We start from the raw sequence: 114,491 nt of genomic DNA, 5'->3' as shown, positions 1-114,491 counted from the left end.
CAGCCCGTTGCGCTCCTCACGTTCCGCGAGCAGGTGCGCGATGACGCCGCACAGACGCTGAGCTACTTCGCCGAGCAGGGCGTCGACGTCCGCGTGATCTCGGGCGATGACCCGCGCACGGTCGCGGCCGTTGCGCGCACGGTGGGCCTCGACTGCCCCGAGGGGCGCGACGCGCGCACCCTGCCGGAAGATCTTGACGAGCTCGGCGAGGTACTCGAGCGCGAGCGGGTTTTCGGGCGCGTGACCCCGCACCAGAAGCTGCAGATGGTGCACGCCCTGCAGCGGCGGGGGCACGTGGTCGCGATGACCGGCGATGGCGTCAACGACGCGCTCGCGATCAAGGAAGCAGACCTTGGTATCGCAATGGACACGGCAGCGCAGGCCACGAAGGCGGTCGCTCGGCTCGTGCTCCTCGACGGGCGCTTCGACCGGATGCCGGGGGTCGTCGCTGAGGGGCGCCGCGTGATCGCGAACATCGAGCGCGTCTCGATGCTGTTCCTCACGAAGACGAGCTACGCGTTCGCCATCGCGGTGGTGTTCGGTCTGCTCGCCTGGGCCTTCCCGTTCCTGCCGCGCCAGCTGTCGATCACCGACGGCCTCACCATTGGCATCCCCGCGTTCTTCCTCGCGCTCATGCCGAACGCGGCCCGCTACCGCTCCGGCTTCCTGAAACGGTCGCTCGCATTCGCGATCCCCGCGGGCCTCGTGGTGACGCTCGCGCTCGTTGCGCTCCACATCGGTGCCGATCGCCTCGGCGGCTTCACGCTTATCGAGCAGCAGTCCGCTGCGACCCTCACCCTTGCCGGCGTGGCGCTCTGGGTACTCGCGGTGCTCGCGCGGCCCGTGCACCCGTTCCGCGTGCTGATCGTGCTGGCCATGTACGCGGGGCTCGGGCTCGTCTGGCTGATCCCGATCGCGCGAGACTTCTTCCAGGTCACGTGGCTGCCGAACGATCTGGGCCTGCTGGTGTTGGCGATTGTTGGCACCGGCATTGTGCTCATCGAGCTGCTGCGCGCCTGGCACCTGCGGTTCATCCGGCACCAGGAGCCGGCCGAGCAGCTCGTCCCGGCATAGCGCCACGCCCCGGTTTAGGCGATGTTCGCCTCAGCCGGGGCGATCGGCTGCCGCAGGATCGTGCGCATGCGCTCGGGCGCGGTGCGGCGCTGATCGCTGAGGTAGATCTCGTGGTGCGTGCCGGTGAGACGCGCGCCGAGGCTGGCAATGACCTCGTCGTGCATGCGCGCGAGGGTCTCGGCCTCCGCGTCAAAGCTGCCAACGTGGAGCGTCTGTACGCAGCGCCCCTCGTCAAGCGTCTCGAGTCGAACGTCGCCGAGCCGCGCGGGCGGCTCTTTTCCGGCCGCGATGCCCTGCCTGGTTCGGGCGACGAGCTCCGGATCTATCCACTCGGGCACAAGCATCATCACGGTCCAGCTCCACTGCGACTTGTCGCGCGCGGAGGTAAACGAGGCCATGTCCTCCGCCCACCACAGGCCCTCGAGCGGCGGCACCACGTAGTCGCGCCCGAGCTCGCGCTTGCTGGCGAACTTCAGCTTGTAGGCGAGCGGGTAGAGCGATTCGAGGGCCTCGCCGAATGCTGGGGAGGTGTTCGGGTCGCCCCGCCCATCCAGCATGAGGTACCGCAGGGGCGGCACCACGAGCTCCCGAAACACGCCGCGCCGTGCGGCGTAGCTGTCGAGTGTTTTCGTGAGGTTGATCTTGTCCATTCGCTCGCCTCTCGCGCGGGATCCGGGCTCGGCCTGTCTCGCAGCGTAGCCACTCCGTGGGAAACGTGCTAGAGTTATCGACGGCCAAAGACCGCCGGTAGGGTTCGCAAGAATCCCGGAACGTCTGCGAGAGCAGAGACCAGCGCAGGTGCAGAACTCCTTGACCGGTGGGTTTCCCCGGGTTCATGAAGCTCCGTGCGTGCGCGCCGGAGCTTTTTTCGTATGAGGATCGCTCCGACAGGCACGGCCCTCGAGCGGCATCCGCCACTCGGGTACAACAAGCTAGGGAGCGCCATGGCTACGAAGGACGCTACGGTCGCCGATCTTCAGCAGAAGTTTGAAGAGTCGGGCGCCGTTCTGCTGACTGAGTACCGCGGTCTCACGGTTGCTGAGCTGCGGGAACTCCGCAACAGCATCCGCGAGCACGCGACGTACGCTGTGGCGAAGAACACGCTGACCAAGATTGCGGCCAACAACGCCGGAATCACCGCATTCGATGACGAGCTCGCCGGTCCTTCGGCTCTCGCCTTCGTGCACGGTGACACCGTCGCGGTCGCCAAGGCTCTGCGTGACTTCGCCAAGGCACACCCTCTTTTGGTGGTAAAGGCTGGCTACTTCGATGGCAAGCCGCTTACCGCCGCTGAGGTAGGCAAGCTCGCCGATCTCGAGAGCCGTGAGGTGCTGCTGGCCAAGGCCGCAGGCGCCATGCAGGCCTCGCTCGTCGGTGCAGCACAGCTGTTCGCTGCCCTGCCCGCCAAGGCCGCACGCGGCTTCGGCGCGCTGCAGGAGAAGCAGGACGCGTAAGGATCGGCTCACGCCGGTTCACGTACACAAACCCCGCCTGAGGCGCGCGAGCGCCTGAGGCAAACATCAAGGAGATACATCATGGCTAAGCTTTCGACTGAAGAGCTGCTCGAGCAGTTCAAGGAGCTCACCCTCATCGAGCTCTCCGAGTTCGTGAAGGCCTTCGAGGAGACCTTCGACGTTTCGGCTGCTGCTCCGGTTGCTGTCGCTGCTGCTCCGGCTGCCGGCGCTGCTGAGGCTGTCGAGGAGAAGGACGAGTTCGACGTCGTCCTCGAGTCGGCTGGCGACAAGAAGATCCAGGTCATCAAGGTTGTGCGCGAGCTCACCGGCCTGGGCCTGGGCGAGGCGAAGGCTCTCGTCGAGGAGGCACCCAAGAACGTGCTCGAGGGCGCGAAGAAGGATGCCGCCGAAGAGGCAAAGGCAAAGCTCGAGGAGGCTGGCGCGGGCGTCAAGCTCGTCTAAGCTCTTCGCACTTGCGAAACTGGGGGCCCGCTCTTCGGAGCGGGCCCCCTTTTTTGTGCCTCGCTCGGACTAGACCGCGAAGCGAGTCTCGGCGCCGTGCGCGCCCCCGCCAGGAACGTCGCCGCTGCGCAGCACGAGCACGCGGCCGCCGTGCTGGAGCACCTGCCCCGTAATCTCATCGATGAGGCTGCGGCCGGGTGTGGACTCGGCCGCGACGCTGCCGGTCGCAACGTCGAGCGTGCCCTCGGGGCGCGCGTCCACATCCACGTACAGGGTGCTGATCGCCCCGGCGATCGCCGAGCGGGCGATATCCGTGAGGTCGGTCACCGCGCGGCCGGCCGCCCGACGAGTCTCGAAGCGGTCGCGCAGCTCCACGAGCTCTGCGGCGTAGTGCTCGTCAAGGAGCGCGCGAGCCGCCTCATCGAGTTCGGCAGCACTGCGCTCATCCGGGTTCCCATCGATGGATGACGCCAGCAGGCGCGATGCCGACGTGACCGAGCGGAACATGCCGTCGAGAGGTTGCGTTGCCGCGAGGATCAGCGGACGCTGGGTGCCGCGCAGCTGCGGAGCGATCGCGCGGTCCACCGCGCGGGCGTAGCCGAGCAGTCGCGTGGTGTGCCCCTCGGGCCCGTGCAGACGGCGGCGGTGCGAGTCGACCCCCGGGTCCTCGACGTTGAACGCGTCGAGCAGGTCGCTCGGCAGCTCGGGCACGTCAACCTCGGTGCCGGGGCCCGCGGGCCCGATTTCGATCAAGCGCACCGCGTTCTGGCTGAGCGCGAGCACCCACGCCTCGTGCGGGAAGGTGAGCGTGCGCAGGAGCGGCACGATCCGGAAGTTCTCGCCGGCGAACCACTCGGTTTCGAGCTCGTTGGGCAGCCGGTAGCTCACCGTGCGGTCTGGGCTCGCGAACACCACGAGCGTGTGCGAGAGGTAGCGCCACAGGTGTTGATCCTCATGCAAGGCACGCAACCCGGCCTCGGTGCGATCCCGCTCAGCGGCATCGCCACCCAGCTCGGTGAGGCGCGTGACGGCCTCTCCGATGAGCGTGCCGAAGGTGATGCGGTTCGCCTCCGCCTCCGTGGTGACCGGCGTCGTGCGCAGCACGATGGTCACAAGATTGGGTCGGTTGATCTGAGCGAGCTGTTCAATCTCCGCGAGCTGCGGGATATCAGTGTGCACTATTGCTTCCCCTTCTCTCGTCGCGGAGGGGAACGCTGGACCGCACCCCACCGCATCTTCTCCCCGCCGTGGAGTGGTGCTCCGCAGAGGGGCCGTGATCCCCACCCTGCACCACGGAGCCGAGAAAGTGAACAGTGACCGCAGAAAAGACGGCGTGCGATCTCCGGGGTGGACCCCTAGCGGGAGGTGCTGGAGTGCCGCGCAGCACGTCGCCGCGCGCGACCACTGACCTGCTGCACTTCGACCGGTGCGGTGTCGTCTTGCACGTCCGCGCGCACTCCGCTCAGGCGCCTGCGGCGGTCGCTCGTGCGCGCGAGATCGCGGCGCAGACGGCGATCGCCGTGGTAGAGGATCGCTTGCCAGTTGATGGTCGCGCTGGGGTCGACGAGAGACTCCTGCTTCACGCGCTTGGGCTTGATGGGCACGTAGAGCCAGCCGATGAGACCGAGCGTCGCGTCAGCGATCGAGGCACGGATGCCGATGTAGGCCACGATCGCCCACGCCGCCATGATCGCGTTGAACGAGGCGAACGCGGCGTTGCCCCAGTTCCCCACGTTGAAGTCGCGCACCGCAGTGAGCACGGAGAACCCGACGATGATGAAGGGGAGCGTGACGTAGATGCCGGGCGCCGCCGTTCGACCGACAACCTTGGGCGTGCGCGCGAACGGAATCTTCGCCCCCGTGGCGCCCTGCTGAATCGACTTCAGTACGCCCGCGAGGTTCACGGGGAGCAGGATGAGGTTGAAGCCGTAGATGCGGAAGATGTCGCCGAAGCGGTGTCCGCTCGCGCGTAGGTCCAGCCCCATCGAGATGAAGTAGGGGAGCGCCGCCGCGATGACGAGCGGGCTGAGCAGCCGCGAGTCGAACGGGAAGAACAGCAAGAACAGTAGGCCGAAGCTCGCCCACGCGAGCGAGGACATGTAGTTGCTGCGCAGCAGTTTCTCGGTGAGCCGGACCCGGTCCGAGGTGTGTTTGCGGGCCCGGATCATCTCGAAGAACTTCGGCATGATGAGCAGGCCGCCGTTCGCCCAGCGGCGACGCTGCACCACGAGCGAGCCGAAGTCGGGCGGCGTCGCGCTGTAGCTCAGTCGCTCAGGGTAGTTCTCGAGGGTCCAGCCATGGAGCCCCAGGTCGATGCTCGACTCGGTGTCCTCGATCACCGTGCGGTCTTGCACGTAGGTGGTGATCTCGAAGCCGCCAACGGTCTGCGTCACCGCGATGTCGTCGAGCGCGTCCGTGCGTATCACGGCGTTCGCGCCGACCCAGAACGTCGCGCCGAAGTAGGTGAGCCCCTGGTGCTGGATGTGCTGGAGGTCGGTCGTTGCGCCGGCAATGCGCTCGATGCGTGTGCTGGCGCCGCGGAACGAGGAGTACGGCGTCTGCGTCACGGCCACCCGCTCGTTCTCGGGCTGTTCGAGCAGGTAGACCAGCCGCAGACAGTACTCGCGCAGCAGCTGCGAGTCGGCGTCAAGTGTTAACAGATAGCGTGAATCGGGGATCACGAGGTCGGCGGTTGCGGGATCTTCATCGATCCCCAGCTCCTCAAGGATCTGCTCGCCCGTGTCGCGCACGATGCGATAGTTCCCGCCCATGAGCGAGATGTAGGAGTTCAGGTTCATCGCCTTGTTCGGCTCCTGCGAGAGCGAGGCGTACTGCTTGCGCTCGAAGGATCCGAGCTGCGCGCTGAAGATCCACACGAGGCGCTGGTGGAGTTGGCGGAGCCGCTCCCAGTCCGGCGCAGCCCCCTGGTCGTGGGCCGCGTCGAGCGCGAGGCGGGTGAGGCGGAGATCATTCGACAGGCCGAGCAGCACATACTCCGCGAAGAACTCGCCCATGTGCTCGTCGATCTGTTCGGTCCCCGCGAAGCGGTCGAGCCAGCCCGCCGCCGCTGCGTAGGCATCTGCCGCGCGCTTCGCATCGAGCGGGCCGGGAACCGTGGGCGCGTCCGCAAGGAACTCGTCGAGCGCGGCCTGGGCTGCGGCACGCGGTGACTCAAGCTCCGCCGAGATCTCACCGAGCAAGCTGCGCGTGCGCTCCAGCCGGGCGAGCGGCTCGCCCGTCAGCCCCGCGGCCTTGTCGTCGATGAGCAGCACGATGCGAATGTCGGGGAACTCCTGCAGTGCGGCCGACCACAGTGTGTAGCGCACGACATCGGGTTCCTCGTCGTAGCTCGGGATCAGCACGGTGACGCGGTCGTCCGAGCGCGCGAAGTGTTCGTCGAGGAGCGCGCGTTCGACGCGGCGGTGCTCGCGGAAGCGGACCAGTGCACCGTAACGGGCGGTGAGATACATGATTGCCGAGAACGTGAGGGCGGTGACCGTAAGCCCGTACACCCAGGTCTGCAGGTGGAACACGAACGATTCTTTGGGGCCCTCGATCACCATGCGGATGATGGTGGTGAGCATGTACAGGAACCAGGACACCACCGTAATGACGATCGCGAGCCGGGCCCACACGATCGCGGCGGGCGACGGGCGCGAGGGAACGATCGCGAGCGGCTCAGCGCGGTGCTCAGCTCCCCACTGCCTGCGGCGGGCGCGCTGAGGATCGTTTTCTGGCACGCGTATCCTCCATCCCCAGTGGTGGCGCGCTCGCAATGCGCGGCGCAAACCTGACTCGAACGGAATCTCGTCGATCCGGCCCCGAGTGTGTCACGATAATCCTATCCGGGAGGGCGCCGATCGAGCGTGATCGATCGTGTGCAACGTCAGACCCGAACAGGACGCGGTGGGGAAGTAATGTCGAAGTGGTTTCCGGGGCGCAAGCTCTCATGGCTGCGGCTCTCGGTGCTGCTCATCGTGGTTGCGGCGCTCGTGGGCGGCGGCGTCTTCGGCTGGGGCTGGTGGCAGGATCAGCGTGAGGCGAGTGAGCAGCACCCGTGGAGCGACGGCTACGTCGATGTGACGGCGACGCCGAGCTTCCCGTTCGAGAGCCCGGGCAGCACCGGGCCGAAAAACGTTGCGCTCGCGTTTGTCGTGGGAGATCCCGACGCGGCCTGCAGCCCAGCCTGGGGCGGGGTCTACGGCCTCGACGAGGCGGAGCAGATGCTCGATCTTGACCGACGGCTCGCGCGCCTGCGCAACCTCGGTGGGTCTGCGATGGTGGCCTTCGGTGGCCAGGCGAACTCCGATCTCGCGCTCGAGTGCAGGGATCATCAGGCGCTCACCGACGGGTACCAAGCGGTGGTTGAGCGCTACGAGCTCGCGAGTATCGACATGGATCTTGAGGGCGAGATGCTCGGCGATCGCGCCGCGGTCGAGCGCCAGGCGCGGGCCATTCAGGAAGTGCAGGCCAGCGCGAGCGGCGGGCTCGACGTGTGGCTCACGCTCCCCATTGCGCCGAGCGGCCTCACCGAGGACGGGCTCGCCGCCGTGCGGAGCTACCTCAAGGCCGGTGTCACGGTCGCCGGTGTGAACGCGATGACCATGAATTACAACTCGGGCCTCGATGAGCCGCTGATCGACACGATTCGCGGGAGTCTCGTCGCGCTCCAGGGGCAGTTGCGCGCGCTCGCGCAGGAGCAGGGAACGCCGATCGGCGAGGCGACCGCGTGGAGCCGGATCGGGGCCACACCCATGATCGGGCAGAACGACGTGCGCGATGAAGTGTTCACCATCGCCGATGCACGAGCGCTCTCCACATTCGCCGCCGAGCACGGGATGGCACGCCTCTCCATGTGGTCACTGAACCGCGACCGCGAGTGCGACGCGAACTGGCCCGATCCCAAGCAGGTGTCTGACTCGTGCAGCGGCGTTGACCAGGGTGATGAGCGGTTCTCGCGCACGCTCGCCGGGGAGCGTAGCGGCGCGATCGCGCAGCCCAAGCCCACGCCCCAGCCGGTGGACCCGGATCACGGGGCGGCGGTGGACGATCCGGAGACGAGTCCCTACCCGGTGTGGAACAGCGACGCAGCGTACCCGGCCGAGACAAAGGTCGTGTGGCGGCGCAATGTGTACGAGGCGAAGTGGTGGACGCAGGCGGAGCAGCCCGATGAACCCAGCGAGAGCGGTGCGCAACCTTGGCGCCTTCTCGGACCCGTGCTGCCCGGAGAGAAGCCGATTGAGCGCCCGAAGCTGCCCGAGGGCGCGTACCCCGCGTGGAGTCACGCCACCGAGTACCGCCAGGGCGACCGGGTGATCTTCGACGGCATCGGATATGAGGCCCGCTGGTGGACGAAGGGCGAGAGCCCGGATGCCGCGTTGGTGCTGCCGCAGAACTCGCCCTGGCGCGTACTGAGTGACCGTGAAGTCGGCGAGGTGCAGGGCGGAAAGGGAGCTGCGGCCGAGACCGAAACGCAGAGCGCACCGGAGTAACTACTGAATTCGGGTGAATCCGTCGATTCTGTGCCCGCGCGGTGGTAGTGTTTTCGCCTGCTCCGTCGTTCGTGTTTTGCGCCCGCCCCGCGCGATTCTTCGGCGATTGGCGCGCGACGAAAGGATCCTCGTGGCCCTCATCTCACTGACACTGCGGCACGCGAAACGGTACTGGCCGTTCGTGGTTGCGGTGCTTGTGCTCCAACTACTCTCAACTATTGCCGCCCTGTGGCTTCCCAGCCTCAATGCCCAGATCATCGATCAAGGCATTGCGAAGGGCGACACCGGCTTCATCTGGCGTACCGGTGGCTTCATGCTCATCGTGTCGCTCGGTCAGCTGCTGACCGCGGTCGCTGCCGTGTACTTCGGTGCGCGCACCTCGATGGGCATGGGCCGCGATCTCCGCCGCGAGGTCTACCGCAAGGTGGACTCGCTGAGCACGCTCGAAGCCACCAAGTTCGGTGCGGGCACGCTCATCACCCGTGGCACGAACGATGTGCAGCAGGTCCAGATGCTGGTGCTCATGGCGCTCAACTTCATGGTGTCGGCGCCCATCATGGCGATCGGCGGCGTCATCATGGCGCTCCGCGAGGACGCCGGCATGTCGTGGCTCGTGTGGGTCTCGGTGGCCGTGCTCGCCGTGATTGTCAGCTTCCTCGTGTGGCTGCTCCTGCCCCTCTTCCGCACGATGCAGGATCGCGTTGACGCGATCAACGGCGTGCTGCGCGAGCAGATCATGGGTATCCGCGTGGTGCGCGCCTTCGTGCGCGAAAACTTCGAGGCGGATCGCTACGAGACCGCCAACCGCAACATCACCGATGTGTCGGTGCGCGTGGGCAACATCTTCGTGCTCATGTTCCCCGTCATCATGATGGTGCTCCACTTCGCGACCGCGGCGGTGCTGTGGTTCGGCGGTCATCGCGTGGAGGCCGGCGTCGTGCAGATCGGCTCGCTCACGGCATTCCTGCAGTACCTGCTGCAGATCCTCATGGCCGTGATGATGGGTGTCTTCATGACGATGATGATTCCGCGCGCGGTCGTGTGTGCCGAGCGCATTCGGGAGCTGCTCGACACGAAATCGACGCTCTCGTTCCCCGATCGCGAGACCGAGGCGACGCCGCAGGCCGGCCGCATCGAGTTCAGCGGTGTGACCTTCGGGTTCCCGGGCGCTGAGCAGCCCGTCATCCGAGACGCGACGTTTGTCGCTGAGCCCGGCAAGACAACCGCGATCATCGGTTCGACCGGTGCGGGCAAGACCGTGCTGCTGAACCTCATGTTGCGCCTGTACGACGCACAGGAGGGATCCATCACGATCGACGGTGCCCCGGTTGCCGCGCTCACGCGCGCGCAGCTCGCGGACACCGTGAGCCTCGTGCCGCAGCGGCCCTACCTGTTCTCGGGCACGATTGCCTCGAACCTGCGCTTTGGGAAGACCGACGCAAGCGAAGCCGAGCTGTGGGACGCGCTGCGCGTTGCCCAGGGCGAGGATTTCGTGCGCGAGAAGGAGCTGGGCCTTGAGGAGCCCGTCTCCCAGGGCGGAACGAGCGTCTCCGGCGGCCAGCGGCAGCGACTCTCGATCGCGCGAGCGCTCGTCGCGAAGCCGCGGGTGTACCTGTTCGACGACTCGTTCTCCGCGCTCGACGTGGCGACCGATGCGCGCCTGCGGGCCGCGCTGCCGAGCGCGACCGAGGGCGCAACGACCATCATCGTCGCCCAGCGCGTGTCCACGATCACGGAGGCCGACCAGATTCTTGTGGTCGAGGCCGGTGAGATCGTGGGTCGCGGAACCCACGATGAGCTCCTGCTGAGCAACGAGGTCTACCAGGAGATCGTTCGATCGCAGCTTGAAGAGGCGGAGGCGGCGTAATGGCCAAGAAGGACCGAAAGTCCGCGCAGCCCGCGGCCGTCGAAGAGTTCGAACTCCCCGACGACTACCAGCCCGACAACGATGATTGGACGGGCGGCCAGCCCACGAAGAAGGCCAAGCACTTCTGGCCGGCGGCGAAGCGCCTGGTTGGGCTCCTCGCCCCCGAGAAGATGCTGTTCGCGCTCGTCGTGGTGCTTGTCATCGGCTCGGTGGTGCTCACCGTCATCGCGCCGAAGATTCTCGGCCAGGCGATGGACGTCATCTTCAACGGTGTACTCGGGAAGGATCTGCCCGCGGGCGTGCCGCTCGAGCAGATCGTCTCCGTTGCGCGCGACCGCGGCGAGGACCAGTTCGCCGACATGCTCGAGGGGTCGGGTGTGGTGCCCGGGCAGGGGATCGACTTCGGCCTCCTGGGCCGACTGATCCTGGTGGTGCTGGGGCTCTACCTGGTTGCGTCGTTCCTCATGTGGCTGCAGGGGTTCCTGCTGAACAAGCTCGTGATGCGCGTTGTGTACACGCTGCGCCAGGACATTGAGGAGAAGATCAACCGTCTGCCGCTCAGCTTCTTTGATGGGCGCCAGCGCGGCGACGTGCTCTCTCGCGTCACGAACGATGTCGACAACATTCAGCAGGCGCTGCAGCAGGCGCTCTCGCAGCTGGTGCAGTCGCTCCTCACCGTGATTGGCATCACCGCGATGATGTTCGTGGTGTCGTGGCAGCTCGCGCTGATCGCGCTGATCGCCCTCCCGCTCTCCGGCATCATCGCCGGCGTGGTGGGCGTGCGCGCGCAGAAGCTGTTCGTGGCGCAGTGGAAGCACACGGGCGACCTGAACGGCCACATCGAGGAATCGTTCACCGGCCACGAGCTCGTGCGCATCTTCAATCGCGATGCAGAAATGATTGAGGAGTTCGATCGCCGCAACGAAGGCCTGTTCACCGCGGCCTACAAGGCGCAGGCGCTGTCGGGCACCATCATGCCCGCCATGCAGTTCGTGCAGTACCTGAGCTACGTGCTCATTGCAGTGGCGGGGGCGCTGCGCGTCACCGCCGGTCAGATGACCCTGGGCGACGTGACCGCGTTCATCCAGTACTCGCGCGAGTTTGCGCAGCCCATCGGCGAGATGGCGGGCATGGCGAACATGCTGCAGTCGGGTGTTGCATCGGCCGAGCGCACGTTCGAGCTGCTCGACGCGGACGAGCAGGAGCCGGATACGGCTGAGGCCGATCTGCCGGACCGCACGGACGGGCACGTCGTCTTCGAGAACGTGAGCTTCAGCTACGATCCCGAGCAGCCGCTGATCGCGGATCTCTCGCTCGAGGCGAGCCCGGGCCACACTGTCGCGATCGTTGGTCCCACCGGGGCTGGCAAGACGACGCTCGTAAACCTCGTGATGCGCTTCTACGAGCTCAACGCGGGGCGGATCCTGCTCGACGGCGTGGACATCACGAAGCTCTCTCGCGCAGAATTGCGTGGTCACGTTGGCATGGTGTTGCAGGACGCGTGGCTGTTCGACGGCACGATCCGCGAGAACATCCGCTACGGCCGACTCGATGCCTCCGACGAGGAGGTCGTAGCCGCCGCGCAGGCGACGATGGTGGATCGCTTCGTGCGGCAGTTGCCCGAGGGCTACGACACGGTCATTTCGGAGAACGGCTCCTCGCTGTCCGCCGGTGAGCGTCAGCTCCTGACGATCGCGCGGGCGTTCATCGCGAACCCCTCGCTGCTCATCTTGGATGAGGCGACGTCCTCGGTGGACACGCGCACTGAGGTGCTCGTGCAGCAGGCGATGAGCGCGCTGCGAAGCGACCGCACCTCGTTCGTGATTGCGCATCGCCTCTCCACGATTCGTGACGCAGACACGATCCTGATGATGGAGAGCGGCAAGATCGTTGAGCAGGGCTCGCACGACGAGCTGCTGGCGCGGAAGGGCGCGTACGCCGCGCTCTACCAGGCGCAGTTCGCCGGCGAGGTCGACGAGTCACACGCCGAGGAGTTGCTCACGGGGTCGATCCCGGTTGTGACCGGATCTGTCACGGTTCCCCTCGATTCCGAGCCGGAGCCTCCACGATCTGAATAGTTCCAGTAGTCACGGGGCCCGGCCATGAGCCGGGCCCCGTGACTACTGAGTCGAAGCACACGCGAAGAAAATTTATGGACATGATCCAAGGTTCTGGCTAGCATCGGGCTCGGGTGTGTGTGCGCCCAGCGATGCCGCGCTGCGGCGGAAGAGGAATCCCTGATGCGATCTGCCGTGTTTCGAGGGGTCACCGTGTGCGCGGTGATTCCGCTTCTCGTCCTATTTGGTGGGCCCGCAGCCAGCGCTCAGGAGCCGGAGGCTCCCGTGACTACGTTGACCGACCGCCTGGTTGAAGCCGCCGAGGGGGGTGCCTCCGGTGCGGAAGATCTGGCCGATGCCGCCGCGCTGCCGTCTGAGGGTGGCGGAAGCCTTCGGGTCGATGACGCAGATCGTGTTGTCGCCACGGTTCTCTTCGCGCAGACCCCCGACGAATCGACCCTCTCGTCCCTCGCAGCGTTGAGCATTGTCGATGAGGTGTTTACCGTCTTCCCCGCGGCGACGATTCGCGTGGACCCCGCCGCGCTCTCGGCAGTGGAAGAGCTTCCCGGCGTGCTCAGCGCGACACCCGCACTGAAGCCCTTCACTGGCTCGGAGTTGCGTTCGGCAGAACTGCCGGGAGCGAGTGCTCTGCGTGCCGAGGCTGATTCAGTTCCTACCGCAGAAGCTGCGAGGTGCTCTCCGGTGCCGATCGAGGCTGACGGACCGCTCCGCTCCGCCGAAGCCCGTGAGAGATTCGGGGCCGATGGCTTGGGCGTCACGGTTGGTGTCATCTCCGATTCGTTCGCGTCGATCGACTCGCCGACCTCCTGGGCTGATGATGTCGCTTCGGGCGCACTTCCCGGAGCCGCGAACCCCTGCGGTCGCACCGCTCCGGTAGAGATCGTTTCGGATTCCGTCGGCGGATCGGACGAAGGCCGCGCGATGGCTCAGCTTGTCCACGGGATCGCGCCGGGGGCGCGAATCCTTTTTGCGGACGCAGGTCGGAACGACCTCGAAATGTCGATGAACATTGCTGCGCTCGTCGAAGCCGGTGCTGACATCATTGTCGACGACATCACCTGGCCGCAGGAGACCGCGTACCAGCAGGGCTTCATTTCGGGTGCGATCGAGGAGGCCAAAGCCCAAGGGGTCGCATACTTCACCTCGGCGGGCAACTCAACGGGAGTGGGCTCGGAGGGGGAGTCAGCGGGGCGTCCCATCTCCTCGTGGAGCACCTCGGCCTACCGTCCTACCGACTGCCCGAGCTGGCTTGCACAGGGGGCGGGAGACCCGCTCGAGGGCGCGATCGGCATCGACTGCCTCGACTTCGATCCAGATCCGACAGTGGAGACGCCGTACGACACACTGATGCTTGAGGGGGAGCCGGGTGATCCCGACACCAATCTGCGGATGATCGGCTCGATTGCCGAGCCATTCCTCGGGATCACGACGGCGTACGAGTGGCGTTTCTACCGTGTGGATCCTGGCGCGAGCGATCCCGCGCTGATCGCCGTCGTTCCCCAGCTGAGCCAGTACTACCCGGGCGCGACCGGCGCGGTGACTGCTGCGGCCGGTTCGGAGATCCGCGCAGTGATGGTGCGCACCCGGCACGACCCCGCGGCCCCGGAGCCCGCCGTGCTCTTCTCGTTCCTGCGGGGAGGGGACTCGATCACCTCGCGGGCCCACCTCGGCGATGGCGCGAGCGACCTTGTCGGGCCGACGACCTTCGGGCACGCGGCCGACGGCTCCGCGGTGAGCGTGGCCTCGCTCGACTGGAAGGACCCCACGCGCGTGCGCCCCTACAGCTCGCTCGGTCCGGCCACGCTGTACTTCGAGCCCGTGCGCTTCACGACGGATGGGCCTGCACTCCCGTCGGCTCCGCTGCCGAGCCCGGTCGTTGTGAATACGCCGAACCTCGCGTCGGTCGACGGCACGCAGACAACCTTCTTCAGTGGTGAGCCCGGTGACGCGGAGTTCCGTTTCTTCGGCACCTCGGCTGCGGCACCGAACGCCGCGGCCGTCGCCGCGCTTGGCAAGTCCTACGCCCCGGGCATCTCGGGTGGGGAACTCACCGCACGTGTGTTGGAAACTGCGCGCGGCACCGCGGAGGGCGGACCGGTGAACCCGTATACAGCCGCAGGAATCCCCGATACCACCGTGTTCGGCGAGGGGATCGTGGATGCGGTTGGCCTGCTGGAAGCGCTCCCCGTTGCTCCCGCAACGCCGTCAGGGCTTCGCGCCACTGAGGTCACTGCAGAACGTGTCGCCATTGAATGGGCCCCCGTCGAAGGTGCCGCCGCTGTGCGGGCCGAGTTGGTGCCCGTTGCGGCGGAGTCGCGCATCGCGAGTGACGCCTCGCACAGCCTGCCAGCGACCGCGACATCAGCCGTGTTCGAGGGGCTCACCGCTGACACGGCCTACACGGTGCGTGTCACTGCCGAGAATGCAGTCGGTGCCTCGCGGAGCGCCACGCTCGAAGTGCGTACGGGCGCCGAAGTTCCGAAGCCTGAACCCAAGCCTGAGCCGAAGCCGGAGCCGAAGCCGGAGCCGGAACTGAAGCCAGAGCCCGCTCCAAACGTTGCGGAAGCTCCGCTCGCACACACCGGCGGGGCATCTACGATGCCCTGGCTGCTGGCGGGCGGTGCGCTGCTGATTCTTGGCGCAGGAGTGGTCGCGGTGGTTGCCGCGCGATCCCGCGCCCGGGCGCGAGCTGCCGAAAGCGCAGGCGCGGATGCGGTAGGCACGCTGGATGGTGATGAGGCGCGCCCGAGCGACGCGTCGCGCGAGCGCGGCGAATAGTCCGCTACACTGGAACGGCTCCCTACGTGGCGCTATCTCGAGAAACTCCCCCAGGTCGGAAACGAAGCAAGGGTACTCGGGCTCTAGCGGGTACGTAGGGAGTCTTTTCGTTTGTGCCCCCATCGCGCCCCCGGATCGGGGTCACTTTGGCAGGGTGTCGCTGACACTGCAGTCGCAACACCGTGCCGAAGTGACCCCGATCCGTGGCGGGGCTACCGGGAGGCGGGGGAGCCTGGCGTCTCGTGCTGGGGCCACGCCACCGCGAGCTTCGTGAGGAGCCGTGCAAGTTCCGCGCGCTCGGCCGGCTCGAGTGCGGCAAGCGCGGCGCCCGCTTCCGCGCGCTGGCGGCCACGGAAACCGTGCACCGCGTCCTCGCCGGCGGGCGTGATTCGCACCCGGGTACGCCGGGCGTCCTCGGGATCGGCCTCGCGTGCGGCGAACTCGCGCTCGACCGCCTGCTGAACCAGGCGTGACGCGCGGGGCTGATCCACCCCGATCTCACCCGCGATCTCGCTGACGGTGAGCGGTGTTGACGCGTGCGCGAGTGTGCTCAGCAGGCGCAGCAGCGCCGGGCCGCCGAACCCACCCCGGGCGGAGCGATGGGGGCCGCCGTGCGGGCCACGCCAGTCGGGTCCGTCCGCCGCCTCGTGCATCTGGTGCGCGTGCGCGCTGCGGGGGCCCCGGGGGAAATCGCCACCCGGACCATCGCCGCGACGCGGACCGCGGCGGCCGCGAATGCGCGCGAGCGCGCCGATGATGGCGTCGGCTTCGGGGCTGTCTGCCGGATCGTGTGGGCTGGCGGGTGTGGAGGTCATGCAAGAAATTTTACATGCCTCTTGACATGTATTCATGTACATGTCATCATACATATACATGCACAATGACATACATTGCGGGCAGGGTGCCCGCACCGAAAGGACTTCACTCATGACGAACGCACATGACACCCAGAATTCTTCTGCACAGGCCGACGCGACGGATCGTTCGCTCGCCTACTGGCTCCGTGCCACCGCGGCACTCACCGCTCGCGAAACCGACGCGGCGCTCGCCGCAGCAGGCACCACGCGCCGTGAACGCCGCGTACTGAACGCGCTTTCGGGCGACTCGGAGCGTGCCGAGCGGCTGCGCGAGCGGCTTGAGCGCGGGGGCAAGCGCCTCTTCACGCTGGTCGAGCGCGGGCTGATCGTCCGCGCCGAAGACGGCTGGCAGCTCACCGCCGCAGGCGAGACCGTGCGCGACCGGGCAAATGCTGCGGTGCGCGAGGTTCAGGCCCGCGTGACCGCATCGGTTCCGGAGGCGGACTTCGAGACCACCCTGGCCACCCTCGAGGCGATCTCGCGCGAGCTGGGTTGGACCGAGGAGACGCGGCTGCCCCGCGGTGGGCGTGGCTTTGGACACGGACGCGGACACAGCTTCGAACGCGGGCACGGCTTCGGCCGTGGACACGGACACCACCCGCACCATCAGGGTGCTGGAATCGGGCACGCCGGCTTCGGCCGTGGTGGCTGTGACCACGCGGGCTCTGGCCACCAGGGCTACTTCGGTCACCAGGGTCACCAGGGTCACGCTGGCCACCAGGGCCACAACGGCCACGGCCACGGCGGACGCGGTCACGGTGGCCACGGCCGCGGCTTCGAGCGTGGCTTTACCGCGGGCTTTGCCGCGGCGCAGCGCACGGACGAGGCTCGCTGATCCCACTCCGCTTTCTTCTCCGAGCCGGGCTCACCGGCCGGGTCGCACAAATCTTCTGCGCGACCCGGCCGACTGGGCCCGGCTTCGGTGTTTCTGCGGGCGGGGCGACTCGAGCCGGCTCGGCTGCCGCGCCGCGCGCCCGTGCAGCCTAGACTGAAAGCTGTGGCAGCGAGCATCTACCTGACGTCAGCCGAAGGCCGTACTGGCAAGAGCGCGGTTGCGCTCGGAGTGCTTGACGCGCTCCGCGCAGACGCCCCGCGCGTGGGCGTATTCCGCCCACTGATCCGCTCAGCGAGCGAGCGCGACCGCGTGCTCGACATGCTGCTGCGCCGCGCCACCGCGGACGTCAGCTATGACGACTGCGTCGGCGTGACCTACGACGACGCGCACGCCGATCCCGACGCCGCGATGGTGCGCATCGTTGCCGCCTTCCAGGCACTGCGCGCGCACTGCGATGCGATCGTGGTGGTCGGCTCTGACTTCACCGATGTGGCCGCGCCCACGGAGCTCGCCTTCAACGCGCGGATCGCTGCGAACCTCGATACGCCCGTGCTGCTCGTGCTGGGCGGTCGTTCCACCGAGGAAGCCGAGTACCTCGGGCAGCAGGCGGCGCGCACGCCGGGCGAGATCGCTCAGCTCGCCGAGCTCGGGCTTTCCGAACTGCAGGCGGAGCACGCAACGGTGCTTGCGGCACTCGTGAACCGTGCCGATCCCGATCGGCTGTCTGAGATCGACCGCGCCGTGGCCGCGGTGCTGCCTGCCGGTACACCCGTGTGGTCCGTCCCCGAGGAGCTGTTGCTCGTTGCACCGCCCGTCTCCGAAGTGCTCGCCGCCGTCGACGGCACACTCGAGCGGGGCTCCGCCGAACTGCTCGCGCGCGAGGTACGCGATGTCGTGGTCGCCGGCATGTCGATGGAGAACGTGCTGCCGCGGCTGCTCGAGGGCTCGGTCGTGGTGATCGCCGCTGACCGCTCCGAGACGCTTCTCGCCGTGACGATGGCGCACGAGGCGCCCACCTTCCCCACGATCGCCGCCGTGGTGCTGAACGGCGACTTCGCGCTGCCCGCCGATGTGACGCGGCTGCTCGACGGCGTCGACTCGACCCTGCCGATCATCCGCACGCACTCGGGCACCTTCGACACGGTGCGCCGCATCTCCTCGGCGCGCGGCCTGCTCACGGAAGAATCCCCAACGAAGTTCGATACGGCGCTTGCCCTGTTCGCGCAGCACGTCGACACGGCGACGCTCCGCGAGCGGCTCCGGCTGCACCGCGGTGGGGTGCGTACGCCCGTCATGTTCGCCTACGAGCTGTTCGACCGGGCAGCGGCAGCGCGCTCGCACATCGTGCTCCCTGAGGGGCACGACGATCGGATTCTGCGCGCAGCCAGCACGCTGCTCGCCCGCGGCACCGCACGTCTGACGCTCCTCGGCGACGCCGCGGCGATTCGCAAGCGGGGCGGCGAGCTCGGCCTCACGCTCGACGCCGCCGAGATCATCGACCCGCTCACCTCACCCGAGCGTGAGCGCTTCGCTTCCGAGTATGCGCGGCTGCGCGCCCACAAAGGCGTCACACACGAGCAGGCCTGGGACGTCATGGCCGACGGCAGCTACTTCGGCACAATGATGGTGCAGCTGGGTCTTGCTGACGGCATGGTGTCCGGCGCCGCGAACACGACCGCGCATACCATCCGGCCGAGCCTCGAGTTCATCAAGACGAAGCCCGGCGTCTCGGTGGTGTCGAGCGTGTTCTTCATGGGGCTGCGCGACCGTGTGCTGGTGTACGGCGACTGCGCGGTGAACCCCGACCCCACCGCGGCGCAGCTCGCCGATATCGCAATCTCCTCGGCGGAGACCGCCGCCCAGTTTGGTGTTGAGCCGCGCATCGCGATGCTCTCGTACTCGACAGGGGAGTCGGGCTCCGGCGCCGATGTCGACAAGGTGCGCGAGGCGACCGCGCTGGCGAAGGCTGCACGCCCGGACCTGCTCATCGAGGGGCCGATTCAGTACGACGCGGCGAGCGACCCGGCAACGGGTGCATCGAAGATGCCCGGCTCCGAGGTGGCCGGCCGCGCCACGGTGTTTATCTTCCCCGACCTGAACACGGGCAACAACACCTACAAGGCGGTGCAGCGCTCGGCCGGTGCGGTGGCCGTTGGTCCCGTGCTGCAGGGGCTGAACAAGCCCGTGAACGACCTCTCACGCGGCGCCACAGTCGAGGACATCATCAACACCGTGGCCATCACCGCCGTGCAGGCCGGCATGCGAGACGGAGCAGACGCGTGAGCAAGATCCTCGTCATCAACAGCGGCTCCTCCTCGTTCAAGTATCAGCTGATCGACCCCGAGAGCGGGGAGCGGCTCGCAAGCGGGCTCGTCGAGCGCATTGGCGACTCGGTCGGGGTGGTCAAGCACCGCAACGGGGACGCGGTGCTCGAGGAGGAACTGCCGATCCCGGACCACACCGCGGGCTTTGCGCAGATGGAGCGCGCGTTCGAGCGCTCCGGCCACCCGCTCGAGGGTTCCGCGCTCGCCGCAGTGGGCCACCGAGTGGTGCAGGGCGGCAACGACTTCTTCGCGCCGACCGTGATCGACGACCGCGTGGCCGCGCGCATCCTCGAACTGGGCGTGCTCGCGCCGCTCCACAACCCCGCGCACCATCAGGCGATCGTGGCTGCGCGTGCCACGTTCCCCGACGTGCCACACGTGGCCGTGTTCGACACCGCGTTCCACCAGACTATGCCGGCGGCGGCCTACACCTACGCGATCGATCGCGAGGTTGCCGCGGAGCACGGGATCCGCCGCTACGGCTTCCACGGCACCTCGCACCAGTACGTGTCTGCGCGCGCGGCTCGCTTCCTCGACCGCCCGCTCGGCGAGCTCAGGCAGATCGTGTTGCACCTCGGCAATGGCGCCTCGATGTGCGCGATCGACGGGGGCCGCTCGGTGGACACCTCGATGGGGCTCACCCCGCTCGAGGGGCTGGTCATGGGAACACGATCGGGAGATTTGGATCCTTCGATCCTGTTCCACCTCAACCGCGAGGCGGAGTACGACGTTGATGCGCTCGACCGACTGCTCAACTCGCGTTCGGGGCTGCGCGGGCTTGCCGGCACCAGCGATTTCCGCGACGTGCGTGCTGCGGCGGACGCCGGCGACGCGGAGGCACAGCTCGCCATTGATGTGACGACGCACCGGATTCGGCACTACTTGGGCGCGTACCTCGCGACCCTCGGCGGTGCCGACGTGGTTTCATTCACCGCGGGCGTCGGCGAGAACAATGCGGCGCTTCGCGCGGACGTGTGTGCGGGGCTGGAATGGTTCGGGATCAGGATCGATCCCGAACTGAATGCCGCCGCCTCGGGGGCGTCCGAGCCGCGCCGCATCAGTGCCCCGGATTCGCGCGTCGAGATTCTCGTGGTGCCAACCGACGAGGAAGCCGAGATCGCGCGCCAGACGTGGGGCTTGGTGGGCGCCGCGCGCTGATCCCGCATCGTTGCGGCCTACTCCGCGCGTACCTGCGCGATCCGTTGCGCGGCGCTCACCCCTGTTGAACTTCTCGCTCACCCGAGCGGAATGAAGCGACCCTCGGCGACCTGAATCGCGGAGGCGCTGCGAAGTGCGACGAGAACGGACGGATCTTCCACGGAATCCGCTGCTCGCAACTGTGTATGGTCCTCGCCCCGCACAGAGGATGGAAGCACACAGACCGAAGGCGAGTGCAAAGGAGCAACGTGACATCGACGACACGCATGATTCACCTTGGTCGGAAGGAACGACCGAAACGCGGATCACTGCTACTGCTGATTCCCGGCATCGCATCTGTGGTGCTACTTGGAATATTGCCGCTCTTCATCGTGGCGAGGAACAGCTTCGCAATCGCTGACAACTACGGCGGGATCGTGGGCGGCTTCACGCTGGAGCACTACGCGAAGCTTCTCGACCCGGTGTATTCGAAGACCTTGTTCTTTTCGCTTGGACTGGGTCTGCTGAACACCGTAGTTTGCCTCGTAGTGGGGTATCTCACTTCGTACTACATCGTCTCGCGCCCAGAGGGCAAACAGGGGTTCTTGTTGCTCCTCGTCATCATCCCGTTTTGGACAGACTTCCTGGTGCGCACATTTGCGTGGATCACGATTCTCGGTTCTGGCGGGCCGATCGCCGGAGTATTGGGCATCTTCGGGGTTTCTGGCTTCTCCATGATCCCGAGCAATGTCGCCGTCATCTTGGGGTTGCTGTACTCATTCCTGCCAACCGCGATCTTCCCGATCTACGCATCGATGCGCTCCATCGATCCGTCGCTGAAGGAAGCCGCGACGGATCTGGGATGTAGCTGGTGGGGCGTCCACCGGCGGGTGATCTTGCCCCTGAGTAGCCCGGGTATTCTCGGCGCGGCATTGCTGACTTTCATCCCGACAATGGGAGTTTTCGTGATCCCCGTCTTGCTTGGTGGAGGCAAGGACCCGCTGGTTGGCAACCTCATCGTGACGCTGTATACCGAGTTCCGCAACCAACCGATGGGCGCTGCAGTCTCGATGGTGCTGCTCGTCTTGATGCTGCTGTCGATGGCGCTGGTCGGCCTGCTTATGAAGCGCGCCTCGAACAAAAAGAAGGGGGCCTAGATCATGGATCGACTCGTCAACGGGATCGCCCGTGGAGTTTTCGTATTCCTGTACATCCCCATTGTCGCGGTCATCGTCTACTCGTTCAATGCGGCAGGAACCAACACGCGTTTTGATGGTTTCACGTTGCAGTGGTACGTCGACCTGTTCCGCGACGGTGCTCTCATGCAGACCCTGCGGACCAGCGCGATCGTCGCAGTGCTCGCAGCCAGCATTGCAACGGTGATCGGGATCATGTTTGCGCTCGGCATGGTGCGGTATCGCGGGAGGGGGAAGGGCGGCTTGATGGCCATGATCGCACTGCCGCTCATCGTTCCCGAGATTGTGCTTGGTGTCGCACTGCTCAGCGTCTTCAGCGCGACCAAGGTGCCGCTGGGAATTGCGACACTAGTGCTCGGCCATCTTATTGTTTCGCTTCCCTTGGCAACCCTCGTCTTGATGAGCTCCGCGGCCATGCTCGATCCGAGTCTGCCGGAAGCTGCGACCGACTTGGGGTGTTCACCCTGGCAGACCTTTACGAGGGTGTATTTTCCGCTTCTGCGACCTGCGGTGATTGCCGCATGGTTGCTGAGCTTCACTACCTCGTTCAGCAACATCGTGATGTCGACCTTCCTCAGCGGCGTGGGATCAACCACGTTGCCGCTCAAGATCTACTCCAGTTTGAAGAACGGGCTCACGCCGAGCATTAACGCGCTTGGTGCGCTACTGATTCTCCTCACGCTCGTCATAGTGCTTGCTGTAGGCGTGACACAGATGCGTCGAATTCTTGTCGACTCGCGCTCATAGCAGCGCTTCGGCGCCACCGTTAGACCCACCGAAAGGAAACCTGTCATGAAGAAGAAGTCTCTCGCAGCTGTCGGCATTGTCGCCGCCCTCGCACTCACCGGCTGCAGCGGAAACGGCGATGCCGGAGCGCAGGAGCTCAACGTCTACGCCTGGGCCGATGAAATCCCGCAGAGCGTGTTCGATGCCTTCACTGAAGAAACCGGCATCACGGTCAACGTTGACAATTTCGATAGCAACGAAACGATGATCTCCAAGCTTGCGGCCGGCAACTCTGGGTACGACATTGTCGAACCGAGCCAGTATGCGGTGCAGCAGCTTATTGGGCAGGATCTGATCGAGCCGCTCGACAAGTCCAAAATCACGGGAATCGACGGCATCGCGGAGAAGTTCAAGGACCCGTCATACGACCCTGGCTTGCAGTATTCCGTGCCTTGGGTGTGGGGTACCACCGGTCTCTTGTACAACTCGGAGTGCACCGGGGGCGAGGAGATCACCAGCTGGTCGTCGCTCTTCGATGAGAAGTGGAAGGGCAAGGTGAACATGCTCGACAACATGCTCGCCGCATACATCGCAGGCCTGCAGGTGAATGGGTATCCCGCGAACAGTACGGACGAGAAAGAGATTGCTGCGGCGACCGAGTCGCTCATCGAGCAGAAGAAGCTGCTCTCGGGCTACAACTCGAGTAACTACGGCGAGCTGGTAGCAAACGGTGACGTGTGCATGTCGGAGGCGTGGGGTGGCACGAGCACGGCAAAGATCGTTGCGGAGAATGAGAACGTGCATTACGTCCTCCCAGAGGAAGGGGGCAGCCTGTGGGTAGACGGCCTGTCGATCGCTAAGGGGGCCCCGAACTCAGAAGCGGCGTACGAGTTCATCAATTTCCTGCTTCGTCCTGAGATCGGTGCCCTGGCAACGAATGACGCTGGGCTTGCAAGCGCGAACCAGGCTGCACAGGAGCATGTTTCTGACCAGGGGCTGTTGACGAATGCCGCGGTGTACGCGTCCGAAGAGCAGGTTGCTGAGGCTGATTTCATCGTCGATCCCGGAGCGGCCATGAAGTTCTATCAGGACGGCTGGACGCGCGTGAAGGCCTCCTAGGGGCCTTTCGATTCCAAGAGAGCGAGAGATCATGATGACGCAAATCACCACCATCGCACCGGCCGTAGAGATTTCAGGTATTTCGAAACAATTCGGGGAGCACCTGGCGGTGCATCCGCTGGATCTTGAGATTCGTGAGAACGAGTTTTTTTCGATCCTTGGCCCCTCTGGCTGTGGCAAGACGACGCTTATGCGAATGATCACGGGCTTCGAATCCCCAAGCTCGGGCCGAGTGCGGCTTGGCGGAGTTGACGTGACGGATGTTCCTACGAGGAACCGTGATCTCAACATGTTGTTCCAGAGCTACGCGCTCTTTCCTCACCTCACTGTGTTCGAGAACGTGGCGTTTGAACTTCGGGTTCGACGTGAGCCGAAAGCAGAAGTGAACCGCCGGGCGCAGGAGGCTCTCGAACTCGTGAAGCTCGCTCATCTGGGTGAACGGAAGCCGGATCAGCTCTCGGGCGGGCAGCGGCAACGCGTAGCTCTCGCTCGAGCGGTGGTCTCTGGGCCCAAGGTGGTGCTGCTCGATGAACCGTTGGGCGCACTGGACCAGCAGCTTCGAAAGGAAATGCAGGTCGAACTGAAGCGTATGCAGCGTGAGGTTGGGATCACGTTCATTTACGTCACGCACGACCAAGAAGAGGCGCTCACTATGTCTGATCGGATCGCTGTGATGTCTGAGGGGGTAGTGCAGCAGGTGGCTGCTCCCGAAGACATCTACAACCTGCCGGAGACTCGTTTTGTCGCGGGTTTTATTGGCAGTTGCAACCTGCTGGATGTCACGATTCCTGCGGGGACCGCAGGTCAGTGCGTTGCCGCGCAGTTCGCCGGAGTCGGTCCATTGCACGGTGTGCTCGCGGAAGACGTCGCGCGGGAGCAGCAGGCGACACTGCTGCTTCGTCCTGAACGTGTCGAGATGATTCGAGGCGGGGAAGGGCTTCCGGCGATGGTCGAGATGCTCACCTTCCTCGGCGAAGAGTGGCACGTGCACTTGTCCTTCGGTGAAGCGACGCTCAAGGTGTCGTTGTCCAGCCTCGTCCGTGAGCGGGACCTCCCCGGCCTCTCGGTGGGTGAAGAACTCCGCGTGAGCTGGCGTCCCGAAGACGCTCGCATTGTCACGCGCTAATTCCACGCAGATGCTTTGGAAAGGGAACATGATGAGAGTTGCAGTCGTACAAACATCGCCTGGCATTGATGTCGAGGCCAACTTCGCCACGATCCGCCGATTCACCGCCGAGGCTGCGGCCCAGGGCGCGCGGCTGGTGGTATTCCCGGAAGAGGCGGCGCTTCTCGCAGATGACGCGATTAAGCCGCAGTTTGGAACCATTCTGAGCGAGATGTGGCCCCGTTTCGAGGCGCTCCTTGCTGATCTGGCGAGAGAACACGGTGTGACGCTGATCTCCGCCGGCTATGAGCCTAACCCCGATGGCTTGCCGTTCAATACCATTCTTGCGTTTGACCCCCAGGGGCTGGAGCTGGCTCGCTACCACAAGATGCACACCTACGACGCGTTCGCCTACCAGGAATCGGCGTACGTCACTCGGGGGAGTTCACTACCCCCGGTGATTGAAGTTGAGGGTTTCAAGGTTGGCATTGCGAATTGCTACGACGTTCGTTTTCCGGAGCTCTTCCGCAGTCTTGCTGATCGCGGCGCCGACATTATTTCGTTGTCTGCGGCCTGGGTATCAGGGAAGGGAAAAGAGCAGCACTGGGAGGTGCTGACGCAGGCACGCGCGATCGAGAACGTGAGCTGGCTGCTCGCATCCGGCACGGTCGGAGACGACTCAGTCGGGCTCAGCCGTGTGATTGATCCGCTCGGCATCATCACCGCGAGCGCGAACGCGCATGAGGAGACGGTGATCTACGCGGACGTTGACGCCCGCCGAACCCGCCTCGCACGAGCGATGCTGCCCGCCCTCAACAATCGCCGTCTTGAACTCAGCTACCGCGTTGCGTAGCACCCCACACACCGAAAGGAACATCGATGTTCTTCCACACTGGCGAGACTCCTCATGCGCTGACGCAGGAGCTTCGTGACAAGCTCGAACAGCTGAGCTTCCCGACGCTTGGACATTACCTGGAGGAGGGCTTTCCTGATCCAGGAGTGCGGCGCATCGTTGCTGCGGGCGGGCGGATCATCGGAACTGCGTTCACGGTCCGCACTACGGCAACGGACTCGACCGCGCTGCACCACGCGGCCGGCATGATTAAACCGGGTCAGGTGCTGGTCCTGGACACCGGTGGCGACCAGCGCCACGCACCGCTCGGTGAAGTTGTTGCCGCGCAGCTCGTTGCTCGCGGGGCAGCGGGGGCTGTCGTCGACGGGGTCGTAACTGACATCGACGAGATCGCTGATCTGGGTCTGACTGTTCACGCCCGAGGCACCAGCATGCTCACCACCAAACTCCAAGGAATCGACGCGGGCGGGGTGAACGTTCCAATCACCTGCGGGGGGTCGGTAGTGCACCCCGGCGATGTGGTGCTCGCCGATGCGAACGGTGTCTTGATCGTGTCGCCGCATGTGCTGGAGCGCATCGTCGATATCGCGCTCGCCGACGATGGTGAAGAACCCGAACTCATCGCAGAGCTGCAGGCCGGTACCCCGCTCGGCAGTCTCACTGGAGCAAGTGACACCGTTGCTCAGCTTCTTGCCGCGACCACGCCCCAATAGTCCGGCGCAGTCCCCTCTACCCTCGGCCGCGAGGCTCAGCTTCGTGCTGATGCTTCGCCGTGCCTAAAGCCTCGAAAGGATACTATCTATGCTCCTCAAAGCCGCGATCAATGGTGGCCGATCCACCGAAGAACACCCTGCAGTCCCGCACACCACAGAGCAGATCGTAGCTGCGAGTCAAGCGGCGGTGGCTGCTGGCGCCGATGTGATCCACGCTCATGTACTCACTGAGAGCGGTGCGCAGACCATTCACCCCGATGCGGTTGGCGAGTGGGTGCGGGCGACGCGTGCTGCTGATCCCACAATTGTGATCGGGACCACCACGGGGCTGTGGACAGTGACCTCGCACGCCGAGCGAATGGCGCATATCTCGGCCTGGCCAGCGGATGCGTTGCCCGATTTCGCTTCGGTGGCGTTTTGTGAGGAAGGGGCGGGGGAAGCCGCCGAGCTTGTTATTGAACGGGGCATGATCCTCGAATCGGCTGTGTGGTCAATGGCAGATGTGCCCGCACTCCTCGCGTCGTCGACACTGCACCAGAACGTGCGCGTGTTGATCGAGCCGGAGACGGAGGATCCAGTCGCGGCCGTCGAACAGTGTCGGGAGATCGCTGCGGTGCTCCGAGAGGCTGGTGTCACCGCGCCGATTCTGTATCACGGCTATGACGAGACCGTCTGGCCCGTGGTGCGCGCAGCAATCGAGGACGGCTGCGAGACCCGGATCGGCTTTGAAGATGGCGTCTTGCTTCCCGACGGCGCGGCTCCGATCGACAATGCAGCGCTCGTGCGTGCCGTTCGCGACTTGGAAGCTCACTGACAAGTGAGGCCACGACAGCGCCCCTCTCCGCCAACCAGATAATCTGGAATCCTGCGGCGAGAGGGGCGTTTGGCATGCTTGACGAGGTGGACCGCCGGCTCATCGAGATGCTGGCGCGGGATGGGCGGCGCAGTTTTGCCTCACTCGCAGAGGAACTGGGCGTCTCGCAATCGACGGTTCGTGCGCGTCTCGCAAAACTTAGAGAGGACGACGCGCTTCAGATTGTTGCGCTGTGCAATGCGCTGCTGCTGGGACACCAGGTGGTCCGTCTGCTATTGCGGGTGCGCAACTTGACTCCACGTTCTGTGGCAAACGGTCTGCTCGGGATTAAGCAGATCAATCACGTGGCGCTCGTCGCCGGATCACACGACCTTTACCTCGAAGCAACGTGCCGGGACCAGCCGCGGCTCATCGACTTGATGGATGAGATTCGCCGTCACCCAGGCGTTGCCGCTATTCAGCCCATTATCGTCACTTCTCTCGCAAAGGACTACACCTGGGAAGGGCTGCGAGGAACTGCGGGGCAAAGCATCAGCGATCCCGACGGCTAGTTGGGGCTCTCAGGAACTGGGGCGACTCGTGAGCCGGCCCGCGCGGTTTGCTGGGATCGGGTCCCTGAATCCTTGCCAGAGGTACGTGTCCTTCATTACCTCAAGCACGGTGAGCGTCTCGAGGTCAGAGATACCGCGGATGCGTCGGAGATCCTGCAGGACGATCCTGCCGAGTTCCTGTGCGTCCTGCGCGACGACATCAAGAATGATGTCGTAGTAGCCGAGTGCGCACGCAACATATTTCACGTTTGGATGATCTGCGATCTCCGCAGCCACGCGTGCGACAGGTACCTCGGCAACACGAATTCCTACGTGGGCCGCGATTCCACCAATCTTGGTTTCGTCATACATCCCAGCCACGTAGATGATGCCAAGGGAGACCAGCCTGTTGTAGCGCTGGCGCACCGTCGGCTCTGAGAAGCCGATCCGCCGACCGATCTCGGAGAACGAAAGTCGACCGTCGACACGAAGCTCGTCGATGATGTCACGGTCGACATCGTCGAGGAGGTGTTCTTCTTGTCGCTTCGTTGCTTCCACGTCGACAGTGTAGCCGGGCGCATACTCTCCGGCAGGGCGGAAGCCGGGTGAATGTCGGTGGTCGCGGGTACCATTGAGAATGTGGTTGCCGCACTCTATCGCCGTTATCGGCCCGAAGCCTTTGCCGAGATGATCGGACAGTCCCAGGTGACTGATCCGCTGATGACGGCGCTCCGCAGCGGGCGCATCGGCCATGCCTATTTGTTCAGCGGCCCGCGCGGGTGCGGCAAGACGACGTCTGCCCGCATTCTGGCCCGGTGCCTGAACTGCGCGGAGGGCCCAACCGACACCCCGTGCGGCACGTGCCCGAGCTGTGTGGAGCTCAGTCGCGACGGTGGGGGATCGCTCGACGTCGTCGAGATTGACGCTGCGAGCCACGGCGGCGTCGACGACGCGCGCGACCTGCGCGAGCGCGCGGTGTTCGCACCCGCACGCGACCGCTTCAAGATCTTCATCATCGACGAGGCGCACATGGTGACGCCCGGTGGCTTCAACGCGCTCCTCAAGATCGTGGAGGAGCCGCCTCCGCACGTGAAGTTCGTCTTCGCAACCACGGAGCCCGACAAGGTGATCGGCACGATTCGCTCGCGCACGCACCACTACCCGTTCCGCCTCATCGCGCCGGGCACGCTGATCGACTACGTGCAGTCGCTGTGCGACAGCGAGGGCGTGCAGGTTGAGCCTGGTGTGCTGCCGCTCGTCGTGCGCGCGGGCGGTGGGTCCGTGCGAGACACGCTGTCCATCCTCGATCAGCTGATCGCCGGTTCCGAGACCGCGCTCGTCACCGCGGAGCGCGCGGCTGGCCTTCTGGGCTTCACACACACCGAGCTGCTCGACGACGTCGTCACCGCGTTCGGCTCGCACGATCCCGCCGCCGCGTTCCAGGCCACCGATCGCGTGGTGCAGACGGGGCAGGATCCGCGTCGCTTTGTCGAGGACCTGCTTGAGCGACTGCGCGACCTGATTGTCGTGAGCGCGACCACCGTGGACGGGGCCGCGGCGGTATTCCGTGGCGTGCCGCAGGACCAGCTCACGCGCATGTTCGAACAGGCGCAGCGGTTTGCGCCCGGCGAGCTCTCGCGCACCGCGGACGTTGTCGCTGCGGCACTCGACTCGATGGCCGGGGCGACGGCGCCGCGCCTGCAGCTCGAGCTCATGGTGGCTCGCGTCCTCGTGCAGGCAGGAGCGGCCCCGGCGGCCGCCCCCTCCGCTGTCGGCGCGGGCTCCGCCCCGGCAGCAGGCGGCCACTCCCCGCAGGCGGCTCAGGCCGCAGGTGGTACGTCGCGCCCCGCCCAGGCAGCGCCTTCTGCTCCGGCCGCGCCCGCGGCTCCGGTTGCTCCCGCGGTGAACCCGTTGTCCGCGGTCGCCGCCGCGCGAAGTGCGGCAGCGGCTCCGGCGCAGCCGTCCGCTCCTGCTCCTGCACCCGCTTCGCAAGCGCCCGCGCCGGCTGCGGAACCGACCGCGCCGAACGCCGCGCAGACGGCCGCCTCGATCCGCGAGTTCCTCCGCGAAGATACCGCGGGCGCCTCGCAGGCACCGCACGTAGCGCCCACTCCTGAGCCGTCGGTTGCCCCTGCGCCGGCTGCCGCCCCGGCACCCGCTGCTGCGCCTCAGAGCCCGGCTCCTGCTCCCGCGGTGCAGCCGCCCTCCGCGGCCCCCGCGCGCAGCGAGAGCGGCGAAGCGCCGCACCCCAACGCGGGAGCGGCATCGTTCGGCCGACCCATCTCTGACGTGCTGAGCGCCGCACAGATTGAGAGCATCGGCAGCGAGCCCACGAAGCCAGCGCCACAGGCTGTGCAGGCGCCTGCGCCCGCGCAGCAGGCGAGCGCAGCAGCACCGGGGCACACATCCGACGCGCCCGCACCCAGCACTCATGCTGTGGGCGATACTTCGTCGGGTGACAATGCGTCGGGTTGCGGTGCGGCTGACGCAGCTGCAGACGAGACCGCTGACGCCCCGGGCTTCGAAGACCTCCTTGAGCTCTGGCCTGATCTGCTCGAAGAGATCCTTGAAGCCGACCGCGATGCGTGGAACGCGGTGTCGCCCGTCGTTCCCGTCGCGCTCGACGGCGATGTGCTGACCGTGGGGCTCACGTCCGAGTCCGACCTCGCGGCGTTCAAGACGGCAGGTGCCGGTCCGCTCCGCGAGACGATCCTGTCCGCCGTGGGCATCAGCGTGAAGTACAAGCCGACGCGCGTGGCTCCAGGGAGCGGCCCGGCCGCACCCAACGTGGCGCGCGAGCCTCAGACCGAGGGCGACGCAGAGGAGCCTCATCGAGCGGGACCACCCGCCGATCACGCACCGAACGCCGCGCGAAACACCACACCGGATGCGCACGACCCCGTTGCCCGGGCAGCCGCGCGGCTGAACGGTCTCGGGCCCGCGCTCGCGGCTCCCGCCTGGGCCGACCCGGTTCCGGAGGCGCCTGAGTCTGCGCCCGCGCCCACACCGCAGGATGCTGCGCCTGTCGTGCGCCCAGAACCGACTCCGGAGGAGACTCCGGCACCGGCTCCGGCCGAGATTCCGGCCGAACCTGCAACGACCAAGTCTGCGCCGGAGGCCCCTGCCGCCGAGCACCCTGCCGCCGAGCACCCTGCACCTGCGGCCCCGCCCGCGCCCTCAGCGCCAGTACCCGTTGCCGGGCCAGCCGGCGCCGAGCCGCAGCAGGGGACCGCGATCCCGAGCGACCCGTATGCCGGCAGCGACCCCTACGGGGACGCCGATGCCGCACCCAGCGATGAGTACGAGGACGCGTACGGTGACCCGTACGGGCGGTCAGCCACCTCTGCGGCACCAGCAGCTGCTCCAGCCCCGGCCAGCACCCCCGCGCCGCAGGCCAGCACGCCCGCGGCTCCTGCGGCTGCTCCGGCACAGAGCCCCCAGCAGCCGAGTGCCGCCGCTGTGCCGAAGCCGGCGACTACTGAGGACGCTGTTGACACGAAGCGCTCCGCCCCCGCGTTCACCCGCTACGGCGAGGCCGTGGTGCGTGAGGTGCTCGGTGCGCGATTCGTTGAAGAACGCCCGCTCCCCGGCCACTAACGCCCTACACTGAAGCGCGTTGCACGATGTGCACGCACCGCGACACCCCGCGCCGCACACCGAGGAGGTACCCACCGTGTACGACGGAATCGTCCAAGACCTGATCGACGAGTTCGGCCGCCTCCCCGGCATCGGCCCGAAGTCGGCGCAGCGCATCGCGTTCCACATCCTGCAGACCCAACACTTCGACGTTTCCCGCCTCGCGGAGCTGCTCACCGAGGTGCGCGAGAAGGTTCGCTTCTGCGCGGTCTGCGGCAACATCACGGAGCAAGAGGAATGCTCGATCTGCCGCGATCCCCGCCGCGACCACACGCTTATTTGCGTGGTCGAAGAGCCGAAGGACGTCGTGGCGATCGAGCGTACCCGCCAGTTCCGCGGCGTCTACCACGTGCTGGGCGGCGCCATCAGCCCGATTGACGGCATCGGGCCCGACGACCTCGCGATCCCCGCGCTCATGCGCCGACTCGGGGCCGCAGAAATCCGCGAAGTCATTATCGCCACCGACCCGAACCTGGAAGGCGAGGCAACCGCGGCCTACCTCTCGCGCCTCCTGACGAGTATCGAAGTGCCAGTGTCGCGCCTTGCCTCCGGCCTTCCCGTCGGCGGTGACCTCGAGTTCGCTGACGAGGTGACGCTCGGCCGCGCGTTCGAGGGGCGTCGACGGGTCGAATAGCCCACTCCAACGCAGCTCCAACTCCTTTCGCACCGCTTCTTCGGAGAATTCCGGAAATGCGGTGCGAAAGCGCACATTACCTCCGATGAAGCCGAGAACTCCGCGGAGAATGGCGGGCTGACCGGTCAGACATACGCTTCGCGATAGACTGGCCTCTCGCGTTCGCATTTGAGGAGGAACCCGCGTGGCATTGATCGTGCAGAAGTTCGGGGGCTCGTCGGTTGCCGATGCGGAGAGCATTAAGCGCGTCGCGAAGCGGATCGTCGATACCCGCCGTGCTGGCAACGACGTAGTCGTCGCAGTCAGCGCTATGGGCGACACCACTGACGAACTGCTCGATCTCGCCGCAGAGTGCACCCCGATCCCCGCACCCCGTGAGCTGGATATGCTGCTCACCGCAGGCGAGCGCATCTCGATGGCGCTCCTCGCGATGACCATTAAGGGCATGGGCCTCGAGGCGCTGTCGTTCACCGGCAGCCAGGCCGGCATGATCACCACCTCGGAGCACGGCTCCGCGAAGATCGTCGATGTCACCCCCGGCCGCGTGCGCGAAGCGCTCGACCAGGGCGCCGTCGCCATCGTTGCGGGCTTCCAAGGCTTCAGCCGTACCTCGCGCGACATCACGACGCTCGGCCGCGGCGGCTCGGACACGACCGCCGTTGCACTCGCAGCCGCCCTCGGTGCCGACATGTGCGAGATCTACACCGACGTTGACGGCGTGTTCACGACTGACCCGCGTGTGGTGTCGAAGGCCCGCAAGATTGATGCAATTACCGCGGAGGAGATGCTCGAGCTCGCCGCGTCCGGCGCCAAGGTGCTCCACCTCCGCGCTGTTGAGTACGCGCGCCGCCACGGCGTCGCACTGCACGTCCGCTCGTCGTTCAGCAACGCGCCGGGCACCATCGTCTACGACCCCGCAAAGGGGCATCCGAAGGGAGAACAGGTGGAAGAGCCGGTCATCACTGGTATCGCAGCCGAGAAGGACGAGGCGAAGGTCACGGTCGGTGGCGTTCCAGACGTCCCAGGGAAGGCCGCGCAGATTTTCGAGATCGTCGCGAAGACGAACGCGAACATCGACATGATCGTGCAGAACGTCTCCGCTGCGGACACGAACCGCACGGATATCTCCTTCACCGTTCCGGTGGGCGACGGCCGTCGCGTCATTGAGGCCCTCGAAGCCGAGCGCGAGTCGCTCGAATTCGAGAACCTGCAGTACGACGATCAGATTGCAAAGGTCGCTGTCGTTGGCGCTGGCATGCGTACGAGCACCGGCGTATCCGCGCAGCTCTTCCGCACGCTGTTCGAAGCCGGCATCAACATCGAGATGATCTCCACCTCCGAGATCCGAATCTCCGTTGTGACGCGCGCAGACCTGATGGATCAGGCCGTGCGTGTCCTCCACACCGCGTTCGGGCTCGACTCCGACACCGACGCGACGGTCTACGCCGGCACCGGCCGCTAGACCCCACCACTTCCACCAGAACAGGACCAGACATGTCTGATCAGCAGGGGCTCAGCCTCGCAGTTGTCGGCGCGACCGGCCAGGTGGGCGCAGTGATGCGCCGCCTGCTCGTGGAGCGCAACTTCCCCATCGCTTCCGTGCGCTTCTTCTCGAGCGCTCGCTCCGCGGGCACCGTGCTCGAGTTCCGTGGCGAGCAGATCACCGTTGAAGACGTCGACACTGCCGACAAGAGTGGGATCGATGTCGCGCTCTTTTCCGCGGGTGGTACGGCGTCGAAGCGCTACGCCCCCGAGTTTGCGGCGGCCGGTGCGCTCGTGATCGATAACTCGAGCGCATGGCGCCTCGACCCCGAGGTTCCGCTCATCGTGAGCGAGGTCAACCCGCAGGAGATCGACAATGCCCCGAAGGGCATCATCGCGAACCCCAACTGCACCACCATGGCCGCAATGCCGGTGATGCAGGCGCTGCACGCCGAGGCCGGCCTGGAGCGTCTCGTAGTGACCACCTTCCAGGCGGTCTCCGGCTCGGGCCTTGTCGGCGCGAAGGAGCTCGCAGGGCAGGCCGCAGCTGCGGTCGAGTCCGGCAAGCTTGAAGATCTCGTGCACGATGGCTCGGCTGTCACCTTCCCCGCCCCCGAGGTGTACACAAAGACGATCGCCTTCGACGTGCTGCCGCTTGCCGGCTCGATCGTCGAGGACGGCGAGGGCGAGACCGACGAGGAGAAGAAGCTCCGCAACGAGAGCCGCAAGATCCTCGGCCTGCCCGAGCTCCGCGTCGCCGGTACCTGCGTGCGCGTGCCGGTGTTCACCGGACACTCGCTGTCCATCAACGCCGAGTTCGCGAACCCCATCAGCGCGGATCGCGCGCGTGAGGTGCTCGCCGCAGCTCCGGGCGTCGCTCTGAGCGATGTGCCGACCCCGCTTGAGGCAGCTGGCCAGGACCCCTCCTTTGTGGGACGGATCCGCGAGGACCAGTCGGCACCGGAGGGGCGCGGTCTCGCGCTCTTCATCTCGAACGACAACCTCCGCAAGGGCGCAGCCCTGAACGCTGTGCAGATCGCCGAGCTTGTCGCGGCGAAGATGCTCGCAGCCTAACGGTACAGAAGCGGCACAGACGCGAGAAGGGGTGGGACTCAGTGAGTCCCACCCCTTCTGCGTCTGTACCGACGCGAGCCTACACCGCGGCCTCAAGGGTGAGGAGCGATGCCTCCGGACGGCAGGCGAAGCGCACGGGGGCGTAGATCGAGTTGCCCAGGCCCGCGCTGACGTTGAGGAAGGCAGCGCGGTGCGCATCGTGCCACACGCTCAGGCCGCGAGCCTGCGTGGTCGGCAGATCGCAGTTGGACGTCATCGCCCCAACGCCCGGCACACGCACTTGCCCGCCGTGGGTGTGCCCGGCCAGGATAAGTGCGGTTTCGTCGCGCAGAAGCTCGCCCAGGGCCTCCTGGTAGGGTGCGTGCACCACACCGAGACGCACAGGCTGCGCCTGCGCCGCGGGAAGCGCCTCGAGCTCCGCGCGCATCGCCGCGACATCGTCGTAGCGAATGTGCGGATCGTTGAGGCCCAGCAGATCGAGCGTGGTGCCCTGCACCTCGAGCCGCGCCGCGGTGTTGTTGAGATTGATTGCACCCAGGCCCTCGAGCCCGGCGGTGAGCGCCACGTTGTCGATATCGGGCACCCGGGTGCTCAAACGGCTCGGCTCGAGCAGGTACTTCACCGGGTTCTTGAAGCGCGGCCCGTAGTAGTCGTTCGAGCCGTGCACAAAGACGGTGGGCGCCTGCTCAGCGAGCGGGCGCAGTGCGTGGATCAGCGCGTGTCGCGCCTCCAGGTGCCCCATGAGATCACCGGTCAGCACGACGAGGTCGGGGCGCAGCTCGGCGAGCGAGCGCACCCAGTCGATCTTGCGGCTCTGCCACGGCGCGAGGTGCAGATCGGAGAGCTGCAGGATCCGGATCGGGGCCGCGCCCTCCGGCAGGATCGGCAGCGTGTGCCGCCGCACGGTGAAGAGCTGACGCTCGATCACGGTCGCCCAGAGGGTCACCCCTGCTGCGGCCGCTCCGAGAGCGACCGCAGCAGGACGGACGGTGCGTGCCATCCGGGCTAGTTCTTTGCCTTGCAGGACAGGGTCAGCGTGACCTTGCCGCTCGTCTTGGCATCCGAGCCACCGTCCGGGCTCACCGAGACGACCTTGTCCTTCTTCGGGTCTGGCTTGCCGCCGTCCTCACAGGTGAAGTCGACGTTGCCGAAGCCGGCGCTCGAGAGCGCAGACTTTGCGTCGTCGCCGCTCTTGCCGCCGAGGTCGCCCGGCACCTTCGCCGCTTCGCCGTTGCTGCGGTAGACGGTCACGCCGGAGCCGAGGCCCACCTGCTCGCCTGCCGCGGGGCTCGAGGAGGCCGCAAGGCCCTTGCCCACCGAGGAATCGACCTCGCCGCCGTCTGCCACGTTGAAGCCGAGCTGGGTCAGCATGCCAACGGCCTCGTCGAAGGACTTGCCCTTCACGTCGGGCACCTGCACCATCGTCTGCTGGATCGCGGTGGCCGAGGGCTCGGGGAAGGGATCGCCGCCGTAGCGGGCATCCGCCGCATTCATGATCTGCGGGAAGATGTACTGGTCTGCGTACATGAGGTTGCCAAACGGCTGCGTGGACACGCGCGTCCAGGTGCCGTCGCCCAGCTGAATCGGCCCGGCGTTACCCACCCAGGTCGCCGTGGTGACCTTGCTGCTGCCGCCCACCGTCCAGTTGTCGACGATGTCATCGGTCGTGCCGGTCTTCGCGAGGTGCGGAACCCCGTACTCAGAACGGGCGTGCTTCGCGAGCCCGTTCTCCACTGTGTACTGCAGTGCGTACGCGACACCCGCGGCGACCTCGGGGGAGAGCGCCTCGGTGCACTTGCTCTTCGTGAACGGTACCTGCTCGCCGTCGGGCCCAACGATCGAGTCGATCGGCACGGGCGTGCAGACGGTGCCGTTACCGGCGAACGCACCGTAGGCCGCGGCCATCGTGATGGGCGCCATCTCGTCGATACCGCCGTAGACATTTGACGGCACCATGCTGAGCTCGGTGGTGTCGTATGTCGGCAGATCCTTGTTCGTCTGCGGTGCTGCGCGGTGCAGACCGAGCTTCTTCGCGGTCTCGAAGGTGCCGCAGAGATCCATCTTCTGCTGCATCGACACGAGGCCGCCGTTCACCGACTGCGCGATCGCGGTGAGCACGGTCTGGTTGCCGCGCGTGAGGTTGTTGTCGTTCTGGAAGGTGAACGAGCCGAAGCCATACACGCCGTCGGGCATACAGGAGGCCTGGATCGACGACTCGTCCACCGTGCGCGCGTTCACGTTCACGATGTCGCGCACCGAGTGCCCGGTCTGGATCCACTGCGCGAGCGTCACGGGCTTGAAGGTCGAGCCGACCTGGAACCCGCTCGAGCCACCGTACTCATAGTCGGTGTTGTAGTTGATCGCCGTGTAGTCCTTGTTGTTGTCCAGCACGTTCGGGTCGTTGCTGAACGGACGGTTCTGCACCATCGAGAGCACACGGCCCGTGTTCACCTCAACGCTGCTCGAGGCCGAACCTACATTGATGCCATCCATCTGAGCGGGCACGGTCGCGTGTGTCGCGTCGACGCCGGCGCGCTGCATGTCGAGGTCGATCGTCGTGTAGATCTGGTACCCGCCGCGGCTGAAGTTGAACTCGCGCTCTGCGGGCGAATCGCCAAAGTTCGGATCCTGCTTGATGTAGCGCTGCACGTAGTCGCAGAAGTGACCGAGGCCGTAGTTCTGCTCAGCGACGACACAGCCGGCAACGCGCGGCGTGATCTTCGGCTCGACCTCGGTGGCCACAGCCTCGTCGTACTGTGCCTGCGTGATCTTGCCATGCTTCAGCATGCTGCCGAGAATCTTGTCGCGCCGCTCCTTGTTCGCGGGAATGTTCTCGGGCACGTCGATCTGCAGGTGGCCGGGGTTGTTCACGATCGCGACGAGGCTTGCAGCCTGTGCGAGGGTGACATCCTTCGCCGAGGTGCCGTAGTAGTAGTGCGCGGCCGACTCGATGCCGTAGATCGTGCGGCCGAACAGCGCAATGTTGAGGTACCCGAGCAGAATCTCGTCCTTCGGGAACTTCTTCTCGATGCTGATCGCGTACTTCATCTCTTTGAGCTTGCGATCCATGTCCTGCTTCATCGCCTCTTCGTAGGCGGCATCCTGCTCTGCCTTGTCAGGAATCGCGAGCGCCTCCTGAATGAGGACGTTGCGGACATACTGCATCGTGATGGTCGATGCGCCTGAGAGGTTCTGGCCCGCTGCGTTCTGCAGCACGGCACGGCCCGTGGCGAGCACGTCGACGCCGCCGTGCGTGTAGAAGCGCGGATCCTCCTCGGCCACCGCGGCATCCTTCACGAACTGTGAGACCTGATCCCACGCGACCGTCTCGCGATCCTGATCGTAGAACTCAGCGAGCTTGTGGTCATTGCCGGCCGCATCCTTTGCCAGGATCGTTGACGGCTCCGCGAGGCGGCCCGGATCCAAGTGTGCCGGGAGATTGTCGAAAATCTCGATCGCGGAGTTCGCCGCGGTGCCGCTCAAGGCGACGACGGGCGTAACTGCTGCGGTGACGAGCACTCCCGCGATCGCGCTCATCGCGACTGCGCCGAGAATGCCTCCGAGGGCTCCGCCCGCACTGCGCGGCTTCATTGAGCGCACGCGCGAGGACTGGGGTGTCTGTCGGGTCATAAGATGTAAGCGTATGCGACGTAGCTGAAAATCCGCGAACGCCGTGGTGATCTTGAGCTGCGCGCGCACGACCGATCCGGACCCGATCCGGCCGCTTTCTGAGGGAGATCCGAACGTGAGTGAAGTGACCGAAACGACGCAGTGGGAGTACTTCGTGACGCCCCTGCTCCTGCACAATGAGGCCCAGATCCTCAACAACTGGGGTGGGCAGGGCTGGGAACTCGTCCAGATCATTGAGGGACCGGCCGGCGGGAACGTCGCGTATCTGAAGAGGAAGAAGGCCTAATCCATGTCGTCAGTAATTGAAGACCGCCTGAGCGAGCTCGGCTTCGAGATCCCCGAGGTGGCCGCCGCGGTCGCCGCGTACGTGCCCGCGCTGCGCGACGGCAACTACGTGTACACCGCCGGTCAGCTGCCCTTCGTTGATGGCAAGCTGCCCGAGACCGGCAAGGTCGGAGTGGGCGAGGGCCTCGTATCGCCCGAGCGTGCGGAGGAGCTCGCGCAGCTCTGCGCGCTGAACGCACTCGCAGCGGTGCGCGGTGTCGTGGGCTCGCTTGATCGCATCTCGCAGGTCGTCAAGGTAACGGCATTCGTCGCGTCGGATCCCGCGTTTACGGGCCAGCCGAGCGTCGCCAACGGCGCCTCCGTGTTCCTAGGCCGCGTCTTCGGTGACCTGGGCATCCACGTTCGCTCAGCCGTCGGCGTTGCCGTACTGCCGCTCGACGCCCCCGTTGAGATCGAGTTCGTCTTCAAGATCGAGGACTAACCTGCTCGCACTCTCCCGCGCACGGAGAAAACAGAAATCTCGGAGCCAATCCTAGGAATGGCTCCGAGATTTCTGTTTTCCCACGCTTGAGTACTACTTCGCGGCGCGCTCCTCGCGGACGCGGGCGGAGATGGTCTGCATCACTGCCGTGTCGGCGAGCGTTGTGGTGTCGCCCACCTCACGGCCCTCGGCGGCGTCTTTGAGCAGGCGGCGCATGATCTTGCCCGAGCGCGTCTTCGGCAGCTCGTTCACGATGAACACCTGGCGGGGCCGCGCGATTGCGCCGATCTGCGCGGCGACATGCTTCTTGAGTTCGACCTCTGCGTCCTCCGCGGCGAGCAGGGTCTGCTGCGACTTGAGGATGACGAACGCCACGACGGCCTGGCCGGTGGTCTCATCGTCCGCGCCCACGACCGCCGACTCGGCGACGGCGTGATGCTCGACGAGTGCAGACTCGATCTCCGCGGTGGAGAGGCGGTGCCCCGAGACGTTCATCACATCGTCGACTCGGCCGAGCAGCCAGATGTCGCCGTCCTCGTCGAGCCGGGCGCCGTCGCCGGCAAAGTACTGGTTGTCGAACTTCGACCAGTACGTGTCGACGAACCGCTGGGGATCGCCCCAGATGCCGCGCACCATTGACGGCCAGGGGCGGCGGATGACGAGCAGCCCACCCTGTCCGTTCTTGACGGGCTCGCCCGCCTCGTTGAGTACGGCGGCCGAGATTCCGGGGAGCGGTGTCTGTGCGCTGCCGGGCTTCAGGCTCGTGATGCCGGGCAGCGGTGAGATCATCAGCGCGCCCGTCTCCGTCTGCCACCAGGTATCGACGATGGGAGCTTTCCCTGCGCCAATGACCTCGTGGTACCAGCGCCATGCCTCGGGGTTGATCGGTTCGCCGACCGAGCCGAGCAGGCGAATGCTCGAAAGGTCATACTGCTCGGGAACCTGGCGGCCCACCTTCATGCAGGCGCGGATCGCAGTCGGTGCCGTGTAGAAGATCGTCACGCCGTACTTCTGGATGATCGACCACCAGCGACCCCAGTCGGGCGTCTCGGGGGTGCCCTCGTAGATGACCTGCGTCGCGCCGTTCGCGAGGGGGCCGTAGACCACGTAGCTGTGCCCGGTGATCCAGCCGATGTCGGCCGTGCACCAGTACACGTCGGTTTCCGGCTTCAGATCGAACACGTTGCGGTGCGTGGTGCTTGCCTGCGTGAGGTAGCCGCCCGAGGTGTGGAGGATGCCCTTGGGCTTCCCCGTTGTGCCCGAGGTGTACAGGATGAACAGCGGGTTCTCCGCGGGGAAGCCCTGCGGGGTGTGCTCGCCGTCGAACGCGGTGATCTCCTCGTGCCACCACAGGTCGCGGCCGGGCTCCATCACGACGTCGTTCTTCGTGCGCTGCACCACGAGCACCTTCTTTGCGGTGCTGCCGCCGCCGTGGAGCGCGAGTGCATCGTCGACGGTGGGCTTGAGCGCGGAGACGCGGCCCTTGCGATATCCGCCGTCAGCGGTAATGACGAGCTCGGCCTCGGCATCGTCGATGCGGGCACGCAGGCTGTCGGCGCTGAAGCCGCCGAACACCACGGAGTGCGCCGCGCCGAGACGCACGACCGCGAGCATCGCGATGATGGTCTCGGGGATCATGGGCATGTAAATCGCAACGCGATCGCCCGCCTCAACGCCGAGGCTCGTGAGCATGTTCGCTGCGCGTTTGACCTCGTGGGTGAGTTCGGCGTAGCTGAGGCTCCGGGTGTCGCCGGGCTCGCCCTCGAAGTGAATCGCGATCCGGTCGCCGAGGCCCGCCGCAACGTGGCGGTCGAGGCAGTTCTCCGCGACGTTCAGCTCGCCGTCCGCAAACCACTTCGCGAAGGGCGGGTTGGTCCAGTCGAGGATCTCCGTGAACGGCTTGGTCCAGCGGAGTTGTTCGGCCTGTTCGGCCCAGTACGCCTCAGGGTCCTGCGCTGCGCGCCAGTAGACCGAGGAGTCGGAGAGGTTGGCCTGGGCCGCGAACTCGGGGCTCGGCGGGAACGTTTCGGTGCCATCGGCATTCTGCAGGGGGTGGCTCTCGATAGTGCCGTGCTGATCAGTCATGGACGCCCTTATCCGTGTCGAAAGTGAAGCCGTCCCGTGCGGTGCACGCACGCAGGGGACGCTGAATGCTCCCTCAGGTTATACCCCGGATCGAGACCCGCCCACATCCGGAAGGAGGGAGCCGGATCAGCGGATTTGTCCACATTTGGATCGCGTTCCGGGCACTCGTGCCGGCTGAGGCTTGACTGCTGAGATGACTCGTTCCCCCGCTCCCGCTTGGATTTTCGGCCCGAGTGCGCCGCGTGCTTCGCCCTCGCCCGAGCGTCCGCCAAACGCGGTGGCGACGCCGCTGCTCGCGCCAGACGCGCCGCGTGGTCCGCGGACCGAGCGACTTCCGTTGTCGGCGCGTCGCGCGCTGGGCGGGCTGCTGCCGCTCCTCGACCGCCCAGCGCTTCGCGATCTCCTGGTGCAGGTTGCTGGCGGAGTCGCGAGGCTCTGGCTCGATGAGGGCTCGGGGCCACGCGCTGTACCAGGCTGGCAAGCCCGCCCCGCGGCCGTGCACCAACTCGCGACCGCCCTCATCGCTGCGGGCGGCCGGCACCTCGATGAGCTGCGCCCGTCCGCGGATGTGCGCATGGGCGACGGAATCCGCGTGCACGCAGTGATTCCACCCGTTGCCGTGGCCGGCGCGGCGGTATCGATCCGTGTGCCCACCATCGGCCCGCTGAGCTACCCGGAGCTTGTCGGTGCGGGCCTCTGCGGCGTCGCGACGGACGCGGTGCTGCGTCGTGCAGTGTGCGAACGGCAGAACATACTCCTCACCGGGGCAACGGGGAGCGGGAAGACCACCGTTCTCGCGGCTCTCCTCGACCTAGCGCATCCGCGAGAGCGCATCATCACGATTGAGGATCTGGCCGAACTGCGCCTGCGCCACCCCCACGTCGTGGCACTGGAGTCGCGCCCAGACAGCGCGGAGGGCGTGGGCCGCATCAGCCTCGATGAGCTACTCCGTGAGGCGCTGCGGATGCGCCCGGACCGGATCGTGCTCGGTGAGTGCCGCGGGGCTGAACTCGCCACACTGCTTGCGGCGCTGAACACCGGCCATGACGGGGGCGCGGGCACATTGCACGCGAGCAAGATCCACGAGGTACCCGCGCGGCTGGAGGCCCTCGGCGCGCTCGCTGGCCTGTCCGCCGACGCGTTGGCGCGGCAGGCCGTCGCCGCGATCGACCTGGTGGTCCATCTCGTTCGGGATCGGGGTGTGCCGCGGGTCGCCGCGCTGGCCGGCTTGTCACTTGGCAGAGGCGGCACCCTGGAAATTGTTGAGCTTGAGGGGCGGCGTGAGCGGGGGCGCCGTGCGGCGTGATCCGGGTGCGGGTGCGGGTGCGGGTGAAATCGCCGCGCTCAGCTCTCGCGCAGCAGCACTCCTGCGCGGGGGCGTCGCCGCTGGGGAAATCTGGCACACGCTCGCAACTGAAGCCCCGCACCGGGCGAGTGTCACAGCCCGCGACGCTCGAGAGCCTGCGGAGCAGGCGGGTGCGAGTTCCTCCCGAGTCTCGCGTGCCGCGGCGGCGGTGGCGCGTGAGATTGATGGCGGTCGCGATGTCGCTGCGGCGCTTGCAGCTCAACCGCAGGCTCCGTGGCGAGTGCTGGCAGCGGCTTGGCTGCTGGGCGAACAGAGCGGTGCGCCGCTCGCCCCCGTGCTCGAACGAATCTCAGCGGCCTGCCGCGAGCTCGAACGGCTGGCAGAGCGGCGAGCGGTACTCCACGCCGGCCCGCGCGCGACGGTGCGCCTCGTGCTCGTGCTCCCTGCGCTGGCCTTTGGGCTCGGCGCGGTCCTGGGGTTCAATCCGATCCCGATCCTGATGACCGGGCCGGGCGTCTTCCTGCTCCTCGGAGGCGCGGCACTGCTCGGCGTTGGCGTCGCGTGGACCCGGGCGCTCCAGCGTCGTGTTGAACGCAGCGACACCGTGACAGGGCTCGAGTGCGAGCTCATGTGGGTGGCGCTCGGCGGCGGTGCGGCGCCGGCGTTGGCTCGGCTCCGCACCGCCGATGCCGTCGACGGTGCGGGAGCGGAGTGGGTTCCGCTGTGGCGGCTCTGCCGGGGCGAGCTGCTCGACACCGTCGTTGAGACAGCGGTCGGAACCGGTGCTGCGCTGCGCCCGCTCCTGCTTGCCGAGGCACGGGCGGCGCGGGTGCGTGCTGCCGCAGAGCTCGAGCGAGAGGCTGAGCGGTTCGGCGTGCAGATCCTGCTGCCGCTCGGCATCTGCGTGCTCCCAGCGTTCATCGCTGTGGGAGTCGCCCCGGTCATCCTGGCCATGCTGCGGGGACTCTGAACAGAAGGCCGGCGGACCCCCGCCCACAGTTCGAGAGCGGCTGAGAAGCGTCCGGCTTTCGTCCACAGAACTCCGCACAGGCTGCCCCTCGGGGACCGCGGCGCGGAGGATTGAGACACCGGCACGCGCCGGGCCGTGCGTGAGAAAGGACCCTCATGGATACCCGATTCCAACTCATCCCCGCCCGCGCCGCAGGTGCGCCCGCGCGACCAGCTCTCGGCCGAGGTGCCGGAGCACGTGTCGACTCACCGCGTCAGCGGCACGCGCGCTCGGACGCTGCAGCGCGTGCGAGCGCATTCAGGGCGCACCCCGCGCAGGGAGACCGCGAAGCGCGGCGCCCCCTCGCGTATCTGCCGAGCCAAAACGAACGCGGAGGCAGTTCGCCGGACACCGCTGCACGCCCCGCTGGCCCCAAACCCGTGGTGCAGTCTGCAACAGACACGGGTGCTCACCCGCAAGCCGGCGAACGTGCCGCAGGTCGCTTGCGCCGCTTCATGCGGGAGGAACACGGGGCCGTGACCGCGGAATACGCGATCGTCATTCTCGCGGCGGTCGCGTTCGCAGGGTTGCTTGTCGCGATCATGCAATCCGCGGAGATTCGCGGCATGCTGGTGGAGCTCGTCGAGAATGCGCTCGGCTCCAGCGAATAGTTTGTGTGGCAGGCTGCTCCGCGAGGACCGCGGAGCAGCCACCGCCGAGTTTGCGATCGTGCTGCCTGTGGTGATTGCGGTGCTCGGGCTCGTCATCGGCGGCACCGTGGTCTCCGCCCACCGCATCAGTCTCGTCGCGCAAGCCGGCGAACTCGCCCGTGCCGAGGCACGGGGCGACACTGCCGCGGCGGGCGGTATCGAGAAATTGCTCGCGCGCGGGGTGGATGTCGCGCGGGAAGAGCGCGGCGTGCTGCACTGCGTCGCACTGAGCTCAGCCCCGGCAGGTGGGCTCCTCCGCGCGGTGAGTGTGCGTGCGGAGTCGTGCGCTGCGAGGCTCGGGGACGAGCGATGAGCGCCCCCGCCGCGTTCGCCTGCGCGGTTGCAGCGCTCTGCCTGGGACTCCCGGTACTTGCGGCTGCGAGCCACCTGGAGGCGCAGCAGCGCGCCTCTGCAATCGCCGATGCCGCAGCGCTCGCCGCAGCCGATGCGGCGAGCGGGTGGGTGGATGCGGCACCGTGCGAACTGGCGGACGTGGTCGCGGACGCGCAGGGGGCACGCGCCTCTCGCTGCGAGGTCGATCCGGCACGCGGAGAAGCGCGGGTCGAGATTGAGTTGAGTGCTCGCCTCGGCGCGGTCACCGGCAGGGCCCGTGCGGCGCCCCCAGGCCCGGACACCGTTGGCGAAACCGGCGGCTGGGTTTGGCCAGCAGTCGGGCGGGGCATCACACAGGGGCTGCATGACGGATTCGCGATCGATCTCGACGTGCCCGCCGGCGGTGCGCTCCTGGCCCCACGCAGTGGCATTGTCGTGTGGGCCGGAGCAGACGAAGGGCCTGTGCCCGCGGCGTGCCAGGCTCGGCCAGAGTGGTGGAGGGGGCCAAACCACGCGGTCATCATCCGGCACGATGATGGTGGCCAACCGCGATTCAGCTCCCATAACCACATCGCGCCCGGGTCCGCCGCCGCACTCGGCATCGCGGCGGGCACGCCAGTTCGAGCGGGTCAGCCCGTCGCCCGGGCGGGAATGAGCGGCTGCACGTCGGGCCCGCACAGCCACTTCACGATCGCATCCACACAGCGCAACGCCTACCCGGACATCAATCCGTTTGAGCTCCTGGGAGCGCCGTAATGATCGAGGCAAAACGGAGGCCGAGAACGCTGCAAAAAGTGTGGCCCCATAATAGAGAGGAGACACACTGCCTCGATCGATGCCGGGTTCACGGGTAATCCTGTGTATCGTTTCGAAGCAGAACCCTGAGTGGCAGTGGCGGTTCCGTCCGTCCTGAACTCGAAGCAATGAAGGAGACCCCGTGGCGGGTACGAAGAAACTTGTGATCGTCGAGTCGCCGACCAAGGCGAAGACGATTGGTGGCTATCTGGGCGACGACTATGAGGTCATCGCGTCCGTCGGGCATGTCCGCGACCTCGCCGAACCGTCCGAGCTCCCCGCCGAGCTCAAGAAGGGCCCGTTCGGGAAGTTCGCCGTTGACGTTGAGAACGATTTCGCGCCGTACTACGTCGTGAACGACAACAAGAAAAAGACGGTCTCCGAGCTCAAGCGAGCTCTGAAGGGAGCCGACGAAGTCTGGCTCGCAACCGATGAGGACCGGGAGGGAGAGGCAATTGCCTGGCACCTCCTGGAAGTCCTCAAGCCCAAGGTTCCTGTGCGCCGGATGGTCTTCCACGAGATCACGCAGGAAGCGATCGAGCAGGCTAAGCAGAACACCCGCGACCTCGACACTGCGCTGGTCGATGCACAGGAGACCCGTCGCATCCTCGACCGCCTATACGGGTACGACATTTCCCCCGTGCTGTGGCGCAAGGTCGCACCGAAGCTCTCTGCTGGCCGTGTCCAGTCCGCGGCCACCCGTCTGGTGGTCGACCGCGAGCGTGAGCGCCAGGCGTTCCGCGCGGCCGAGTACTGGGACCTCACCGCGACGTTCCACCCGGCAGCTGACGCCCCGGACAGCACCGCGTTCGCCGCACGCCTCGTACGCCTCGACGGTCAGCGTCTTGCTACCGGCGGCGACTTCGGCGACGACGGCAAACTCACGGAGAAGGCCGCCAAGGCCGGGGCAGTACCCCTGGCGCAGGCCCGCGCAGAGGCGCTCGCCGCGCTCATCACTGCGGACACCCCCGCGAGTGTGCGCTCTGTAGAGACGAAGCCGCACACCCGACGTCCCGCAGCACCGTTCACCACGTCGACGCTGCAGCAGGAGGCCTCGCGCAAACTGCGGTACAGCTCGCGCCAGACCATGTCGTTCGCGCAGTCGTTGTATGAGAACGGCTACATCACTTATATGCGAACCGACTCGCCGACGCTTTCGAAGCAGGCGATCCAGGCCGCACGCACGCAGGCCGCCGAGCTCTACGGCGCGCAGACGCTCCCCGAGAAGCCCCGCGTGTACACGGGCAAGGCGAAGGGTGCGCAGGAAGCGCACGAGGCCATCCGCCCCGCCGGCGACGCGTTCCAGCGGCCCAGCGACCTCAAGGGAAAGCTCACCCAGGGCGAGCACGCGCTCTACGAGTTGATCTGGAAGCGCACGGTCGCGAGTCAGATGGCCGACGCCAAGGGCTCCACCGATACCGTGACCCTCGAAGCTCAGGTGACGGAGGCCGACCGTTCGGCGCCCACCACCGTTGAGTTCACCGCGAGCGGTACCGTCATCACCTTCCCCGGCTTCCTGCTGGCCTACGAGGAGGGTCGCGACGAGAAGCGCGGCGACACCGAGCAGAACGTTTCGCTCCCGCAGCTGAGCTCCGGCCAGCAGCTTGCCGTGACTGATCCCGAAGCAAAGGGCCACGAGACGAGCCCGCCGCCCCGCTACACCGAGGCGAGCCTCACGAAGCGGCTCGAGGAGCTCGGCATCGGCCGTCCGTCGACGTACGCGGCGATCATCAGCACGATCATGGATCGCGGCTACGTCACGAAGAAGGGCCAGGCGCTCGTTCCGAGCTGGATCGCCTTCTCCGTTGTACGACTGTTGGAGGAGCACTTCAGCGCGCTCGTGAACTACGACTTCACCGCCGAGATGGAAAACGACCTCGACCGCATTGCTGCCGGCGAGACCGACCGCAGCAAGTGGCTCGGCGAGTTCTACTTCGGCACGGACTCACACCCCGGTCTGCGCGGTGTGGTCGATAACCTCGGCGAGATCGACGCGCGCGCGATCAATACGATCCGCATCGACGACGAGATTTCGCTGCGTAACGGCAAGTACGGGCCCTACCTCGAGGTCTTCGACGAGAAGAGTGAGGTCGGTGAGGACGGTGCGCTCAAGGCCCGCACGGTCAACATTCCTGATGGACTCGCTCCCGACGAGCTCACTCCTGAGAAGGCGCATGAGCTGGCTGAGGCAGAGCCCGCCGAGGACCGAGTGGTGGGTCTGCACCCCACCACGGGGAAGCGCATCATCGCGAAGAACGGTCGCTTCGGTCCGTACGTGACCGAGCTGCCTGACGAGGGTGAGGAGCTGCCGAAGGGACAGAAGCCGCGCACGGCATCGCTGTTCAAGAGCATGGACCCCGCCACGGTCGACCTTGAGACGGCTACCGCGCTCCTTGACCTGCCCCGTGTGGTGGGGGCCGACCCCGAGTCGGGTGCTGAGATCACCGCTCAGAACGGCCGCTACGGTGCCTACCTGAAGAAGGGGACGGACACCCGTTCGCTGCCGAGCGAAGACGCGATCTTCTCGATTGACCTGGCCGGCGCACAGGAACTCTTTGCGCAGCCGAAGTACGGTGCTCGCAAGGCGTCGAGCGCACTCAAGGAGTTTGACGCGGATCCCGTGAGCGGCAAGCCCGTGCGCGTGCGCGACGGTCGCTTCGGTCCCTACGTGACCGATGGCGAGACCAACGCGACGATCCCGCGCGGCGACAGCGTCGAGGACATCACGTTCGAGCGCGCGATCGAGCTGCTTGCGATTAAGCGTGCCAAGGGGCCCGCGAAGAAGAAGGCGCCCGCCAAGAAGGCCGCAGCCAAGAAGCCCGCGGCAAAGAAGGCTCCTGCAAAGAAGGCAGCCGCGAAGAGTGGCGAGAAGACGGTAGACCCGGCGCGATCCGCGGCAGCGAAGAAGGCTGCCGAGACGCGCAAGGCGAATGCCGCGAAGAAGGCGGCCGAAGCCGCAGCGGCAGCGGGCGAGTGACCGAGTCGAGCGGACTGTTCGTCACCCTCGAAGGGGGTGACGGGGCGGGAAAGACCACTCAGGCGGAACTGCTGGAGGCCTGGTTCGTGGCGCGCGGCCGAGAGGTCGTGCGCACGCGCGAGCCCGGCGGCACGCCGCTGGGCGCGGAGATTCGTAGGCTCCTGCTGCACGGGGGCGACGAGATCGGCGCCGTCGATCCGCGCGCCGAGGCGCTCCTCTACGCTGCAGACCGTGCCCAGCACGTCGCAACAGTGGTGCGCCCCGCACTCGAGCGCGGTGCGGTGGTCGTGCAGGATCGATACATTGACTCCTCGCTTGCCTACCAGGGGGCTGGCCGCGTGCTCGACGGCGGCGAAGTCCGCCAGCTCAGCGAGTGGGCCGTTGACGGGCTCTGGCCACAGCTCACGGTGCTGCTCGACCTGCCGACCGAGGCGGCCGCAGCACGGCGGCAGGCGCGGGGCGGAGCGAGCGATCGTCTCGAGTCAGAGGCCGAGGCGTTCCACGTGGCGGTGCGCGAAGGGTTTCTCGCGCTCGCGGCGGCCGAACCCGAGCGCTTCCTCGTGCTGGACGCCACGAGTTCTGTCACCGAACTCCACGAGCACATCGTCGCCCGGATCACCCAGCTCGGCTGATTCGCAGCACGAACCGGAGATACGCAACAGGCCCGAACGAATTCGTTCGGGCCTGTTGCGTATTCGACTACCGAGAGAGGATCTCGGCACCCACGAGGTCGGTGAATACGGTGATCTCGGCGGCGTCGTTCCAGCCAGCTGCGACAGCACGTGCAGCCGCGAGTACCGAGCGCGCGGCGGGAGCGCGCAGTGCCGGCTCAAGCGACTCGATATCGCGCACCTTGGCGGCCCCAACGATGCGGCGCGCCATCTTTGCGGAGGCGAAGAGCATGGCCTCGCGGCGGATGCGATCGAGCCGTCGCGCGGCAAATGCTGCGTCGAACAGCTGTACTTCGTGCCAGGTCTTGGCGCGGGCGGAGAACTCCGCCGCGAACGCATTCCAGGTCTCTTCGACAAGACCCAGGGCCCACGTAGCGCGCTCGTGTTCGCCGAGCGCGGTTGCCCGCGCGGCAGCGAAGCTGTAGTTTGCGAACAGCGCCCCCAGATCAAACGCGATGGGTCCGTAGAAGGCGAACTCAGAGTCGAACACCTTGACTGAGTCGGCGGCGGCGCCCTCTGCACCGCGCACCATCACGGAACCAGTGTGCAGGTCGCCATGGATCAGCGCCTCAGCCTGGGTCATGAAGCGCCACTTCGCCTCGGCCATCGCCGCGGCGAATGCCGGATCTGCAGCAAGGGCGGCGGCGTCCGCGGCGTTCTCCGGGAGTACCTCGTTGCGGCCCGTATCGAATACCGGCTCGGTGAAGACGAGGTCCTCGGTGATGGTGCACAGCTCCGGGTTCTGCGTCTCGGCGATCCGCCGGGCGACGAGCTGCCGGTCCTGTCCCAGGATCGAGGTGCCTACCGCGAGCGCGGCCACGTACTCGCCGAGGCGGCGTGCCACATCCTCGTGCCGCTCCGAGCGGTTGAGTGCGTCTCGCCAGACGGCGTGATCCGAGAGATCCTCGAGCGCGAGAATGAACCGCTCAGGGTCGTACAAGATCACGTCGACCACGAGCTCGGGCGTGAGCGCGTGGTGCGTCTGCAGGGAGTCCGCCTCGCGCGCAGCCCGCTCCGGCGTCATCGGCCACCCTGCGCCCGTCATACGGACGTAGGGGAGTGCCTGCTTCAGGATGATGCCGCGGTCATCCTCATCGAGGATATGGAAGACGAGGTTGAGGTTGCCGTCGCCGATCTCGCGGATCGAAGCGATGCGATCCGCGTCGATGCGGTCGTGAGTCTCGGGACGCGACCGCAGGTACTCGGCGATGTTGTCGGCGTCGAGGAAGGTGTACTCGTGAGACATAAGGAGTGCCTTTCGTTGGGAAGAGCTGAACCGGGAATGCGGCCGCCCGCGCTGTGGCGGGCGGCCGCACGGTCACGTGGCCGGCGTGTACCGGGCCTTCTTCCGTGACAGGGTGAAGGAGAAGAGGAGCGCGATGATCACGACGAGGCCCTTGGCGGTGTCCTGGTAGTAGTACTCGAAGCCCATCATCGTCATGCCGGTGAGCACGATGACCACGAGCACCGCGCCGAGGAGGGTGCCCCACGCGTTGGGCTTGTTCAGGCCGAGTACGGAGGTGCCCACCAGCGCGACAGCAACGGCTTCAAGCAGGCTCGAGGCGCCCGCGTTCACGTCGCCCTGACCGATCCGTGCAACAAGGATGATGCCCGCGACGGAAGCGAACACCGAGGAGACGACGTACGCGGCGCCGCGGTGGAAGCCCACGCGAATACCTGAGAGGCGAGCGGCCTCCGGGTTCGCGCCGATTGCGTAGAGGATACGACCCCAGGACGTCTTCGTGAGGATGAACCAGCACGCGGTGACGAGCACGAGCATGACGATCACCGGGATGGGAACCGGGCCGACGGTGCCACGGTCGATCAGCAGGAACGCGGGATCGAACTTGCCGGGGGCGGCAGTGCCATTGGGGAGCGTCATACCGGAGGACACCGACTGGCCGGACACCGGGATCATCTTTGCGCCCTGGATCACGAACATCATGCCCAGCGTGGCGAGCAGATCGGGAATCTTGCAGACCACGATAAGGAATGCGTTCAACAACCCGACGAGCACACCGGCGACGAGCACGAACGTGATGGCCATGCCCGCGGTGAGGTTGTAGAACACCATCGTCATGGCGGCGAGCTGCACGCTGAGGCCGGCGACCGAGCCGATCGACAGATCGAGGCCGCCAACGATCATGCTGAACATGACGCCGAGGCCGAGGATCGCTGTCACCGACGCGAACTTCAGCATCGAGAACATCGAGTTGGTTGTTGCGAACGCGGGTTCAGTGATCGCAAAGAACACGAACGCGATGACGGTCACGGCGATGAAGCCGTACTTCACGATGATGTCGCGCGCGCGGTCGGCGCCCGAGATCCGCACCGGGGCGGGAATTGCTGATGTGTCGGCCATCTCAGGCCACCTCCGTCATGCTCTGGATGATCTGTTCATTGCTGATGTCTGCGGCGCGTGCGTCGAGCGTGATGCGGCCCTCGACCATCACGACAATGCGGTCGGCCATCTCTCGGACCTCGTCGACGTCGCTGCAGATCATTACGACAGCTGAGCCGTCTGCGGCCTGCTCGCGAGCGCGCTGTGAGATGACCCGCCTCGCGCCGATATCCACGCCGCGGAAGGGCTCATCGAGAAGGAGGAGCCGCGGCGCGCGCTGCATCCAGCGCGCAACCATGACCTTCTGCTGATTGCCGCCGGAGAGCGCATCGACGGACTGCTCGGGCCCCGTGGTGACCACGGAGAAGCGATCGATCGCCGCTGCGCCAGAGGTGCGTTCCTTGCCCGGGGCGAGGATTCCGCCGCGGACGAAGTCGCTGAGGAAGGGGAGCGAGAGGGTGCGCATGACCGACCAGCCGGGCAGCATGCCCTGCGCCGCGCGGTCTTCGGGCACGAGGTACACGCCGTGTGAGATCGCTGCCTTGGGTGACTTCGGGGCGAAGGGCCGATCGCCGAGCGACATCTCGCCACTCGTGAGCTTGCGTGCACCGAACACTGTTTCCGCTAGCTCAGTCTTTCCCGCGCCGATGAGCCCGATGATCCCGGTCACCTCGCCTGCGGCGATGTCGATGTCGATGGGGGCGCTTTCGGGGAAGACTCGGTGCCCGCGAACGGACAGCACGGTCTCGCCACCGTGGAGTTCTTCGAGCTCTGCAGCGTCGGCGAGCACGCCCTCGCCGAGCATTGAGCGGACCGCGGCCTGCAGATCGAAGGGGAGCTGCTGCGCATTGACGATGCGGCCATCGCGCAGGACCGCAAGCCGGTCGGCCAGCGCGTTGATCTCGCTCAAACGATGGGACACGTAGAGAATCGCGACGCCACGGTCGCGCAACTTCGTCACGAGCGCGAAGAGACGTTCGGCCTCGTTTTGGGACAGGGTCGAGGTCGGCTCGTCGAGGATGAGGACCTGCGGTGTCGTAGACAGTGCACGCGCAAGCAGGAGCATCTGGCAATCCGCGATCCCAAGCTCGTGCACGTCCTGGCGGAGGAACGCATCGTCCCACTCAAGATCGAGGGTGGCTGCGATCTCTCGCGCGCGCGGAAGGAGCGAGCGGAGAGATGCGACCGAGCGCACCTCTTTGAGCGCGATCTCCTCGAAGAGGAGGTTTTCGGCGACGCTCAGGCCGGGCACGATCGCGTCATCGATGCGCTGATGAACGGTGCGAACGCCGGCGCGCGCAGCCGACATGGGGGTGTCGAAGTCAACCGGTTCGGTGCCGAGCAGCAGCTCGCCCGCGGTCTGCTGGTGCACACCGGCGAGGATCTTGATGAGCGTCGACTTGCCGGCGCCATTCGCGCCGAGGAGCGCGGTGACGGTGCCGGGAACAAGCTCGAGGTCAACGCCCTTCAGTACGCGGTTCGCGCCGAAGTTTTTCGTCAACCCGACGAGGCGCAGGGCAGCTGCCGGTGCGGATTCCGTCGAATGCATGGGAACAACAACTCCTTGAGGAGGTGTGGGTGCCGGGCGGTCTGCCCGGCACCCACACGGGGAATTAGAAGGAGACGACCGGGATCCAGTCGGCGCTCGACACCTCGGAGATGTTGAGCGAGGGTTCGGCCGCGCGCAGATCGTCCATGTTCTTGATGTCGTTCTTGCGCAGCATCTCCTGCGTCACGAGGATGGGCGGGAAGTCCACGGTGTCCTCGGTGAGCTCGCCGGCCATCTTGAGCGCCAGCGTGCGCATCACTGCCGCGCCGATCGCGTTCGGATCGGTTGCGCCGGTAGCGACCCAGCGGCTGCCCTCAGCCGTCATCAGCTCGATGTCTGCAGTGGAGATGTCGGCGCCGTACACGAGGATGTCCTCGGTACCGGGAACCTGGTCGAGGCCCGTCAGCGTGCCCTTCGCGAACTCGTCATAGGGGGAGTAGATCGCCTTGACGCCGGAGTTCGCCTGCACAGCGGCGGTGATCATCGGTGCAGAGTCGGTGGCAGTGGAGTTCGTGAAGTTGCCGGTCTTGAACTTCTGGTCCCAGCCCTGCTTCGTGAGGTACTCCTGCCAGACCACGTCACGGCGGTCGAGCGGTGCGATGCCGTCGTAGTTGACGTAGCCGACTTCAGCGTTCTTCCCGATATCGGACGCCATCTGATCGAGCACGAGCGAGGCCATGAGCGCGTCAGACTGCTGGGTCTGCACCGCCTCCGGCGCGCACTGCTGGATCTCGACGTCGTAGATCGCAACGACGATGCCCTTGTCGAGCGCCTGGTTCACGCCCTCGCAGAGGGTGTCGGGCAGTCCGTGGCGAATGATGATGCCATCGACACCCGAGGCGATCGCCTGGTCAAGCTGGGTCGCCTGCGTCGCGTTGTCGCCCTGCGCATCGAACACGGAGAGATCGACGCCGAGGGCGTCTGCCTGCTGGCGGGTTCCGTTGAGGTACTGCTGGAAGTAGTCGCCCTGTCCTGACTGCTGGACAATCGCGATCTTGACGCCGTCGGCGTCGAAGGGCGCGGGTGCCGTGCCGGTGGCCTCAGCGACCTTCCCCGAGTCGGAGGAACTCCCCGAGCTTGCGGGGGCTCCCTGCGTGCAGCCGGCGAGGCCGAGGGTGAGGATGGCCGCGGCGCTGAGCGCTGCGGTGGTGATCTTACGCATCGTTGCGTTCCTTTCGTGAGGGTGCTGCGGGTGGGTGCGCGGGAAGATTAGCCGCCGAAGAGCGGCTGCGCGGTGGCGGCGGGCTCGACGACGCCGCGCTCGGTGACGATTGCGGAGATGATGTCGTGAGGGGTCACATCGAAGGCGGGGTTGAACGCGCGCACGCCCGGCGTTGCGACCTGTGCGCCGCCAAAAGCAAGCACCTCTTCGTCGCCCCGCTCCTCGATCTCGATCTCGTCACCGGTGGCCGTGGCCTCGTCGACGGTCGAGTACGGTGCGGCGACCACGAACGGGATGCCCTTGCGCGCGCACGCGAGTGCCAGCGCGACCGATCCAACCTTGTTTGCGGTATCGCCATTCGCGGTGATGCGATCCGCGCCGATCACGGCGAAGTCCACCAGGCCGCGCAGGATCGTGCTCGACGCGGCACCGTCGACCTCAACGAGGTGGGGGATGCCGTCTTGCTGCAGCTCCCAGCTCGTGAGGCGGGTGCCCTGCAGCAGCGGACGAGTTTCATCGACGTAGACGAGCTCAAGCTTGCCGCGCTCGTGGAGCTCGTGCAGAATCCCGTAGGCCGTGCCCCACGCCGTCGTTGCGAGCGCGCCCGTGTTGCAGTGCGTCACCGCTCGGAGCGGGCGATCGCCCACGCGAGCAAGCAACCAATCGGCGCCCAGGCGAGAAAGCTCGCGGTTCGCGGCCTCATCCTCGGCTGCAATGGCCCGTGCCTCGGTGAGGCAGCGATCAAAGCCTTCCGCGCGGAACTCAGCGACCCGATTCGCGCCCCATGCGAGGTTCACCGCGGTCGGACGTGCGTCTGCGATCGCGGTAATTGCGGCGCTGAGCTGCTCCTCGCTCCAGTTCTCGCGCGCAGCCTCGTGGAGCGCGAGCGCGACGCCGTAGCCGCCCGCGGCGCCAAGCGCAGGAGCGCCGCGCACTGCCAGACGCTGGATCGCGTCAATCAAGAGATCGACATTGGTGACCTCGAGGAACACCTCTTCGGCGGGAAGCCGCGTCTGATCGATCAGGCGAATGTGTGAGTCAGCTGCGGCATCAATCCACTCGATTGCGCGAACCATGGTGATGGCGATCCTTTCGACGGCGTTGTCAGTGCGCAGAGCGCGGACTATCGCGAGAAACGTATTCGGTTGACTGACAACTTGTCAAGTGAGGTCACATAAATGGACTTTGATGCATGACCTAGACTTGGGGACACTGGAATCCGGGCGCGACCGCCCACGGGCAATGGAGGCGTGCATGGCAAAGCCAGGATCGAGGGTGGCGCTCGTCGCGGATGGACTGCGTGCGGCGATTCGCTCGGAGGAGTTCAGCGAGGGTGAACGCCTGCCGACAGAAGCCCAGCTCGCAGAGCGTTTTGGGGTCTCGCGACCGACCGTGAGGGCCGCGCTGCGCGAGCTCGAAACGGTGGCGCTCGTGCGCACCCAGCACGGCGTCGGCTCGTTTGTGGCCGAGCGCCCCGCGGTCACCGCGGGGCTCGAGCGGCTGGATTCCATCACCGAGTCGATCCGAAGCACCGGGCGTGAACCGGGCATGATCTACCGCGGCAGGGTGATTCGACCTCTGCTCCCCGATGAAGCTGAAAAGCTGGAGCTTTCGGGCGATGCGCACGCGCTGGAGCTTCGCCGAACCATCCTCGCCGACGGTGAGGTCGTGGCGTACTCGTACGATCTCATGCCGATCGGCGTCTTCCCAGAGGGGGAGGATCCCGAGTCGGTGCAGGGCTCGCTGTTCGCGTACCTTCGCGAGGTGCGAGACATGCATCCGCACTACGGCGTTGCAGAGGTGCACGCGGTGCAGTCCGACCGCATCGGCTGGGACGCGCCTGTGGGTAAGCCTGCGCTCTACGTGCTGCTCGATCAGGTGCACTTCGATCGCTCGGCGCGGGCGTTGCTCTACTCGCGCACGTACTTCCTTGAGGGGCGCTACGCGTTCACGATCCGCAGGGCCGGGTGAGGAGCGCGCCTGTTCCGCAGCTCCCGAGGTTGTTTGACAACGTGCGATGACGGAGTAACAATATTGAGGCCGCATGGAGCATGCGGCTGTCGCGTGAGTCGCGCCGCCGCACTCCCCGCGAGCGCTCACTGGAAGGTCGTAGTTCATGTTGAATACCCAGGAGGGCGCCGCCGCTGCGCTCGAGCTCTCGAAGATCGGTGCGGACGCGGTGGGCCGCGGCCTCGTGCTCGCGAGCGGCGGAAACCTGTCCGCGCGCCTCGACAGCGAGCACTTCATCATCACCGGCTCCGGCACCTGGCTTGACCGCCTGCGCCCCGGTGACTTCACCGTGATGCACCTGGACGGCACCGTCGTGTCTGGCAACCCCAAACCGTCGAGTGAGTGGAAGCTGCACCAGCGCTCGTATGAGGCGCGGGCTGACGTGAATGCGGTGATCCACCTGCACCCGCAGCACGCGGTGCTGCTTGCGACGCTGGGGATCGATATCCGCCTGCTGACGCTTGATCACGCCTTCTACGTGAAGTCGATCGGCGTGACGCCGTTCTACCCGAACGGCTCGGACGAGCTCGCCGATACGGCCGCGGCGGAGCTGGCCGAGCACGACTGTGTGGTGATGCGTCACCACGGGTGCACCGCGGTAGGCGACACCATCGAGATGACCTATCGCCGCGCCCTGAATCTTGAGGATGCTGCAAAGGCGACGGTACTTGCGCGGCAGCTCGGCGATACCGAGACCACGTTCCCGGACGAACACTTCCCGAACTTGCATCACGCGTAGGCTCCAGCGGTGCGCGTTCGCTCAGCGCCCCGGAAATCGTGCAATCGCCGCGGTTTCCGGGGCTTTTTCGTATCCAACTTGAACATCTGATGAATGTAAGCATAGGCTGAGTAGTGAAGTTGCTCACCGCGTCGTTCCGGCCGGAGAGCAGCGAACGCGCTGCTGCGATGCTCTCGCAGGAGCGCGTTTCCATGTCCGTTCAACTGAAGGATTCGACGTGTCACTTCGTTCCACCCGCACCCCCGCGGCTGCCGCCCTCGCAGTCGGCGCCGCGCTGCTCTTCTCCGCCTGCTCGACGGGCGCGCCCGCCGCGGAATCCGATGCTCCGAAGGCCTCGGGCACGGTGACCATCACCGACAACCACGGCGAAGTTGAGGTGCCGGTCAACCCGAAGACCGTCGTCGCGCTCGACAACCACGTCTTCTCCACGCTTGATGCGTGGGACATCGAGCTTGCCGCGGCGCCCAAGGGGATCATGGGAACGGTGTGGCCGAAGTACCTTGATGAGTCTGTCGCCGACGTGGGATCGCACCGCGAGCCCAACCTCGAGACCATCATCGCGGCGGACCCCGACCTCATCATCGCCGGCTACCGCTTTGGCGACTCGTACGACGAGATCAAGAAGCAGAACCCGAACGCTGCGGTCATCGACATTGCCCCGCGCGAGGGCGAGGACCTGATGAGCGAGCTGAAGCGCGAGAGCGACATCCTCGGCCAGATCTTCGACAAGAAGAACGAGGCCAAGGAGCTGAACGACAAGCTCGACAGCGCGATCGCTGATGCGAAGGGCGCATACAACGGCACTGATGCGGTGATGGCTGTGAACACCTCGGGCGGCAAGATCGGCTACCTCGCTCCCGGCGTCGGCCGTTCGGTCGGTCCGGTGTTCGGCGCGCTTGACCTGAAGCCCGCGCTCGAGGTGGAGGGTGCCACGAGCGACCACCAGGGTGATGACATCTCCGTGGAGGCAATCGCGGCGTCGAACCCGCAGTGGATCATCGCGCTCGATCGCGATGCGGCATTCGCCCCGGAGGATCGTGAGGAGGGCTCGCTGCCCGCTGCCGAGCTGATCGCTGAGTCGGAGGCGCTGAAGAACGTCCCCGCAGTGAAGGACGGCAACCTCATCTACCTCGATGCGAACTTCTACCTCACTGAGGACATCCAGGCGTACACCGACCTCTTTGAGAACATCAAGGATGCCTTCGCAGCAGCATGACCACTGACGATCGCGCCGCGGATTCCCGCGGCCACGGAACGCCCGCTCGGTTGAGCGGGCGTTCTCGCGTTGCTGCTTCCCGCGCGGAGCCCGATCCCACCCCGCCTCCGAGGTCCTCGCCGTGGCCGCTGATCCTTGCAGTGATCGGGGTCATCGGGCTCTTGGTGCTCTCGGTCTTCGTCGGTGTGTACGATCTCTCCGACGGCGAGATGGGTGCGGAAATGGTGTGGATCACCCGCGTACCCCGCACGCTCGCCCTGATGCTGGCGGGTGCTGCGATGGCCGCGAGCGGGCTCGTCATGCAAATGCTCACACAAAACCGATTCGTCGACGCGACCACTTCAGGCACGACGGAGTGGGCATCGCTCGGCCTCCTGCTCACCGCGATCCTCGCCCCGAGCGTCGGCCTGCTCGGACGCATGGTAATTGCCAGCGCGTTCGCGTTCATCGGGGCGATGGCCTTCATGCTGATCCTGCGCAGGATTGTGATTCGCACGACCCTCGTCGTGCCGCTCATCGGCATCATGCTGGGCGCCGTTGTCGGCGCGCTGACGACCTTCCTCGCGGTCCAGTTCAACCTGCTGCAGATGGTGGGCACCTGGTTCATGGGGAGCTTCACTGGCGTCGTGCGCGGCCGCTACGAGGTGCTGTGGGTCGTGGCAGTTGTCACCCTTCTGGTCTTTCTCCTTGCCGATCGCATCACCGTCGCGGGCCTCGGCCGTGACGTCGCAACGAACGTCGGGATGAGCTACGACGCAATCGTGATCGCCGGCACCGCGCTTGTCGCGATCTCCGCGGGCGTGACCGTGGTGGTTGTCGGTTTCCTGCCCTTCCTGGGGCTCGTCGTGCCGAATATTGTCGCGACGATTCGTGGCGACAACGTGCGGAGTAACCTCCCGTGGGTGTGCCTGGGTGGCGTCTCACTCGTCATCATTTGCGACATCATCGGCCGAGTGATTCGCATGCCCTTCGAGGTGCCGGTCTCGATGGTGTTAGGCATCATCGGCTCGGTCGTCTTCATCACCATCCTGCTGAGAGGACGTGCCCGTGGCTAGCATTGTCAAGCTCAGCGCAGCCGGGGCACTCCCGGAGGCACCGGACGCCGCAACCCCGCGCTGGCGGCGAGCGCTCCCAATCGTCGTCGTGTACACGGTTGCTGCGGCGTTGGCCGTCGCCGTGTTGAGCTACGGCATCCCTGTCCCGGCGAGCAGCCCGGGCTTCTGGATCATCGTGCAGTCGCGACTCGCATCGCTCGGCACCATTGCGCTGGTTGCCGTGTGCCAATCCGTTGCCACCGTGCTCTTCCACACCGCGACCTCGAACCGGATTCTCACCCCCTCGATTCTCGGCTTCGATGCGCTGTACGTGCTGACGCAGACGGCGCTGGTGTTCGTCTTCGGCACCGCCGCAACCGGTATGGAAGGAATCCCGAAGATCCTCGCGCAGAGCGGCCTGATGGTTCTCTTCGCAACGGCCCTGTATGGCTGGCTGTTTTCGGGCAAGCGCGCAAATCTGCACCTGCTGCTGCTCGTGGGCGTGGTGCTCGGGATCGGATTCGGCTCCGTATCGACGTTCATGCAGCGGATGCTCACGCCGAGCGAGTTCGATGTGCTGAGCGCGCGTCTGTTCGGCAGCATCGGCAAGGGGAATGTCGAGTATCTCCCGGTCGCGGCGACCATCGCGATCCTGATCCTCGGTTTTGTCTGGTCGAAGCGGCGCACCTATGACGTCGTCGCCCTCGGGCGCGATGCCGCGGTGGGACTCGGCGTGAACTATCGCCGTGAGATCGTCACGATCCTCGTTCTTGTCGCCGTGCTCGTGTCCGTCTCGGTCACCATGGTGGGGCCCATGACCTTCTACGGCTTCCTCGTTGCGACGCTCGCCTACCAGTTTGCGCGCAATGACTCGCACGCGGAGGTACTGCCCCTCGCAATCGGCATCGGCCTCGTGACGCTTGTCGGCGCGACATTTATCTTGAAGCACGTGTTCGCGGCCGGTGGCCTTGTGACCGTCATTATTGAGTTCATCGGTGGGCTGCTCTTCCTTATCGTGCTGCTCAGAAAGGGGCTGCGTTGATTCAGCTCACCAATGTGGGGAAGGAGTACGCGGGGCGTCGCGTGCTCGGCCCCATCGACCTCACGATCGAGCGGGGCGGCGTCACCGCACTGATCGGGCCCAACGGCGCCGGGAAGTCCACGATGCTGACGATCATCGGGCGCCTGCTCGAGGCCGACAGCGGGCAGGTGACCGTCGGCGGGCTCGATGTGCGCACCGCGAAGTCGCGCGAGCTCGCGCAGGTCGTGTCGATCTTGAAGCAGGAGAACCACTTCATGGCGCGCCTCACGGTGCGGCAACTCGTCACTTTCGGCCGCTTTCCCCACTCGGCGGGACGCCTGACCGAGACGGACCACCGCGCCATCCACGCCGCGATCGCCTTCCTCGATCTCGCGGGCATGGAGGATCGCTTCATCGACGAGTTGTCCGGGGGGCAGCGCCAGCGCGCGTTTGTTGCGATGGTGCTGGCCCAGGACACCGACTATGTGCTGCTCGACGAACCGCTGACCGGGCTCGACATGCGGCACGCCGTGGGCATGATGGGCCAGGTGCGTGCCGCGGCAGACGCGCTGGGGAAAACCGTGATCCTCGTCATCCACGATGTGAACTTTGCCGCCGCCTACGCTGATCGCATCGTGGCACTCGCAGACGGTCGCGTGGTGGCCTCGGGAACCCCGGAGGAAATCATCACCCCCGATGTGCTCGAGCGCGTGTTCGAGACGCCCGTCGAAGTGCTTGAGCACGGCGGGCGTCGCGTCGCGGTGTACTACCGCCCGGAGCTCGACACTCGCACGGCCGAGAGCCGGTAGCGTGGAGCCTATGCAGAGTCTCAGCACGATTGACACCTGGCCCGTGAAGAACGCCGCAGCGGCGGTCATTGCGCAGGACGGTCGGATCCTCGGTCAGCACGGAGATCAGGATCGTGAGTTCAAGCTCGCCTCCGTCACGAAGCTCCTGAGCGCCACGGCGGTGCTGCTGGGCATCGAGGAGGGGGTGCTTGAGCTCGATGACCCCGCCGGCCCCGAGGGATCGACGGTGCGGCACCTGCTGGCGCACGCCTCCGGCTACGACTTCTCGGAGGACATTCTCCGCGCGCGCCCCGGCCGCCGTCGGGTGTACTCGAATCGCGGAATCAACGTGCTCGCCGAGGTGTTCGCTGAGCGGGCCGAGATGCCCTTCGAAGAGTACCTCCGTGAGGGCGTGCTCGAACCGCTCGGGATGACCAACACGCGGCTCGAGGGGCCGCCTGCCGCCGGTGGAGTCTCCACGGTCTCCGATCTCAGCCGCTTCGCCGCCGAGCTGCAGAACCCGCAGCTGCTGCACCCGGACACGCTCGCGATGGCAACGCAGGTCGTGTTCCCCGGCCTTGACGGGGTGCTCCCCGGCTTCGGGCGCCAGGACCCGAACGATTGGGGCCTGGGGTTTGAGATCCGAGACGGCAAGAGTCCGCACTGGACTGGAACCCAGAACAGTCCGCGAACGTTTGGCCACTTCGGTCAGGCGGGCACGTTTCTGTGGGTGGACCCGGTCGCGCAGGTCGCCTGTGTTGCGCTGACCGACCGAAACTTTGGCGAGTGGTCGGCTGCAGCGTGGCCGGTGTTCTCCGATGCAGTGCTCACGGAACTGGCGGAGCAGGGCTGAGCCGAGCCAGGCGTTCACTCCGCCACCACGACGTAAAAACGCGTGTGGCCCGGGAAACTCCCGGGCCACACGCGTTTCTGTCGGTGGCGTGTTAGCCGACGACGGGGCCGAAGCGCTCCGGCAGGGTGGCACGCGTCGCGGCGCCCAGCTCGGAAAGCGGCAGCGTGAAGCGATCCTGCACCTCAATTGCGGCGCTCTCGCCCGTGCCATCGGTCACGCCGATGCGCAGCACGGGGTAGTTGCGGCCGTCGCAGAGCCCGCGGAACTTCACGTCCTCCTCGTGCGGAACCGCGACGAGCACGCGGCCCTGCGTCTCCGAGAAGAGCGCGGCCGTGGCATCGACGCCGTCGCGGGAGATGATCTCCTCGATCCACACGCGCGCGCCAACGCCGAAGCGGAGCGCACCGTCGGTGAGTGCCTGTGCGAGGCCACCCTCGGAGAGGTCGACCGCACCCGAGAGGATGCCGTTCTGAGACGCTGCGTGCAGCAGGCCCGCAAGGCGGCGCTCTGCATCAAGGTCGGCCACCGGGGGGCGTCCGCCGAGGTGGTCGTGCACGGTGCCGGCCCAGGCCGAGCCGTCGAGCTCATCGCGAGTGACGCCGAGCAGGTACAGGTGCTCGCCCTGATCCTGCCAGCCGCTCGGCACGCGACGAGCGACGTCGTCGATGATGCCAAGCACGCCCACGACGGGGGTGGGGTGGATCGGGGTGTCGCCGGTCTGGTTGTAGAGCGAGACGTTGCCGCCCGTGACGGGCACCTCAAGTGCGAGGCACGCATCCGACAGGCCCTCGACGGCCTGCGAGAACTGCCACATGACCTCGGGGTTCTCGGGGCTGCCGAAGTTGAGGCAGTCGGTCACGGCGGTGGGCACGGCGCCGGAGGTGGCGACGTTGCGGTACGCCTCTGCGAGCGCGAGCTGCGCGCCGACGAACGGGTCGAGCTGGCAGTAGCGGCCGTTCGCGTCGGTGGAGATCGCGACGCCGAGGCCGCTCTCCTCGTCCACGCGGATCATGCCTGCGCCGTCGGGGAAAGAAAGCGCGGTGTTGCCGAGCACGTACTTGTCGTACTGGTTCGTCACCCAGGAGACGTCGGCCTGGTTGGGCGACGCGGCAACATCGATCATCTGCTGGCGCAGCACCTCGGCCGAGCCGTCGCGCGTGAGGCCGGCGGCGTTCACCGAATTGGCCTGCAGCGCATCGATCCAGGTCGGGTACGCAACGGGGCGCTCGTACACGGGGCCGTCGACGGCAACGGTCGAGGGATCCACGTTGACGATCTCTTCGCCGCGCCAGTTGATGACGAGGCGGCCGGTGTCGGTGACCTCGCCAAGCACGCTCGTCTCAACGTCCCACTTCGCGGTAACCGCGAGGAACGCATCGAGCTTCTCGGGCGCCACGATCGCCATCATGCGCTCCTGGCTCTCGGACATGAGGATCTCCTCAGCCGTGAGCGAGGGATCGCGGAGCAGCACGCTGTCGAGCTCGATAAACATACCGCCATCGCCGTTTGCCGCGAGCTCCGACGTGGCGCAGGAGATGCCTGCGGCGCCGAGGTCCTGGATGCCCTCAACGAGCTCGCCCGTGAACAGCTCGAGGCAGCACTCGATGAGCACCTTCTCGGCGAAGGGGTCGCCCACCTGCACGGCAGGGCGCTTCGTGGGGCCACCCTCGTCGAATGAGTCGGACGCGAGGATCGATGCGCCACCGATGCCGTCGCCGCCCGTGCGGGCGCCGAAGAGCACGACCTTGTTGCCGAGGCCTGAGGCGTTCGCAAGGTGCAGGTCCTCGTGGCGGAGCACGCCAACGCCGAGCGCGTTGACGAGCGGGTTCTGCTGGTAGACCTTGTCGAACACGGTCTCGCCGCCGAGGTTCGGCAGGCCGAGGCAGTTCGCGTACGAGCTGATGCCGGAGACGACGCCGTGCACCACACGTGCGGTGTCGGGCTCGTCGATGTCGCCGAAGCGAAGCTGGTCCATCACGGCGACAGGGCGCGCGCCCATCGAGATGATGTCGCGGATGATGCCGCCCACGCCGGTTGCGGCGCCCTGGAACGGCTCAATGTAGGAGGGGTGGTTGTGGCTCTCCACCTTGAACGTGACGGCCCAGCCCTCGCCGATGTCGATGACACCGGCGTTCTCGCCCATGCCGACGAGCAGGCGCTCCTTCATCTTGTCGTTGACCTTCTTGCCGAACTGGCGCAGGTAGATCTTCGACGACTTGTACGAGCAGTGCTCGGACCACATGACCGAGTACATGGCCAGCTCGCCCGAGGTGGGGCGGCGACCGAGGATCTCGCGAATCTGTGCGTACTCGTCGGCCTTCAGGCCGAGTGCGTCGTACGGCTGGTCCTTGTCGGGGGTCGCGATCGCGTCTGCGACGGTATCCGGGACATGGATCGGGGCGGTGGGTTCAGTCACGCTGATGTGCTCCGTGGGCTCGGGGGCGGTACGGCTACGATCGGAGCGACGAGCGCTCACCCGGCCAGTCTACGGCGTTTCCGGAGACACCGGAGCCGAGCCGATCCGCAGGCACGAAGCGCGGGTGTTTCTGGCGTTTTTCAGCGTGAACCGCGAAACTGGGTGCATGAGTACCCCGAACGCAGCACCCGATCGCGTCACTGGCGCCGAGTCGGCAGCCCCCGCCGCGACCACGAAGGGCGGCGCCGAGCCGCGCAAGCTGTCCACGTTCCTGAAGATCAGCATCGTGCTGCTTGCGGCGCTCACCCTCGCCTCGATCTCGCTCCTCTTTATCGGCGACTTCCAGGGCAAGTTCGAGCGCGTCTTTGCCACATTCCTCGTGTTCGCGGTGTTCGTCGGGCTCACTGCGCTCGACACTCGTCGCGAGCTGCGCTCGGAGTGGTACGCGCCGGTCGCGCTGATCGCGAACTCCTACATCCTCGCGCTGCTGCTCATCGTGACGTGGATGACGCCGTACGATCCGTTCCTGCTGGGCTGGTCGCTGCTGTGGAAGAGCATCCTCGTGATCGGCGTGACGAGACTCGTGCTGGGCTGCTGTCAGCTGTTGCTCGGCATGAGCGAGGGGAAGCCCGAGACGATCGGCCGCTTTGCGTTCATCACGAGCATGCTCGCGGTGCTCGCCGGCATCCTGTTCACGGCGCCGATTGCGATCGAAACGTTCAACGTGATCATCCCGGAGCTGTACTGGAAGATCGCCGTCGCCACGCTGATCCTCACGGCGCTCGGCCTCGCGATCACGCTGCTGCTGCGTTGGTCGTACGGTGCTCCGGAGCGTGAGACCGCACGGGCGTCACTGCGACAGGCAGCTCAGGATCGCGGCACCCCGATCGAGCCGTACCGAGCCGCACCGCTCGCAGCGCCCATCGCGACCCCGCCGGCCCCCGCCCCGCTGACGCCTGCCACGCAGGCCCCGTCCGCGCAGTCGCTGCCCGGAACACCGAGTGCGGCTCAAGCTGCGCCCGTGGCCGCGGCACCGCAGGCCGCTGGACCGCTGCTGCCCTGGCCCACCTTCGCGGATGGTCGCCCGATCCCCGCGCTGCCGAACGGTCAGCCAGACTTCAGCGTTCCGGGCGCCCCGCTGCCCCCGCAGTAGTCGCTGCGCCCAGGTAGGGCGGATCAGGCAACGAGAGTAAAATACTCGGGTGCCTGAGACAGACCTGACGCCCGAACACGCCGCACCCGCCGCCTCCGCAGCGCCCGCCTTCGTGATCCGACCGATCACGCAAGGGGAGTACGCCGCGGAGGCGGCGCTCGTGCGTGCGGCCTACGCCGAGAGCACCTACGGCGCCGAGCTCGCGGGAGACGCGCAGTGGGCGGCCGTGGAGCAGGACTCGGCGGGCCGCGATGCGGACGGCCGAATCCTGGTGGCCGTGCGTGGCAGTGAGCTGATCGGCGCGGTGTCGGTGCTGCGCGGCGGCACCACCTACACGAAGCTCGCGACGCCCGGCGAGGTCGAGCTGCGGCTCGTCGTTGTCTCCCCGAGCGTGCGTGGGGCCGGTGTGGGTGAGGCGCTGGTGCGCGCTGGCATCGAGCAGGCCCTGCGCTGGGGCGCGCGCGTGGTGCGTCTCGACACCGGCGAGCGGAACCCGGCAGCGCGACTCTACGCGCGCGTTGGATTCGAGCGCACCCCGGAGCTCGACCGTCAGCTTGACGGCGCGAACTACGGTGCCTCCCTGAGCTTCGTCTACTCGCTGCAGGAGCGCGAGGACGTGCGCGTCCGCGAGATTCGCCCGGATGAGATTCCCGCGGTCAGCGAGCTCGTGCTTGCCGCCTACCGTGACGACTACGATCGTCTGCCCGATGAGTATCTCGCGGAGATCGCCGACGTCGCAACGCGTGCCGCGCAGCACCTCGTGTGGGTCGCGGAAGACGCCGAAACGGGCACTCTGCTCGCCACGATCACGACCCCGCACGCGGGCGAGGTGCTGAGCGATGTCGCGCGGGCGGGGGAGATGGACCTGCGACTGCTCGGTGTCGGCGGCGCGGCGCGCGGCCGCGGCATCGGCTCGCTCATGATGCGCCACGGGCTGCGGCTCGGCCGCATCCGCGCGGTGGACCAGGTGGTGCTCAACACGAGCACCGAGATGGTCGCGGCCTACGAGATGTACGACCGGATGGGCTTCTCCCGGCTGCTCGACCGCGAGCACGACATCATGCGTGAAGACGGCACCAGCTTCCGTCTGCTCGCGTACGGGATTGATCCCGCGCAGGCCCCGCTCACGCGGGCGTCGCGCGCGGCCTGATCCCAATCGAAATTGCCGCGCCCCGTCCGTGCAGAAACGCTGAGAGCCGCCATCCCCTAGTGAGGATGGCGGCTCTCAGCGTTGTACCGCTCGGCGCTTAGACGCGAGCGGTGAGCGCCTGGATCGCTGCTTCGAAGAAGCGGAGCCCATCGGTGCCGGATCGCATCGCGTCGGGCATGTCGGGGCCGAACCCCGCCTCAACCGCGTGCTCGGGGTGCGGCATGAGGCCCACGACGTTGCCGCGCTCGTTGCTGAGGCCGGCGATGTCGTGCAGCGAACCGTTCGGGTTCACCTCGGCGTAGCGGAAGGCGATGAGGCCCTCGCCCTCGAGCCGCTTCAGCGTCTCGTCGTTGGCGATGTAGCCGCCATCACCGTTCTTCAGCGGGATGACAATCTCTTCGCCGGGGGTGAAGAGGTGCGTCCACGCGGTGTCGACGTTCTCGACGACGAGGCGCTGGTCTCGGCGGATGAACTGCTGGTGCGCGTTGCGGATGAGACCGCCGGGCAGAAGCTTCGCCTCGACGAGCACCTGGAAGCCGTTGCAGATACCGAGCACGGGCATCCCACGGTTCGCAGCGGCGATCACCTCGGTCATGATCGGTGCGATTGCGGCGATCGCGCCGGGGCGCAGGTAGTCGCCGTAGCTGAAGCCACCAGGCAGCACGATCGCGTCGACACCCTGCAGATCGTGGTCCGCGTGCCAGAGCGCAACGGGCTCGGCGCCGGCGATGCGGATGGCACGCTGCGCGTCGCGATCGTCGAGGGAACCCGGGAACGTGACGACGCCGATCCGGGTCGCCATTACTGAGCCTCTCCGGCGGGCACACCGTCGACGGAGATCGCGACGACGTCCTCGATCACCGAGTTCGAGAGGATCTCGTCGGCAACCTGACGCACCTCGGCGAGCACCTCGGCGGTCACCTCGCCCTCGACGGTGAACTCGAAGCGCTTTCCGATGCGCACATTCTCGAACTTGCCGTGGCCCAGGCGATCCAGCGCGCCGGTAGTGGCCTTGCCCTGCGGATCGAGCAGCTCGGCCTTGGGCATGACATCAACAACAATCGTGGGCACTGGCGACTCCGGTTTCGCGATTCGACGGTCGGTGGGTGATGCGGCGCGTGTGTTCGCCCCGCTCCCTGCAGCCAGTCTACCCGGCGAGCGCGATGCTCCAGACCCGGATCCTGTGGCGCTCCAGGGAGCAGGCCGAGCGCAGGCTACGCAGTGATGCGGTCGTACAGCTCCTGATAGCGGGCGCGGGTCTGCGCCACGATCTCCTCGGGCAGCTCGGGCGGGGTGCCCGTTCTGTCCCAGTTGGCGGCGAGCCAGTTGCGCACAATCTGCTTGTCGAACGACGCGAGGCGCTCGCCCGCAGCCAGCTCGGGATCCTCGTACGTCGCCGCGTCCCAGTAGCGCGAGGAATCGCTCGTCAGCACCTCGTCGGCGAGCACCAGCTCACCCGTCTCGGGGTCGCGGCCGAACTCGAACTTCGTGTCGGCGAGCACCACGCCGCGCGCTGCCGCGAGCTCGCGGGCGCGGGTGAAGATCTCGAGGGAGGCGTCGCGCAGTTCCGTCGCGACCTCTTCGCCCACGAGCTCGACACTGCGCTCGAAGGTGATGTTCTCGTCGTGCTCGCCAAGCGGCGCCTTATACGCCGGCGTGTAGATCGGGGTGTCGAGCAGATCGCCGTCGGTGATGTCGGCGGGCAATTCGATCCCGCACACGGCGCCGGTCTGCACGTACTCGGCATAGCCCGAGCCGGTCAGCGCGCCGCGCACCACGCACTCCACGGGGTACATCTCCAGGCGGCGGGTCAGCATGGCCCGGCCGGCAACCTCTGCGGGGACCTCGGGAATGCCGGGCGCTGGCGCGATGAGGTGGTTCGGGCGGTCGATCTGTTCGAACCACCAGTTCGACAGTGAGGTGAGCAGCTCGCCCTTGCCGGGAATCGGCGGCTCGAGGACGTGGTCGAACGCGCTCACGCGGTTGCTCGCAACGACGAGGAGCACGTTCTGCGGGCCGTCGGTGGGGACGTAGAGGTCGCGCACCTTCCCAGAGTAGGTGTGGGTCCAACCGGGCAGCTGCAGGGGAGAGGAAAGTTCCGTCACGCCCCCATTCTTTCACCTCGCGTCGCCGGGGCGGTTCCGCTCGAAACGCGGGGTCGGGATCGAGCGCGGCGCGCTGGCGCAGAACCGCGTATTTCCGCGACATTCGCCCCTGGTGCACGGGGATGTCGGGGGCGACGGTTAAGGTCATTTGTAGATGGGGAGCGCTGCTCTTGGATCCATCATCAAAGAACGCGGAGGAAGACCATGATCCCACTCGGGCCGGTTGTGGCGAGAAGCCGGTTGCGGGCGGCACGGACTGCCGCGTGGGCGTACCTTTCCGAGCCTGAACGGCGTGCGGAGTGGTGGCCCGAACTGCAGCTGGAGCCGAACGTGGGTGGTGCGATCTCCGAGCGCTGGTCGGAGGATACCGGCGAGACCTCGGTGAGCCGCGATGCGAGCGGAACGGTGGATGTGTGGGTCGAGGGCCACGCGCTGGGTTTCCGCTGGCGCGAGGCTGGCGACGAGCGCGAGACGGCGGTGCTGGTCACGCTTCGCACCCAGGGTGAAGAGACCGGCATCACGGTCACCGAGACGGGCTTCGATGCACTGCCCGAGGCCGCTGCGCGGGCCGCAGCATCGCAGGATGGCTGGCAGGTGCTGCTCCGCGACCTCACGACGGCGCTTGAGGCTGCTGTTGCCGAGGGTCGCGTCGAGTCACCCGCTCCGGCCATCGCGGCACCCATCGCTGCTGAGGAGGAGCCCGCTGCAGAGCACCCTGCGCTGGAAGAGACCGCGGCCGATGGCGCAGACGAGGCGCCCGTCGAGGCCGAGGGCGCGACCGAAGCGGAGAATCTGGCCGAGGCGGAGAACCCGGCCGAGGACGACGGCAGCACCGCTGGCGATGAGACTGACGCAGAGGCAGAGGCAGAGGCAGAGGCAGAGGCAGAGGCCGAAGGCGACGTCGACACCGAGAGCGATGACGACACCGAGCCCGAGGATCTGGACGATACGATCCGGGTCGAGCCGCTTACCCCGGAGGCCGCCGCGCAGATCGAGGCTGAACTGATCGAGGCCGCCGAGAATGAGGCCGCCCAGAATGAGGCAGCCCAGAGTGCAGCCGCCCAGACCGACGACGGGCAGGAAAGCGCTCCTGACGAGAGCGAGCCCACCGACGTCGAGGATGAGCCCACGACCGCTGAACTCGACTTCGATGCGCTGATTCGAGGCGACCTGCCTGATGGGCCGGCGCGCGAGCACTGACTCGGGACAACTCCCGCGTCCTGCGACCCACCCTCGACGGTCGGGGGCGTTCGCTGCTGCGCTCATCACTGCGGCCGTAGGTCTGGGCACCGCGCTCGTCTTTGTGCGCGGGATGCTCGACTGGTCAGACAGCCAACCCTACGAGGACGCCCGCACGGAAACACGGTACCTCGTGCTCATGGCCGTCGCGCTCGCCATGTGTGTCGCCGCCGCGCTCGCCGCGTGGCGTATTTCGCGGCGTGTCCATCGCGCCGCCAACATTGGGCTGACTGATGCAGAAACGGGGCCGCAGGGCCAGCTTCGCTGATCCCGCGACCCCGTTTGGATCGTCCGCGGTGCCGTTTAGGCCACGCGTGCGGCGATATCGGTGCGGTGCTGCCCGCCCTCGAGCTCAATAAGGCCGACGGCCTCGTACGCGCGCTCGCGCGCCGCGCCAAAGGTCTCACCGCGCGCAACGACGCCGAGCACGCGACCGCCGGTCGCCACCCAGCCGCCGTCGGCATCGCGGGCCGTTGCGGCGTGCACGAGGTGCACACCGGGCACCGCAGCGGCAGCATCGAGGCCGCCGATGGGGCGGCCCGTCACCACGTCGCCCGGGTATCCCTCGCTCGCCACCACTACGATGACCGCGGGCTCATCTGAGAACTGCGCCTCGGGCTGCTCGGCCAGCTTCCCCGTCGCCGCGGCGAGCAGGTACTGGCTGAGCGGCGACTCGAGGCGAGCGAGCACCACCTGAGTCTCCGGGTCACCGAAGCGCGCGTTGAACTCGATGACGCGAACGCCCTTCTCCGTGACGATCAGCCCGCAGTAGAGCAGCCCAACAAAGGGCGTGCCCTCAGCTTCAAGCTGGCGAACGGTGGGCAGGGCAACCGTTCGGGTGATCTCGGCGACGAAGTCGTCGGCCACCCACGGCAGCGGCGAGTACGCGCCCATGCCGCCCGTGTTCGGGCCAGCGTCGCCGTCGAAGATGCGCTTGTAGTCCTGCGCCGGGCTGAGGGGCAGCACGTCGTGCCCGTCAGCGAAGAAGAAGAGCGACACCTCCTGGCCGTCGAGGAACTCCTCGACGAGCACATCGCCGTGGGGAGCCCAGGTCTCGACGTGCGCGAGGGCCGCGTCGCGATCCTCGGTGACCAGCACGCCCTTGCCTGCGGCGAGGCCGTCGGCCTTCACCACATAAGGGGCGCCGAACTCGTCGAGTACGTTCCCGGCCTCGGCCACCGAGCCGACGCGAGCAGCGCGTCCGGTGGGAACCTCTGCGGCATCCATCACGCGCTTCGCGAATGCCTTCGAGCCCTCAAGTTGCGCGGCATCCTGATCCGGCCCGAACACGGGCACGCCCGCAGCGCGCAGCGGATTCGCGACGCCCGCGACGAGCGGCGCCTCGGGCCCGATTACCACGAGGTCGAAGCCGCGCTCGGCAACGAACGCGGCAACAGCTGCCGGGTCGGTGTACGCGAGCTCGGGGGTCTCCACGCCGCTCGCAGCGATCCCGGCGTTGCCGGGGGCGCAGACGACCTCGTGGTCGGCGTTCTCCGAGAGGAGCGCAAGAACGATGGCGTGTTCACGGGCACCCGGCCCCAAGACGAGGATCTTCACGCCGATAAGCCTAGCGTCCCCGCGCGTGCTCGCCGCCGCCGGACGGGTGCGAGCGCGCTAGGCTGATTCGCATGGCAAAGCGCAGGATCTCGGACGTGGACGGCCGGGCGGCTCTCGCCGCGGTGAGCGGCCCTGACACGCCACGAACCGTGCAGGCCACCGCGGTGCGGTACTTGCTTGAGGAGCTTGCGGAGCGCGCTCCAGGGAACTCCGTTGAGGTGCGCGTGCCGCCCTTTGGTGCGGTGCAGTGCGTTGAAGGCCCGCGCCACACACGGGGCACGCCGCCCAATGTGATCGAGACTGACCCAGACACCTGGTTGGCACTCGCGACCGGTGAGCTGCTCTGGGACGACGCGCTCGTTGCCGCTCGGGTCTCCGTTTCGGGCACCCGAGCGAATCTCACGGGGCTGCTGCCGCTCGTACGCCGAGCCGGTTGATTCGATCCCCAGTCCAAGCCTGAGAGAATAGACACATGAGTACTCCCGAGGCCGCGGCCCCGCAGCCGCAGCAGGATCCCGCGCAGCCCGTTTCGCCCGAGCCGCTCACGCCCGAGATGACCGAGCCCGAGGTCGCCGAGGCCGAGGTCGAGGTCGAGCCCGAGGCCGTCGAGCCCGTGGTGACTGAGGCCTCGCGCGAGGTCACCCTGCAGCGCTCAGTGCGGTACGGGCGGGTGCTCGTGGGTACCGCGGCGCTCGGCGCGATCATCGCCATGTTGCTCGTGCTCGTCTTCCCCGTCGCGGAGAAGGCCGACTACACGCTGGGGCAGGCGGTGGGCTTCATGGCTGTCATCGGGGCGGCGATCGGACTCGGCATCGGAGCACTGCTCTCGCTCGTGCTGGGCGTCATTGCGCGACGATCTCGCGGCAGCGGGGTCGCTATTCAGTCCGACGTGCGATAATCGCGTCACTACGAACGATCGGAGCATTCACATGCTGGGCAACCTCAGTGGCTGGCACATGCTGGTCATCCTCTTCGTCATCCTGCTGTTGTTTGGTGCGCCGAAGCTTCCCGGGCTCGCGAAGAGCCTCGGCCAGTCGATGCGCATCCTGAAGAAGGAAGTACGCAACGACGACGCTGGCACGGGCGAGGCGAGTGACGACGCGGCGAAGACGCCGCGCAGCACCGACGCCTCCTAACCGACCGCAGCGAAAAGGAATAGGGATTCTATGATCGGCAACATGGGCGGCCCCACGCTCATCATCATCCTCTTCATCATCCTGCTCCTCTTCGGTGCGCCGAAGCTGCCGGGGCTCGCGAAGAGCCTCGGCCAGTCGATGCGCATCCTGAAGAAGGAAGTGCGCAACGATGGCGCGGAAGAGGGCGGAAAGCCGGCCGCGGATTCCGATGCTCCTGCCGCCGACGTTCCTGCCGCAGACGTTCCTGCCGCCGACGCGAAGCCCACGGGGGACACGACTCCCGGCGAGGAGCCGAAACCCGGCAGCTAGCGCTCGGCCAGCGCGTCGACGACGCGCCACATACGCCGCGGGCGCTGATCCCAATCTGATGGGGATCAGCGCCTGCGGCGTTTTTCGTGCGTGACGAGCTCTCTTCGGTGGCTAGCTCTCCTGCGTGGCTTCCACCCAGGCGAGGTACTCGGCGTCGATGTTGCCGGTGACGTACTCACCGGTGAAGCAGCTCTGCTCGAGCTCCGTGACCGCGGACTGGCCGGCGAGGATCGCTCGGTTCATGCCCTCGACCGTTTGGTACACGAGCGCGTCGCTGCCCATCGCAGCGTTGATCTGCGCGTTCGTGCGATCGTGCGCGATGAGCTCGGTGCGGGTGGGCATGTTGATGCCGTAGACGTGCGGGAAGAGCACAGGGGGTGCGGCGGAGGCGAAGGTCACGCTGCGCGCACCGGCGGCCCGCGCCATCTCCACGATCTCCTTCGAGGTCGTGCCGCGCACGATGGAATCGTCAACGAGCAGGACGTTCTTGCCCGCGAACTCGACGCTCATGGCGTTGAGCTTCTGGCGGACGCTGCGCTTGCGCACCGCCTGCCCGGGCATGATGAAGGTGCGGCCGACGTAGTGGTTCTTGAAGAAGCCCTCGCGGTAGGGGATGTTGAGCTGCTGCGCCATCTGCATCGCGCTCGGGCGGCCGGAGTCGGGAATCGGCATGACGACGTCGATATCGCCCGTGGGGATCTCGCGGGCCACCTGCTCGGCGAGCGTCTCGCCGAGGCGCAGGCGCGCGTCGTACACGGAGATGCCGCTCAACACCGAGTCGGGGCGTGCGAGGTAGATGTACTCGAACGCGCAGGGCACGAGGCGCGGGTTGCGCGCGCACTGCCGCGAGGTCATTGCCCCATCGGGGGTGATCAGGATCGCCTCGCCGGGGGCGACATCGCGCACAATTTCGTAGCCGCCGGACTCGAGCACGAGCGACTCAGAGGCGACGACCCACTCGTCACGGCCCGTCGCGCCAGTGCGCTTGCCGAGCACGAGCGGGCGGATCCCGAACGGATCGCGGAACGCAAGCAGGCCGTAGCCGGCGATCAGAGCGATCGTTGCGTACGAGCCCTCCACGCGCTCGTGCACGCGGGAGACTGCGTCAAAAATCTGGTCTTCGTCGAGCGAGAGCCCCGCAATGCCAGACTGCAGTTCGTTGGCGAGCACGTTGAGCAGCAGCTCGGTGTCGGAGTGCGTGTTGAGGTGGCGGCGATCCACGTTGTAGAGCTCGGCCGTGAGTTCACGAGTGTTGGTGAGGTTGCCGTTGTGCACGAGGATGATGCCGTAGGGGGCGCCCACGTAGAACGGCTGCGCCTCCTCCTCGCGGGCAGCGTTGCCGCGAGTGGCGTAGCGCACGTGGCCGAGGCCGACCGTGCCGGCGAGCTGGCGCATGTCGCGGGTGCGGTACGCCTCGCGCACCTGCCCCTTCGCCTTCACCATGTGGAAGAAGTCGCCCTCAAGCGTGGCGATTCCAGTCGAGTCCTGGCCGCGGTGCTGCAGCAGGGTCAGGCTGTCGTAAATCTGCTGGTTAACGGGTTCGGACGAGACAATACCGACGATGCCGCACATGCGTTGTGGTGCTCCCTGAAAACTGGGTGGTGCGCCGGATGGACGCCCGACTAGTCTCCCACAACCTGGGCGGCCCTGCAGGCACGGTAGACTCTCGTGCTGTGAGCGAAAACGCGTCGATCTATGCCCAGTCCGGAGTGGATACCGCGGCGGGTGACCTTGCCGTCGAACTGATGAAGTCTGCGGTGACCCGCACGCACGGCCCCGAGGTGCTCGGTGGCGTTGGCGGCTTCGCCGGAATGTTCGACGCGACCGCGTTGACCGGCTACAAGCGGCCGCTGCTCGCCTCGTCCACGGATGGCGTTGGCACCAAGGTCGCGATCGCGCAGGCGATGGACAAGCACGACACCATCGGCCAGGACCTCGTGGCAATGGTCGTCGACGACATCGTTGTGGTGGGTGCAAAGCCCCTGTTCATGACCGACTACATCGCGTGCGGCAAGCTGGTGCCCGAGCGCATTGCGGACATCGTGCGTGGCATTGCTGAGGCCTGCTCGGCGACGGGAACGGCGCTCGTCGGCGGCGAGACCGCTGAGCACCCCGGGCTGCTCGGACCCGACGACTACGACGTGGCCGGTGCCGCAACGGGCGTGGTCGAGGCCGACAAGATGCTGCAGCCCTCGCGAGTGCAGGATGGCGACGTCGTGCTCGCGATGGCGGCATCGGGCCTGCACTCGAACGGCTTCTCGCTCGTGCGTCACATCCTTGCTGAGCGTGGGATCGGGTACCACGACCACAGCGACGACCTGGGCGCGAGCTACGGGGAGGCGCTCCTTACGCCGACCGCGCTGTACACGGGCCCGCTGCTGCGCGTGCTCGAGGATCCCGCGCTCGATGGCGCGATCCACATGCTGAGCCACGTCACGGGCGGCGGCATTGCTGCCAACCTCGCGCGCGTGCTGCCCCAGGGCACCTGGGTCGAGGTGGATCGCGGCACGTGGTCCCCGCTGCCCGTCTTCCGCCACCTTGCTGAGCTGGGCGGGCACTCGCTCGAGTCGCTCGAGGGCGCCTGGAACTTGGGTGTGGGCATGTTCGCGGTTGTCGCCGCGGATCAGGCGCCGCAGGTTGCTGCCGCGCTCACGGCCGAGGGGCTGGAGACTTGGGTGGCCGGCACGGTGTCGAGCACTGCTCGCGATTTCACCGGTTTTGAGCAGGGCGCAAAGGGTGTCGACGGCGGCGCCGTGCGCCTCGTGGGCGGCTACGCGGCGTAACCACTGCGGCCCCCTTGGTGGGCCGCTGCTCGGCTGGATTCACTCTCTACTTGAGGGTGAGGTGACTTTCCAGAGTGGGATCAGGGCTTCCTCACGGTGTCCTGTTTTGCCGCGTGTTTCCGCGGTTTTCTGGGGTCTGAATGTCAGTGGTCACTGCTTGAATGAGCCCATGACCACCACCCGAGGTTCTCCCCCTACTGGCTCGCCGACCGCGTCCCGCCGGGCTTCCCGGGTGCGCTTCACGAAGGCCCCCAGCCCGTCCGCTCCAAACCCCGCCGCCACCCCGGAGTTCGACCCCACCGAGCTCTTCGCCAAAGCCTTCGCGTCCGCAACCCCGGGTGTCATCCCGCCCGTGTTTTCTGTTCGGGTGGTGGATGACGTGGTCGGCATGCTGGAACAGTTCGATCGTTTCCAAGGCATTCTCGCCGCCGCACGCCTGAACGTTCTTTCCTTCGCGATGGAGACCGCGGTGCACCGCGCCCCTTCCGGAAGCGGTGACATCCCGTACCGTTCCCTGCGTGCCGAGATCGCGACCGCCCTCCATCAGAGCGAACACATCGTGGAACGCGATCTGAACCTTGCGAGCGCACTCACGATGCGTTTCCCGGCGACTCTGCCACGCATGCTCACCGGGCAGGTCTCTCCCGAGCATGTGCGGGCACTCGTGGAGTCCGCGGACGCGCTGGGGCTTGGGCAGGATCCGGATTCGGTGCGTGTGCGGGGCCGATACGAGGCGGAAGTACTGCGGCGTGCTGAGTCCCAGACTCCGCAGCGTTTGCGGCCGATCGCGCGGAAGCTCGCCCGCGAGCTCGCGAGATCCCTTCCGAAGCCGGCCCCGTTCCCGGGCGTTGACTCCACGATCGATGGCTCTGCTGGTCCGGACACGGCTTCCCCGGATCCGTCCAGCACCGACCCGAGTGCCTCTGACCCGGTGAGCACCGACCCGAACGACACAGCTCCAACAAGCACCGATCCCAGCGCCACCGAACCAAACACCGGCGCTCCTGCACCCTCCCCGGAGTGTGAGCGGCGGGTGTGGGTGCGTGATCACGAGAACGGCATGGCGGAACTGGTCGCGTTCATGCCGTCACCGGTGGCGTATGCCATTCATGATCGCTTGACGCGGCTCGCGAAGTCCGCGGAAGTCACCGAGCACCAACTCACCCGCACCCTCACGGACAGCGGCACCGGTCTCGCAGACACGAGCACGGGCGCGGGCACCATCACGGGCACGGGCACGGGTGAAGCGTCACCCGCGCACACCGCGCGCACGCCTCGGAGCATGAGAGCACAGAGCGTCGCAGAACGACGGCGCCTCCTCCGGGAACTCCGCCCGGGCATGAAAGGCGGGCGTCCCGGGGTGCGAGAGATCCGGGCAGGGCTTCCCAAGCGCAGTCGCGCTCAGACTCGCACGGATGTGCTCCGGGACTTGCTCCTTGCTGGGGATCCGATGCGGCTGGTTGCGGGGTCTCCGGAGGAGGCGGTGCGGGCGCACATCCAGGTCGTGGTGACCACCACAGCACCCCCGGCAGGTACCGGCAGTGACCCCACTGCTTCCTCGCCGCCGGAGTTCACGGATGCCGAACTCATCGGGTCCGGACCCGTCGACCCTGAACAGATTCGTGGCTACGCAGGTCACGCGGACTTCTGGGAGAAGGTCACCGTGTCGGGTGAGAGTGGGGATGTGCTGAGTGTGGACCGGTATCGGCCCAGTGCACAGATGCGCCGTTTCCTCGGGGCCCGCGACCTGCACTGCAGGTTCCCCGGTTGCCGGGTGCCGGTGAACCGCTGCGATATCGACCACACGATCCCCGCAGCAGATGGCGGCACGACATCCACAGACAACCTGGCACATCTCTGCCGTGGCCACCACACGATGAAGCACAACTCTGACTGGGACCACCGTTTGTTGCCGGACGGGAGGATGCGCTGGCGATCCCCAACCGGACGCGTGTACGACGATGAACCGCCAAGCCGGGTGAGGTTCCTAAAACACGAGAACACCGGAACACCACCACCGAGGCCATCAGTGACGAGGTCATCGCCGCCGTCCACAGCACCGGTATCAGCGCCGAGCTCATCAGCACCGAAGGCTGCAGCACCGACACCGCCGGTCCGCACAGCACGACCGCTTGTTCCTCCACGGCCCGTCGTTGACGATGACCCCGACGATCACCCGTTCTGATGGAGAGGTTGCAGCGAAGCTCAGAGAAGAGTTCAGCGCTGTTCGATGAGCGCGGTTGCAATCGCGGCGAGTCCCTCGCCGCGACCGGTGAAACCCAAATGATCGGTCGTTGTCGCAGCGAGAGACACTGGTGCGCCGACGAGCTCACTCATCACCAGCTGAGCCTCCTCGCGGCGAGCGGAGAAGCGCGGACGATTGCCCACGATCTGTACGCTCACGTTCACCGGGGCAAACCCTGCGGCCGCGAGCCGCTCAAGAGCCAAGCGCACGAAGTCCGTACTTGCGGCGCCCTCCGTGCCGGGCTCGTCGACACCCACCAACTCTCCGATGTCTCCAAGCCCCGCAGCGGACAGCAGAGCGTCCACGACCGCGTGGCACACCGCATCGCCGTCACTGTGGCCACTGAGACCTGGCTCTCCCGGCCAGTCCAGGCCAGCGAGGCGCAGCGGCGCCGACTCGTCGTAGGCATGGACGTCAAAGCCAGAGCCCACCCGCATCACGCGTCCTCCTCCAGGCCCACAGCGTTCGCGGCAAGGAAGTGCTCGAGAATGGGCATGTCTTCGGGGGTGGTCAGCTTGTGGGCACGAAGCTCTCCCGGCACCGTGCGCACCCGGCCGCCCGACCGCTGCACGACCTCAGCATCATCCGTGGGGAGCATGTCACCGGGGCCCTCCGAACGTGCGGAGTGCGCCGCAGCCAAAAGCTCTCGAGGGAACCCCTGAGGCGTCTGCACGGCAACCAGCGGGGTGCGGTCAACGGTCTCGTGCACCACCCCGTCAGCGTCGACTCGCTTGAGGGTGTCGGTCACGGGGAGCGCGGGCACCACCGAATCACCCGTGCGCACCACCTCGGCTGCAACGCGCTCGAACAACTCGGCGCTTGCGAAGGGGCGTGCAGCATCGTGCACCAACACGGTCTCGACGCTTGCGGGGAGCGCCTCAAGGCCGAAGCGCACTGACTCGTGACGCTCACGGCCACCCGCCACAACGGACACGGTCCAGTCGGAATCCCGGGGCAGGATCGCATCCACGAGTTCCAGCGCTTGAGCCGCACGCGCCTCAGGGATGACGAGCACCAGATGACCCGCGTGGGGGAGGGACGTCACCACGCTGATGCCGAACTCGATCAGCGTGCGTCCACGAAGCTCGACGAAGGCCTTCGGTACCTCCGCGCCCAGGCGGCGGCCTGACCCAGCACCGACCAAGATGACGCCAAGTGCGGGAAGCGGATGTGTCGCAGATTCAGAGTGGTGGGCGCTCATAGCCCCAGCGTACCCGCGGGGAAAACAAAACGCCCCGCATCACGTGCGGGGCGTTTTGGTACGGCGTGCCGAGGCTTAGGAAGCGAGCACCTCATCGAGGACGGCGCCAGCCTTCTCCTCATCGGTCTTCTCAGCGAGTGCGAGCTCCGAGACGAGGATCTGCCGCGCCTTCGCGAGCATGCGCTTCTCACCAGCCGAGAGCGAGCGAACTTCCTGGTCGCGGCGCCACAGGTCGCGGACGACCTCGGATACCTTGATCACGTCGCCGGAGGCGAGCTTCTCAAGGTTGGCCTTGTACCGGCGAGACCAGTTCGTGGGCTCCTCGGTGAACGGGGCGCGAAGCACCTCGAACACGCGCTCGAGGCCTTCCTTGTCAATCACGTCGCGAACACCGACGAGATCGCAGTTCTCAGCGGGAACCTCGATGGTGAGATCGCCCTGGTTTACCTGCAGCTTCAGGAAAAGCTTTTCCTCGCCACCCAGCTTGCGCTTCTTCACCTCGATGATCTTGGCTGCGCCGTGGTGGGGGTAGACGACGGTCTCTCCGACCTCAAATTGCATCGAGTGGCTCCTTTACAGTCCAACCACTAGGATACCACACCCCTTCTCGGCGGAGTTAGGCTTACCTAAGCTGCACGCTCTGCGTGGGGGTGGGTATGATGAGAGATGACTGTGTGCGCCGTCTACGTGGAGCACACTCACAGATAGACCCACGGCTCGGAGGACCACCTTGAAGATTCGGATTGCCTCGTCCATCGCGATCGCGGCGGCCCTCGCCCTCGGCGCCACCGGATGCAGCCTGATCGCACCGCAGGGAACGCTCAAGCCCTACGCCCCGAGCGATGGCGTTGACGTCAACGTCGAGGGCGTCGATGTGCGCAACATCATGCTGATCGCTGACGAGAGCGGCGAGAACTTCAACGTCGTATTCGGTGCGGTCAACCTCACCGGTGCGGAGCAGGACCTCGCGGTGACCTTCATGAACGAGGGATCGCAGCAGGCGCGCGCCGAGTTCACGGTACCGACCGGCAACACGCTCTTCGGCAACCCCGAGGGTGACGAGGCTCCCGTGCTCGTGACGATCCCCGGGCTTACCCCCGGCCAGACGATCGATGCATACTTCCAGCAGGCCGGCTCGGCCGAGGTTGAGCATAAGATCCCCGTGCTTGACGGCACGCTCGCGGAGTACCGCAACTACGTACTCCCGGCGGATTTCGCGCAGGACGAGAACGCTGCGGATGAGGCACAGACCGAGGCTGCAAGCAAGTAGTTCACGGCTGCAGTGCACAACGCCCCTGAGGAATGATCCTCGGGGGCGTTGTTGCGTGAGCCGGACGCTACTTCGCGCTGGCGCGCGTCACGATGGCGAGGTCGAGCGGAAAGTCGATGGGCGCACCGGGGAAGAGGAGCCGCGCGGCATCCTCTGCTGCGGCACGGACTGCCTCAGCCGCCTGTTCCGCCTGCTCTTCCGGGGCGTGCACGATCACCTCGTCATGCAGGAAAAACACGAGGTGCGCGCGTCGTGCGAAGAGCGGGCCGGACGAGCCCGCGGCCGGGGCCTCCGACACCTGGGGAAGCTCAGCGAGCCGGCCGCGGAGGCTCGCGAGCCACGCGAGGGCCCATTCAGCGGCGGTTCCCTGCACAACAAAGTTGCGGGTGAAGCGGCCAAACTCGCGAGCGGATCGGCGTGCTCGGGCCTCGTCCGCGGAGGTTGCGCCGGGCAGGCTGGCGCGAGACTGGGTATCGAACCACTCTGGATCCGGCCGCGGGGACGTGCGTCCGAGCAGCGTACTGACCTGTCCGCCGCGTTCTCCCGTCGCCGCGGCGTCGTCGACAAGCGCCATCGCCGCGGGGTAGCTGCGGCGAAGACGCGGGGCGAGCCGACCGGACTCGCCGGTCGTGGCACCGTACATCGCGCCGAGCATGGCGAACTTTGCCTCTTCGCGGGTCGCCACCGCGCCTGAACTCACCACACCCGCGTAGAGGTCAGTGCCCCGGGCCGCGGCAGCAAGCGCGCGATCCCCCGCTGTTGCTGCGAGAACGCGAGGCTCGAGTTGCGAGACGTCCGCGGTGATGAGCCGCCAATTGGGATCGGCGCGCAGCGCAGGCCGAAGCTGACGGGGGATCTGCAGCGCCCCGCCTCCGCTTGAGGCCCAGCGCCCGGTGGGCACGCCGCCAGGAACGTATACCGGCCGGTAGCGGCCATCACGGACCCACTCGTCGAGCCACGCCCACCCGTTCGCCGAGAGGAGACGCGAGAGTTTCTTGTACCGCAGGAGTGGCGGAATCGCGGGGTGTTCGTGTTCAGCGAGCTCCCACTGAGAGGTGGACGCGACATCGATGCCGGCACGGCGGAGCGACTGTACGAGCTTGGGCGGGGAATCGAGGCTCGCGGTCGGGTCATCGAGCGCGGCTCGCACCTCCGTCGCGAGCTCGAGCATGCGGGCGGGCTTCACATGCAGCGGTGGGCGCGGGCCGAGCTCAGCCTCGAGAATGCGTTCGTGCTCCGCAATGTCCCAGGGGAGACCGGCCGAACTCATCTCGGCCGCGATGAGTGCCCCTGCAGACTCTGCCGCGAGCAGCATGCCCAGTGCACCATCCCGCGCGATCGCCACGTGTTGGCGGAGGAGCTCGGCGTGCGATTCCGCTGCGTCGTATGGCACGGACTCGGCGGAACGCGGCGCTGCCGCAAGCTCGAAGAGCGTGGGCATCGGAGCCTCGGCGGGCGGGGCCTCCGGGGGAACGAAGGGCACATCCCAGGCGGCGGCGCTGCGCAACGGGGCCGGATCCTGGACGCGCACGGAACGCGCAAGGATCGCGTGGCAGAGCCGAAGATCGTGGCACCGGGCAACCCGCACCCCGGCCGCGAGAAGCTTGGGGTACCAGTGCGCCGTGTCGCTCCACACCCACCGGGTAGTTCCCGCTGCTTCCTGCTTAGCGACGAAACCGGGCAGATCAGCCATGCTCAGCGGCGCGGGGGTTCCCGCGGGCTCGGCAGTACGCGAGAGGGGGATCGCGAGTACACGCTGCTCCGTCGCCTCACCGAGCACCCACAGGCTGGGTGGGGCCGAATGCGCGGGATCCTCAGTCACGGCCTCAGCGTAGCGCGCCCCTCAGACAGGCGACGTTTCCCGTGAAACGCCGGCGAGCGAGGTGAGGTGTGAGCGCGAGTGCACGTCGCCGCGGACTACCCGAAGCGGTAGCCGACGCCGCGCACGGTGGAGATGAGCTTTGGCTTTGAGGCTTCCTCTTCGATGCGCGCGCGAATGCGCTTCACGTGGACGTCGAGGGTCTTCGTGTCGCCGTAGTAGTTGCTGCCCCACACGCGATCGATGAGCTGCCCGCGAGTGAGCACGCGGCCGGAGTGGCGCATGAGCATTTCGAGCAGTTCGAACTCGCGCAGCGGCATGGCAATCTCCTCACCGCGCACGGTGACGGAGTGGCGCTCGGAGTCGAGGCGGATTCCGTGCTCGTCGAGTACGAACGCGTCGAAGGTCTCTCGCTCTTCCTCAACGGCGCCCGAGCGGCGAAGCGCCGCACGCACGCGCGCCAGCAACTCGCGAGTCGAGTACGGCTTGGTGATGTAGTCGTCGGCGCCGAGCTCGAGCCCCACGACAATGTCGATCTCGCTGTCCTTTGCGGTCAGCATGATGATCGGCACCTGCGAGGAGAGGCGGATCGCGCGGCAGACCTCGGTGCCCGGCAGGCTTGGCAGCATCAGGTCGAGCAGCACGAGATCGGGCTGCGCAGAGCCGAACTCGGTGAGCGCGGCGGCGCCGTCGTCGACGACCGTCACACGGTAGCCTTCACGCTCGAGCAGGAAGGCGAGCGGGCGGGAGATCGATTCCTCGTCCTCGACGAGCAGGATGTGCTGGGCCACTAGCGGGTTCCCTTCTGGGGAGCTGACTTCTGGGGGGCTGAGACTGCTGGGGATGCGCTGACGCTGTGCGCTGCGGCGCGTGCCGCTCGCTTCGCCTTCTTCATGCGCTTCGCGCCCTTCTCGGGGGCCGCGGAGTCGTGTACGGGGAAGGTCAGTGTAAAGCTTGATCCAACGCCCGGCTGCGACCAGACGTCGACGTCGCCGCCGTGCGCGCGCATGGTGTGTCGGGCGATGCTCAGGCCGAGCCCCGTGCCACCATCTCCGCGCGTGCGGGCGCCATCGACGCGGTAGAAGCGCTCGAAGATTCGCGGCAGGTGTTCAGGGGCGATTCCCTCGCCCTGATCAGTGACGGTCACCGTGAAGCTGTTCTTGTCTGAGCGCATCCCGATGCCCACGCGGCCACCCTCGGGGGAGTGGCGGATGGCGTTCGACAGCAGGTTCGCCACCGCGGATGCGAGCGAAGTGGGCCGCCCCATGATCGACGCATCTGCGGCGGATGACTCGTCGGTGACCACGAGCTCAACGCCGTGCTGCCCCGCGAATGAACGGTGCGAGTCAACCTCACCCCGCACGAGGTCCCGCAGTGAGACCGGCTCGCGATCCTCGGGGCGCAGCGCAGACTGCGCCTCGGAGAGCTGGATGATGTCGCGCGACAGCTCACCGAGACGGCGCGACTCCTTGACCAGGCTCTTCGAGAAGTCGCGCACCAGCTCGGGGGCATCGGCCGCCTGCTGTGTTGCCTCGGCGAGCAGGCCGATTGCCGCGATCGGGGTCTTCAGCTCGTGGCTCACGTTCGCAATAAAGTCGCGGCGCATCGCGTTCACGCGCTGTTCTTCTCCTTGGTCCTCCGCGAGGATCAAGACGAAGCGGCGTTGGAAGCGAACAATGTGAATACGAACGGTGTCGGCCGGGTTGCTCGGATCTGGCTCGTGCGTGTCCGGGATCCCGCTCGACATCACCTGGCGCACCCGGCTCAAGAAATCGGGATCGGCGAGCTCCGCATCGCCAATATGGCGTTCCTCGCGTGCTGTGGGATTCGCGTACACGGGGGCGAGCGATGAGTCGAGAATCACCGCAAACGTGTCAATCTCGTCGAGAATGGAGGTCGCCACCTCGGGGAGTTCGGGCCGCATAGCCGCGGCTCGCTTTACTCCTGCTCGGCGGGCCCCCACGATTGCTACCGTGGTACCAGCGCCGACCAGCACACCAAGTGCGGTTGAGGCGAGCACGAGCAAAGCCGGGTCCATGACTCTCATCGTAGGGGTGAGGGTTCACCGAACAGGCAGAGTTCAACTGTTGTTCACCTCCCCGTGCGGCCCGGTTCACTGTGGCCGCTCACACTGGGGAGGGTGCCCGGAGGCGCGAAATCTAGAGAGGAAACCGCATGCGTGAGGTGTTTCAGCAGGAGCTGCGCGAGGTTCAGGAGCGACTTGTCAAGATCGCAGAGCTCGTTGAAGACGCGATCGAGAACGCGACGAGCGCGTTTGGCAACTCGGACGTCGCAGTCGCTGAGCAGGTAATCGACAGCGTCGAAGAGATCGAAGAGCTCGCGGCGGAGCTGGACCAGCTCGCCATCGACATTCTGGCACGGCAGCAGCCCGTCGCCTCCGATCTGCGTCTCGTCGTCGGCGCGCTGCGCATGAGTGCGTCGCTTGAGCGGATGGCTGACCTGGCGCAGCACATCGCCCAGCTGGCGCGCTACCGCTACCCGGAGAGCGCCGTGCCCAAGGGGCTCACGAAGACGTTTGTGCGCATGGCCGCACTCGATGTCGAAATGGCGTCGAAGCTTGTTGAGTTGCTCCGCACACAGGACCCACGCGTCATTGACGAGGTGCGCGATCTCGACGACGATCTCGACGAGCTGCACGCGAAGGTGTTCGAGAAGGTGCTGAGTGACAAGCTCGCGAACAACCCGACCGGTGTGGTGGACGCGACGCTTGCAAGCCGCTACCACGAGCGCTTCGGCGATCACGCGGTGAGCGTCGCGAAGCAGATGCAGTTCTTCCTCAGCGGCTCGCTCGACTGAGTCTCTCTTCCGCGGCCCGCTCCTCTCAGTCAGGGGAGCGGGCCGCGGACGTTAGGATTAAGGGGTGAAGCAACGCATCTATGACTCCCGTGCCCAGGCGGTCGTCGACTTCGAACCCCGTGAACCGGGACGGGTTGGCCTCTACGTCTGTGGTCCGACGGTGCAGTCCTCGCCCCACATCGGGCATCTGCGCAGCGCTCTCGTGTACGACCAGATGCGCCGCTGGTTCGCCGCGACCGGACACGACGTCACGCTGATTCGCAACGTCACCGACATTGACGACAAGGTGCTCGACAACGCTCGGATCGGCCAGGAGGCCGGCGGGAGCGAGGCGTGGTTCGCGCTTGCGTACCGGATCGAGCGCGAGTTCACCGCGGCGTACGATGCGCTGGGCGTGCAGGCGCCCACCTACGAGCCTCGGGCCACGGCGAACATCGCCGAGATGGTTGCCCTGATCGAGCGCTTGATTGAGCGCGGCCACGCGTACCCGGCGGCCGACGGCTCGGCGAGCGTGTACTTCGACACCGCGAGCTGGCCCGACTACGGCGCGCTCACGCGGCAACGCCGGGACCAGATGGAAGATGCCGCCGATTCTGAGCCGATGGGCAAGCGGGATCCCCGAGACTTCGCCCTGTGGAAGGCCACGAAGGAATCGGAACCCGAGTCAGCGTCCTGGCCGTCCCCCTGGGGTCGCGGTCGTCCCGGCTGGCACATCGAGTGCTCGGCCATGGCACAGCGCTACCTCGGCGAGGAATTCGACATCCACGGTGGCGGCCTCGACCTCCGCTTCCCGCATCACGAAAACGAGCTCGCGCAGTCGACCGCCGCGGGCCATGCCTTTGCGCGCTTCTGGGTGCACAACGGGCTCGTGAACACGGGCGGGCAGAAGATGTCGAAGTCGCTCGGCAACTCGCTGTTTGCGGCAGACTTGCTCGCGGCAGCTCGGCCCATCGTGCTGCGCTACTACCTGGGTGCCGCGCACTATCGCTCGGTACTCGACTACTCGGAGAGCTCGCTTGCCGAGGCCGAAGCCGCGTTCTCGCGTATCGAGGGATTCCTGGATCGCTCGGAGGCGGCTGGTCTGAGCGGTGAGGTAGCGGCAACGTTCCCCGCCGAGTTCACCGAGGCGATGCTCGATGATTTCGCGGTGCCGCAGGCCCTCGCTGTCGTGCACGGCGCAGTGCGTGCGGGGAATACCGCCCTCGACGCTGGTGATACCGCGGCTGCGGCGGTGCAATTCGCCGACGTGGTCGCTATGCTCGACGTGCTCGGCCTGAACCCGCGGGATCCGGCCTGGAGCGCACGCGAAAGCGGATCCGGATCAAATGCCGACGCCGCGCTCGACACCCTCGTGGCCGCGTTCATCGCGCAGCGCGCAGACGCTCGCGCCGCACGCGATTTCGCCGCGAGCGACGCCATCCGCGACACCCTGCAGAACGCGGGGATCGCACTTGAAGACACCCCAACTGGAACCCGCTGGAGCCTGACATGAGTAACAAGAAGAGCCGCACCGGCGCCGTCCGGAAGAAGGGGCTCGGCAAGGCCGTTGGCTCCGGGGGCCAGGGCCGCCAGGCCCTTGAGGGGCGCGGCCCCACGCCGAAGGCGGAAGACCGCGAGTACCACACGGCGTACAAGGAGAAGAAGGCGCGCGAGCGTTACGCCGCAGCGAAGGAGCGCCACGCTGCCCGCACGGGGCAGTCGACCGACCGCGGTCGTGGCTCCGGCGGCCCTCGCAAGAAGGACGAGTCCGAGCTCGTCACCGGCCGCAATGCGGTGCTTGAGGCGCTGCGCGCGAAGATCCCCGCGTCGACGCTGTACATTGCGGCGCGCGTTGAGATGGACGATCGCATGCGCGAGATCCTGCGTCTCGCGACCAACCGGAACGTTCCCGTGCTCGAGGTGATGCGCCCCGAGATGGACCGCATGACGGAGCGCGACACCGTGCATCAGGGCGTCGTACTGAAGGTGCCGCCCATGTCGTACGCGCACCCGATGGAGATGCTCGACGAGATCATCGACCGCGACGAGACCCCCCTCATCGTGGCGCTCGACGGCGTTACTGACCCGCGCAACCTCGGCGCGATCATTCGTTCCGTTGGTGCGTTCGGTGGCCAGGGCGTCATCGTGCCCCAGCGTCGCTCGGCCGGACTGAACTCGGCCGCGTGGAAGACCTCTGCCGGGGCCGCAGCCCGGATCCCGGTCGCGATGGCTTCGAACCTGACGCAGACGCTCAAGGAGTTCAAGAAGCAGGGCGTCTTCGTTGTCGGTCTCGACGGCGACGGCGACGTGATGCTGCCCGGGCTTGAGCTTGCAGATCGCCCGATGGTGATCGTCATCGGCTCCGAGGGCAAGGGGCTCTCCCGCCTCGTGACCGAGACGTGCGATGCAATTGTCTCGATCCCGATCCACGCGGTCACCGAGTCGCTGAACGCCGGTATCGCGGCGAGCGTCGCGCTGTACGAGGTGTCGCGCCTCCGCGGCGTGACCGAGTCGCCCGAGGCGTAACTCGGACGAACTGTGAATGGGGCGGGGTCTCACACCGAGGTGTGAGACCCCGCCCCATTTATGTTTGTGAGCGGTCTGACTAGAACAACTCTGCTCCATGCTCTGCGAGGTATGCCGGATTGCCTGCCGCATAGCTCAGTCGGCCAGCAGCGAGCTCGAGCGAGATCGTGAGCAGTGTGGTCCACTGCTCGTGGGGCGGATCTGCCGGATTCGGGGTGAAACACACGGGGGCGAGGGCGCCTTCTGGACCCGCAAACTGCGCGGCGCGTTCACGCACTGGAAGGTGCGCGAGCATCGGGACGCGGCTACGGAGGTGGTCATAGCGCGCATAGGTGGTGGACGGGTCACGGGTTGCCTCACCACCCACGAGCACGGGGTCCAGGTAGTGGTTGGTATGGAGGAGCCAGCCATCGTGGTCGGGCAACACTGTTGCCACGCCCGCAGGTGAAAGTTCGAGGCTCGCCGCGCGCTGGCCCGACGCCGAGTTCACCGCCACAGTGATGACGGTAGAAGCGCTCACGCGGGCGGAGCGGGCGATAGTCTCGGCCTCCTCTAGACTGCGGGCTTCCTCGAGAATGCGTCGGGCGACCGCGTGCACCGGCACGCCACCCGTTGGACGATCGCTCGCATGATGCAGGATGTTGAAGTGCACGCCAAGCCCCGCGTCGTTGACTCCGATCTTGCCGAGAACACCGAGTTCGGTGAAGAGCCGCACTCGGGTGACGAGATGGTGGGTGGAAGCGTCGTCGTCGCCTGGCACGAACTCGATGACGAGCCCAGTCGGGCAGAGGTCCGCATGCCAGTCCCAAGTCTGCATGGTTTCGGGCTCGGAACCCTCAGGCGCGTACACCATCGTTGAGCACTCGCCCTCTGAGTCCGGACCGATGGCTGCGAGTACCTCGGTCCGGGCGTTGAGCGCGGCGAGCCGCCAGGTTTCGACACCCGCGCCTGCGGCGGTGGCGACGAGCTCGGTCGCGAGCCGCGGACACCAGTCCTGCAGGGCAGCGAGTGAGTTTTGGGCGATCTCACGCACGGTGGCTTCTGGAAGTCCACGGAGCGTGAAGAACGCGTGGTAGCGATCTGCCGCGTCCCTGATCTGGGCAGCGAACGTCGAACCTATCTCGAGGCCCCGCGCTTGAGCGCCGCGCACTGAACTGACGTGGGTGAGGATATCCATGGGACTACTTTCGTGGGGCCGCAGGGCGGCAGTGTTGATGGTGGGTCGGTGACTTCGGCTAGTCCTCAGAGCGCTTGCGGGAGTGTGGGCACGTGCCAACCTGCCCCATCAAGTCGGCAACATCGGGGTGCTGATGCTGTCCCGCGGAGAGGTCTTGGCGGACACGCTCGTGCACATCGGGTTCCATGTCTTGGCTGAGTTTGAACATCGAGTTCTCGGTCTCGATGTCGATCGCGAATGCGACGACGCCGCCGATGATCTTGCGGAACACATGCTGAGAGGGCTCCATCGGCCAGGGCTGAGACCGACGTGCTTCGAATACCTCGACGGTGCGTTCGACAACTGCGAGCGCTTCTGGTTCGGAGAACAGTGTGACTCGGCCGGTCAGGTGCACGGTCGCGTAGTCGAGAGTCGGCACTGCGGGCGTGAATTCGTAGCTTGAGGGCGACACATAGGCGTGTGAGGTGCTGAAGATGAGGAGCATCTCAGGGTGCTCTGCGAAGTACTGCCAGTGTGGATTCGCTCGACCAATGTGGCCCCAGAGACGAACGCCGACGAGCGAGTCGCCGGCTTCGACGCCTGGTGGAAAGACGACCGGGGTATGCGTTGCGATGGGGGCGGTGCCCGGAAGTGAGGTCGCCAGAATGGCGAAGGGGTGGTCGCGTACGAAAGCGACGGCGTCGGCTGGCGTTGGCGCTGGGTAACTGGGGAAGGAATGCATGGCTGTAGCTTTCGACGGAAGGGGTCGGGAAAGAAACCCGGGGGCGATGATTCCCGCCCCCGGGCGGCATGCCGCGGAGCTACTGAGTCCGCGACTGGAGGAGATTCGCGGCTAGTGTGCTGCCTCGAGGAGCGCGTCCCACATCACCTCGGAGGCGAGGGCGCCGAGCGCAGTGCTCGTGACCGAGAGCCGGCCAGCTTCACTCGCCTTGCTCACGGGAAGCTCGATCTCATCAGTGGTGAGAGCGAATAGCGTGTCACCGTCCATGTCCGTGTGGAACGGCTGGATTCCGCGGTGCATGGAACTGTGGACCTGTTTGGCGAACTGGTTGAGCTCAGTCTCGTTGAGCTTCACATTCGTGACAATCGCGCTGATGGTCGTGTTGCCTGACTGCGTCTCAGGCGCAATTCCAGCGGCGAATGCGCGCTCGTAGTCGTAGAAAGAATGGCTTCGAGTGCCTGTAGCCGAGTCGTAGTTTCCGCGGATCACGGAGCCGTCACGGTCGACAATGACGCCGACAGGGTTGGGCACGACGACCGCAAGAATCTTCACCTCACCGATCTGGCGGAACGCGGCGCCCTGGCCGGTCAACTCTGTGCGCGCGTAATCGACTTTGCCCGCCGATGCCGTCATGCCTGCGCCCGCGCGACCCTGCTGGAAGCGGCCCTCTTCAGCCGCAGCGAGTGCTGCGACCCCGAGCGCTGCGTCGGGATAGACGGAGTTCGAACGGGCGGAGAAGTCGTAGATGATCGCGGAGGACACAAGCTGCAGTTCGAGGAATCCGGTGTTGTTGCCGTGTTCCCGCAGCAGCGCGTTGTTCACACCAGATCCGGCCTCGAGCCCGTGAATCGACCCTCCTGCGAGGCAGATTGCATGGTTGAAGTCGTAGCCGCCGGAGAGGCCAACTGCCCCGCCGCGCGCGTCGACTGCCGTGCGCGCACCTTTCGGCACGTGAATCACTGTTGCACCAGTCGGGCCTTCTTCGTAGTGAGCGGAGCCGATGCGCACACCAGGGAAGTCAAACTCGAGCGCCGCCCGCCCCACGCTCGTGACGGGGGTGATGCCAGGGAAATCGAGGTTTGACGGACCAGCATCCGGATGTTCCCCGGCCAGACGCGGCGCCGGGTCCGCGACGGGACCTTGGCCCGCGGCAACGATCGAGGCTCGCGCTACTGCCGACGCGGTGTGTGTGGTGTTCTCGGTGGTCATAGTGTCTCCAAGAGTCGTTGTGAATACGGATGTTGAGGTGAAGTGAAGAAATGCTCGGTTTCGCCGGTCTCGACGATTTCTCCGCGATAGAGCACAGCGATTCGGTGTGCGACGCGGCGCACAGCACTCAGATCGTGCGAAATGAAGAGTGCCCCGAACTGGTGTTGTTCCTGCAGCTCGCGGATGAGCGCGAGGATCTGCAATTGGACTGACACATCGAGGGCGCTCACTGCTTCGTCGAAGACGATGAACCGTGGTTCGGTAATGAGCGCGCGCGCGACGGACACGCGTTGCCGCTGTCCGCCGGAGAGCTCATGCGGATAGCGGTCCGCCATATCGGCGCTGAGCCCGACTCGCTCGAGAATGGCTTCAACTCTCGCCTGCTGTTGAGAGCGGCTGGTTCGTTCTGGCGCGACAGTCAGCGGCTCACGAACTGATTCGCCAACCCTGCGTCGCGGGTTGAGCGACCATTGTGGGTGTTGCAGTACGGCTTGAATGCTGCCACGAAGCGCGCGCTTTGTAGCGCGGTCGAAGGGGCGGCCGAGCAGGCGGGCAGTGCCGGTGTCCGGTGTACGGAGGCCGAGCGCCACAGCGCCGGTGGTCGACTTCCCGGAGCCAGACTCGCCCACTATTCCGAGTGTCTCCCCGGGAGCGATCGTGAAGCTGACATCACGCATCGCGGTCATGACGCGTCTTCGTTTGCCGAGCCCGCTCGTGAATGTCACGCTTGCTCGTTCGAGTTCGAGTACCGGGTGCGGGAGGTTGCCGGTCATGCGATTTCCGTTCCGCCCGCGGCTGCGGACTTCTTCAGTGCTTGCACGGATGCGCCGTCCATCGCAGCGGCTTCAGGGAGCGCAGCAAGAAGGGAACGCGTGTACTCATGCTCTGGATGTGTGAATACACGCGTTGTAGCTCCGTCTTCGACGATCCGTCCCTGGTGCATGACGACCACACGGTCGCACCAGCGGCGCACAGCGCTGAGATCGTGACTCACCCAGATCAGGCTCGCGCCGGACGCCTCGGTGAGTCGAACGATGAGGTCGAGGATCTCTTCGCGAACTTGAGCGTCGAGCGAGCCCGTGGGCTCGTCCGCGATGATGATCCGAGGTTCGCGGGCCATCGCCATCGCGATAGACACACGTTGCGCCATGCCTCCCGACATCTCGTGAGGAAAGAGCCCGAGAGCGCGCTCCGGGTCTGCAATCTTCACTTCGGTGAGGAGTGACACCAGGCTCGCGCGGTCGGTAGGTTTTCCGAGCGGGGAGAGCGCGAGTGCAAGCTGCCGTCCAATTCGAGCGGTGGGGTTGAGCGCTGCGATCGGGTCCTGTGGCACAAAACCGAGGGCATCTCGCCGCAGCTCGCGAACCTCGCGGGGGCTGAGGCTGTCCAGTTCTCGCCCGAGCACGGTGATGCTTCCTCCGACGATGCGGCAGGCGCGGGGGAGGAGGCGTCCGAGCGCCTGTGAGAGCGTGGACTTCCCGGAGCCCGATTCGCCGACTATTGCGAGACGTTCACCAGCGCTGATCTCAAGCGACACTCGGTCTAGTGCTCGGACGACACCGCGTCGGGTCCGGTATTCGGCGCTGAACGCTTCGACCGAGATGACCGAGGTCGGGGCGCCGAGGGGCGCCGCCGGAATGAAGTTCGTGGTCATGTGAGGCTCCGAGTCTCTCGAGGGTCGAGTCGATCGCGCAGCGTGTCGCCGATCAGGTTGATCGCGAGGATTGCGAGAACGAGTACCAGAGCAGGCCCGAACAGCAGCCACGGGGCATGCACCATGTACACGCCCCCTTCCTGGATCAGGAGGCCGAGGGACGACTGGGGCAACTGCACGCCGTATCCCAGGAAGCTCAGTCCGCCCTCGACCAGGATCCCGACCGAGAGTGCGTACGTGCCCTGCACCGCGACGGTGCCGCTGACATTTGGCAAGATGTGCCTCACGAGGATCACCGGCAGTGAGACTCCGCTGATCCGGGCGGTGGTGACAAAGTCTCGTTCGGCTACCGACATCGCGGCCGATGTCACCATGCGGGTCATGAGCGGCACGGTGACCAGCACGATGCTGGCGAGGGCAGCGGATTGACCCGGGCCCACGACGGCGGCAACGAGAATGGCGAGCACGATTGAGGGGAACGAGTAGAGAACGTCGACAACGCGCATGACAAGCTCGCGCAGCCAGCCACCGACGGTGCCGGCCAGAAGACCGAGCGCGACGCTGATCACTGAGGTGCACAGAACAGCGAATGCCGACAACACGAGTGTGGTGCCAACGCCCTCAAGTAGACGCGCGAGCAGTGAGCGCCCGAGCCCGTCGGTGCCGAGCGGAAACTGGAACGAGGGCGCGCTCAAGCGTGGCCCCACGATCGCTGTGGGGTCTCCCGCGATCGGAATGATTCGGGCGATGATGGCGACGAGAACGATGACTCCGAGCGTTGCGACAGCAGCGACGAAGAGCCCGTCTCGCGGCGGCGCTGCGCTCGGAGCGGAGCCTCGCCTGAACAGGGTAGTAAGCGTGGTGCTGGTCATTTCTTTCGCCCTCCCACGATGGCGACGCGCGGGTCAATGGCACTCGTGACGAGGTCGAGGACCAGACTCACGATGATGAACACGGAGGCAGCGAAGAGCACCGCAGCCTGCACGACCGCGAAGTCACGTCGGTCCAGGCCGGTCACCATAAAGGACCCGAGCCCGGGAATATTGAACAGGGTCTCCACGATGACGGCCCCGCCGAGCAAGTACGCCGTGATGGTTCCAAGCAGCGTGAGGATCGGTATCCCGGCGTTGCGGATCACATGGTGGCGCACGATGTACCAGGGCGTCTCACCACGAGCGACGGCCGCGCCAATGTACGGCTCGACGAGCACGTTCATCACAGCGTCACGCGTGGTGCGTGCAGTCGCGGCGACACAGAACACTGTGAGGACGAGCGCGGGCAAGAGGAGCGCGGTGAACGTTGCCCCAAAGCTCTCGCCCACCCGGGCGAATCCTCCGACCTGAAGGCCCAGGCTGAATCGCGAGAAGAGATAAACAACGATGCTGCCGAGCACGAACTCCGGGACACTGATCCCGAGGCTTGAGACGATGCGGGCGGCTGCTCCGCCACGTCGAGCAGAAGCGCGCACACCGGTGTAAATCCCAAGCGGGATACCCACCACGAGCGTGGCGACGATGGCCATACTTGCGAGCATCGCGGTCACCGGGATGCGCTGTGCGAGCTCCGCGGAGACGGGGGTCTGCGTGACGAGCGAGATGCCCAAGTCGCCTCGGAGCAGCTGCGTGATCCACGCGAAGTACTGGATGATGACGGGCTGGTCGAGTCCGTAGGCAGCGGCGAGTCGTGCGCGTTCCGCTTCCGTCGCGAGGGGGCCGAGGATGATGTCTTCGAAGCCGCCAGGCATGAGCCGGACGGCCACGAAGATGATCACCGAGACCCCGAAGAGCGTGAGCAGAGCGCTGAGGACGCGCCCCGCCGACCACTTAAGGGTGCCGAGCACGGGAGCCTACTTTCCTACCCGAGTGAACGCGCCGATGTGGCGGAGGAAGTTGCCCGTACCCTCTGTCGACTGAATGGTCGGGCTGATCGTTTCCGTGTTGTACCCGAGCAGAGCAGGCCGGTGCACGAGTGGCAAAATCTCGGCGTACTGATCTGCGACCGTGCACAGCTCGGTGAAGGTCTTTTCACGCGCGCTTGGGTCGGTCTCCGATGAGCCCTGCTCGATCAGCTTGTTGAGGTCATCGTGTGAGCCGGTGAAGCCAACATTGAAGCCGGCGACTTCGGGGTTCCACCAGCGAGTAATCATCGACGGATCGCTGTAGCCAGCGAACCAGCTGAGCGCCAGATCGAAGTTGCCTGGCTGAGAAGTAAAAACGCGCTCGGTAAAGGTTGCGGTGTCGTACTGCTCGATCTTCACGGTGACCCCGATGGTGGCCAGCTGCTGCTGGATGAGCTGGGACATCTGAGCGAAAATCGGCTCCTCCGTGTAGACGAGCAGATTGAGGGTTATGGGTCCCTCACCACTGTCTTCGATGAGCTTCTTCGCCGCTTCAACGGTCGTAGTAGTCGATGGCAGATCCGCGACCGAGCACGCGCCAGGCAGGTTCGACGGTGTGACTCCGGTTGGCGCGCTCTCGCCCGCCAGCACAATGTCCGCGATTGCCTGGCGGTCGATCGCCGAGTTGATCGCGAAGCGCACGTCCTCGTTGGCGAGTGGGGAGTCCGGGCGCTGGGAATTGATGTTGAGGTAGTAGTAGTCGCTCTGCAGCTGGTTGACCACCTTCGCGGTCTTGCTATCTGACAGCAGTGTCAGGGAGTCGACGTTGTTGAAATTGACGAAGTCTGCGCTGCCCTCTCGCAGCGCAGCCTGGCGGGTGGACTCCTGGCCAACAATCTGCAGTGTGAGATCCGTGATGTGCAACGACTTCGCGTTTCGCCACTCGGGGTTCGCGGTGAACTTCCAAGCTTCGTCTTGGCGATGGGACGCGACTGCGTATGGGCCCGTGCCGAGCATCTCGGTCTTCAAATCGACCGAACCAGCTTCGATTTCCTTCATTGGGAGCACAGCAGCTGGGGTGTTTGCGAGTGAGGCGAGGAACGGTGCGTATGGGCGGTCGAGTTTCACGGTCACCGTTGTGTCATCGGTCGCGGTTACCGAGGTGATCGGGCCCACCTGGCCGGACCAAACACCTCCGCCTGCAACGAGACGGTTGAGGCTTCCGGCCACGTCCTGGGTGGTGACCGTGCGACCGTTCGAGAACTTGGCATTCGTATCGATCGTGAACACGTAGCTCGTGTCATCCGGCTGCGACCACTCAGTGGCGAGGCCCGGCTGTACCGTGAAGTTCTCGTCCGTGGTGACGAGCGTCTCGTAGACCAGACCCATGATCATCCACGAGCGTGCGGTCTGAGCGGTCTGTGGGTCGAGGCCGTCGGCTTCTTGCGTGTCGTAGTCGACCTGCACCGTCGCTGCGCCGGTTGCGTCATTCTCTGCGGCGACCGCGAGGAAGCCCGGGGCGACTTCTTCCTGAGTGCCGACGAGGGCGCTGTCGCCGCCTGCGGCGCCCGGGGTCGCAGCGCAAGAGGCAAGCACGCCGCCGAGCGCGAGAATGAGGGCCGCGCTCGCGAACTTTCGCGTGTGGGGATGTGTGCGTTTCACCGTTGTCTCCTTTGGCATGGTGTGTGGCGCTGTAGTGCCGATCTCCGGGGCAAGGCCACTCTTGAGTGACCCCGGAAGTACCCGGCGATCGGAACGCTACACGCGTAAAACGTTTTATGTGCGGTGTGATCAAACCGTGACAAAACGATTTGTGAGCGGCTACGCTGATCGTCACGACGTACGAGTGGCTACCAATGGCGGGAGCGTAGAACGATGCCGACCAAGCGAGGAATCACCATCCGCGACGTGGCACGAAGGGCTGGGGTGTCGATCACCGCGGTCTCGCATGCGCTCAACGGGAAGGGTACGATATCCGATCTGACCAGGGAAAAAGTGCAGCGGATCGCGGACGAGATGGGCTATCAGGCGGACGCTCTCGCGAGGGGGTTGCGGCGCTCACGCATGGGCGTGATCGGACTGGTGCTCCGTCCGCTCGATAGCTTGGGGAGCTACGCTCCCAACGGCGTGGACTATTTTCTGAGGTTCGCGGGGGCTTCCGCCGCTCGCGCGTTGGATCTGGGGCTCGGTCTCATGCAGGTGGGTGATCTCACGAAGCGGCCGATCACTCCGCTCGCGTTCTCGCTTGACGGCTACATCGTGATGGACCCGATGGCCGATGACCCCGTGGTCCGGCTCCTCACCGGGAGAGAGATGCCCTACGTCACACTCAACCGCGATGTGTTCCGCCCGGAGGTGACGAACTGGGTTGCGTCTGATGACACGCGATCATCGTGGGAGTCGTTCGAACATCTCGCATCCCGTGGTGCGCGTTCAATCAGCATGGTGGCGGGAACGGACCAGAACTCGTGGAATCACGACTACGAAGAGGCATACCGTGCATGGTGCGCCGCCCGTGGTGTCGAGTCGCGGGTGTACCGCGTGCCGGAGGCCGACGCCGAAGCGGGAGGTCGACGAGCCGCCCTCATGTTGCTCGCTGACGGGTTCCCGGATGCGGTGCACTGCATGACGGGTCGACATGCTGCCGGCCTGCAGTCGGAACTTGCTCAACGGGGGCTACGCACTCCTCGTGACTACTTGCTGCTTGCTGCCTCTGACGCAGAGCAGACTCGGCGAGCGGACCCGCCCATTACGGCCTTTGATCTTGAACCCGAAGCGCTTGCCGTCGCTACAGTCGAGAAACTTGACGCGTTAATCCGGGGTGAGGACACTGGCGCAGGGACTTTGGTTGCGTCCCGCTTGATCGTGCGTGAATCGACCGCGGGCTCAAGCGCTGAGTCGGAAGAGCGAGCCTGACGCGGGGGCAACTGCTTTTCTAGGCTGCGCTACAGCACGGTGAGATGCGTGACGCGCCACTGGCGAGCTCGCAGCTCGAACCGCAGAGCAACCGCGTACGCGCGGCCCGGGGTATGCAGCACGACCACCGCGTCAACCACCCCCTCCCGCGGGGAAGTCATGTGCGGCCGGCCCGGGGACGCGACGATTCTGCGCGCGTCCCGGTGCAGCGTGCGCTGCTCTGTGCGGAGCGCGCGACGGACGCGGAGTTGCCGCGCCACTTCGAGCGTCACCGAGCTCGCGACTTGCGCAATCGCACGGCTGCCCTCAAGCACCTCGAACGCGCTGAGCGCGATGCGCTGCACTGCCGATGCGGGGAGCCGGGGCGCAACTGGTTGACTGGCATCGTCTGGCACGAGTTCTAGCCGCGGCTTCGCCGTGCGATTCGCGGAGTTGCGCGGCGTCGAGTGCGTTGGGGACGCCGCAGTCGTGATCGAAGGGTCGGGGGCGTTGCGCTGTGCGGCGCCGGTGGTGGGCATCATCGGGGTCCTTTCGCGCCTCCCGTGGTGTGGTGCCCTGTGCGGTGTTCCCCCGGCGTCGCCCGTGTGGCCGGGAGTGCGGTTGTGTCGTGACCCCACCATAGGAAGGCCCGACTATGGAGAGTCAACTGGCGTTTAGGCACAGGACTTTTCCGCCGCCCGATCGCGTCCTCCAGTGGGAGCTGTCCAGGTGCTCTACTCTGGTCAGGTGGCCACTCTCCGGAACCTTGCGACGAAGTACTCCTCCATCAGCGAAGAGGAGATCGAGTGGCTTGAGCTGCTCACGCTCGACCTGCAGCTGCTTGCCGATCTCGCGCTCAGCGACGTGGTGCTGTGGGTGCCGACGGAGGACGGCGACTACCTCGCAGTAGCGCACTCGCGCCCCGCGGGGTCGGTGACGCTGTTCTACCGCGATGTCATCGGTGACTTCCTGCGCCCGGACTGGCGCGGCCTCGTCGACCAGACGATCGAGACCGGGGAGCGCGCAGCTTCCACCTCGCCCGCGTGGTATGAGGAGAACCCCATGCGGCTCACGGCGTATTCGGTGAGCCGCCGAGACGAACAGGGCAACGTCCACGGCCCCTTCGCCGTGATGACCGTGCACACGAGCGTGGCCGACACGCAGCCCGCATCGCGGATTGGCGCGGCCTACCGCGAGGTGGCTGGCGACCTGCTCGACATGATCCAAGAGGGCCTGTTCCCCGCGCCCGGCAACACCCGCGGCGGGGAGCAGGGGTCTCCTCGCGCTTCGGATGGGCTCGTCCGCATCAACCTCGATGGCGAGGCGACCTTTGCGAGCCCGAACACGCAGACCACGTTCACGACTCTCGGGTACCGCGACGAGATCGAGGGTGAGAACTTCGCCGAGGTGCTCGCCGAGATCGTGAAGGGGCAGTTCGACACGAACGAGTCGCTGCCACTCATCGCGCAGGGCAAGATCGCGAAGCGTGTGGAGATCGACGCGCGTGGGCGCACGGTGACGCTTCGCTCGATCCCCGTGGTGCGCGAGGGGAAGCGCGTGGGCGGGATCGTGCTGACACGCGATGTGACCGAGCTGCGCCAGCAGGCGCAGGAGCTCATCACGAAGGACGCGACGATCCGCGAGATCCACCACCGCGTGAAGAATAACCTGCAGACGGTGGCGTCGCTGCTGCGCGTGCAGGCGCGACGTGCGCGCAGCGAAGAGGCGAAGGAAGTGCTGGGCCAGGCAATGCGCCGAGTCGCCGCAATCGCCGTTGTGCACGACACCCTGTCGACTGGCCTGTCCCAGATCGTGGACTTCGACCAGGTGTTCGACCGGGTGGTGGGGCTCGCCGCTGAGGTGGCCAGCCTGCATGGCACGACCGTCCATCCCCACAAGGAGGGCGAGTTCGGCGAACTGCCCTCGGAGTACGCGACCCCGCTCGCGCTCGCGCTGACCGAGATCGTCACGAACGCTGTGGAGCACGGCCTGGCTGGTCGCGAGGGATCGGTGTTCGTGCGCGCGGATCGCACCGAAGAACGGCTCTCGGTTGAGGTCGTCGACACCGGCACCGGCCTCCCCGGCGGCACGGTCGGTGACGGCCTCGGCACGCAGATCGTGCGCACGCTCGTGGAGGGTGAGCTCGGCGGCAGCATCGTCTGGGCCCCAGACGAGGGCGGCGGAACGAAGGTGTCGATCGAGGTGCCGCTGCACTGGATCTCGACGCAGACTCGCGAGATTCCCCGCATTCGCGGATAGATCGGGATCGAAACAGCTGTGGGGAGTGACGACACGTCGTCACTCCCCACAGCTGTTTCTTGTCTTGTCTATCGTCGGCGGTTGCGGATCAGCACGGCCGCGCCGACTCCCAGGAGCAGCACTCCGAGCCCGATGGTGATCGCGGCGACCCAGGTTGCGAGATCGAGCTCACCGGTGCCAAGCATGCGCTGGGCAATGTATCCGCAGAACGCGAGAATGAGCGCACCCCACACGATGGGACTGGTGCGGGGTGCCGGGCGCCGGGGTGCGGGGCGGGCCGGCGCCGACTGGGCTGGCGGCGCTGACTGCACCGGCGGTGCAGGCTGTGTGGGTGGCACCGGCTGCGGTGCGGTCGCCTCGGGCACGTACATCGGGGGCTGCTGTGGCAGCTCCGCGGGAGTCTGCTCGCGCTCGTTCATCGGGTGACCTCCGTCTTCAACTCGTCGAGCTGGTCCTGCAGCTCATCGCGGGTGGTTTCAAGCTGAGCGGTGTCGCGGGCGCTGAGCCCGGGCTCCGAGAGCTTCCACTCCACGCGCTCGAGCTCCGTGGTGAGGCGGCTCTGCTCCTGGGCGCTGAGCCGCTCTCGCTCTTCGGCACTGAGTCGCTTCTGCTCTTCGATACTGAGTCGCTTCTGCTCATCGGTGTCCAGCCGCGCCTGCTCCTTGTATGTCGCTCGATCCCGCCCGTTCGCCTTCACGCCGCTCACCTCAACGCGGCCAGCGAGCAGATACACGGTGACGTGCGAGGCTTCTGCGGCGGCCTGCTCGTACCCTGCCGTACCCAGGGTCGGCATATTGGCGGTGATGGTGCGGGCGAGCAATGGCCCACCTGCGCCGCGGGGCTCGTCGCCCTCTTCAAGGATTGCCCCGGCGAGGACACGGACCTGCACAACCGCGGGTGCGTAGTCGGGCATCTCGATCTCGACGTTGCCGGCGAGCTGCCAGACCTCAAGATCTTCACCGGTGGGGGTGCTGTCGTCGAGAACAGTCAGATCGACCTCGCTCGTGCCCGCGAGAAGCACCGTTCCCGGCGCGGACGTACCGGCCACGTGCATCGTGCCGAACGGCTGGAACCTGGTGCCCCAGGGCAGCACCACGGTGACGAGCAGGGCGATCACACCGCAGCTCGCGAGGAACCCGACCCAGCCGGTCTGGCGGCCCCGAATGCCGGCGACGATGAGAGACACTGCGAGCACTGCGACCGCTACGGTGAGGCCGCCGATGAAGGCGGTCGTCGGCGACACGGCGAGGTTCAGTAGCGCCCACGCGGCAGATCCGCCGCCCGCCAGCAGCGCCAGCGCGAGGGTGATCACGGACTGCGCGGTGCCCATGCGGTGCGTGTCATGGTGCTCGGCGTAGCGGGCGCTCCACTCGTCAGCCTGCCGGCCGACCTCGTCGCTCCAGCGGGTGGCCTGCTCGGTTGCTCGCTTGCCCCAATCGCTCGCTTGATCAGACGCGCGCTTGCTCCAGTCGCTCGCCTGCTCAGACGCGCGCTGCGCGTACTCTTCCGTGCGGTCGGCGAACGCGCGGGTATGCGCGGTGAAGTCCGTGGCGGAGTCCGTGGGGGAATCCGGAGTGCCGTTCGTGTCGGCCGTCGGCTGACTGGTGGGAGTGCCAGCCCGACCCCCGGCACCGCGTTCTGCTGAGGCGGCTCGGCCGCGCTTCAGCATCACGGCGCGCAGCCAGAGGACGCCGCCCACAATGATGGCGATCCAGAAGACCCAGGCAATGGTGCCGCGGAGCCACTCAGGGATGCCCATCGCGTTCCATACGCCCCAGCCCCACACGCTGAAGGGGGTCGAAACCGGGGAGAAGATCGAGAAGAACGCCGGAATCACAACCAGGGTGGCGATGACGATCGCCGCAGTTACGATCCCGGCGGTCGCTCGCCCCCGGAAAATGTCCTCCACATGGATGCGCCCGGTGAAGTCGGGAAGGAGCAACCAACCGAGGAGGTAGAGCAGAATGCCCGGGCCGCCGAGAACCGCGAGCACGACAAAGATGCCTCGCACGATCAGCGGGTCGATGCCGGCCTTCGCCGCGACGCCGCCCGCGACGCCGGCGAACCAACGCTCGTTGCCGCGCACGATGCCGAGTCCACGAATCCACGCGAAGAAGCCGCTGCCAAACGGGCGTCCCGCGGGCTGCCCGGCCGGGTGCCCTGAGGGCTGGCCGCCGGGGTGATCGGATGAGGGGGTGTCGTTCATGGTTCTAGTCTGAGCGAATGCTGAGCGCGCGGCTATGGGGGTTCCCCCTGATCCAACCCTGAAGAACCCCAACCCGACCCCGCGGGTGCCCGGGTTGCTGCTTGGATAGGTGCATGACACGACCGCCCCTCGTCCGCGCGACCGACGACCGCTTCCTCGCTGGAGTCTGCGGTGGGCTTGCCGCGCATCTGGGAGTGCCGGTCGTGGCCGTGCGGGTGGCAATGGTGGTGCTCGCGCTCATGGGCGGCGCGGGAGCACTGCTCTACGCGTGGCTGTGGGCGACCGTGCCGAAGGCGGGCGAGACCGACGGGGTCGTGCCGTTGCGCCGCGCACTCACGAAGCCGAACTCCGCCGCGCTCGCCGCCGAACAGGCAGAGCCCGCCCTCCCAGCGGACTCGGTGGTCGATGCCGCGGCTCCCTGGGTCTCTGATCCTGCTCCTGCTCCTGCTCCTGCTCCTGCACGGGGGTATGGCCCTTCGTCGGGCACAGCTTCTCCTGGCACTGCTTCTCCTGGCACTGCTTCTCCTGGCACTGCTTCGCCTGAACCTGCCGCGCCTGCCGCGGGCGAGCGGGGGACGCGCTGGCCGATCGCGGAGCTGCTGTTGGGCGGCTGCCTCCTCGTCGTTGGCGTCGGCTTCGTGCTCGTGCGCCTCGGCGTACGCGTGAACCTCGAGGTGCTTCTGCCCGCCATGGCAGTGCTCGTGGGAGTCGGACTGACCTGGTGGCAGATCGCGGATCGGGACCGGCCCGACCGCAACCAAGTGCCGCGGGTGCTGGGCGCCGTTGCGCTTGTCGCCGCGGGCGTCCTCATGTTCTTCATCACGGCGCGCGAGCCAAACGCCTGGACGGTCATTACCGCGGCGTTCGCGGTGCTCGCTGGGGTCGCGCTCGCGATCGCACCGTGGTTGCTGCGCGTCAACCGGGAGCTCATGGCCGAGCGTGCGGCGCGCGCCCGGGAGGCCGAGCGCGCCGACATCGCGGCGCACCTCCACGACTCGGTGCTGCAGACACTCGCGCTCATTCAGCAGCGTTCCACCCCGGGCAGCGAGGTCGCGCGGATCGCCCGTGGACAGGAGCGCGAACTACGTGAGTGGCTGTTCCGCACCGCGGACGGCGCGGCTCCCCGCGAACGCGAGGCGGCGGCCGAAGAGCTTCGTGCGCATGCGGCCGGGCTCGAGGAACACCACGCCGTGCGCTTTGAGGTGGTCGAGGTGGGCGCGGCGGGCGTTGCGCCCGAGGCCATCGTGGCGGCGGCGCGCGAGGCGATGCTGAACGCGGCGCGGCACGCGGGCGGCGATGTCACCGTGTATCTCGAGTCGAACGGCGAACGCGTGTCGATCGACGTGACCGATCGCGGGCCGGGACTCGACCCGAGCGAGCTACCCGCTGATCGGATGGGCGTGCGCGAGTCAATCCTCGGCCGCATGGAGCGCGCCGGCGGCACCGCACGCATCGTTCCCGGCCCGGGTGGCGGCACGTCCGTGCGACTCTCCATGCTGCGTGCCGCGAGCGAGGACAATGGAGCTGTGCCCGACACGAGAACCCCGGAGGAAGAACGATGAGCGCACCTGAGACGGCGCAGCTGCCCGCCCCGATCCGCGTGGTGATCGTCGACGACCACCAGATCTTCCGCACGGGGCTGCGCGCCGAGCTGGGCGCCGAGCTCGAAGTGGTGGCGGAGGCCGCGACTGTCGATGAGGCGGTCGCCGTGATCGCGGACACTGCGCCCGATGTCGTGCTCCTCGACGTTCACCTGCCCGGTGGCGCGGGCGGGGGCGGGGCCGAGGTGCTGCGCCGCATTGCGGGGCTCCCCGGCGCGGCTGAGGTGCGGGTGCTCGCGCTCAGCGTTTCAGACGCTGCCGACGACGTGGTGAGCGTGATCCGCGGGGGCGCGCGTGGGTACCTCACGAAGACCGCATCGGGCGCGGAGGTGACGGCGGCGGTTGTGCGCGTGCATGGCGGAGACGCGGTGTTCTCGCCACGGCTGGCGGGCTTCGTGCTCGACGCGTTCGGTGCGGGCGGTGGGGAGATCGCCGCCGCAGACGATGAGCTGGACCGGCTCACCGCACGCGAGCAGGAAGTGATGCGCATGATCGCGCGCGGCTACGCCTACAAGGAGGTCGCGGCCGAGCTCTTCCTCTCCGTGAAGACCGTCGAGACGCACGTGTCGAAGGTGCTGCGCAAGTTGCAGCTCTCGAACCGGCACGAGCTCACCGCGTGGGCGCTCGCGCGGCGGCTGCTCTGAGCTCGGTCTCACTTCAGCGGGAGCTCGTTCCAGCCGGGTCTTACTTCAGCCGGGTCTAGTTCCAGCCGGGCAGCCACAGGTGCGCGCGCCAGAACCACTCGGCGATCGGCTGCCCGGACCACAGCGGGAAGAAGAACAGGGCGACCGCGAGCGCGAGGGCGAGGAAGACCGCGGTGGCGAGGCGTCGCCCAAGGAGCTCCTCGGGGCTGAGCACTCGGAGCTCCAACGTCGTGTGGAAACTCCGTTCAGGAGGGAATCCTGGTGCGGCGCTGAAGCTCGGGCCGAGCCGGCACACCGCTCCGATGCACAGCGCGAGCGCGAGTGCCGCAAACGGCGTGAGCACCACCGCGTAGAACTGGAACACCGCGGATCGACTCACGGTCGCGACCCAGGGGAGCCACCCGGAGAGGTAGCCGACGAGCACGAAACCAGCGGCCGTGGTGATGGGAAGGAGCGGTGCCAGGTTCTGCGTAGGGCGCGGCGCGGGCTCTGAACCGCACGCGGATCCCGCGTGCAGCGGTGCGGGTCGCCGGCCCACCCAGAGTGAGCGCACCGCCCACCAGCCGAGTACCCCGAGCGCCACCACGCCACCCCATGTGACGAGCGCGTTCGGGAGCGGAGACACCGCCGCAACGCACTCGGTGAACGGGCAGCCGCTCGCCCAGTGTTGCTCGTACATGCCGGTGGGGCGAAGCGCCAGCGGCCACGTGAGTGGGTTCGCCTGGTACGGGTGCGGGGCGCTGAGCGTGCTGTGCCAGCCGAGCATCTCGCGGTGGTAGCGCAGCAACGACACGGGCCAGGGGACCCCCGGCTCGCGTGCGTGACCGCCGGCCGTCACGATCCAGCCGACCCAGCTCGCGAGGTAAGTGAGTGCCGCAGTGGGGAGCGCGACGAGGGCGGTTGCCCCGGCCTGCCAGGTCGCACGCCAGACCGCGCGGGGCTCGCGCGCGCGGAGCCGTGCGAGCAGATCCCGCACCGTGATGAACACGAGGAAGAACGCGAGCGGGTACAGCCCCGACCACTTCACCGCGGCCGCTGCGCCAAAGGCCACCGCCGCCGCGATGAGCCAGGGACGATGCCACCAGATCGGGATCCGGGCTGTGCCACCCCCCTCGCCGAGTCGCCCGCGCTCTGCCCGGGCGAGCTGATCCCGCCAGACGAAGAGCGCGCCGAGCGCAACGAAGAACGCGAGGAAGCCGTCGAGGAGGCCCACGCGGCTGAGCACCACGTGCACGCCGTCGATCGCGAGGAGGAAGCCCGCGAGGCACGCGAGGATGAGACTGCGCGACATCAGCCAGGCGAGGCGCATCACCACGCCGACGGTGCCGACCCCCGCGAGTGCCGCTGCGCTGCGCCACCCCCAGCCGCTTTCGGGGCCGAACACGAGGATCCCGATCCCGATCAACCACTTGCCGAGTGGTGGGTGCACCGCGTTCGACGCCTCGGCAGTGAACGCCGTGGCCCGATCCCCAGCCATTGAGGGATCATCGTCCGGCCACACCGTGGGGAACCCGTGTGCAAGCTGGCTGATCGCGTCGCGCACGTAGTACAGCTCGTCAAACACGAGCGTGCCTGGGCGCCCGAGCGCCCAAAAACGGAGCAGCGCGGCGAGGACGAGCACCGCTATCGGACCCAGCCACCTCACCCACTCGCGCATGCGCCCAGCCTAGGCGCTCGCCGCAGCGGGTGAGCGCGCGTCGAGAGGGCTACGATGGTGGGGTGATCACACGGCTCAGCAATTACTTCCTGAAGACTCTCCGCGAGGACCCCGCGGACGCCGAGGTCGCCAGCCACAAGCTGCTGGTGCGGGCGGGCTACATCCGGCGGCAGTCGCCGGGCGTCTTTGGGTGGCTGCCACTCGGCCTGCGCGTGAAGGGCAAGCTCGAGCAGATCATCCGCGAGGAGATGGCGGCGGCCGGCGCGCACGAGGTGCACTTCCCCGCGTTGCTGCCCCGCGATCCCTACGAGGCAACCGGCCGTTGGGACGAGTACGGCGAGACGATGTTCCGCCTACAGGATCGGCACGGCGCCGATCACCTCCTCGCCCCCACGCACGAGGAAGCCTTCACGCTCATGGTGAAGGACATTGTGTCCTCCTACAAGGACCTGCCGCTGCAGCTCTTCCAGATCCAGGATAAGTACCGCGACGAGGCGCGGCCCCGCGCCGGTCTGCTCCGTGGCCGCGAGTTCACCATGAAGGACGCATACTCCTTCGACGTGACCGACGAGGGGCTTGCCGCGAGCTACCAGAAGCAGCGCGACGCCTACGAGCGCATCTTCACGCGCCTCGGCCTCGAGTACGTCATCGTCTCCGCCGACGCGGGCGCCATGGGCGGCTCGCGCAGCGAGGAGTTCCTGCTGCCCACGCCGATCGGTGAGGACACCTTCGTCCGCTCGGCCGGCGGCTACGCGGCCAATGTTGAGGCGTACGAGACCCCGGTGCCCGAGGCGATCGACTTCACGAACGCACCGGCCGCCGCTGTGTTCGACTCCCCGAACACCCCCACGATCGAGACGCTCGTTGCGCACGCCAATGCAGTCATTCCGCGGGCCGACGGTCGCCCGTGGGAGGCCGCGGACACGCTCAAGAACGTGGTGCTCGCAATCACGCCGATCGGTGGCGAGCGGGAGCTCGTGGTCGTCGGAATGCCGGGGGACCGTGATGCCGACATGAAGCGTGCCGAGGTCGTCTTCGGGGGCGCCGATGTTGAGCCGGCCACGGCGGCAGACTTCGAAAAGCACCCGGGCCTCGTGCGTGGCTACATCGGGCCCGTGCTCGGCGGCCAGGCCGTGCTCGGCACCGAGGGCAGCACCGGCGTGCGCTACCTGCTCGACCCCCGCGTGGTGTCGGGCACGGAGTGGATCACCGGCGCCAACGAGTCGGAGAAGCACGTGGCGCACCTTGTGATGGGGCGCGACTTCAGCGCCGACGGCGTTGCCGACATCGCGTCGGTGCGCGACGGTGATCCCGCTCCCGACGGGTCCGGCCCGATTGAGGCCGCGCGCGGCATGGAAATCGGCCACGTGTTCCAGCTCGGACGCAAGTACGCGGAGGCGCTGGGGCTCAAGGTGCTCGATGAGAACGGGAAGCTCGTCACCGTGACGATGGGCTCGTACGGCATCGGTGTGACCCGCATCATGGCGATCCTTGCCGAGCTGCACCATGACGACCGCGGGCTCATCTGGCCCGAGGCGATCGCGCCCTTCGACGTGCACCTCGTGGCCACCGGTCGCGACGCTGCCGTGTTCGAGATCGCTGAGACCCTGGCCGGCGAGCTCGAGGCCGCCGGGGCTGACGTGCTGTTCGACGATCGCCCCAAGGTGTCGCCCGGCGTGAAGTTTGGCGATGCTGAGCTGCTCGGCGTGCCGCGCGTGGTGGTCGTCGGACGTGACGCCGCTGAAGGCTTTGCCGAGGTGTGGAACCGCGCTGATGGCACCAAGGAAAAGGTTGCGATCGCCCACATCCCGGGGCTGTTCTCCGCGTAGCCCCGGAGCCCCGGCTCGTTGCACGTGCCACCTGTTGCCGACGCACCCGCGCGGGCGACAGGTGGCACTTGTCATGTGGCTGGAGTAATCTAGTCTCTTCCGCCCGGGGCTGTCCCCGGGTGACATCTGAATAGACAGTTCAATACAAGGAGGCCACGGTGAAGATCGAGCTGGTAACGCTGCGACAGATCGAACGCGAGAAGGAAATTCCGTTCGACGAGCTCGTTGAGATTATTGAGCAGGCCATCCAGTCCGCGTACATTCGTCACGCGGAAAACCAGAACATCCCAGTGCCGCGCGAGTCTGATGTGCGCGTGACGCTGGACCGCAAGAGCGGTGAGATCTCGGTGCTCGTACCCGAGCTCGACGAGGCAGGGCAGAAGATCGGTGAAGCGTACATCACCACCGACGAGTTTGGCCGCGTGGCGTCGAGTGCCGCAAAGCAGGTCATCAACCAGCGACTGCGCGACCTGAGCGACGACGCCGTGCTCGGCACCTTCAAGGACCGCGAGGGTCAGGTCGTTTCGGGCATCGTGCAGCAGGGGCCGAACCCGCGCATGGTGCACGTCGACCTCGGCGAACTCGAGGCGATCCTGCCTCCCGAGGAGCAGGTGCCCGGCGAAAAGTACCCGCACGGCATGCGCATCCGCGTGTACGTGACGAGCGTGTCGAAGGGCACGAAGGGACCGCAGGTCGTTGTGTCCCGCACCCACCCCGGGCTGGTGCGCAAGCTCTTCGAACGGGAGGTGCCGGAGCTCGCTGAGGGCCTGGTCGAGATCGTGTCGCTCGCGCGCGAGGCGGGCCACCGCTCGAAGGTTGCCGTGCGCGCGAAGCAGGCCGGCATCAATGCGAAGGGCACCTGCATCGGCGAGATGGGCAGCCGCGTGCGTGCCGTGATGAGCGAGCTCGGCGAGGAGAAGATCGACATCGTCGACTACTCGCCCGAGCTTCCGAAGTTCGTCGCCAACGCGCTGTCTCCCGCAAAGGTGACCGACGTGTTCATGCTCAACGAGTCGCTCAAGCAGGTGCGCGCGCTGGTGCCCGACTTCCAGCTGTCGCTTGCGATCGGCAAGGAAGGGCAGAACGCTCGCCTCGCAGCGAAGCTCACGGGCGCGAAGATCGACATTCAGCCTGACTCGATCATGAACGATTAGTTCACCGAGTCTGCGTACGGGCGGTGCTGGGGAGCCCCGGCATCGCCCGTTTCGCGCGGGCCCGGCCCCGGCGGGTGGATTGCCGACGAGCGGGTGCCGAACATGCATGAAGTACGTACCCTTTGGGGAGGAGTCTGCCCGCAGCGGACGGCACGCCGTCAGCGCGAGACACAGACAGGAAGCTGGTAAGATGGATGCGGTTCGGACCTGTGTGGCGTGTCGGAAACGCGCTCCACGCACGGAACTGCTTCGAGTCGTGGTGCACGAAGGTCGACTGTGCGTCGATGATCGTGCGGTGCTTCCGGGGCGGGGAGCCTGGGTTCACCCCCTGGCTCAGTGTCTGGATCAAGCTGTGAAGCGTGGGGCTTTTCCCCGCGCGCTGCGAGCATCGGGGAAGCCCGATGCCGGCCCCTTAGAGAACAGGCTGAAAACACTCATGGACAACTAATGAGCGGCTCACGATGAGACCCGTCCAGTAATTTTGGTTCTCGCCTGTCTGGCGTGAACCCAGACAGGAGAAAAGTGGCAAACCCACGCGTACACGAGATCGCTGCGGAGATCGGTGTCGATAGCAAGGTCGTTCTGGCCAAGCTGAAAGAAATGGGAGAGTTCGTCAAGGCGTCCTCCTCCAGCGTCGCGCCCCCCGTGGCGCGCAAGGTCAAGGCTGCGCTCGCAGCTGATGGCGTGAGCGGCACCCCCGCCGAGTCGGCGGCGACCCCCGCTGCCCCCAAGACCCCTGCGGCGCAGAAGCCCGGCCCCCGGCCTGGTCCGAAGCCCGCTGCCCCGAAGGTCGCTGAGCCCGAGGCTCCCGCAGCCCCGGCCGCGCCCGCTGCTGAAAAGGCCGCTGCGGCGGAGAAGCCCGCTGCGCCGAAGGCCGCTGCGGCCGACAAGCCCGGTGCCCCGAAGCCTGCGGCGGCAAAGCCCGGCGCGAAGCCCGGTGCTGCTGCGAAGCCGGGCGCGAAGCCCGGTGCCGCTGCGAAGCCCGGCGGCCCGCGCCCCGGAAACAACCCCTTCGCTTCCAGCCAGGGCATGGGCATTCCGCGCCCGCCGCGCCCCGGCAACAACCCCTTCAACTCGAACCAGGGCATGCCCCGCCCCGGTGGCGGAGCAGGTCGCCCGAACCCGGGCAACATCCCGCGTCCCTCGCCGCGTCCCGCACCTGGTGCAGCCGGTGCAGGTCGTCCCGGCGGCCCCGGTCGCCCGGGCGGCGGCGGTCGTCCCGGTGGTGGCGGTGGCTTTAACCGTCCCGGTGGTGGCGGCGGCGCTGGCGCGCCCGGAACCGGTTTCGGTGGTCCCCGTCCCGGCGGCGGTTTCGCTGGTCGCGGTCGTGGTGGCCGTGGTGCAGGCACCGCTGGCGCATTCGGTCGCGGTGGCTCCAAGAGCAAGGCACGCAAGTCGAAGCGGGCGAAGCGGGCAGAATTCGAGATGCGCGAGGCGCCGTCACTGGGCGGCGTGAGCGTACCCCGGGGCAACGGATCGACTCCGATCCGCCTGCGCCGTGGTGCATCGCTGAGCGATTTCGCGGACAAGATCGATACGAGCGCATCGAACCTCGTGACCGTGCTGTTCCACCTCGGTGAGATGGCGACGGCAACGGAGTCGCTCGACGAGGCGACGTTCCAGATCCTCGGTGAGGAGCTGGGCTACAAGATCCAGGTCGTTTCGCCTGAGGACGAGGACCGCGAGCTGCTCGAGGGCTTCGACATCGACATCGAGTCGGAGCTTGAGGAAGAGGGCGACGACGTCCTGCAGCCCCGCCCGCCCGTGGTGACGGTCATGGGCCACGTCGATCACGGTAAGACCCGACTGCTCGACGCGATCCGTAAGGCGAACGTGGGCGGCGGCGAGGCCGGCGGCATCACGCAGCACATCGGTGCGTACCAGGTGCACACCGAGCACGACGGCGTCGAGCGTGCGCTGACATTCATCGATACCCCGGGTCACGAGGCGTTTACCGCCATGCGTGCCCGTGGTGCGCAGGTCACCGACATCGCGATCCTCGTGGTCGCGGCCGATGACGGCATCATGCCGCAGACGATTGAGGCGCTGAACCACGCACAGTCGGCGGGCGTGCCGATCGTGGTCGCGGTCAACAAGGTCGATAAGGAAGACGCGAACCCGGAGAAGGTGCGTCAGCAGCTCACCGAGTTCGGCCTCGTCTCCGAGGAGTGGGGCGGCGACGTGATGTTCCGCGACGTCTCCGCGAAGAACAACGTGGGCATCACCGAACTCCTCGACGCGGTCCTCCTGACCGCTGACGCTGGCCTCGACCTGCGCGCGAACCCGGATAAGGACGCACGTGGTGTGGCCATCGAGGCGAAGCTCGATAAGGGTCGCGGCTCGGTTGCCACCGTGCTCATCCAGTCGGGTACGCTGCGCGTTGGCGACGCAATTGTTGCGGGCACGGCCTACGGCCGCGTCCGTGCGATGCACGACGAGAACGGCGATCCGGTGCTCGAGGCACTTCCCTCGCGTCCCGTTTCGGTGCAGGGTCTCTCGAGCGTGCCGCGTGCAGGCGATAACTTCATCGTGACGCCCGAGGACCGCACGGCCCGCCAGATCGCTGAGAAGCGTGAGGCCGCTGAGCGCAACGCGATGCTCGCCAAGGCCCGCAAGCGCATCAGCCTCGAAGAGTTCACGAAGGCGCTTGAGGATGGCAAGGTTGAGTCGCTCAACCTCATCATCAAGGGTGACGTGTCGGGTGCCGTTGAGGCGCTCGAGGAGTCGCTCATGAAGATCGAGGTGGACGATTCGGTCCAGCTCCGTATCCTCCACCGCGGTGTGGGTGCGATCACCGAGTCGGACGTGGATCTCGCCACGATCGACAACGCGATCGTCATCGGCTTCAACGTGCGTCCCGACGTCAAGGCTCGCGAGCGCGCAGCGCGCGAGGGCATCGACATCCGCTTCTACAACGTCATCTACAACGCGCTCGATGACATTGAGGGTGCACTCAAGGGCATGCTCAAGCCTGAGTACGAAGAGAAGCAGTCGGGTGTTGCGGAGGTCCGCGAGGTCTTCCGTTCGTCGAAGTTCGGCAACATCGCGGGTGTCATCGTTCGCTCCGGCACGATCACGCGTAACGCGAAGGCTCGCGTCATCCGCGAGGGCGTTGTCATCGCCGATGGCCTCGCCATCGAGTCGCTGCGCCGCTTCAAGGACGACGTCACCGAGGTGAAGGTGGACTTCGAGGCTGGTATCGGCCTCGGCAAGTACAACGACATCCAGGTCGGCGACGAGATCGAGACCACCGAGATGGTTGAGAAGCCCCGCGACTAACCGCAGGGTGTAACGGAGAAAGGCCCGGGCAGCGAGTGTGCTGCCCGGGCCTTTCTCCGTTGTCGGCGGCCGGGTGAGGCCGCCCTGCACCGCCGCGCAGGAAATACGTTTGTCAGAGCTGCTGCACACGCACCGTGTTGCCCGCAGGGTCCCGGAATGCGAAGTCGCGTGTGCCCCAGTCCTGGTCCATGGGCTCTTGCAGGATCTCGGTCCCGGCGGCCTCGACTCGCGCGAAGAGCGGCTCGAGCTCGTCGGTGGCGAACACAATCGAGGCGTACGAGCCCTTCGCGATGAGCTCGGCGATCACGCGTCGCTCATCATCGGTGAGCCCGGGGTCCACCGCCGGCGGTCCGAGCACTATGGAGGTCTCCGGCTGGTTCTCCGGGCCCACGGTGAGCCACCGCATGTCGCCGTAGCCGACATCATTGCGCAGCTCGAAGCCGAGCACATCGCGGTAGAACGTGAGCGACGACTCAGCGTCAGTGTGGGGCAGGAAGGTGACGTGAATGTTGATCTTCATGCCGGTCACGCTACTCCTCGCCGGTCGCCGGAACTTCTCGATTCCTGACGGGTTTTGTGGCGCGCATCGTGACGATTCCCGGCAGACCGGTGAGCGGGCCGCCCTCGCGCCGATACCGCCCGGGGGAGACCCCGACAAGCTCCGCGAACCGTGTACTGAACGTGCCAAGCGAGCCGTAGCCAACGGCAAAGCACACCTCGGTGACTGAGAGATCCCCGCGCCGGAGAAGCGTCATCGCCCGCTCGATTCGGCGCGTCATGAGGTAGCTATACGGCGACTCCCCGTACGCTGCGGTGAACTCGCGGCTGAGGTGGCCGGCCGACATCCCCACGCCACGGCCCAGCTCAGCGACGTTCAGGGGCTCCGCGTAGTCGCGATCGATGCGGTCGCGCACCTGCCGCAGGAGGCGCAGCGCCTGCAAGCGCCGCTCTTCCGCGGCAGAGTGGGGAGGCATGCGTGCGTCGGTTAGCGGCCCGCGGCGGGGCCGGCCGGGCTGGCGAAGGAGCCCTGCGGTGCTGCGTCGAAGCGCCGACCCTCGGGGCGAGAACGCATGAGCATCAGCACGAGCAGCACCAGATCACCCGCGGGGGCAAACGTCAGGAACCAGAGCGGGCCCGGGAAGTTCGCGTCGTGGAGGCGCCGCCACATGCTCGCAATGGAGGGGAGCGCGAGGCCCAGCGTGACGAGGATCCCGAGCGTGATCCAAGCGCCGGCGGCCGGCTGTCCCGCGGAATCGGGGAGGCTCAGTACGCCCGCGGTGCCAAGCACCCACCCGAGCATCAGCATCGCGAGGAAGAGCCGGGCGAACCAATACTCGCTGAGGGACGCGCGCCCCTCGAAGCGGACGTAGCCGCGGAAGAACCGGGCGATCGCCTGCCCGAGTGTCGCGCCGTAGAGCGGGCGGCTCAGATCGCGCGGATCAGCTGCGCCATCGAAGGGTTCGCCCGTGCCCGGCGCGGGAGCCCAGTTCGCTGCGCCGGGTTGCGCTGCGTACTGGGGCTCGGCGTACTGGGGTGCGTACTGGGGTGCGTACTGGGGCGCGGCGTACTGCGGAGCCGCATATTGAGGCGGCGCGTACTGCGGGGCCGAGTGCTGTGGCGCCGCAGGCTCATCCTGATCCGGGTGGGGGTCTGAAGCGGTGTCGTTCACAGTGCAACTTCCGTTGGGGAGGGGCGGTGGCCTCCACGCTACCGCGCGGGCGCGAGCCTGGGGACCTCCCGGGGCACTCACGGCTAGTATTGGGGTATGACGAATCCACGTGCGGGGAAGGTAGCGGAGCGGATCCAGCAGATCATCGCTCGTCGCCTGGAGAAGGGGCTGCGCGATCCGCGGCTCGGTTTTGTGACCATCACGGACGTCCGCGTAACGGGCGATCTGCAGCAGGCGAGCGTGTTCTACACGGTCTACGGCGACGAGCAGGAGCAGGCTGACACCGCCGCAGCGCTGAAGGCCGCGACCGGCATGCTGCGCAGCGAGGTCGGGAAGCAGCTGGGCACGAGGCTGACGCCCACGCTCGAGTTCATTCACGATGAGCTGCCCGAGAGCGCGCAGCACTTGAGCGACTTGCTCGCTGAGGCGAAGCGTCGTGACGATGAGTCGGCCGCACTTGCGGCGAACGCCACCTTCGCGGGTGAGGCCGATCCGTACACGAAGCCTCGCGACGAGGACGACGATCAGTAGTACCGCGCAGTAGTACCGGGCCGCGGCTCGGTTAGGGGAGGCGGAGCGCGGGGACGACTGCGCCCGTCTCGCCGTCGTTGATCGCAGTTTCCTCCTGCACGAGACCGTCGGCAAGAAGTGTGGTGACCGCGCGCTCGGCTTGCTCGGGATCGTCGCTCGCCGCGTGCAGCGCGGCGGCGCGGGACACCGCTCCCGCGGATTTCCGAAGGAGCGCGAGGACGCGGCCGCGCGCCTGGCGATCGCTGCCTTCGAAGCGTGCCTGCTTGGGCCGCTTCGTTGGAGCATTGTCCGGGTAGCCAGCGCCCCGCCACTCGCAGAGTGCGGCGATCGGGCACTCGTCGCAGCGCGGTGCTCGGGCGGTGCAGACGATGGCACCGAGCTCCATCGCTGCCGCGTTGAACGTCGCTGCCGCGGCTGGCTCCGCGGGTAGGAGCGCTGCCATGTCCTCGAGGTCGCGCGCCGCGGGCATCCCCGCCGCGGCCCGTCCGTGCACGGCGCGGGCGATGACTCTGCGGGTGTTCGTATCGACGACCGGGTGGTGCTCGCCGAAGGCGAAGACCGAGATCGCGCGAGCGGTGTACGGCCCGATCCCGGTGAGCGCGAGGAGCTGATCGACATCCGCCGGTACGGCATCTCCATGCTGCTCGGCGATCTCAACGGCGGCGCGGTGGAGCCACAGTGCCCGGCGGGGGTAGCCAAGCCGATCCCACGCGCGCACTGCTTCGCCGGGTTCTGCGGCCGCGAGGGCGGACGGTGTGGGCCACCGCTCCAGCCAGTCCGTCCAGCGGGGGAGTACTCGATCGACCTGCGTCTGCTGCAGCATGAACTCGGAGACGAGGATGGACCACGGGGTCGCGGCCGGCTCGCGCCACGGCAGCTCGCGTGCGTTCCGCGCGTACCAGGCGTTCACGGCCGGCGCGATCCCCGTGGTGTCCATTCGCACCAGTCTACGGTTTATGCCGTGGCGGGAACCTCAGTGCGGCGCACGGCGGCGCGGAGCGCGACGAAGAGGGCGATGATGCCACCCGTGATGGCGATGTGGCCGAGCCCCGCGATGCCAGAGATGGCCGCGGACACGGGCTCATCGAGCACCGTCATCGTGCCGTGCACGATGAGCATCGCCGAGGTGATGATGACACCGGCGTGGTAGAGGCCGAGGAACCAGCCAAATGCGCGCTTCGACGCGGAGAAGGTGAAGACCCGCTCGAGCCCGAGGAGGATGAGGAACGGGAAGAAGCCCAGCGCCAAGAGGTGCGTGTGCGCGACCCCGAGCTGCGTGAACGCGCCCT

Annotated in this window: 101 protein-coding genes, 1 other RNA gene and 1 pseudogene (2 of these 103 running past the window's edge); 62 read left to right on the top strand and 41 right to left on the bottom strand. The window is 66.7% G+C overall.

Annotated features, from left to right (window positions below; all coding sequences use genetic code 11):
* A protein-coding gene (locus ACR81A_RS12900) for an HAD-IC family P-type ATPase (protein WP_440312032.1) crosses the window boundary here: on the top strand, positions 1-1,074 show its 3' end. Its footprint begins 1,362 nt before the window's first position; 1,074 of the gene's 2,436 nt are visible here — the last part of the coding sequence; its start codon lies beyond the left edge, outside the window; the stop codon is at positions 1,072-1,074.
* Between the two features lie 14 nt (positions 1,075-1,088).
* Here the strand turns inward: ACR81A_RS12900 and ACR81A_RS12895 are convergent, their stop codons facing one another.
* Complete coding sequence (locus ACR81A_RS12895; RefSeq protein ID WP_440312031.1) at positions 1,089-1,724, bottom strand: GyrI-like domain-containing protein; 636 nt, start codon at positions 1,722-1,724, stop codon at positions 1,089-1,091.
* Between the two features lie 294 nt (positions 1,725-2,018).
* Here ACR81A_RS12895 and rplJ point away from each other — a divergent pair, with 294 nt between their 5' ends.
* Together rplJ and rplL are read left to right on the top strand one after the other, a co-directional pair.
* Positions 2,019-2,528, top strand: coding sequence for a 50S ribosomal protein L10 (gene rplJ, locus ACR81A_RS12890; RefSeq protein WP_025133154.1), 510 nt, complete (start codon positions 2,019-2,021; stop codon positions 2,526-2,528).
* A gap of 81 nt (positions 2,529-2,609) precedes the next feature.
* A complete protein-coding gene (gene rplL / locus ACR81A_RS12885) occupies positions 2,610-2,990 on the top strand; it encodes a 50S ribosomal protein L7/L12 (protein ID WP_025133155.1) in 381 nt (126 codons plus the stop codon).
* A gap of 69 nt (positions 2,991-3,059) precedes the next feature.
* On the opposite strand, the gene ACR81A_RS12880 is transcribed toward rplL, so the two are convergent.
* Together ACR81A_RS12880 and ACR81A_RS12875 are read right to left on the bottom strand one after the other, a co-directional pair.
* Positions 3,060-4,169 carry a baeRF11 domain-containing protein gene (locus ACR81A_RS12880; protein WP_202380744.1) on the bottom strand — a complete coding sequence of 370 codons (1,110 nt, stop codon included), beginning with the start codon at positions 4,167-4,169 and terminating at the stop codon, positions 3,060-3,062.
* Between the two features lie 176 nt (positions 4,170-4,345).
* Positions 4,346-6,460: a glycosyltransferase family 2 protein gene (locus ACR81A_RS12875; protein ID WP_440313155.1), complete on the bottom strand. Its 2,115-nt coding sequence runs from the start codon at positions 6,458-6,460 to the stop codon at positions 4,346-4,348.
* Positions 6,461-6,907: 447 nt separating this feature from the next.
* Here ACR81A_RS12875 and ACR81A_RS12870 point away from each other — a divergent pair, with 447 nt between their 5' ends.
* From ACR81A_RS12870 to ffs, 5 genes are all read left to right on the top strand, one after another.
* A complete protein-coding gene (locus ACR81A_RS12870; RefSeq protein ID WP_440312030.1) occupies positions 6,908-8,482 on the top strand; it encodes a chitinase in 1,575 nt (524 codons plus the stop codon).
* Positions 8,483-8,612: 130 nt separating this feature from the next.
* Entirely contained in the window at positions 8,613-10,349 is a 1,737-nt protein-coding gene (locus tag ACR81A_RS12865) for an ABC transporter transmembrane domain-containing protein (RefSeq protein ID WP_202380747.1), read from the top strand.
* Positions 10,349-12,427, top strand: coding sequence for an ABC transporter ATP-binding protein (locus ACR81A_RS12860; protein WP_440312029.1), 2,079 nt, complete (start codon positions 10,349-10,351; stop codon positions 12,425-12,427). The genes ACR81A_RS12865 and ACR81A_RS12860 overlap by 1 nt, the downstream gene beginning before the upstream one ends.
* A gap of 162 nt (positions 12,428-12,589) precedes the next feature.
* Positions 12,590-15,205: a S8 family serine peptidase gene (locus ACR81A_RS12855; RefSeq protein ID WP_440312028.1), complete on the top strand. Its 2,616-nt coding sequence runs from the start codon at positions 12,590-12,592 to the stop codon at positions 15,203-15,205.
* A gap of 13 nt (positions 15,206-15,218) precedes the next feature.
* An RNA gene (gene ffs, locus ACR81A_RS12850) (signal recognition particle sRNA small type) lies at positions 15,219-15,315 on the top strand.
* Between the two features lie 102 nt (positions 15,316-15,417).
* Here the strand turns inward: ffs and ACR81A_RS12845 are convergent.
* The gene (locus ACR81A_RS12845; RefSeq protein WP_440312027.1) at positions 15,418-16,020 is read right to left on the bottom strand and encodes a MarR family winged helix-turn-helix transcriptional regulator; all 603 of its coding nucleotides are present in this window, start codon (positions 16,018-16,020) and stop codon (positions 15,418-15,420) included.
* Positions 16,021-16,132: 112 nt separating this feature from the next.
* Between ACR81A_RS12845 and ACR81A_RS12840 the strand changes: the two genes are divergently transcribed.
* The 11 genes from ACR81A_RS12840 (at position 16,133) to ACR81A_RS12790 (ending at position 27,435) form a co-directional block, all read left to right on the top strand.
* Positions 16,133-16,897 (top strand): MarR family winged helix-turn-helix transcriptional regulator, encoded by a 765-nt coding sequence (locus tag ACR81A_RS12840; RefSeq protein WP_440312026.1) that lies wholly within the window; start codon positions 16,133-16,135, stop codon positions 16,895-16,897.
* A gap of 162 nt (positions 16,898-17,059) precedes the next feature.
* On the top strand, positions 17,060-19,180 hold the full coding sequence (pta, locus tag ACR81A_RS12835; protein WP_440312025.1) for a phosphate acetyltransferase: 2,121 nt from the start codon (positions 17,060-17,062) through the stop codon (positions 19,178-19,180).
* Entirely contained in the window at positions 19,177-20,379 is a 1,203-nt protein-coding gene (locus tag ACR81A_RS12830) for an acetate/propionate family kinase (RefSeq protein ID WP_440312024.1), read from the top strand. Before pta ends, ACR81A_RS12830 begins: the two co-directional genes overlap by 4 nt.
* Before the next feature lie 248 nt (positions 20,380-20,627).
* A complete protein-coding gene (locus ACR81A_RS12825; protein WP_440312023.1) occupies positions 20,628-21,515 on the top strand; it encodes an ABC transporter permease in 888 nt (295 codons plus the stop codon).
* Between the two features lie 3 nt (positions 21,516-21,518).
* Positions 21,519-22,301 (top strand): ABC transporter permease, encoded by a 783-nt coding sequence (locus ACR81A_RS12820; RefSeq protein ID WP_202380753.1) that lies wholly within the window; start codon positions 21,519-21,521, stop codon positions 22,299-22,301.
* Between the two features lie 45 nt (positions 22,302-22,346).
* Positions 22,347-23,399, top strand: coding sequence for an ABC transporter substrate-binding protein (locus tag ACR81A_RS12815; RefSeq protein WP_202380754.1), 1,053 nt, complete (start codon positions 22,347-22,349; stop codon positions 23,397-23,399).
* Positions 23,400-23,430: 31 nt separating this feature from the next.
* Positions 23,431-24,525 (top strand): ABC transporter ATP-binding protein, encoded by a 1,095-nt coding sequence (locus ACR81A_RS12810; protein ID WP_202380755.1) that lies wholly within the window; start codon positions 23,431-23,433, stop codon positions 24,523-24,525.
* Positions 24,526-24,553: 28 nt separating this feature from the next.
* Positions 24,554-25,357, top strand: coding sequence for a carbon-nitrogen hydrolase family protein (locus ACR81A_RS12805; protein ID WP_440312022.1), 804 nt, complete (start codon positions 24,554-24,556; stop codon positions 25,355-25,357).
* Between the two features lie 26 nt (positions 25,358-25,383).
* Positions 25,384-26,070: an RraA family protein gene (locus ACR81A_RS12800; protein WP_440312021.1), complete on the top strand. Its 687-nt coding sequence runs from the start codon at positions 25,384-25,386 to the stop codon at positions 26,068-26,070.
* An 88-nt stretch (positions 26,071-26,158) separates the two neighbouring features.
* Positions 26,159-26,884, top strand: coding sequence for a 3-keto-5-aminohexanoate cleavage protein (locus ACR81A_RS12795; protein ID WP_202380758.1), 726 nt, complete (start codon positions 26,159-26,161; stop codon positions 26,882-26,884).
* 74 nt (positions 26,885-26,958) lie between these two features.
* A complete protein-coding gene (locus ACR81A_RS12790) occupies positions 26,959-27,435 on the top strand; it encodes an Lrp/AsnC family transcriptional regulator (RefSeq protein ID WP_202380759.1) in 477 nt (158 codons plus the stop codon).
* 9 nt (positions 27,436-27,444) lie between these two features.
* Here ACR81A_RS12790 and ACR81A_RS12785 read toward each other — a convergent pair whose 3' ends face one another.
* Positions 27,445-27,972 carry an AsnC family transcriptional regulator gene (locus tag ACR81A_RS12785; RefSeq protein ID WP_202380760.1) on the bottom strand — a complete coding sequence of 176 codons (528 nt, stop codon included), beginning with the start codon at positions 27,970-27,972 and terminating at the stop codon, positions 27,445-27,447.
* A 51-nt stretch (positions 27,973-28,023) separates the two neighbouring features.
* Between ACR81A_RS12785 and ACR81A_RS12780 the strand changes: the two genes are divergently transcribed.
* The 4 genes from ACR81A_RS12780 to ACR81A_RS12765 all read left to right on the top strand — a co-directional run bounded on the left by ACR81A_RS12780 (position 28,024) and on the right by ACR81A_RS12765 (position 34,240).
* A complete protein-coding gene (locus ACR81A_RS12780; protein ID WP_440312020.1) occupies positions 28,024-31,011 on the top strand; it encodes a DNA polymerase III subunit gamma and tau in 2,988 nt (995 codons plus the stop codon).
* A gap of 76 nt (positions 31,012-31,087) precedes the next feature.
* Positions 31,088-31,684, top strand: coding sequence for a recombination mediator RecR (gene recR, locus ACR81A_RS12775; RefSeq protein ID WP_202381494.1), 597 nt, complete (start codon positions 31,088-31,090; stop codon positions 31,682-31,684).
* A 184-nt stretch (positions 31,685-31,868) separates the two neighbouring features.
* Entirely contained in the window at positions 31,869-33,146 is a 1,278-nt protein-coding gene (locus ACR81A_RS12770; protein ID WP_440312019.1) for an aspartate kinase, read from the top strand.
* Between the two features lie 32 nt (positions 33,147-33,178).
* Positions 33,179-34,240 (top strand): aspartate-semialdehyde dehydrogenase, encoded by a 1,062-nt coding sequence (locus ACR81A_RS12765; RefSeq protein WP_440312018.1) that lies wholly within the window; start codon positions 33,179-33,181, stop codon positions 34,238-34,240.
* Positions 34,241-34,319: 79 nt separating this feature from the next.
* Here the strand turns inward: ACR81A_RS12765 and ACR81A_RS12760 are convergent, their stop codons facing one another.
* Positions 34,320-35,240: a metallophosphoesterase gene (locus tag ACR81A_RS12760; RefSeq protein ID WP_202380764.1), complete on the bottom strand. Its 921-nt coding sequence runs from the start codon at positions 35,238-35,240 to the stop codon at positions 34,320-34,322.
* 5 nt (positions 35,241-35,245) lie between these two features.
* The gene (locus ACR81A_RS12755; RefSeq protein ID WP_440312017.1) at positions 35,246-37,870 is read right to left on the bottom strand and encodes a transglycosylase domain-containing protein; all 2,625 of its coding nucleotides are present in this window, start codon (positions 37,868-37,870) and stop codon (positions 35,246-35,248) included.
* Positions 37,871-37,985: 115 nt separating this feature from the next.
* Between ACR81A_RS12755 and ACR81A_RS12750 the strand changes: the two genes are divergently transcribed.
* Complete coding sequence (locus ACR81A_RS12750; RefSeq protein WP_202380765.1) at positions 37,986-38,156, top strand: DUF4177 domain-containing protein; 171 nt, start codon at positions 37,986-37,988, stop codon at positions 38,154-38,156.
* A gap of 3 nt (positions 38,157-38,159) precedes the next feature.
* On the top strand, positions 38,160-38,636 hold the full coding sequence (locus ACR81A_RS12745) for a RidA family protein (RefSeq protein WP_202380766.1): 477 nt from the start codon (positions 38,160-38,162) through the stop codon (positions 38,634-38,636).
* Between the two features lie 93 nt (positions 38,637-38,729).
* Here the strand turns inward: ACR81A_RS12745 and acs are convergent, their stop codons facing one another.
* Positions 38,730-40,721 (bottom strand): acetate--CoA ligase, encoded by a 1,992-nt coding sequence (gene acs, locus ACR81A_RS12740; protein WP_440312016.1) that lies wholly within the window; start codon positions 40,719-40,721, stop codon positions 38,730-38,732.
* A 193-nt stretch (positions 40,722-40,914) separates the two neighbouring features.
* On the opposite strand from acs, the gene ACR81A_RS12735 reads away from it, so the two are divergent.
* The 7 genes from ACR81A_RS12735 (at position 40,915) to tmk (ending at position 48,423) form a co-directional block, all read left to right on the top strand.
* Positions 40,915-42,027, top strand: coding sequence for a CpaF family protein (locus ACR81A_RS12735; RefSeq protein WP_440312015.1), 1,113 nt, complete (start codon positions 40,915-40,917; stop codon positions 42,025-42,027).
* Positions 42,002-42,997 (top strand): type II secretion system F family protein, encoded by a 996-nt coding sequence (locus tag ACR81A_RS12730; protein WP_440312014.1) that lies wholly within the window; start codon positions 42,002-42,004, stop codon positions 42,995-42,997. Before ACR81A_RS12735 ends, ACR81A_RS12730 begins: the two co-directional genes overlap by 26 nt.
* 515 nt (positions 42,998-43,512) lie before the next feature.
* Positions 43,513-43,647: a DUF4244 domain-containing protein gene (locus tag ACR81A_RS12725; RefSeq protein ID WP_337248871.1), complete on the top strand. Its 135-nt coding sequence runs from the start codon at positions 43,513-43,515 to the stop codon at positions 43,645-43,647.
* Entirely contained in the window at positions 43,625-43,999 is a 375-nt protein-coding gene (locus ACR81A_RS12720) for a TadE/TadG family type IV pilus assembly protein (RefSeq protein ID WP_440312013.1), read from the top strand. The genes ACR81A_RS12725 and ACR81A_RS12720 overlap by 23 nt, the downstream gene beginning before the upstream one ends.
* Positions 43,996-44,775, top strand: coding sequence for a M23 family metallopeptidase (locus ACR81A_RS12715; protein WP_440312012.1), 780 nt, complete (start codon positions 43,996-43,998; stop codon positions 44,773-44,775). Before ACR81A_RS12720 ends, ACR81A_RS12715 begins: the two co-directional genes overlap by 4 nt.
* Positions 44,776-44,956: 181 nt before the next feature.
* Positions 44,957-47,791 carry a type I DNA topoisomerase gene (gene topA / locus ACR81A_RS12710; protein ID WP_440312011.1) on the top strand — a complete coding sequence of 945 codons (2,835 nt, stop codon included), beginning with the start codon at positions 44,957-44,959 and terminating at the stop codon, positions 47,789-47,791.
* Positions 47,788-48,423, top strand: coding sequence for a dTMP kinase (gene tmk / locus ACR81A_RS12705; RefSeq protein ID WP_440312010.1), 636 nt, complete (start codon positions 47,788-47,790; stop codon positions 48,421-48,423). The genes topA and tmk overlap by 4 nt, the downstream gene beginning before the upstream one ends.
* Before the next feature lie 67 nt (positions 48,424-48,490).
* Here the strand turns inward: tmk and mtnK are convergent, their stop codons facing one another.
* The 5 genes from mtnK to mtnA all read right to left on the bottom strand — a co-directional run bounded on the left by mtnK (position 48,491) and on the right by mtnA (position 54,590).
* Positions 48,491-49,708: an S-methyl-5-thioribose kinase gene (mtnK, locus tag ACR81A_RS12700; RefSeq protein ID WP_440312009.1), complete on the bottom strand. Its 1,218-nt coding sequence runs from the start codon at positions 49,706-49,708 to the stop codon at positions 48,491-48,493.
* Between the two features lie 72 nt (positions 49,709-49,780).
* Positions 49,781-50,824 carry an ABC transporter permease gene (locus ACR81A_RS12695; protein WP_202380776.1) on the bottom strand — a complete coding sequence of 348 codons (1,044 nt, stop codon included), beginning with the start codon at positions 50,822-50,824 and terminating at the stop codon, positions 49,781-49,783.
* Position 50,825: 1 nt separating this feature from the next.
* Positions 50,826-52,352, bottom strand: a complete 1,527-nt coding sequence (locus ACR81A_RS12690; protein ID WP_440312008.1) for a sugar ABC transporter ATP-binding protein — start codon at positions 52,350-52,352, stop codon at positions 50,826-50,828.
* A gap of 64 nt (positions 52,353-52,416) precedes the next feature.
* A complete protein-coding gene (locus ACR81A_RS12685; RefSeq protein WP_202380778.1) occupies positions 52,417-53,514 on the bottom strand; it encodes a substrate-binding domain-containing protein in 1,098 nt (365 codons plus the stop codon).
* A gap of 47 nt (positions 53,515-53,561) precedes the next feature.
* Positions 53,562-54,590: an S-methyl-5-thioribose-1-phosphate isomerase gene (gene mtnA / locus ACR81A_RS12680; RefSeq protein ID WP_202380779.1), complete on the bottom strand. Its 1,029-nt coding sequence runs from the start codon at positions 54,588-54,590 to the stop codon at positions 53,562-53,564.
* Positions 54,591-54,768: 178 nt separating this feature from the next.
* On the opposite strand from mtnA, the gene ACR81A_RS12675 reads away from it, so the two are divergent.
* The 7 genes from ACR81A_RS12675 (at position 54,769) to ACR81A_RS12645 (ending at position 61,175) form a co-directional block, all read left to right on the top strand.
* A complete protein-coding gene (locus ACR81A_RS12675; RefSeq protein WP_202380780.1) occupies positions 54,769-55,485 on the top strand; it encodes a GntR family transcriptional regulator in 717 nt (238 codons plus the stop codon).
* A 145-nt stretch (positions 55,486-55,630) separates the two neighbouring features.
* Positions 55,631-56,263 carry a class II aldolase/adducin family protein gene (locus ACR81A_RS12670; protein WP_202380781.1) on the top strand — a complete coding sequence of 211 codons (633 nt, stop codon included), beginning with the start codon at positions 55,631-55,633 and terminating at the stop codon, positions 56,261-56,263.
* A gap of 217 nt (positions 56,264-56,480) precedes the next feature.
* Positions 56,481-57,479, top strand: coding sequence for a siderophore ABC transporter substrate-binding protein (locus ACR81A_RS12665; protein ID WP_440312007.1), 999 nt, complete (start codon positions 56,481-56,483; stop codon positions 57,477-57,479).
* On the top strand, positions 57,476-58,534 hold the full coding sequence (locus ACR81A_RS12660; protein WP_440312006.1) for an ABC transporter permease: 1,059 nt from the start codon (positions 57,476-57,478) through the stop codon (positions 58,532-58,534). The genes ACR81A_RS12665 and ACR81A_RS12660 overlap by 4 nt, the downstream gene beginning before the upstream one ends.
* A complete protein-coding gene (locus ACR81A_RS12655; protein ID WP_440312005.1) occupies positions 58,527-59,555 on the top strand; it encodes an iron chelate uptake ABC transporter family permease subunit in 1,029 nt (342 codons plus the stop codon). The genes ACR81A_RS12660 and ACR81A_RS12655 overlap by 8 nt, the downstream gene beginning before the upstream one ends.
* Complete coding sequence (locus ACR81A_RS12650; RefSeq protein WP_440312004.1) at positions 59,552-60,343, top strand: iron ABC transporter ATP-binding protein; 792 nt, start codon at positions 59,552-59,554, stop codon at positions 60,341-60,343. Before ACR81A_RS12655 ends, ACR81A_RS12650 begins: the two co-directional genes overlap by 4 nt.
* Before the next feature lie 10 nt (positions 60,344-60,353).
* Positions 60,354-61,175, top strand: coding sequence for a serine hydrolase domain-containing protein (locus ACR81A_RS12645; protein ID WP_440312003.1), 822 nt, complete (start codon positions 60,354-60,356; stop codon positions 61,173-61,175).
* Positions 61,176-61,266: 91 nt separating this feature from the next.
* On the opposite strand, the gene purL is transcribed toward ACR81A_RS12645, so the two are convergent.
* On the bottom strand, positions 61,267-63,591 hold the full coding sequence (purL, locus tag ACR81A_RS12640) for a phosphoribosylformylglycinamidine synthase subunit PurL (RefSeq protein ID WP_440313154.1): 2,325 nt from the start codon (positions 63,589-63,591) through the stop codon (positions 61,267-61,269).
* 166 nt (positions 63,592-63,757) lie between these two features.
* Here purL and ACR81A_RS12635 point away from each other — a divergent pair, with 166 nt between their 5' ends.
* Both ACR81A_RS12635 and ACR81A_RS12630 read left to right on the top strand, forming a co-directional pair.
* Positions 63,758-64,744, top strand: coding sequence for a hypothetical protein (locus ACR81A_RS12635; RefSeq protein WP_440312002.1), 987 nt, complete (start codon positions 63,758-63,760; stop codon positions 64,742-64,744).
* Positions 64,745-64,793: 49 nt separating this feature from the next.
* Positions 64,794-65,894, top strand: a complete 1,101-nt coding sequence (locus tag ACR81A_RS12630; RefSeq protein ID WP_440312001.1) for a GNAT family N-acetyltransferase — start codon at positions 64,794-64,796, stop codon at positions 65,892-65,894.
* Positions 65,895-65,991: 97 nt separating this feature from the next.
* Here ACR81A_RS12630 and purQ read toward each other — a convergent pair whose 3' ends face one another.
* From purQ to ACR81A_RS12615, 3 genes are all read right to left on the bottom strand, one after another.
* On the bottom strand, positions 65,992-66,696 hold the full coding sequence (gene purQ / locus ACR81A_RS12625; RefSeq protein ID WP_440312000.1) for a phosphoribosylformylglycinamidine synthase subunit PurQ: 705 nt from the start codon (positions 66,694-66,696) through the stop codon (positions 65,992-65,994).
* Positions 66,696-66,965, bottom strand: a complete 270-nt coding sequence (purS, locus tag ACR81A_RS12620; protein ID WP_202380791.1) for a phosphoribosylformylglycinamidine synthase subunit PurS — start codon at positions 66,963-66,965, stop codon at positions 66,696-66,698. Before purS ends, purQ begins: the two co-directional genes overlap by 1 nt.
* 143 nt (positions 66,966-67,108) lie before the next feature.
* The gene (locus ACR81A_RS12615) at positions 67,109-67,999 is read right to left on the bottom strand and encodes a phosphoribosylaminoimidazolesuccinocarboxamide synthase (RefSeq protein WP_440311999.1); all 891 of its coding nucleotides are present in this window, start codon (positions 67,997-67,999) and stop codon (positions 67,109-67,111) included.
* A gap of 204 nt (positions 68,000-68,203) precedes the next feature.
* On the opposite strand from ACR81A_RS12615, the gene ACR81A_RS12610 reads away from it, so the two are divergent.
* Positions 68,204-69,199 (top strand): SRPBCC domain-containing protein, encoded by a 996-nt coding sequence (locus tag ACR81A_RS12610; RefSeq protein WP_440311998.1) that lies wholly within the window; start codon positions 68,204-68,206, stop codon positions 69,197-69,199.
* Positions 69,177-69,506: a hypothetical protein gene (locus ACR81A_RS12605; RefSeq protein WP_440311997.1), complete on the top strand. Its 330-nt coding sequence runs from the start codon at positions 69,177-69,179 to the stop codon at positions 69,504-69,506. The genes ACR81A_RS12610 and ACR81A_RS12605 overlap by 23 nt, the downstream gene beginning before the upstream one ends.
* A 35-nt stretch (positions 69,507-69,541) precedes the next feature.
* Here ACR81A_RS12605 and purD read toward each other — a convergent pair whose 3' ends face one another.
* On the bottom strand, positions 69,542-70,795 hold the full coding sequence (gene purD, locus ACR81A_RS12600) for a phosphoribosylamine--glycine ligase (protein ID WP_440311996.1): 1,254 nt from the start codon (positions 70,793-70,795) through the stop codon (positions 69,542-69,544).
* A gap of 71 nt (positions 70,796-70,866) precedes the next feature.
* Between purD and ACR81A_RS12595 the strand changes: the two genes are divergently transcribed.
* Genes ACR81A_RS12595 through tatA (ACR81A_RS12580) form a run of 4 tightly spaced genes read left to right on the top strand, consistent with a single transcriptional unit; the run spans position 70,867 to position 72,240 of the window.
* Positions 70,867-71,232: a sterol carrier family protein gene (locus ACR81A_RS12595; RefSeq protein ID WP_440311995.1), complete on the top strand. Its 366-nt coding sequence runs from the start codon at positions 70,867-70,869 to the stop codon at positions 71,230-71,232.
* A 35-nt stretch (positions 71,233-71,267) separates the two neighbouring features.
* Entirely contained in the window at positions 71,268-71,693 is a 426-nt protein-coding gene (locus ACR81A_RS12590; protein WP_440311994.1) for a hypothetical protein, read from the top strand.
* A gap of 31 nt (positions 71,694-71,724) precedes the next feature.
* Positions 71,725-71,931 carry a twin-arginine translocase TatA/TatE family subunit gene (tatA, locus tag ACR81A_RS12585; protein WP_202380798.1) on the top strand — a complete coding sequence of 69 codons (207 nt, stop codon included), beginning with the start codon at positions 71,725-71,727 and terminating at the stop codon, positions 71,929-71,931.
* Between the two features lie 30 nt (positions 71,932-71,961).
* Positions 71,962-72,240, top strand: coding sequence for a twin-arginine translocase TatA/TatE family subunit (gene tatA / locus ACR81A_RS12580; RefSeq protein ID WP_440311993.1), 279 nt, complete (start codon positions 71,962-71,964; stop codon positions 72,238-72,240).
* A 111-nt stretch (positions 72,241-72,351) separates the two neighbouring features.
* Here tatA (ACR81A_RS12580) and purF read toward each other — a convergent pair whose 3' ends face one another.
* On the bottom strand, positions 72,352-73,812 hold the full coding sequence (gene purF / locus ACR81A_RS12575; protein WP_202380800.1) for an amidophosphoribosyltransferase: 1,461 nt from the start codon (positions 73,810-73,812) through the stop codon (positions 72,352-72,354).
* A 101-nt stretch (positions 73,813-73,913) separates the two neighbouring features.
* Between purF and purM the strand changes: the two genes are divergently transcribed.
* Positions 73,914-75,023 carry a phosphoribosylformylglycinamidine cyclo-ligase gene (purM, locus tag ACR81A_RS12570; RefSeq protein WP_202380801.1) on the top strand — a complete coding sequence of 370 codons (1,110 nt, stop codon included), beginning with the start codon at positions 73,914-73,916 and terminating at the stop codon, positions 75,021-75,023.
* A 169-nt stretch (positions 75,024-75,192) separates the two neighbouring features.
* Complete coding sequence (locus ACR81A_RS12565) at positions 75,193-77,208, top strand: DUF222 domain-containing protein (RefSeq protein WP_440311992.1); 2,016 nt, start codon at positions 75,193-75,195, stop codon at positions 77,206-77,208.
* A 32-nt stretch (positions 77,209-77,240) separates the two neighbouring features.
* Here the strand turns inward: ACR81A_RS12565 and ispD are convergent.
* Both ispD and ACR81A_RS12555 read right to left on the bottom strand, forming a co-directional pair.
* Positions 77,241-78,469, bottom strand: a pseudogene (gene ispD / locus ACR81A_RS12560) (2-C-methyl-D-erythritol 4-phosphate cytidylyltransferase).
* A 75-nt stretch (positions 78,470-78,544) separates the two neighbouring features.
* The gene (locus tag ACR81A_RS12555) at positions 78,545-79,030 is read right to left on the bottom strand and encodes a CarD family transcriptional regulator (protein WP_025134787.1); all 486 of its coding nucleotides are present in this window, start codon (positions 79,028-79,030) and stop codon (positions 78,545-78,547) included.
* Between the two features lie 169 nt (positions 79,031-79,199).
* Here ACR81A_RS12555 and ACR81A_RS12550 point away from each other — a divergent pair, with 169 nt between their 5' ends.
* Positions 79,200-79,739, top strand: coding sequence for a DNA modification methylase (locus ACR81A_RS12550; protein ID WP_440311991.1), 540 nt, complete (start codon positions 79,200-79,202; stop codon positions 79,737-79,739).
* A gap of 67 nt (positions 79,740-79,806) precedes the next feature.
* Here the strand turns inward: ACR81A_RS12550 and ACR81A_RS12545 are convergent, their stop codons facing one another.
* The 3 genes from ACR81A_RS12545 to ACR81A_RS12535 form a co-directional block, all read right to left on the bottom strand.
* Positions 79,807-81,561 carry a bifunctional 3'-5' exonuclease/DNA polymerase gene (locus ACR81A_RS12545; RefSeq protein ID WP_440311990.1) on the bottom strand — a complete coding sequence of 585 codons (1,755 nt, stop codon included), beginning with the start codon at positions 81,559-81,561 and terminating at the stop codon, positions 79,807-79,809.
* Between the two features lie 95 nt (positions 81,562-81,656).
* The gene (locus tag ACR81A_RS12540; protein WP_202380806.1) at positions 81,657-82,349 is read right to left on the bottom strand and encodes a winged helix-turn-helix domain-containing protein; all 693 of its coding nucleotides are present in this window, start codon (positions 82,347-82,349) and stop codon (positions 81,657-81,659) included.
* Positions 82,349-83,596, bottom strand: coding sequence for a sensor histidine kinase (locus tag ACR81A_RS12535; RefSeq protein WP_202380807.1), 1,248 nt, complete (start codon positions 83,594-83,596; stop codon positions 82,349-82,351). The genes ACR81A_RS12540 and ACR81A_RS12535 overlap by 1 nt, the downstream gene beginning before the upstream one ends.
* Positions 83,597-83,733: 137 nt before the next feature.
* Between ACR81A_RS12535 and phoU the strand changes: the two genes are divergently transcribed.
* The 3 genes from phoU (at position 83,734) to rlmB (ending at position 86,880) form a co-directional block, all read left to right on the top strand.
* Positions 83,734-84,375, top strand: a complete 642-nt coding sequence (gene phoU, locus ACR81A_RS12530) for a phosphate signaling complex protein PhoU (protein ID WP_202380808.1) — start codon at positions 83,734-83,736, stop codon at positions 84,373-84,375.
* 64 nt (positions 84,376-84,439) lie between these two features.
* Positions 84,440-85,867 (top strand): cysteine--tRNA ligase, encoded by a 1,428-nt coding sequence (gene cysS / locus ACR81A_RS12525; RefSeq protein WP_440311989.1) that lies wholly within the window; start codon positions 84,440-84,442, stop codon positions 85,865-85,867.
* Entirely contained in the window at positions 85,864-86,880 is a 1,017-nt protein-coding gene (rlmB, locus tag ACR81A_RS12520; protein WP_202380810.1) for a 23S rRNA (guanosine(2251)-2'-O)-methyltransferase RlmB, read from the top strand. Before cysS ends, rlmB begins: the two co-directional genes overlap by 4 nt.
* 79 nt (positions 86,881-86,959) lie before the next feature.
* Here the strand turns inward: rlmB and ACR81A_RS12515 are convergent, their stop codons facing one another.
* The 8 genes from ACR81A_RS12515 to ACR81A_RS12480 all read right to left on the bottom strand — a co-directional run bounded on the left by ACR81A_RS12515 (position 86,960) and on the right by ACR81A_RS12480 (position 95,140).
* Positions 86,960-88,057 carry a C45 family autoproteolytic acyltransferase/hydolase gene (locus ACR81A_RS12515; protein ID WP_202380811.1) on the bottom strand — a complete coding sequence of 366 codons (1,098 nt, stop codon included), beginning with the start codon at positions 88,055-88,057 and terminating at the stop codon, positions 86,960-86,962.
* 58 nt (positions 88,058-88,115) lie between these two features.
* The gene (locus ACR81A_RS12510) at positions 88,116-88,778 is read right to left on the bottom strand and encodes an FMN-binding negative transcriptional regulator (RefSeq protein WP_440311988.1); all 663 of its coding nucleotides are present in this window, start codon (positions 88,776-88,778) and stop codon (positions 88,116-88,118) included.
* Positions 88,779-88,889: 111 nt separating this feature from the next.
* A complete protein-coding gene (locus ACR81A_RS12505) occupies positions 88,890-89,987 on the bottom strand; it encodes a P1 family peptidase (protein ID WP_440311987.1) in 1,098 nt (365 codons plus the stop codon).
* Positions 89,984-90,664 (bottom strand): ABC transporter ATP-binding protein, encoded by a 681-nt coding sequence (locus ACR81A_RS12500; protein ID WP_440313153.1) that lies wholly within the window; start codon positions 90,662-90,664, stop codon positions 89,984-89,986. Before ACR81A_RS12500 ends, ACR81A_RS12505 begins: the two co-directional genes overlap by 4 nt.
* 92 nt (positions 90,665-90,756) lie before the next feature.
* Positions 90,757-91,641, bottom strand: a complete 885-nt coding sequence (locus ACR81A_RS12495; RefSeq protein ID WP_440311986.1) for an ABC transporter ATP-binding protein — start codon at positions 91,639-91,641, stop codon at positions 90,757-90,759.
* A complete protein-coding gene (locus ACR81A_RS12490) occupies positions 91,638-92,513 on the bottom strand; it encodes an ABC transporter permease (RefSeq protein ID WP_202380816.1) in 876 nt (291 codons plus the stop codon). The genes ACR81A_RS12495 and ACR81A_RS12490 overlap by 4 nt, the downstream gene beginning before the upstream one ends.
* Complete coding sequence (locus tag ACR81A_RS12485) at positions 92,510-93,481, bottom strand: ABC transporter permease (protein ID WP_440311985.1); 972 nt, start codon at positions 93,479-93,481, stop codon at positions 92,510-92,512. The genes ACR81A_RS12490 and ACR81A_RS12485 overlap by 4 nt, the downstream gene beginning before the upstream one ends.
* A gap of 6 nt (positions 93,482-93,487) precedes the next feature.
* Positions 93,488-95,140: an ABC transporter substrate-binding protein gene (locus ACR81A_RS12480; RefSeq protein ID WP_440311984.1), complete on the bottom strand. Its 1,653-nt coding sequence runs from the start codon at positions 95,138-95,140 to the stop codon at positions 93,488-93,490.
* A 213-nt stretch (positions 95,141-95,353) separates the two neighbouring features.
* On the opposite strand from ACR81A_RS12480, the gene ACR81A_RS12475 reads away from it, so the two are divergent.
* Positions 95,354-96,394, top strand: a complete 1,041-nt coding sequence (locus tag ACR81A_RS12475) for a LacI family DNA-binding transcriptional regulator (protein ID WP_440311983.1) — start codon at positions 95,354-95,356, stop codon at positions 96,392-96,394.
* Positions 96,395-96,423: 29 nt separating this feature from the next.
* On the opposite strand, the gene ACR81A_RS12470 is transcribed toward ACR81A_RS12475, so the two are convergent.
* Positions 96,424-96,915, bottom strand: a complete 492-nt coding sequence (locus tag ACR81A_RS12470; protein WP_440311982.1) for an Rv3235 family protein — start codon at positions 96,913-96,915, stop codon at positions 96,424-96,426.
* A gap of 205 nt (positions 96,916-97,120) precedes the next feature.
* On the opposite strand from ACR81A_RS12470, the gene ACR81A_RS12465 reads away from it, so the two are divergent.
* Positions 97,121-98,632, top strand: a complete 1,512-nt coding sequence (locus tag ACR81A_RS12465; protein ID WP_202380821.1) for a histidine kinase N-terminal domain-containing protein — start codon at positions 97,121-97,123, stop codon at positions 98,630-98,632.
* A 68-nt stretch (positions 98,633-98,700) separates the two neighbouring features.
* Here the strand turns inward: ACR81A_RS12465 and ACR81A_RS12460 are convergent, their stop codons facing one another.
* Both ACR81A_RS12460 and ACR81A_RS12455 read right to left on the bottom strand, forming a co-directional pair.
* The gene (locus tag ACR81A_RS12460; protein WP_440311981.1) at positions 98,701-99,051 is read right to left on the bottom strand and encodes a hypothetical protein; all 351 of its coding nucleotides are present in this window, start codon (positions 99,049-99,051) and stop codon (positions 98,701-98,703) included.
* The gene (locus ACR81A_RS12455) at positions 99,048-100,838 is read right to left on the bottom strand and encodes a PspC domain-containing protein (protein WP_440311980.1); all 1,791 of its coding nucleotides are present in this window, start codon (positions 100,836-100,838) and stop codon (positions 99,048-99,050) included. The genes ACR81A_RS12460 and ACR81A_RS12455 overlap by 4 nt, the downstream gene beginning before the upstream one ends.
* Positions 100,839-100,951: 113 nt before the next feature.
* Here ACR81A_RS12455 and ACR81A_RS12450 point away from each other — a divergent pair, with 113 nt between their 5' ends.
* The gene (locus ACR81A_RS12450; RefSeq protein WP_440311979.1) at positions 100,952-102,400 is read left to right on the top strand and encodes an ATP-binding protein; all 1,449 of its coding nucleotides are present in this window, start codon (positions 100,952-100,954) and stop codon (positions 102,398-102,400) included.
* Positions 102,397-103,083: a response regulator gene (locus ACR81A_RS12445; protein WP_202380825.1), complete on the top strand. Its 687-nt coding sequence runs from the start codon at positions 102,397-102,399 to the stop codon at positions 103,081-103,083. The genes ACR81A_RS12450 and ACR81A_RS12445 overlap by 4 nt, the downstream gene beginning before the upstream one ends.
* 55 nt (positions 103,084-103,138) lie before the next feature.
* On the opposite strand, the gene ACR81A_RS12440 is transcribed toward ACR81A_RS12445, so the two are convergent.
* A complete protein-coding gene (locus tag ACR81A_RS12440; RefSeq protein WP_440311978.1) occupies positions 103,139-104,740 on the bottom strand; it encodes a dolichyl-phosphate-mannose--protein mannosyltransferase in 1,602 nt (533 codons plus the stop codon).
* A gap of 62 nt (positions 104,741-104,802) precedes the next feature.
* On the opposite strand from ACR81A_RS12440, the gene ACR81A_RS12435 reads away from it, so the two are divergent.
* The 4 genes from ACR81A_RS12435 (at position 104,803) to infB (ending at position 111,002) form a co-directional block, all read left to right on the top strand.
* Entirely contained in the window at positions 104,803-106,569 is a 1,767-nt protein-coding gene (locus ACR81A_RS12435; RefSeq protein ID WP_440311977.1) for a proline--tRNA ligase, read from the top strand.
* Between the two features lie 158 nt (positions 106,570-106,727).
* Positions 106,728-107,723, top strand: coding sequence for a transcription termination factor NusA (gene nusA / locus ACR81A_RS12430; protein WP_202380827.1), 996 nt, complete (start codon positions 106,728-106,730; stop codon positions 107,721-107,723).
* Between the two features lie 106 nt (positions 107,724-107,829).
* The gene (locus ACR81A_RS12425; protein WP_440311976.1) at positions 107,830-108,171 is read left to right on the top strand and encodes a YlxR family protein; all 342 of its coding nucleotides are present in this window, start codon (positions 107,830-107,832) and stop codon (positions 108,169-108,171) included.
* A gap of 74 nt (positions 108,172-108,245) precedes the next feature.
* A complete protein-coding gene (gene infB, locus ACR81A_RS12420) occupies positions 108,246-111,002 on the top strand; it encodes a translation initiation factor IF-2 (RefSeq protein WP_202380828.1) in 2,757 nt (918 codons plus the stop codon).
* Between the two features lie 112 nt (positions 111,003-111,114).
* Here the strand turns inward: infB and ACR81A_RS12415 are convergent, their stop codons facing one another.
* Genes ACR81A_RS12415 through ACR81A_RS12405 form a run of 3 tightly spaced genes read right to left on the bottom strand, consistent with a single transcriptional unit; the run spans position 111,115 to position 112,671 of the window.
* Positions 111,115-111,522 (bottom strand): VOC family protein, encoded by a 408-nt coding sequence (locus tag ACR81A_RS12415; RefSeq protein ID WP_202381499.1) that lies wholly within the window; start codon positions 111,520-111,522, stop codon positions 111,115-111,117.
* Positions 111,523-111,532: 10 nt separating this feature from the next.
* Entirely contained in the window at positions 111,533-111,976 is a 444-nt protein-coding gene (locus tag ACR81A_RS12410) for a helix-turn-helix transcriptional regulator (protein ID WP_440311975.1), read from the bottom strand.
* 11 nt (positions 111,977-111,987) lie between these two features.
* Positions 111,988-112,671 (bottom strand): DUF805 domain-containing protein, encoded by a 684-nt coding sequence (locus tag ACR81A_RS12405; RefSeq protein WP_440311974.1) that lies wholly within the window; start codon positions 112,669-112,671, stop codon positions 111,988-111,990.
* Positions 112,672-112,767: 96 nt separating this feature from the next.
* On the opposite strand from ACR81A_RS12405, the gene rbfA reads away from it, so the two are divergent.
* The gene (rbfA, locus tag ACR81A_RS12400) at positions 112,768-113,202 is read left to right on the top strand and encodes a 30S ribosome-binding factor RbfA (protein WP_202380831.1); all 435 of its coding nucleotides are present in this window, start codon (positions 112,768-112,770) and stop codon (positions 113,200-113,202) included.
* A gap of 31 nt (positions 113,203-113,233) precedes the next feature.
* Here the strand turns inward: rbfA and ACR81A_RS12395 are convergent, their stop codons facing one another.
* Both ACR81A_RS12395 and ACR81A_RS12390 read right to left on the bottom strand, forming a co-directional pair.
* Complete coding sequence (locus ACR81A_RS12395) at positions 113,234-114,139, bottom strand: A/G-specific adenine glycosylase (RefSeq protein WP_440311973.1); 906 nt, start codon at positions 114,137-114,139, stop codon at positions 113,234-113,236.
* Between the two features lie 17 nt (positions 114,140-114,156).
* A protein-coding gene (locus tag ACR81A_RS12390) for a DUF2871 domain-containing protein (RefSeq protein ID WP_440311972.1) crosses the window boundary here: on the bottom strand, positions 114,157-114,491 show its 3' portion. Its footprint extends 109 nt past the window's final position; only the last 335 of its 444 coding nucleotides appear in the window; the start codon falls outside the window, past its right edge — the gene reads right to left on this strand; the stop codon is at positions 114,157-114,159.

Source organism: Leucobacter chromiireducens (assembly GCF_051993095.1).
Lineage (GTDB): Bacteria > Actinomycetota > Actinomycetes > Actinomycetales > Microbacteriaceae > Leucobacter > Leucobacter chromiireducens.
This window is presented reverse-complemented; position numbering and strand designations above follow the sequence as displayed.

What these genes read in the sequence shown, in the direction of transcription:
- ACR81A_RS12685 (WP_202380778.1), bottom strand. Translation starts at nt 53,514, where the DNA reads ATGCGTAAGATCACCACCGCAGCGCTCAGCGCCGCGGCCATCCTCACC.
- ACR81A_RS12820 (WP_202380753.1), top strand. Translation starts at nt 21,519, where the DNA reads ATGGATCGACTCGTCAACGGGATCGCCCGTGGAGTTTTCGTATTCCTG.
- ACR81A_RS12590 (WP_440311994.1), top strand. Translation starts at nt 71,268, where the DNA reads ATGAGTACTCCCGAGGCCGCGGCCCCGCAGCCGCAGCAGGATCCCGCG.
- ACR81A_RS12670 (WP_202380781.1), top strand. Translation starts at nt 55,631, where the DNA reads ATGTTGAATACCCAGGAGGGCGCCGCCGCTGCGCTCGAGCTCTCGAAG.
- rplJ (WP_025133154.1), top strand. Translation starts at nt 2,019, where the DNA reads ATGGCTACGAAGGACGCTACGGTCGCCGATCTTCAGCAGAAGTTTGAA.
- mtnK (WP_440312009.1), bottom strand. Translation starts at nt 49,708, where the DNA reads ATGTCTCACGAGTACACCTTCCTCGACGCCGACAACATCGCCGAGTAC.
- ACR81A_RS12765 (WP_440312018.1), top strand. Translation starts at nt 33,179, where the DNA reads ATGTCTGATCAGCAGGGGCTCAGCCTCGCAGTTGTCGGCGCGACCGGC.
- ACR81A_RS12870 (WP_440312030.1), top strand. Translation starts at nt 6,908, where the DNA reads ATGTCGAAGTGGTTTCCGGGGCGCAAGCTCTCATGGCTGCGGCTCTCG.
- ACR81A_RS12645 (WP_440312003.1), top strand. Translation starts at nt 60,354, where the DNA reads ATGCAGAGTCTCAGCACGATTGACACCTGGCCCGTGAAGAACGCCGCA.
- ACR81A_RS12720 (WP_440312013.1), top strand. Translation starts at nt 43,625, where the DNA reads ATGCGCTCGGCTCCAGCGAATAGTTTGTGTGGCAGGCTGCTCCGCGAG.
- ACR81A_RS12515 (WP_202380811.1), bottom strand. Translation starts at nt 88,057, where the DNA reads ATGGATATCCTCACCCACGTCAGTTCAGTGCGCGGCGCTCAAGCGCGG.
- ACR81A_RS12745 (WP_202380766.1), top strand. Translation starts at nt 38,160, where the DNA reads ATGTCGTCAGTAATTGAAGACCGCCTGAGCGAGCTCGGCTTCGAGATC.
- tatA (WP_440311993.1), top strand. Translation starts at nt 71,962, where the DNA reads ATGATCGGCAACATGGGCGGCCCCACGCTCATCATCATCCTCTTCATC.
- ACR81A_RS12395 (WP_440311973.1), bottom strand. Translation starts at nt 114,139, where the DNA reads ATGGACACCACGGGGATCGCGCCGGCCGTGAACGCCTGGTACGCGCGG.
- ACR81A_RS12660 (WP_440312006.1), top strand. Translation starts at nt 57,476, where the DNA reads ATGACCACTGACGATCGCGCCGCGGATTCCCGCGGCCACGGAACGCCC.
- mtnA (WP_202380779.1), bottom strand. Translation starts at nt 54,590, where the DNA reads ATGGTTCGCGCAATCGAGTGGATTGATGCCGCAGCTGACTCACACATT.
- ACR81A_RS12445 (WP_202380825.1), top strand. Translation starts at nt 102,397, where the DNA reads ATGAGCGCACCTGAGACGGCGCAGCTGCCCGCCCCGATCCGCGTGGTG.
- ACR81A_RS12595 (WP_440311995.1), top strand. Translation starts at nt 70,867, where the DNA reads ATGGCAAAGCGCAGGATCTCGGACGTGGACGGCCGGGCGGCTCTCGCC.
- ACR81A_RS12895 (WP_440312031.1), bottom strand. Translation starts at nt 1,724, where the DNA reads ATGGACAAGATCAACCTCACGAAAACACTCGACAGCTACGCCGCACGG.
- ACR81A_RS12490 (WP_202380816.1), bottom strand. Translation starts at nt 92,513, where the DNA reads ATGACCAGCACCACGCTTACTACCCTGTTCAGGCGAGGCTCCGCTCCG.
- ACR81A_RS12450 (WP_440311979.1), top strand. Translation starts at nt 100,952, where the DNA reads ATGACACGACCGCCCCTCGTCCGCGCGACCGACGACCGCTTCCTCGCT.
- ACR81A_RS12470 (WP_440311982.1), bottom strand. Translation starts at nt 96,915, where the DNA reads ATGATGCCCACCACCGGCGCCGCACAGCGCAACGCCCCCGACCCTTCG.
- ACR81A_RS12500 (WP_440313153.1), bottom strand. Translation starts at nt 90,664, where the DNA reads ATGCGTGATGTCAGCTTCACGATCGCTCCCGGGGAGACACTCGGAATA.
- ACR81A_RS12675 (WP_202380780.1), top strand. Translation starts at nt 54,769, where the DNA reads ATGGCAAAGCCAGGATCGAGGGTGGCGCTCGTCGCGGATGGACTGCGT.
- ACR81A_RS12460 (WP_440311981.1), bottom strand. Translation starts at nt 99,051, where the DNA reads ATGAACGAGCGCGAGCAGACTCCCGCGGAGCTGCCACAGCAGCCCCCG.
- ACR81A_RS12425 (WP_440311976.1), top strand. Translation starts at nt 107,830, where the DNA reads ATGAAGTACGTACCCTTTGGGGAGGAGTCTGCCCGCAGCGGACGGCAC.
- purF (WP_202380800.1), bottom strand. Translation starts at nt 73,812, where the DNA reads ATGTGCGGCATCGTCGGTATTGTCTCGTCCGAACCCGTTAACCAGCAG.
- ACR81A_RS12860 (WP_440312029.1), top strand. Translation starts at nt 10,349, where the DNA reads ATGGCCAAGAAGGACCGAAAGTCCGCGCAGCCCGCGGCCGTCGAAGAG.
- tatA (WP_202380798.1), top strand. Translation starts at nt 71,725, where the DNA reads ATGCTGGGCAACCTCAGTGGCTGGCACATGCTGGTCATCCTCTTCGTC.
- ACR81A_RS12495 (WP_440311986.1), bottom strand. Translation starts at nt 91,641, where the DNA reads ATGACCACGAACTTCATTCCGGCGGCGCCCCTCGGCGCCCCGACCTCG.
- ACR81A_RS12635 (WP_440312002.1), top strand. Translation starts at nt 63,758, where the DNA reads ATGAGTACCCCGAACGCAGCACCCGATCGCGTCACTGGCGCCGAGTCG.
- ACR81A_RS12845 (WP_440312027.1), bottom strand. Translation starts at nt 16,020, where the DNA reads ATGACCTCCACACCCGCCAGCCCACACGATCCGGCAGACAGCCCCGAA.
- ACR81A_RS12690 (WP_440312008.1), bottom strand. Translation starts at nt 52,352, where the DNA reads ATGCATTCGACGGAATCCGCACCGGCAGCTGCCCTGCGCCTCGTCGGG.
- purQ (WP_440312000.1), bottom strand. Translation starts at nt 66,696, where the DNA reads ATGGCGACCCGGATCGGCGTCGTCACGTTCCCGGGTTCCCTCGACGAT.
- ACR81A_RS12510 (WP_440311988.1), bottom strand. Translation starts at nt 88,778, where the DNA reads ATGCATTCCTTCCCCAGTTACCCAGCGCCAACGCCAGCCGACGCCGTC.
- ACR81A_RS12780 (WP_440312020.1), top strand. Translation starts at nt 28,024, where the DNA reads ATGTCGGTGGTCGCGGGTACCATTGAGAATGTGGTTGCCGCACTCTAT.
- ACR81A_RS12605 (WP_440311997.1), top strand. Translation starts at nt 69,177, where the DNA reads ATGGGCCGGCGCGCGAGCACTGACTCGGGACAACTCCCGCGTCCTGCG.
- ACR81A_RS12565 (WP_440311992.1), top strand. Translation starts at nt 75,193, where the DNA reads ATGACCACCACCCGAGGTTCTCCCCCTACTGGCTCGCCGACCGCGTCC.
- ACR81A_RS12695 (WP_202380776.1), bottom strand. Translation starts at nt 50,824, where the DNA reads ATGGCCGACACATCAGCAATTCCCGCCCCGGTGCGGATCTCGGGCGCC.
- ACR81A_RS12810 (WP_202380755.1), top strand. Translation starts at nt 23,431, where the DNA reads ATGATGACGCAAATCACCACCATCGCACCGGCCGTAGAGATTTCAGGT.
- acs (WP_440312016.1), bottom strand. Translation starts at nt 40,721, where the DNA reads ATGACTGATCAGCACGGCACTATCGAGAGCCACCCCCTGCAGAATGCC.
- ACR81A_RS12840 (WP_440312026.1), top strand. Translation starts at nt 16,133, where the DNA reads ATGACGAACGCACATGACACCCAGAATTCTTCTGCACAGGCCGACGCG.
- ACR81A_RS12475 (WP_440311983.1), top strand. Translation starts at nt 95,354, where the DNA reads ATGCCGACCAAGCGAGGAATCACCATCCGCGACGTGGCACGAAGGGCT.
- ACR81A_RS12715 (WP_440312012.1), top strand. Translation starts at nt 43,996, where the DNA reads ATGAGCGCCCCCGCCGCGTTCGCCTGCGCGGTTGCAGCGCTCTGCCTG.
- rplL (WP_025133155.1), top strand. Translation starts at nt 2,610, where the DNA reads ATGGCTAAGCTTTCGACTGAAGAGCTGCTCGAGCAGTTCAAGGAGCTC.
- ACR81A_RS12455 (WP_440311980.1), bottom strand. Translation starts at nt 100,838, where the DNA reads ATGAACGACACCCCCTCATCCGATCACCCCGGCGGCCAGCCCTCAGGG.
- ACR81A_RS12795 (WP_202380758.1), top strand. Translation starts at nt 26,159, where the DNA reads ATGCTCCTCAAAGCCGCGATCAATGGTGGCCGATCCACCGAAGAACAC.
- ACR81A_RS12815 (WP_202380754.1), top strand. Translation starts at nt 22,347, where the DNA reads ATGAAGAAGAAGTCTCTCGCAGCTGTCGGCATTGTCGCCGCCCTCGCA.
- ACR81A_RS12855 (WP_440312028.1), top strand. Translation starts at nt 12,590, where the DNA reads ATGCGATCTGCCGTGTTTCGAGGGGTCACCGTGTGCGCGGTGATTCCG.
- ACR81A_RS12800 (WP_440312021.1), top strand. Translation starts at nt 25,384, where the DNA reads ATGTTCTTCCACACTGGCGAGACTCCTCATGCGCTGACGCAGGAGCTT.
- ACR81A_RS12760 (WP_202380764.1), bottom strand. Translation starts at nt 35,240, where the DNA reads ATGGCACGCACCGTCCGTCCTGCTGCGGTCGCTCTCGGAGCGGCCGCA.
- ACR81A_RS12805 (WP_440312022.1), top strand. Translation starts at nt 24,554, where the DNA reads ATGATGAGAGTTGCAGTCGTACAAACATCGCCTGGCATTGATGTCGAG.
- ACR81A_RS12755 (WP_440312017.1), bottom strand. Translation starts at nt 37,870, where the DNA reads ATGACCCGACAGACACCCCAGTCCTCGCGCGTGCGCTCAATGAAGCCG.
- ACR81A_RS12875 (WP_440313155.1), bottom strand. Translation starts at nt 6,460, where the DNA reads ATGTATCTCACCGCCCGTTACGGTGCACTGGTCCGCTTCCGCGAGCAC.
- ACR81A_RS12555 (WP_025134787.1), bottom strand. Translation starts at nt 79,030, where the DNA reads ATGCAATTTGAGGTCGGAGAGACCGTCGTCTACCCCCACCACGGCGCA.
- ACR81A_RS12415 (WP_202381499.1), bottom strand. Translation starts at nt 111,522, where the DNA reads ATGAAGATCAACATTCACGTCACCTTCCTGCCCCACACTGACGCTGAG.
- ACR81A_RS12735 (WP_440312015.1), top strand. Translation starts at nt 40,915, where the DNA reads ATGACTCGTTCCCCCGCTCCCGCTTGGATTTTCGGCCCGAGTGCGCCG.
- ACR81A_RS12535 (WP_202380807.1), bottom strand. Translation starts at nt 83,596, where the DNA reads ATGGACCCGGCTTTGCTCGTGCTCGCCTCAACCGCACTTGGTGTGCTG.
- ACR81A_RS12790 (WP_202380759.1), top strand. Translation starts at nt 26,959, where the DNA reads ATGCTTGACGAGGTGGACCGCCGGCTCATCGAGATGCTGGCGCGGGAT.
- phoU (WP_202380808.1), top strand. Translation starts at nt 83,734, where the DNA reads ATGCGTGAGGTGTTTCAGCAGGAGCTGCGCGAGGTTCAGGAGCGACTT.
- ACR81A_RS12610 (WP_440311998.1), top strand. Translation starts at nt 68,204, where the DNA reads ATGATCCCACTCGGGCCGGTTGTGGCGAGAAGCCGGTTGCGGGCGGCA.
- ACR81A_RS12440 (WP_440311978.1), bottom strand. Translation starts at nt 104,740, where the DNA reads ATGCGCGAGTGGGTGAGGTGGCTGGGTCCGATAGCGGTGCTCGTCCTC.
- ACR81A_RS12505 (WP_440311987.1), bottom strand. Translation starts at nt 89,987, where the DNA reads ATGACCACCGAGAACACCACACACACCGCGTCGGCAGTAGCGCGAGCC.
- ACR81A_RS12410 (WP_440311975.1), bottom strand. Translation starts at nt 111,976, where the DNA reads ATGCCTCCCCACTCTGCCGCGGAAGAGCGGCGCTTGCAGGCGCTGCGC.
- rbfA (WP_202380831.1), top strand. Translation starts at nt 112,768, where the DNA reads ATGACGAATCCACGTGCGGGGAAGGTAGCGGAGCGGATCCAGCAGATC.
- rlmB (WP_202380810.1), top strand. Translation starts at nt 85,864, where the DNA reads ATGAGTAACAAGAAGAGCCGCACCGGCGCCGTCCGGAAGAAGGGGCTC.